This is a genomic window from Acidimicrobiales bacterium (assembly GCA_040219085.1).
GTDB lineage: Bacteria > Actinomycetota > Acidimicrobiia > Acidimicrobiales > JAVJTC01 > JAVJTC01.
The window spans coordinates 114067-229409 of record JAVJTC010000029.1; the positions used below are offsets into that span (position 1 = coordinate 114067).

Consider the following 115343-nt stretch of genomic DNA (forward strand, 5'->3'; position numbering starts at 1 on the left):
ACCTAGGATCCCGCCATGGCGAACGTCGACAGGACCACAACGACCCGGGCCCTCGAGGACGCGTGGACTTCACTTCTCGCCATCACGGCGGAACTCGATGAGGAGGACTGGTCCACACCGACGGCATGCCCCGGGTGGACGGTCGCGGATGTCGTCGCGCATGTGATCGGTACCGAGCACATGCTCGCGGGCGAACAGGTCCCCGACGTCGAGATCGGCGAGGTCCCCCACGTCCGCAACGCGATCGGGGAGTTCAACGAGCGCTGGATCGTCTCGCTACGCGGCACCCCACCCGCCGAGTTGTGGGAGGAACTCGAGAGCGTCGTCGGTTCCCGCCTCGCTCTTCTCGGCGCGATGGAGGACCACGAGTGGGATGCGGAGGCGTGGACGCCGGCGGGGCCCGACACGTACGGGCGTTTCATGCGGATCCGGGTTTTCGACACGTGGATGCACGAGCAGGACATCCGCCACGCCACCGGCCGGCCCGAGACGTGTACCGGCGCGGCGTTCGAGGCGTCGTTGGACGAGATCGCCTCGGTGATGCCCTACGTCGTGGGGAAGCTCGGCGGGGCGCCGGACGGGACCCGACTCGAGCTGCGCCTCGAGGGACCTTCCCCCCGCACCATCGCGATCGTGGTCGACGGTCGCGCCCGTCTCGTCGAGGATTTCGACGGAGCCGAGCCGACGGTGACCATCCAGCTCTCCGTCGCCGACTTCCGCCGGCTGATCGGCTCGAGGGTCGACCCCTCCGAGGCGAAGGTCACCGTCACCGGCGACGTCGCGGTGGGCGAGGAGATCGTCGCCAACCTGGGCTACGTCATCTGAGGTAGCGGGGACGTCCGGCCCCGGACCGGCGGCTCAGGTCGCGATCTCCGCGCCGTCGGCATCGAACAGGTGGATGGCACGCGCCGGGCAGTTGCGGGCCGCCCGCAACAACTGGTCATCGCTGAGCGACGAGACGCCGGGTGCGACGACGGCGAGGTCGTCGTCGTCGAAGTCGAAACCTTCGGGATAGTCGGCGACGCACTTGCCCGAGCTCAGGCATTCATCGGTGTCGACGGTCACGGTGTAGGCCATTGCTTCCCCCTGATCGAGTAGTGCACTCAGAGCTGATACTGGACGGCCGCTCGTCCCGACGCGATGGGCCGGAGCAGCTCCGTCACGACGCGGACGTGGTCCGGGTGGTCGCGGTAGGTGATGTACCCGGCCTCGTCGTCGAAGTCGGCCACCACGCAGGCGTCGAAGTTGCCCTCGGCCAGGCCGGCGTCGGTGCCGACCGAGAACGAGCGGATCGAGGCGACCATGTCGGGCAGGCCGCCCACGGCTTCGAGCGCGGCCTGCTTCGCCTCGTCGGTGGCATCCTCGGTCCAGCTGAACATCACGACATGTCGGAACACGGACTCACTCCTCTGCGGTCGTCACGGCAATGATGGCCCAGCCGGCCACCCGTTCACACGACGTCACTGGAGACCCCGGTGGGAACCGCCGTCGACCGGCACCGCCGTACCCGTGATGAACCGGGCCGACTCGGAGCACAGGAATGCGGCCACGCGCCCGAAGTCCGCCGGATCGCCGAGGAAGCCCGCAGGGATCCGGCCCGTCTGTTCCGCGAGCGTGTCGCCGTACACCTCGACGAGTCGGTCCGTCTCGTGGAGTCCCGGCTGGATCGAGTTCACCGTCACCCCCTGTGACGCGACTTCGAGGGCGAGGGTCTTGAGGAAGCCGGTCGCCCCGGCGCGCGCGGTGTTGGACAGGATCAGGTTCGCTATGGGCTCGCGCACCGAGATCGAGGTGATCGCGAGCACGCGCCCCCATCCCCGTTCGCACATCGCCGGAACGGCCGCCCTGCACATCGCCACGACCGACAGGAGGTTGAGGGCCAGCGCGTCGGGGTAGGCCTTCACGTCGGTCGTCGCGAACGTGCCCGCGGGCGGGCCACCTGCGTTGGTCACGAGGATGTCGACGCGGCCGAGTGCCGACACCGCCTCGTCGACGAGTCCCGCTGCGCCGTCGGGCGTCGAGACGTCGGCCACGACCGGGATCGCCCCGGGGATCCGGCCGGTGGCCTCCTCGAGTCGACCTGCGCTGCGACCGGAGACGACGACCCGACATCCCTCCGCGGCGAGGGCTGCCGCCGTGGCGAATCCCAGTCCCGCGGACGAAGCCGCGACGAGTGCCGTGCGATCATGAAGTCCGAGTTCCACGGACGGGACTGTAACCCGACCGGTGGGTACGATCGGACTGGTCCAGGGGGCGTCGCAGCGTTGCGGCGGACACGACGAACGGAGACCGACATGGAGTTGCTCATCACCGGCGGGACGCTGATCGACGGGACCGGGGCCGACGCCGTCCCCAATCCGGGCGTGCGCATCGACGGTGATGCGATCGTGGCGGTCGGCGCCGACGCCGAGGCCGAGGCTTCACCCGATGCCGAACGCATCGACGCCACCGGCCGGACGGTGCTGCCCGGCCTCATCGACGCCCATTGCCACTCGACCTTCGACGACGTGCAGTCCAACGACGAGTTGTTCTTCCATCGGGATCACACGCTGCACGCCCTCGTGACCGGCCAGAACCTGACGAAGATCCGCCGCGCGGGGGTGACCTCGATCGTCGACCCCGACTCGATCTTCTCGATGGGACCTTCGCTACGTCAGGCCGTCGACGCCGGGGTGGTCGAGGGTCCCCGCATGGCCGCAGGGGTCCAGGCCCTCATGACCGCGGTCGGCGGCACCGCCGGGCGTCTCGTGCCGGACGAAGGCCAGGTCGGCTACGCCCAGGTCGTCAACTCCGTGGACGAGGTCATCATGTGGACTCGTCGCCACATCAAGCAGGGCGCGGACTGGATCAAGATCCACGCGACCGGGCTGATCCCGGGCCGGCCCGGCGAGTTGCTCGTCTGGAGCTACGACGAGTTGAAGGCCGCCTGTGACGCCGCCCATGAACTCGGCATCCCGGTCATGGCCCACTGCCGCACCGCCCACTCGACCACGGTCGCGGCGAAGGCGGGCTGCGACATGATCCTGCACGCCTCGTTCATGGACGACGAGGCACTCGAGGCGGTCGTCGAAGCGGGCGCGTCGCTGTGCCCCACCTTCACGTTCCTCGCCAACCTCGCCGACTTCGGCCACAAGGTCGGGACCCGTCCGGGCATGGAGGACATCTTCCGCAACGAGATCGAGGCCACCGGCAAGATGATGCGGACCGCCTACGACGCCGGTGTGCCACTCATCTGCGGGTCGGAGTCGGGCTTCTCGCTCACCCCCTACGGCCACTGGCACGGCCGCGAGATGGAGGTGTTCACCCAGGCCCTCGGACTGTCACCGCTCGAGGCGATCACCTGCGCCACGCGCAACGGCGCCATCGCCATGCGGATGGAAGGCGAGATCGGCACGATCGAGAAGGGCATGAAGGCCGACGTCATCGTCGTCGACGGTGACCCCCTCGCCGACATCCGCGTGCTCAACGACCGCCACCGCATGGCAGAGGTGATCTGCCGGGGCGAGCGCACCGACCTTTCGGGCCCGTGGCCGACACACGGCCCGCTGCGGGGCGAGAAGGTCGGCAACTGGTCCGAGCAGGTCCTCACCACCGAGATCGCCTACTCGTAGGCCGCTCCCCCGGTGGCCCCGGCAGGGCTTCCGCTGGACCCGTCAGCCGGAGAACGCCGCGTCGGCAGCACCCTCGGCGCCGCCGGAGTACTCGACGAGCCTGTCGTAGTTCTCGCCGTACTCGACCTTCAACGCGGCGAAGATCTCCGGGTAGGGCACATCGGCGAAGACGCCGTGGTACCGCTCGTAGGTCATGTGCCGACGCCCGGACGTGTCGAACTCGTGGAACAGGGCGTCGTGCGTCCCGTCCCACTCGGCGGGGTGGACTCCGAACTTCTCGCAGAGACCCTTGTTGAACGTGGGCGTCACCCGGACCCACCGGCCCCCGACGTGAGCCTCCGCATAGCCGTGGTAGTGGAACATCTCGGTCCCGAGCGCTTCGAGAAGCTTGGGGCTGGCGAGGTGATTGCGAACGTCGGCGAGTCCGACCCGGGCGGGAACGCCCGCCGCCCGACAGCCTGCGACGAACAGAGTGGCCTTCGGGACGCACCACGTGCCGCTGCGCGTGACCAGCGCGGAGGCCCGGTAGGTCTCGAAGTCTGTGGACACCGTCCACGGGTCGTAGCGGACGCGGTCCCGCACGTCGTAGTAGACACGCACCGCGGCCTCGGTCCCGACGGCACCGTCGACGGTCTCCTCCACCCAGCGACGCACCGCCGGGTTCTCATGATCGACGAAGTCTCCGGCGGCAAGGAACGCCGCGGGATCATCCGTGTCGATCGCCACGTCGGCCGGAGCTGTGGTCACGCCCCAGACCCTACCGACTGCGTCTGTGCGCCGCCGGTTCACGCTCGCCCGCCCTGAGGCGGGGGAGCAGGGCCCGCACGGAGCGCTCGCGCACACATCCGCGCCAGGCACCCAGCGCATAGGCGCCGTCGTCGAGCGCGCACGCCACCGTCCACCGCAGCGGATCGAGGCGCGGCCGCCGACGGAACCAGGAGGCGAGTGGCGGCGCCAACACGATCGCGACGGTCAACCTCCGCACCCGACGCGACAGCGGCGCCGCCACGAAGAGAACGGGCCACCAGGCTCGACGCGCCGCCTCGGCGATCCAGCGACCTGCGGCGAGGTTCCCCAGCCCCGCTATCCGCACGGAGACGGCGAGCGGGTCCGGGACATGACCGCGCAGGCGCCGGGCCAGCGCGGTCGTCGACCCGAGCGCCACGAGGACGCCGCCCAGCGCGCCCCTCCGTCCACCGACGAGCGCGCCACCCCAGGCCAGCGCCGACCAGCGATTGATGACCAGCGGTGAGGCGGCACCACGATGGCGACTCTCCAGCGGGGCCGCGGCACGTCCGTAGGACGCCCGCTGACGGGCGAGATCCCACCAGGATCCGCGGTTCCGGTGGCCGACCACGACGTCAGGCCTGTACCGCACTGTGCCGAGTGCAGTGAGGCGCCAGACGAGATCAACGTCCTCGCCGTAGCGGAGTGCCTCGTCGAAGCCGCCGACGGCCTCGAGGGCGTCCCGTCGCACGACGAGAGCAGCCGCCGGCACGTAGGGGACGGGCGATCCGGGACGGACGACGGCGGGGGCGGTCCCCATGTCGAGAGGCGAGCGGTGCTCCTCATAGCGATCCAGGGCCCTGCTCCCGGGGGCTGCACGGACCCGCGGCGCGACGGCCACGACATCGTCGTCGGTGAAACTGGCGAGGAGTTCCTCGATCCACCGACCCGACACAGAGACATCCGCGTCGACGAACACGACGAACGGTGCCACCGTCGCCCTCCATCCCCGATTGCGGGCGGCGGCGGGTCCCAGTGCGGTCTGGTTGCGCAGCGTCCGGGCCGCGACACGCGGCGCGCGCCCCGCTGTGGACCCGTCGTCGACCACGACGACCTCGGCGCTGCCGACGATCCCGTCGCCAGCGAGGAGCGAGCCGACGCCACCCGGGTCGTCATGGACCGGGATCACGACGGCAACCGTCTCGCGCCCGATGCCCGACGGCACCGGGACGGGGTGAGCGAGTCCCGCGGCGCACAACCGCTTCGAGAGGGAGCGCGCGGCTCCGGGATCCGGGGAGGGACGTCCCGTGAGTTCGGCCTCGAGGATCGGCAGACCCCGCGCTCCCAGGCGCATGACGCGAATCGGCGATCCACCGATGAGCGTCGTGCCGGACCACCGCGTCCGGGCGTCGAGGATCAGCCTCGGTGCGTCCACGGTCGCTCACCATGGCACAGCGGGTCGGGCGGACCCCACCGGTGATTTCCCGCGGTCGCACACCGCCGGTATCGTCGTGCAACCACGCGACCCGAGGGGACCACACGATGGAGCCGACCGAAACCGTCGAGGCCAACACCGTCGAGACCGAAACGACGACCGACGAGACGGTCGTGGCCGCCGACGAGCTCGCCACTGACGTCCTGGTCGAGGAGATCTCCATCGACGGGATGTGCGGGGTCTACTAGGCCAGCGCCCATGTCCGCGCCGACCGACACGTTCGATCCGACCCGGCCGCACCGGCTCAGCCCCGAGGTGGCGTTGCGGCCCGAGGCGTTCGGCGCGCTGGCGTACCACTACGGCAACCGGCGCCTCGTCTTCTTGAAGTCGCAGGGACTCGTGGACCTCGTGCGCTCTCTCGAGACCCACCCGTCGCCGGCCGCCGCGATCGACCAGACCGTGGACCCCGCGTCCGATCCCGAATCCGCCGAGCGGGAGCGTCGCTCGCTCACCGCCGCACTGTCGTCTCTCGCCGCCGCCGAGGTCATCTGTGAACTCTGAGAACCGCTCTGGAAAGCCGCCGCTCGTCGAGACCCTCAAGGAGGGCCTCGACGCCCCCATCTGTCTCACCTGGGAACTGACCTACGCATGCAATCTCGCGTGCGTGCACTGCCTGTCGTCGTCGGGGCGACGGGACCCGAACGAGTTGTCGACCGCCGAGGCGCTGCGCGTCGTCGACGAGTTCGCCGCCATGGACGTCTTCTACGTCAACATCGGCGGCGGTGAGCCCCTCGTCCGCCGTGACTTCTGGACCATCCTGGACCACGCCGTGGAGCGCAAGGTCGGCGTGAAGTTCTCCACGAACGGGACGAGGCTCGGCGCGCCCGAGGCCCGCCGCCTGGCGGGCACCGACTACGTCGACGTCCAGATCAGCCTCGACGGCGTCGACGCCGCCACAAACGACGCGCTGCGCGGCGAGGGCACCTGGGTGGCCGCCCGCGACGCCATGGCGGCGCTGACCGAGGCCGGCTTCGAGGGGTTCAAGATCTCCGTCGTCACCACCCGCCACAACGCCGACCAGATGGACGACCTCCTCGCGATCGCCGACGAGCACGGCGCCCAGCTACGCGTCACCCGGCTGCGCCCGTCGGGTCGAGGCGCCGACGTCTACCTCGACCTGCGCCCCACCCAGGACCAGCAACGCCGGCTCTACACCTGGCTCCTCGATCATCCCCAGGTCCTCACCGGCGACTCCTTCTTCCATCTCTCGGCTCTGGGTGAGTCGCTCCCCGGGCTCAACCTCTGCGGCGCCGGGCGCGTCGTCTGCCTCATCGACCCCGTCGGCGACGTCTACGCGTGCCCCTTCGTCATCCACGACGAGTTCCTCGCCGGCAACGTCCGCGACCCCGGCGGATTCACCCGCGTGTGGCGTGAGTCGGAGCTGTTCACCGAACTGCGAGAGCCCGGCTCGGCCGGCGCATGCGCGAGCTGCGGCTCCTACGACGCCTGCCAGGGCGGGTGCATGGCCGCCAAGTTCTTCACCGGCATCCCCCTCGACGGACCCGACCCCGACTGCGTGTTCGGACACGGCGACGAAGCCATCGCCGGGATCGACGCAACCGCCACACCGCGACCGTCCCAGGACCACAGCCGCCCCGGCGCACTCGTCCCCGTCGCACTCTCCCGAAAGCCGGGCTGAGCCGCAGTTGGACCTCGCCCGGCTCTCGTGGCCCGAAGCCGCCCGGTACGCCGGGGCGGTGGCGGTCGTCCCGCTCGGTTCGCTCGAACAACACGGTCCACATCTCCCACTCGACACCGACGCCACGATCGCAACGGCCGTCGCAGCACGGGCGACACGCAACGCGAACGCCACCGGCACGCCGGCGGTCCTGTTGCCGACGCTCCCCTACGGCGCCTCGGGTGAACATGCCGGATTCGCCGGCACCGTCTCCATCGGCACGGACGCGCTGACCGCAGTCCTGGTGGAACTCGGCCGGTCGCTGGCGGGGCCCTGCTCGGCGGTCGTGTTCGCATCCGGACACGGTGGGAACGCCGACGCTCTCGCGGGAGCCGCATCGCTCCTCGCTGCCGAAGGCCGTTCCGTGATGACCTGGGCACCCGCGGTTCCGGGCGGCGACGCTCATGCCGGGCGCACGGAGACGTCGGTCATGTTGGCGCTCGAGCCGGGCCTCGTCCACCACTACGGAGACGTCGTCGGTGAGGAGCGTCCTCTCACCGAGCTGATCGGCGAGCTCCGCCGGGCCGGAGTGAGGTCCGTCTCCGCGAGCGGCGTCCTCGGTGACCCCTCCGGGGCCACCGCGGCCGAGGGTCGTGACATCCTCGAAGGGCTCGTAGCGGACCTCACCGCCGTGATCGTCGCAGCTGCTGGACCCGCTCCGGGAGGCGGCCACGGGCACGGGGATGGTTGACTGAGCCCGTGAAGACACGAGCTGCGGTGGTCTGGGAAGAGGGTCAGAACTGGGACGTCGTCGAGATAGAACTCGACGACCCCCATCCCGGTGAGGTGCTGATCCGGATGCGCTACGCCGGGCTGTGCCACTCCGACGAGCACCTGCGGGTGGGCGACCTGTCGATGCCAACAGAGTGGGGTCTGCCCCCGTTCCTGCCGGCCATCGGCGGTCACGAGGGTGCCGGCGTCGTCGAGGCCGTGGGCGAGGGGGTGACCAGCCTCGCCGTCGGCGATCACGTCGCGATGTCGTTCGTGCCGGCGTGTGGTCGGTGCCCGTCGTGTTCCACCGGCCATCAGAATCTCTGTGACCTGGCAGCGGAGCTGTTCGCCGGGGACGGGATGATCGCCGACCACACGTGGCGCCACCACCACGGCGACCGGGACCTGAACCTGATGTGCCAGCTCGGGACGTTCTCGGAGATGATCGTGGCGAACGAGTCCTCCGTCGTGAAGGTGGAACCCCACCACGACCTCGCGCGGGTCGCTCTCGTGAGCTGCGGTGTCGCCACCGGTTGGGGCTCCGCGGTCAACACCGGCGAGGTCGCGCCCGGTGACACCGTCGTCGTCGTCGGCGTCGGTGGGGTCGGCATCAACGCCGTCCAGGGCGCCCGCCACGCGGGGGCGGTGACCATCGTCGCGGTGGATCCGGTGGAGATGAAGCGGGAGGCGGCCCTGTCACTGGGCGCCACGCACGCCGTCGCGTCGATCCCGGAGGCGGGCGGTCCCGTCAGCGAGGCCACACGGGGAGCGAACGCCGACGTCGTCATCCTCTCCCCCGGCAACGTCTCCGGCGAGATGATCGCCCCGGCGATGGCGCTGCTCGGAAAACGCGGCCGCCTCGTCGTGACGGGCCTAGCGCCGCTCGTCCAGAACGAAGCACAGCTCGGGCTGCTGGATCTCACGCTGTTCGAGAAGCAGATCCGCGGCACCGTGTTCGGCTCGTGCAACCCACGAGTGGACATCCCCCGGCTGCTGCGTCTCGCCGAGCAGGGCGCCATCGAACTCGACTCGCTCGTCTCGAAGACATACCCACTCGACGCCATCAACGAGGGGTACGCCGACCTGCTCGCTGGCCGCATCGTCCGCGGTCTCGTCGAGTTCGCCTGACATGGCCATCTCACTGGACGGTGCGGTGGCCGTCGTCACCGGTGGCGCGGGCGGCATCGGCTCGGCGATCTGTCGCCGCCTCGCCGGGGAGGGAGCGACCGTCGTCGCCACGTACCGCGCGTCGTCGGGGCCGGCCGCGCAGCTCATCGCGGATCTGGGCGGAGCGCCGCATCTCGCCGTGCAGGCGTCGGTGACCGATCCCGACGCCCTCGAGGAACTGGCACGCCTGGTGGAGGCGACCTTCGGTCGGCTGGACGTGATCGTCAACAACGCCGGCATCACAAGTCCGGTCGCCCACGACGACCTCGCAGGCCTCGACGACGACCTGATCGACTCGATCTTCGCCACCAACTGGCGCGGCGCGTTCGCCACGGTGCGGGCGCTACGCCCGCTGCTCCAGCGCGACGGGGGCGGCACGGTGGTCAACATCTCCTCGGTCGCCGCCGTGACGGGCATGGGCTCCAACGTCGCCTACTGCGCGTCCAAGGCGGCGATGGACTCGATGACGCGCTCGCTCGGTCGGGCCCTGGCCCCTGACATCCGGGTCATCTCGGTCTCGCCTGGTTTCGTCCTCGGCGACTACGCCGCGACGATGCCCGAGGGACTACTCGACGCCCAGACGGAGGCCACCCCGTTGAAGAAGCTCGCCACCGCCGACGACGTGGCCGACGCCGTTCTCGCCGCCTGTACGGCCCTCACCCACACGACCGGCGCGATCATCGCCGTCGACGGCGGAAGGCCCCTCGGCCCATGAACGACACCGCGGCCCCGGCGCCCGTCGCGCTCCTGACCGGGGCCGCACGCGGGATCGGCGCGGCCACGGCCCGGCGCCTGGCCGCCGACGGCTGGAACCTCGTCCTCGTCGACCGGTGCGCGGATGACCCTGCGCTGCGCTACGCGCTCGCCACCGAGGAGGACCTCCGGGCCACCGCGGCCGCCGCGGGAGGCTCAGACCGGACAGCCACTCTCGTCGGTGATGTGCGCGACCGCGACGCAATGGCCGCCGCCGTCGAGTTGGCGCGGGCACGCTTCGGCGGTCTCGACGCCGCGGTCGGCTTCGCAGGCGTGATCGAGGGCGGCGTGCCGCTGTGGCAGATGCCCGACGACCAGTGGGACGCCGTCGTCGACGTCAGCCTGACGGGCACACGCAACCTCGCCGCAGCTGCGATCCCCGCCATGTTGGAGAGACCCGAGCCACGCCGCGGCCGCTTCGTCGGCATCGCCTCGGCGGCCGCGCTCGGTGGGTACGAGGGCATCACGGCGTACAGCGCTGCGAAGGCCGGGATCATCGCGCTCATCAAGGGACTCGCCGCGGACCTGGGCGACACCGGCATCACAGCCAACGCCGTCTGCCCGGGCTCGACGGACACCGACATCCTCGTCGCGAGCGCGGCGCTGTACGGGATCGTCGACGTGGCCGCGTTCGCGACGAACCACACGGACAAGCGGATCCTTCGTCCCGAGGAGCTCGCCGCGGCGATCGCGTGGGTGCTGTCGGCGGACGCATCGGCGGTGACGGGCGCGACCATCCCGGTCGACGGCGGAATGAGCGTCTGAGTTCACGCCCGATGTCGGCAACCCGCTTCGGACGACCCCCCGCGCGTGTGGCAGAATCGGCGCCGCACGTCACCGACACAGGGGGATTCCCGACATGGCGATCGAGCTCCGCGGACTCGAAGGCAAGAAGGTTCTGATCACCGGCGGCTGGAAGGGACAGGGTTTCAACCACGCCAAGGCCTTCGCCGAGGGCGGCTGCGACGTCGCCCTGCTCGACATCGACCACGACATCGACGACATCTACTCGCTCGCCACCCCCGACATGGGGGCGTCCGCGGTCGCGGCCATCGAGGAGCGGGGCCAGCGGGCAGTCGCCATCGAGTGCGACATCCGCCATGAGGACGAGGTGAAGGCCGCCGTCGACAAGGCGCTCGAGTTCTTCGACGGCGAGATCAACGTCATCGTGAACAACGCCGGGATCGCAGCGCTCGACGTCATCCACAAGATGCGTCCGTCGACGATGAACGCCATCATCGACACCAACCTCAAGGGCGCCTTCCACGTCACCAAGTACGCCGCCGACAACATGATCGGGCGCCGCGAGGGCAAGATCATCAACATCGGATCCGGCGTCGTCGGCTCGGGTCACTCGCTGCTCAGCCACTACGTGGCGTCGAAGTGGGGCATCTGTGGCGCCACCACCGCATGGGCCACCGAGATGGCTGAGTTCAACATCAACGTCAACGCCATCCTCCCAGCCACCATCAAGCCGGGCGAGGGCCAGGGCTCGGGCATGGTCCAGGGCCTCTCCAAGGAGATGGACATGACGCCCGAGGCGGCGTTCGAGGAGTTCTCAGCCGCCGGTCAGATGGTCGGTTCGAAGTGGCGCTGTGAGATGCACAACATCACCGACATGGTCGTGTTCCTGGCATCGGACAACGCCGACATGATCACAGGCGCCATCATCCCCGTGGACTGTGGGATGACCGCGCTGTAGCTCTCGCACTGCTGGAAGCGACGGACGCCGCGCCCTGAGGGGTGCGGCGTTCGTCGTTTTCGGGCCCCGTCGTTCAGGTGCCGCGGCGGGCAACTGCGACCCCGGCCGCCCAGCCGGGCGCACGACCCCCCGGTGGCCGTGAGAGCGCGTCGACATCCACGCCGGCGGTCGTCAGTGTCCATGCGATCACCGAGTTCGAGTTCCACATCTCGCCCGCGTCGAGTTGATCGCGGCCCCAGACCGGGGTCGGGACACCGGGGAGCACGTCGAGGATCCGTCGGGTGGTTTCCGCGTCGTCGCTGAGCCGGGTCGGTCCGCCGACGGCGAAGGACAGGTCGGGGATGTCACCGTCGTGCCAGCGCCTCACCTCGTAGCGGAACACCCTGAAGCGGCCGGCCCACCGGGTCCCGACCGCGCCGGTCGCGACCACTCCCCTCGAGTCGCCGTCGTCGTCGGGGACCGGAGCCTGCTCCACGGCAACCGAACCCGTCGGCGTCGTGATGACCAGGGCCGCGTGGTACAGATCGCAGCGCGCCCGACGGTGCCGGATGGCCGACAAGGCCTCGAAGATGCGCCCGCTCAACTGAACGACGGGCGTGCCGGCTCCGAGTGGGATCCAATAGAGGTCGGCGACTTCCGACGGTCCGCCGGGATCGCCGGGATCGCCGGGAACGCCGGGATCGCCGGGCGATGTCATCGGTTCCGCCTCCATCGGTGCATCACATCGCATCTGCGGTGCCGCGTTCAGGGCCTTTGGTCGGACGCCAGCGGTGGACCCGTGCGAACAGGCCCGGCGTGGCGCGGGCTCGACTCAGCACTCCACGTCGACGTCGGTGCCCGCGATCGTGGGGGGAGATGTCGAGTCGACATCGCGACCGACCCGTGTGAACACGATCGCTGCCCCGGCAGCGATATCGCCCGGCGAGATGGCGACGTCGCCTTCGGCGCAGTCGAGTTGGTCGCCGTAGAAGGCGACCCGCACGAGGGAATCACCCTCCACCCGGGCGTCGTCGAGTTCCACTGTCACGATCCAGCGGTCGTCCTCATCGAGGTCTGGGCCCGGGTCCGCCGCAGCCACCGTCACGCCCGACAGTCGACCGGCGTCATCGGCGGTACACGCTGCGAACGACAACGTCGATCCCACTGCGAGCACGGCCAGGTTGCGCAACTTCACGCGCCGATCCGATCGGCTGCCTGTTCTCCTGATCATCCGATTCTCGCATTCCCCTCCATGGGCGGCGCATTCCCACCCCGTCATGGTGGCTGATCCTGGACTGTCACACCGGTCGGGTACCGTAGGTTCATGGTCGAACAGGTGTTCGTTCATCGAACTGAGGGTGATCTCGCTGCCGACACAGACTGCGGCGCGGCGGGGGCGGTGACCACCGCGTCGGACCTGTTGCGGGGATGGCGACCCGACGGCCACGCGTTGGCGGACCTCGAGGGGTTCGCCAGGGACCTGGAGGGCTTGCGCTGCGCAGTGGTCGCCGCGGCGGCCCGCAACCGCGCGGAGATCACGCGCCTCACCACCCCGGCCCCCAATCGAGAAGACGCCGGCCGCGGTGGCGGTGACAGCGGTCGCGCCGAGGACGGTTCCGGGTTCGATCCCCCACCGGGGCCCACACCCGGCGGTCGCGGCGATCACTCGGGCGGGGACCGACACGAGTCGCGCCGCAAACGCGACGAGGCGCGCGTGTCGCAGATCCTCCCGTTGGCCATCGACGCCCTCGCGGCAGGTGCGATGACCCAGGCGCACATCACGATCCTCGCCATCGCATGCGACAAGGACCCAATACGGGCCCGCCGCGACGAGGCCACCCTCGTCGGCTGGGCACGCCGCTACGGCCCCAACCGGCTCCGCCAGATGATCCTGAGCTGGTGCCGTTTCGGCGAGGACCCCGTGGACCGTGACGCCGAACAGACCCGGAAACGGCGCCTCACCGTCGACAAGTCCCGGCCCGACGCCATGGTCACCATCGAGATCCTCGCCCGCACCGCCGACAGCGCGGAGTTCCTCGCCGCGGTCGACGCCCTCGCGGACGAAGCGTTTCGCGCTGAGCACGGAGGGCGGCCCGAGTCGAGAGATCAGATCACCACGACCCACGCACAGCGCCGCTACGACGCCGCCATCGAACTGGCCCGCCGCGCCACCGGCACGCCGACCACAGGCACGGAACCGGTGAAAGGCACAAAGCGGCGCCGCCCGACCATCACCGTCATCTGTGACCTCGACACCCTCCGCAACCAACTCGGCATCGACGTCCCCGCTGGCGGAGGCAACCGGAGCCGGTCCGAGACACCCGACGGCAACGTGTTGACCCCGACAGAACTGCGGCGCCTCGCCTGTGACGCCGGCGTGATCCCAGCCGTGCTCGGCAGCGACGGCGAGGTGCTCGACCTCGGCCGGACCGCCCGCACCCCCACACCCGCCCAATGGGACGCACTCGTCGCCCGTGATCAGTGCTGCACCCACCCCAGCTGTGATGCGCCTCCGGAATGGTGCGACGCCCACCACATCGTGCACTGGGCCGACGGCGGCCCCACCGATCTCATCAACCTCACCCTGCTGTGCCGCCGACACCACACCGCCCTCCACAACGGCGAGATCGTCCTCACCGGCACCGCACCCAACCTCCAATGGCATGAACCCGCCAACGGCCCACCCCGAACAACCGGTCCACCCGGTCCACCGGCTTGAACCGACGCCCCGGTTCGAGCGGCTCCACCCCATCTCCCGCGCCGGGCCGAGCACGGCGCACTCCCCCGCCTCGACGCGCCCCGAGCCAAAGAGCGCGAGACTGACTCGGCGCCCGTCTGGGCGCTGAACAACAGGAGAACCGCCATGCCGAAATACCTGGTCCGAGCCAACTACGTGGGCGACGGGGTCAAGGGCCTGATGGCCGAAGGCGGAACAGCGCGCATGGAGGCCGCGCGCGCGTCGGTCGAATCGGTCGGCGGCACGCTGGAATACTTCTACTACGCGTTCGGCGAGGTCGACGTCTACGGGATCGGCGAGTTCCCCGACGACGCAACCGCCACGGCCTGGTCGCTCACGATCAACGCCAGCGACGCCGTGATGGTCAGCATCGTCCCGCTGATGGAACCGGCCGTAGTCGATGCGGCCGCACAGAAGACGCCCGACTACCGCGCCCCCGGGAGCTGATCCTCTGCGCCTCGTCGGCTCGACCCGCCGGGTCAGTCGACGAGGTGCATCATCACCTGCGGGATCGCCGTCGGGCGCGCCAGAACAGCCGAGCGCCCGCTGCCGGCCAGGGCGAGTTCACGTGCCCCCTGCTCGTTGCCCGGCGGGCAGATGACATGGAGCCGGTCGAGTTGGCGGGCGGCGTCGAGGGGATCGCCACCTGCGGTCGACTCCGCGTCCGACAAGAGAACCGCCACCCGCCGCGAGGACCGCGAGCGGGCGAGTTGGCGACCCGCCGCCCGCAGGCCGAGCGAGAGGTCCGTGGTGCCATAGCCCTTGAGGGCGAGGATGTCGTCGATCACAGCGTCGAGAGACCGCTCCTCGTCCTGGGACTTGATGACGACGACGTCGCCGGCGATGGCCAGGACGCTGTAGTCACCCGGCGCCCGGCATGCCACGACCGCCGCTGCCAGCGCGGCCGCAACGAGGCGCTCGCCCGCCATCGAACCGCTGCGGTCGACGATCAGGCTGAGGGCGTGGGTGGAACGGATCCACGAGCGCGACACGAGACGGTCCGGGTCGGGAACCTCGCCGAGCACCCGTCCCGCCACCACCGCGTCGAGACTCGCGTCGAGATCGATGTCGCCGCCCTCGGAGAGCGGCCGGCGGGCGAGTCGGTCCACGCCACGACGCGGGGAGACCTGCCCGGAGGTCAGCTCCATCACGACCCGGGCGGCCATACGCTTCGCGTAGGAGCGCAGCTTCGCGTCCGACGCGGCGCCGGCCTCGGCGAGGGTGATGAGAGCCTCGTCGGCGTCGTCACGCAGTGCACGACGGACGGCCTGCTCGTCGAACTCGCCCGCTTCGGGCGACATCTCACGGATCTGAGGCCGCATGCGCTCCATGGCGGCCCGGGGCGTCGTGCGCCGCCGGGACTTGTCGATCTCGCGCTGGGCCGATGCGCCCTCGCGGATCAGTCCGTCCCCGGTGCCCGGTGATCCGGCCGCCGGGGAGCGCCTTTTCCCGACGAAGACTCCCCGGATTCGGGGGGCTTCTTCGGGCGGGTCTCGAAGAACCGGCGCCACAGGTCCGCGATCACATCGTCGGGAGTCCGGCCGGTTCCCTCGTGGAGACGGATACGACCGCTCAGAGCGGTGATGGCGGCGTCACGGGTGACATCGTCGGAGTCGGGAGCCACACCCCGCAGGTCGCCGAGCGCCGCCGCGACGGCGGCCATGTCGATGGCTCCACGGACCGACGAGCCGAGTCGGATGTCGGGATGCTCGCGTGTGGCCCGGACGAGCTCGACGATCTTCGCCGTCACGTCGGGGCCGAGGGCCGCCGTCGCATCGGCTGTAACCGCCGAGACGATCGCCGTCTCCTCGCCGGCGTCCTGGTAACCCATCGCGACGCGACACGTGCGGTCGTAGATGGCGCCCGAGATCCGGGCGGTGCCGACAGCGTCGAAGGGGTTCATCGCGGCGACCAGCCGGAAACCCTCAGCGGCCTCGACCCGACCCAGACGCGGCACCGTCACCTCCCGCTCGCTCATCACGGTGACCAGAACGTTCAGGGTCTCCTCGGGGATCCTGTTGATCTCCTCGACGTAGAGCAGCGACCCGGACCGCACGGCCTCGAGCATCGGCCCGTCGACAAACGCGTCGGCCGTGTATCCCTCGGCGAGTACGTGGGCGGGGTCGTGGGACCCGAGCAGCCGGGCCGGGGTCAGCTCGGCGTTTCCCTCCACGAAGACGAAGTCGAGCCCGAGAGCTCCCGCCACGGAACGCAGCAGAGTCGACTTGCCGGTCCCGGGTGGACCCTCCAACAAGACGTTGCGGCCGGCCGCCAGGGTGGCCACGACCACCTCGACCTCCCGCGTGCGGCCGACGACGGCACGGCGGACGACCTCGAGAATCTCGCTGGCAGACACGGGCGCCGACGCTACCGGACGCCGGTTCTCATCGGCGAGCCGGGGTTCGGTAGGCTCGCCGCCAACAGGGGGAAACCGATGACCGACACCGTCGAGGTGGTCGAGCTGTCGCGCTGGGACCAGGTACGCGACGCCTACCGCCGTAAGGAACTGCGACAGGCGATGTACGACGAGGGCGCCGTCGTCATGGCCGGCTGCCTCCTCGACCTTCACGGCGACGCCCACCGCGACAGGCGTCGCCTCGAGAACCGCCTGTTCCGCCGGGAGATCTTCACGTACTGGGAACGCGAGGTCCTCGGTTCGACCATCGACGCCACCCTCGCGCCGTTCATCGCGTCCGGCACGGGCGACCTCCCCGTCATCGGCTACCGCTGCGCCATGAACCTCACGGCGACCATCGCCGGCATCGACCACGACCCGACCGACTCCGACGCCGTCGCCGAACTCGAGGTTGCGGTCAAGAAGCTCTCCGAGGGCGCCACGCTCGTCCATTCGACCCGGGACCGCGACATCGTTCGGACCGAGGTGGAGGAACTCAAGGCGGACTTCGTCGCTTCACGCCTCGCGCCTTCACGTGAGCGCCGACAGGCCATCATCGACGACGTCCGGGCCGGCAATGCGGACCCCGACGCACTCCCCCGCGACGTCCTGACCACGCTGCTGTGGAACGAGGACGGACTCGACCTCTCCGGCGACGTGATCGAGCGCGAGGTCTGCTTCTATCTCCAGGCCGGCGGCCACTCGACCGCCAACGCGTTCACCCACACGATCGACGACCTGTTCGGGTGGGCCGCCCAGCACCCCGCGGATCTCCAGCGGGCCCACGACGGCCGCCTGTTCGCCCAGCGGTGCATGCACGAGTCACTGCGACTCAACCCCGCCAGCCCGGTCGCGTGGCGGCGACCGCTGAGCGACGTGACGCTCGCCGACGGGACCGTGCTGCCCGAGGGATCCCGGGTGGTGATCGACCTCGTCGCCGCCAACCGCGACACCGAGGTGTGGGGACCCGACGCGGACCGCTTCGACCCGCACCGCGCCGTCCCCGACGGGGCCAACGCCTGGGGCATGAGCTTCGGCGGCGGCCGACACGCGTGCATCGGCCAGGAACTCGACGGTGGGCTAGAGGTGCTCGACGGCGCCGACCCCGCCGAGCATCTCTACGGCACCGTCCCGGCGACGGTGTCCGCGTTCCTGGCCGCGGGCGGCCGCCCCGACCCGGACCGGCCCCCCACGCTGGACCCGAACACGCAACGCAAACACTTCTCGACCTACCCCGTGGTCTTCGACCGGAGGAACCCATGAAATCCGTCATCGTCACCGGCGCCGCCAACGGCATCGGCGCTGCCATCGCCCGCCACGCCGACAGCCTCGGCTACCGGGTCGGCGTTCTCGACATTGACGGCGAAGCGGCGGCGAAGACCGCCGCCTTGCTGTCGGCCGGGGTCGCCATCACCGCCGCGAACAACGACGAGGACGCCATCGCCGCCGCCTTCGACGCCTTCGGTGATCCTCCCGACGCTCTCGTCAACAACGCAGGCATCGTCCGCTTCGGACCACTGATCGGGATGTCGTCGACCGACTGGCGCTCCGTCGTGGACGTCAACCTGACCGGCAGTTTCCTGATGAGCAGGGAGTACGCGCAACGACTCGCCGCCGCCGGGCGACGCGGCTCGATCGTGTCGCTCACGTCCATCAACGGCGTGGCGCCGGGACCCAACGCGGGCGCCTACGCGGCGACGAAGGCCGGCCTGGCGATGCTCACCCAGCAGATGTCGGTCGAATGGGGACCGCTCGGGATCCGTGCGAACTCCGTCGCGCCGGGGATGATCGACGGCGGGATGAGCGCCCCGATCTTCGCCGACCCGGAATTCCGTCGCCTACGCGAGGCGAAGGTCCCGGCCCGGCGCCTGGGCACCGAGGACGACATCGCGAACGCCGTCATGTGGTTGTGCTCCGACGAGGCCGACTACATCACCGGCCACAACCTCGTCGTCGACGGTGGCGTCGTGAACTCGATCATCGGCAACCTTCCCCGACCCGAGTCCGTGGACTCCGTTGGCGCGTCGGACGACGGGTGAGCGAGCTGACACGATCCGGAACCGGACCCCATGGGCACGCTGGGGGCCCGAACGACGGGGGGAACCCGAGCGCGGTCGAGTCCCGGTCAGTCGATGCTGGGGCCGGGCATGTCGTAGGGCCGGGGCAGAATCGCCATCAGCGCCTTGGAGATGCCGCCGTCCACGTAGATGGTCTGAGCGGTGACGTACCGGGCAGCATCCGAACAGAGGAACCCGATGACGTCAGCGATGTCCTCCGGCTCCGCCAGGCGCCGCAGCGGCACCGAGTTGGACCGCACCTCGACCACCTTCGGATCCCCGTAGACGTCGGCGGTTCCCTCGGTCACGACGAGGCCGGGGCCCACAGCGTTGGCGCGGATCCCGTGGGGTCCCCACTCGAGCGCGGCCTGTTCGGTCAACATGACGACGCCCGCCTTGGACGCCGAGTAGGAACCGACCGCCGGGTTGGCCCGGTAGGCGGCGATGGACGCCAGGTTCACGATGCAACCCCGCCCGGCCGCGATCATCGGCCCGACGAAGGCCTTCATGCAGTTGAAGGTGCCCTTGACGTTGACGTCGAGCGCGGCGGCGAAGTCCTCTTCGCTGCACTCCTCGAGCGGGCCGAAACGCCACAAACCGGCGTTGTTGACCAGTACTTCGACGGGCCCCACTTCCGCGGCCGCGGCGGCGACGGATGCCGGGTCGGTGACGTCGCAGGCGATCACGCCGTCACCACCGTTCATGTCCAGCGCCACGACGTCGAAACCGTCGTCGGTGAGTCGCCGCACCGTCGCCGCGCCGATACCGCGTGCGCCCCCCGTAACCACTGCTCGTCTCGTCATGTCGCCGATCGTAGGAGGTTCCGCTGATGAGAGCCCTCGTCGTGTCCGGAGGGTGGGCCCACCCCGCCGAGCAGACAACCCCGCCGGTCGTCGCCGCGCTCGAAGCCGAGGGCTACGACGTGGCGGTCACCGAGGACCTCGCGGAGGGGGCCGGTGCGCTCGCCCGCCTCGACTTCGACCTGCTCGTGGTCAACGCGCTGTTCTTCTCCATGACCGACGAGCGGTACACGCCCGAGGTCCGCGCCGAATGGGCGCGTCCGGCCACCCAGGCCTGGCGGGACGCCGTGGAGAGCCATGTCGCCGCCGGCCGGCCGCTTCTCGCCCTGCACACGGCGCCCATCTGTTTCGACGACTGGCCCCGGTGGGGGGAGATCATCGGCGGTGCCTGGAACTGGGAGCGGTCGATGCATCCACCGCCGGGCAGGTTCACCGTCGACACCGTGTCGGACCACCCGGTCGTCGCGGGGCTCGGCAGCTTCGAGGTGACCGACGAGCGGTACTCGTTCCTCGATCTGACAGATGACATCGACGTGCACGCCGTCGCACACGACGGGGACAACGCCCATCAGATCGTCTGGACCCGCACGGAAGGCGACGCCCCGGTCGCCTACTCCGCGCTCGGCCACGACGCGACCACCTACGAGACCCCTGCCAACCGCGTCATGCTGCGGCGGATCATCCGCCACCTGGGTGGCGCCTCAGACGAAGAGATCATGGAGATCACCGATGCGTGAGATCGAGGGAATGTCAGTGCTGATCACCGGCGGCGGCTCCGGCATCGGCGCGGGCACCGCCGAGTACTTCGTCGACCACGGCGCCCGGGTGACGATCACCGGCAGACGCCTCGACAAGGTGCAGGAGGTGGCCGACGCGCTGGGCACAGGGTGCCATGCGACACAGGGCGACGTGACGGTCGACGCCGACCGTCGGTCGATGCTCGCAGCGGCCGTCGAACACGGCGGTGGAAAGCTCGACGTCCTGATCAACAACGCCGGGAACATGTACCGGGGCCCGATCGACGAGCTGACCGAGGACGACCTCAAGCACGTGTTCGACACGAACGTGATCGGGCCGATGCTCCTGACCGGCCTCGCGAAGGAACATCTGGCCGAGACGTCGGGATCGGTTCTGTTCGTCGGGTCGGTGCATGTCAAGCGCTGCTTCCCCGGCGTGTCGCCCTATGCGGCCACCAAGGGCGCGATCGAGACGCTCGTCGGCGTCCTGGCGGCCGAACTGGGCGCCGACGGCATCAGGGTCGCCGCGGTCCGGCCCGGTGCGGTGTTCACCGAGATCAACCAGCGTGCCGGCCTCTTCGACGACGCCGAGGCGAAGGCACGCCTGGAGTCGATGTCGGGAGCGCACGCGCTCGGCCGGATCGGCACCACCACCGAGATCGCCGAGGCGTTCGAGTACCTGGCACGAGCCGAGTGGACGACGGGCGCTGTTCTCGTCGTCGACGGCGGGCTCGGGCTCGGCATCACGAATGCCTGACAACGAGCCAGCCGCCGGGTCCGCCTCGTCGGTGGGCAGAAGCCCGATCGAGGTCGTACGGGACCACCTCGCTGCCGTCCACACCGGTGACCCGGCGGCGATGGCCGCCGACTACGCAGCCGACGCCGTGCTCGACCGGGGCGAGACCTACGAGGGTCGGACCGAGATCGAGGCGTACTTCGTCACCGTTCCCGAGCGCCTCGCCGGAGCGCTCGTGACGTTCTCGGAGCCCGTCGTGAACGGCGACGGGACGGTGACCGTGCCATGGCGACTCGTCGGCGGCGCTGCGGACGGTACGAGCGGGGCCGACACGTTCACAGTCGCCCACGGAGCGATCACCCACCAGGTCGTCCGCCTCGCAGGCGCCGACTTCTGAGAACAGGTCGTCCGCCTCGCAGGCGCCGACATCTGAGGACCGAGAGACACCGAGACGGGGAACGGCACGATGAGCATTCGACAAGGGGTACTGGTCACCGGCGGCGGGTCGGGCATCGGTGAGGGCATCGTCGAGGTGCTCGCCGACAGAGGGTGGCGGGTCGCGGTCAACGACCTCGATGCCGACGCCGCGGCGAAGGTCGCGGCACGCGTCGATGGGATCGCCGTCCCCGGCGACGTCGCCCGGGACCCCGAGGCGATCGTGGCGAGCGCGGTCGAGGGACTCGGCGGGCTCCAGGGTCTGGTGAACAACGCCGGCATCATCCGTCGGGGCACGCTGGCCGACGCCGACCCGGATCTCCTCGACGAGATCTACAACGTGGACCTGCGCGCGGTGATCCTGTTGTCGAAGGCTGCGCTGCCGCATCTGCGCGAGGTCGGCGGGGCCATCGTCAACCTGTCGTCGATCGCCGCTGCCACCCCCCAGATGGGCGGCCTCCTCTACAGCCCCGCCAAGGCCGGGGTTTCCGCGTTCACGTCCCAGGCCGCCGTCGAGTGGGGGCCCTTCGGTGTGAGGGTCAACGCCATCGCCCCCGGCATGGTGCGCACCGCCATGGCCGAGGTCGTCTACGCCGACGCGGAACTCCACGAGAAGCGGCGCTCGATGGTGCCAGCCGGCCGCATCGGCCGACCCGACGACATCGGGAAGGCCGCGGCGTTCCTGCTCTCCGATGACGCCGACTACATCACGGGGCAGACTCTGACCGTGGACGGCGGTTTCACCAAGATCCTGATCGACCTTCTCCCCCATCCCAGCTCACACTGAGGAGCCCCATGCCCCACGCCTACATCATCGACGCCCTGCGCACCCCGATGGGCCGCCGTAAGGGCGGCCTCTCGGAGGTCCACCCGGTGGACCTGGCCGCCCACACGCTGAACGCTCTCGTCGAACGCACGGGGATCGACCCCGCCGGCGTGGACGACGTCATCCTCGGTTGCGTCAACCAGATCGGACCCCAGACGGCATGCATCGCCCGGACGTCGTGGTTGGCGGCCGGACTCCCGTCGAACGTGACGGGGGTCACCGTCGACCGTCGCTGTGGGAGCTCCCAGCAGGCCATCCATTTCGCAGCCCAGGCGATCATGGCCGGGGTCTCGGACCTGGTGGTCGCCGGTGGCGTCGAGAACATGTCGATCGTTCCGATCGGATCGCCGTACTGGGCGACGAACCCCCATGCCGAGGGCGCCGCCTTCGGTGACCCGTATGCGGCGCTGGGCTGGGTCGAGCGCTTCGGCGGCGAGGAGATCAGCCAGTTCCGCGGCGCCGAGATCATGGCGGAACGCTGGGCCATCACCCGCGACGAGATGGAGGAGATGGCCCTCGAGTCGCACCTCCGCACCGAGCGTGCGTGGCAGGAGGGCCGCTTCGACGCCGAGGTGGTCCCCTACCGCGACGTGGTCCGCGACGAGGGTGTCCGACCGGACACGACCCTCGAGAAGATGGCGTCGCTGAAGCCGGTGCGCGAAGGCGGCACGGTCACGGCCGCGACCTCGAGCCAGATCTCCGACGGGGCCTCCGCGCTGCTCGTCGCGTCCGAGGCGGCCGTCGAGCGTCATGGCCTGGAGCCCATGGCGAAGATCGTGGCCATGACCCTCGCCGGCGACGACCCGATCGTGATGCTGTCGGCACCTATCCCCGCCACCCGCCAGGCCCTCGAGCGGGCCGGACTCGACATGGCCGACATCGACATCTCCGAGGTGAATGAGGCGTTCGCCCCGGTCGTGTTGGCCTGGGAGGCCGAGCTGGGCGTGGACCACGCGAAGGTGAACCCCAACGGCGGCGCCATCGCCCTCGGTCACCCTCTCGGGGCAACCGGTGCCCGCATGATGACCACCCTCGTCCACGAACTTGAGCGGACCGGCGGCCGCTACGGCCTCCAGACGATGTGTGAGGGGGGTGGCCAGGCCAATGCGACGATCGTCGAGATGGTCTGAGCCGACCGCCGGCGCCATCCAGCGCTGATGGGGCGCTACCGGGCCGACCGGCTCCTGACGCTCGACGGTTCGGTCTCGATCGTGACGGACGGCGTCGTCGACGTCGACGGCGGACGGATCAGCTGGGTCGGCGCGGCAGCGGACGCCCCGTACCGGCCGGACGCACCGGTTCACCGTGTCCACGGCGTGCTGATGCCCGGCTTCGTCAACACGCACTGCCACACCCCGATGGTCCTGCTGCGGGGCGCCGGCGAGGGCCTGCCTGTGGACCGGTGGCTCACAGAGGTGATCTGGCCCCGGGAGAGCCGCCTCGTCGCCGAGGACGTGACCTGGGGGATGCGTCTCGGGGCGGCGGAGTTGATCCGCAACGGCGTGACCACGTCGGCCGAGATGTTCTTCCATGCCGACCGGATGGCGGCCGCGGCAGCCGAGGTGGGGCTGCGCAGCGTGGTCGCCGCGCCGGTGATCGAGAGCTCCCACCACTTCGACTTCGGGAGCTGGCAGGAGCAACTGGATGCAATGGTCGACCTCGCCGCCGGCTACGCCGACCATGACCTCATCGACGTCGCTCTCGGACCCCACGCCGCCTACTCCACCTCCGAGGCGTGTCTGCGGGGCGTCGGTGAGGTCGCCCGCGAGCACGGGCTGATGGTCCAGATCCACCTCGCCGAGCAGGACGGTGAGGACGCCCGCATCCGTGAGAGGTACGGGAACTCGGTGCCTGCGTTCCTGGCCGACCTCGGCGTGCTCGACGCCGACGTCCTCGGCGCGCACGGCATCTGGTTCGACGACGACGACATCGACATCCTCGTCGACCACGACGTGGCCATCGCACACTGTCCGTGCTCCAACGCGAAACACGGCTCGGGGGTCATCCGCCTCGGCGACCTGCGCGCTGCGGGCGTGAAGGTGGGTCTCGGCACCGATGGTCCCGTCTCACACAACCGCCTCGACATCTTCGAGGAGATGCGCACCGCGATCCGACTCCAGCGCGCCCACCACGCCGACGCGTCCCTGATGACCGTCGCCGACGTGTTGACGATGGCCACGACGGGAGGGGCGGCCGTGCTGCGCCGCGACGACATCGGTCGGCTCGCCCCGGGCTGTCGGGCCGACATGATCGCCGTCTCGCTGGACGACCCGGCGTTCACCCCGGTCGTCGACGACCCCGATGACCTGTTGACCCACCTGGTATGGGCGGCGACACCGGCATCGGTGACCGACGCCTGGATCGAGGGCCGCCACGTCCTCGACGCCGGTCGGGTGACGACGATCGACCTCGGAGAAGCCGTCTCCGAAGTGGCCCGCCGGGCCCGCCGCCTAGCATCGTGAGATGACCCGGCCCACCGACGAGCGGATCGCGCAGGCGCGCCGCAGATTCGAGACCGAAGCCGACGTGTGGGTCGCGACCGCCTCGGGCACCGGAATCCCCCACCTCGTTCCTCTCTCGCTGACGTGGGACGGCACGAGCATCATCTGCGTGACCCAGACTGCGAACCCGACGGTCCGCAACATCGTGGCGACCGGGAAGGCACGTGCCTCCCTCGAGAGCTCCAGCGACGTCGTCATCGCAGACACGCGGGCGACGGCCCGGGACCTCGGTGAGCTGACCGACGACGAACTGGACCGGTTCGCGGCAGCGGCCGGGTGGGACCCGCGCGACAGCGAAACGGCCTGGTCGGTGCTGACACTGACCCCTGAGACCATCTTGTCGTGGCAGGGCGAGGCCGAGTTCGAGGGGCGTCACCTCATGCGTGACGGCGTGTGGGCGGACCGCGAAGATCATGACCGAGACGGTGACGCTGGCCGCGCACCGCAGACCCCCGGGAGCCCCCATGCCGAATCCTGACAGCTCCGGCTGGATGTCGCTGATGCTCGGCACACCGTTCGAGCCGCAGAGAGCGACATCCGTCGAGGAGATTCCGGCCATCCGGGCGGGCTACGACCTGTCGCACAACCACGTCGACATGCCACCGCTCGCCGACCTGCGGACCGACGTCGTCCTGTGGGAGGGCGACGGGCGTCGCCTCACGGCCGAGGTCTACGTGCCCGAAGGCGACGGACCGTTCCCGGTCCTCGTCTACTTCCACGGAGGTGCCTTCTGCGTGGCGGACGCCTTCAGCGTCCGCCGGCCGGTCACCCGCCTCGCCGCGGGCGCCGAGTTCATCGCCGTCAACGTGGACTACGCCCTGGCCCCCGAACACCCCTTTCCCACCGCGGTCGGCGACGCCGTCTACGCGTGCCGCTGGGCGGCTCGGGAAGCCGCCGCGCTCGGTGGTGACCCGAACCGCATCTTCGTCAGCGGCGACTCGGCGGGAGCGAACCTGTCGGCCGTCTGCATCCACGAGCTCCACGGCGACGGAGGCGGCGTCGACGGCCGTGACCTGGCCGACGTCGAGGTGACGATCTCCGGTGCCCTGCTCTACTGGGGTCTGTTCGACTTCCCCCGTGCGATCATGAACCCCGGTTCGAACCGGTTGTCGGCCGACGTCTGGTGGTACCAGGCCTATCTAGGCGTCACGTGGCTCGACCATCACGAATCGCCGCTCGTCAGCCCCCGGCGGTCGCCGTACCTCGATCGCTTCCCACCGACCTACCTGACGGTGGGCAGCGAGGACTCACTGGTGGACCAGACCTTCGACATGGCGAGCGCACTGTGCGCTGCCAACGTCTCCACCACCGTGTCGGTGGTGCCCGATGTCGACCACGCCTTCCACTACGTCGAGCACAAGATCCCCGAGGCGGTCACCCCTGAGATGGAACGCAACATCGCCTGGCTGCGCTCGGTGGCAGCCGAGTCCTAGGCCGTCACGGCGGGCTCACCCGCACCTAGAGACCCCGGCGGCCCGCCTCGCGGATCATCGGCTCGTTGCCGGAGTAGCGCGGCGGCTCGGGGCGCGAGCCGATCGTGAATCCGGCGTCGGTCATCAGGCAGTGGCCCGACGTGTATCCGGACTCGTCACTGGCGAGCCACAGCGCGGCGTTCGCGACGTCGGACGCGAGCCCGGGGCGACCCTTGAGCGGGGACGTCTCCTTGAGTTCCTCGACGACGGCGTCGATGGCGTCGGGATCGCCGAAGTGGCCCTGGGCCACCATCGGCGTGGCCATCGAGTGCGGTCCGATGCAGTTGACCCGGATCCCCCAGCTGCCGACCTCGGCCGCGACGCTCTTGGTGAGGCCGACGACACCGTGCTTCGCAGCGGTGTAGGCGTGCGGTCCGAGTCCGCCCATCACACCGGCGGTGCTGGTCATCGACACGATCGAGCCGCGCTCGCGGGGCTTCATGACCCGGGTGGCGTGCTTCATGCCGAGGAACACGCCGTCGAGGAGGATGGCGAGCGTCGCACGCCACTCGTCGAACGGGGTTGCCTCCACCAGGCCGACCGCGCCGATGATCCCGGCGTTGTTGAACATCACGTCGAGTTGGCCGAACTCGTCGACCGCCGTGTCCACCAGGCCTGCGATGTCGTCCTCAGAGGTCACGTCACAGTGCACGCCGCGCGCCGCGTCGCCGATGTCGGCCACCACAGCCGCGAGTCGATCGTCCTGGATGTCACCGAGCACGACCTTCGCCCCCTCGGCCACGAAGAGGCGCGCCGTCTCGGCGCCGAAACCGCTCGCACCGCCGGTGATGGCCGCGACGCGACCCTCGAGTCGTCCAGTCATGATCTCCCCCTGTGATGGATGCTCAGCGCCGGTCGGCGCCCAGCAGAACAGCGTTGTGGTACTGCGCACCCGATCCCGCACCGCTCGCGAACACGGTCTCGGCGCCCGGCACCTGACCAGGACCCGCGATGCCGCGGATCTGGCGCACCGCCTCGACGAGCTTGAGCGTCGGTCCGCCCCAGCCGATGTGGCTGTAGCTCATGAGGCCGCCATCGGTGTTGGTCGGGTGACGACCGTCGAGACCGATCCCGGCCTCGGCCACGTAGTCCACCCCCTCGCCCTCGCCGCACAGCCCGAGCATCTCGAACTGGCGGACGACCTCGTAGGTGTTGATGTCGTAGAGCTCGAAGACGTCCACGTCGGCCGCCGTCATGCCGGCCATGGCGAACGTCCGGCCATATGCATCGGCCCCCACGGTGTTGATCTCGTCGTAGCGCGGCGGGTTCACGTACTGCTGGCGGTACCAGTCGGCGCCACCGCCGAGCACGACCGCAGGCGGGTTCGGGCAGTCCCGCGCCCGCTCGAGGCTCGTCACGACGATCGCCGCGGCGCCCTCCGATGCGAGACACAGGTCCAGCAGGTGGAAGGGCTCAGCGATCAGCGGTGAGGCGAGAACGTCGGCGGCGCTGAAGGGCCCCCGGCCCGTCATGACGGCGTCGGGGTTGGCCGAACCGTGGTTGCGGATGGTGGCCGCGATGTCGGCCATCGCGGTTCGGTCGGGATCGAAGCGGTCGAGGTAGACCTGTGCGACGAGGCCGAACTGCGCCTGGGTCAGCGAACCCCAGATCGACACGAACTCGTTGTCGGGTCGGGTGTAGCCGGCGACGGCACGCCCGGACCGGATACCTGCCTGGCCGCCGAACACCACGGCCACCTCGCACTGCCCGGCGAGGATCGCGCCCGCTGCGTCGAGCAGCCCGGGGATCCCCTGGGGATAGGTGTCGCCGATCCAGCGGGCGCCCTGTCCGAACACGTTGGTCCAGTCCCATGCGCCCGGCTCGAACACGGTGCCGCCCGGACCGGGCCAGCGGGCGACGATGCCGTCCACATCGGCGACGGTCATGCCGGCGTCGGCCAGTGCGGCGAGCGCGGCATGCAGGCAGATCTCGCCGGTCCCCATCTCGATGGACTTGGCCTGCTCGGTGGTCGCCATCCCCGCGATGGCGATGGACTGCAGCGGGTGATCGGTCACGTCAGACCCGACGCCCTTCACCCCAGTAGGCGTCCTTCAGCGTCTTCTTCTCGATCTTGCCGACCGCGTTCTTCGGCAACTCGTCGAGGAACTCGACGCGCTCGGGAACCTTGATCGACGTCAGCTCGGACTCCTTGCACCAGCCGATGAGCTCCTCAGCAGTCGCCTCGGCGCCGTCCTTGAGCGACACGGCGGCGAGGATCGCCTCGCCCCACTCGGGGTCGGGAATCCCGATGACCGACGCCTCCAGTACCGCGGGGTGGCGGTACAGGACGTTCTCGATCTCGGTCGGTGCGATGTTGAGGCCACCGCGGATGATGAGGTTCTTGATGCGGTCGACGATGTAGATGAAGCCCTCGGCGTCCACCTCGGCGACGTCGCCGGAGTGCATCCAGCCGTCGATGAGGGCCTCGCCGGTCCGCTCGGGATCCCGGTAGTAGCCCTTCATGACGTGGGGGCCACCGAAGATGACCTCGCCGCGTTCACCCTGGGCGACGTCGTCGCCGTCCTCGTCCACCACGCGTACATCCACCGCGTACGACGGCTGGCCGCAGGACCCGAGGAGCTCGCGGCGCTCGCTGAGCCCCTTGACGTGGTCCTCCTTGCGCAGGATGGTCCCGATCGACGCGATCTCGGCCATCCCGTAGAGCTGGTTGAAGATCGCCCCGTACCGGTCGACGAGCTCGCCGAGGCGTTCGGGGGAGATCGGCGACGAGCCGTAGCCGAGCGTGACGAGCCCGGACAGGAGATGGTCGTCGGTGCGGGGCAGCCGGTCGAGCAGGCGCATCAGCTGGGTCGGCACCAGGAACGAGTGGGTGATCCCGAGGTGGTCGACCGCCTTCGCGTACCCGACGGGCTCGAAGCTGCGGCTGTCCCGGAACGCCATCGAGGCGCCGATCATCAGGCACGGGACGATCGTTATGTTCACCGACGAGTTGTGCGGGATCTGGATCAGGTAGCGGCTGTCGGCGTCGATCTGGTACTCGAGGCAGGCGACCGTCGCGTGCTGCAGTGACCGCGCGTGATCGAAGAGGACCCCCTTGGGTCGCCCGGTGGTGCCGCTGGTGTAGACGATGCAGAAGTCGTCGGTGTGGCGGGTGGTGTGCAGTGTCGGCGGTGCCAGCGGAGAGCTGGCGGCGACCAGATCGGCGTACGCCGCGGTGTCGATGTCGAGAACCGGCACGTCGTGTTCGGCGCCCACCTTGTTCGCGGCCTCCAAGTGTTCGGTGTCACACAGAACCAGCGACGGTTCCGCGTTCTCGAACACCTGGGACATCTCGACGTCGCCGAGGCGGAAGTTCAACCCGACGTAGACGGCGCCGGCCTTGGTGACGCCGCCGAGCACCTCGACGACCTCGGGCCGGTTGGCGATGAGCAGGGCGACGCGGTCGCCCGGCTCGATCCCGCGCTCAGAGATCAGCGCGTTGGCGAGTCGGTTGGTGCGCTCGTCGAGCTCGGCGTAGGTGACGTCGTGGCCGCCCTCGCCGTTCTCGTCGGCGCCGACGCCGATCAGCGCCGGGGCGTCGGGCGTGCGGGCGGCATTGCGGGTGAAGGCGAGACCGACGTTCATCGGGTGTCCTCCTCGGGGGACTCGGAGACTGATGGGGCGGAAGGTGCGAACGCGGGGAGCCGTGCGCCGTCGGGGCCGGTGACGAAGCGGACCTCGACCTCCATGCCGATGACGACCTCGGACGGATCGACGTCGACGATCCAGGTCATGAGGTGCCATCCCTCGGCGACGTCGACGATCGCGATGACGTAGGGGGCCTCGAACGCCTCGTCGGGCGGGCGGTGCACGACCGAATGGCTGTAGACGACGCCGCGTCCCGAGCTCGGCTGGTAGGTCCAGTCGGTGCTCTGACAGTGCGGACAGGCGATCTGGGGGACGAAGAAAGAGCTCCCGCATGCGCCACAGACGGGACGCACGAGTTCACCGCGGTCGACCGCCGCCCAGAACTCACCGGTGAGCGGGCGCTCGACCCTCTCGAGGGTGTCGGTCACGACTCCTCGAACAGCAGCAGCGCCATCGCCGCCTCGGCGACCGGCTGGCCGACCTCGACGCCGCGGTCACGGGCCATCTGGTTGCAGGCGCTGATCTTGCCCTGGGAGTAGGCCTTGAACGCGTCGCCGACCGGTGCGGTCCACGCGTCGAAGGATCCGCCGGCAAGCTCGCCCTCGATGATGTCGAGACCCGAGACGCCGGCCCGGTTCTTGGACATGCCGCCGTCGGAGCACACGAATCCGTGGGGCGAGACCTCGCGCAGGAAGGTGGCGCCGCTGCGACCCGTATGACCGGCGGTCACGAGAACGTTGCGCTCGTCGCCGGGCAGGGCGAACACGATCGAATCGGTGACGACGAGCTCGCGGCCCGTCGGCGAGGTGTGCATGACCTCGCGCCGGATCTTTGTCCCCTCGTCGATGTCGCCGCTCGGATCGTTCTGCAGGAGGATGAGCGCCGCTTCGCGCACCGACATCCCCTCGTGGACGCCGGCACGTTCCGCGTAGACGTTGACTCGGCTGATGACGCCCTCTTCGTACTGGTCCTGGCCGTTGCCCAGCTCAGCCGAGTCGCCTGAAGCGGTGGCTGCCGGGATACCCAGCGCCTCGAGGTACCAGAGGCCGGCGATACCGGCGCCGTCGTAGCCGACGGAGCCGTCGTGGCCGATGATCGCCCGCGGCCGGTGCGGCGCCATCAGCCGTGCCGGGAGCACCCCGGTGTAGCTCGCGGCCACGACGACGTCGTTGCCGCGGTTGCGGGCGTCGACGTAGCGCGCCGAGTCCATCGTGATGATGCGCCGCTCACCTTCGCTGTGGACCACCTCCTGTGGGTGGTCCGCTTCGTTCGCGAGCAGTGGTGCCTCTTCGGCCATTCGATTTCCCCCTGGTTCCCTGACGGCGCCCGCCGCCGGATCAGCCACACCATACGCGCGCGACGACGCGCGATTCGAAGGCGGCTCTGCGAGAGCCGCCGGGACGCATGTGCAGCGGATCGGGCCGGATGGCAGACTCAGGGCAGCACCGACACATTCGCATTCCAGGGGGGACACCATGGGCAAGCTGGCCGTCGAAGGCGATCGCGCGATCCACTTCGAGCACTATCCGGGCGAAGGGCGGCCGGTCATCTTGTCGCACGGCTGGGGCGAGAGCTGCCGCACCTGGGACACGACGCTGCCCGCACTGCTGGACAACGGCAACGAGGTCGTCATGTACGACCACCGCTGCTGCGGGTCCTCCGACAAGGACTTCCGTGACGTCTCGATCGATGCGCTCGGTTCCGACATCGTGGCCCTCGTCGACCACCTCGGTCTCAGCGGCGTGGTCCTCAACGGCTGGTCGCTCGGTGGCGCCGTCGTCGTGGACGCGGCGTCCAAGCTCGGCGACCGCTGCGCCGGCGTGATCTCCACGTGTGGCGCCACACCCCGCTACACCCAGGCCGACGGCTTCCCCCACGGCGGCACCGACGAGATCGTCGGGCAGACCGTCGATGCGTTGCGCAACGACCGTGCGAGCTTCCTGCACGGCCTGTACTTCGGGGCCGTCTTCCACAACGAGTCGGTCACCGAACAGGTCAAGACGTTCTGCTGGCTCGAGGGGCTCAAGGCATCGCCTATGGCGGACCCGTCGCTGCGCTCACTCGGTGAGCTGGACCAGCGCGAGATGCTGGCCTCGCTGCAGACGCCGGTCCTGGTGACCATCGGCGCGCACGACGCGGTCGTGGATCCGGGCATCACCCGGGCGGCTGCCGAGATGGCACCCAACGGCACCGGCGTGGAGTTCGCCGACAGCGGCCACGCGCCACACATGGAAGAGCCCGACAAGTACCGCTCCGAGATCGTCTCGTTCATCAACGGCCTGGGCTGAGCGACATGGCACGAGATCTCAACTTCGGAATCTGGTACGACCTGCGCAACCCCGACCCCTGGGCCATCCCGTTCGGCGACCTCTACAGCGGGGTCCTGGATCAGATCGCATGGGCCGAGGGCCAGGGCTTCGGCTCGGTCTGGCTGACCGAGCACCACTTCATCCCCGACGGCTACACCCCGTCCCCGCTCGTCATCGCCGCGGCGATCGGTGAGCGGACCCGGTCGATGCGCATCGGCACCAACCTGATGTTGATGCCCCTGCACGACCCCGTCCGTCTCGCCGAGGACGCTGCGACCCTGTCGCTGCTCACCGGCGGACGTTTCGATCTCGGCCTGGGCCTCGGCTACCGCCAGATCGAGTTCGACGAGTTCGGCCGGAGCCTGAAGAACCGACCGAGCCTCCTCGAAGAGGGCGTCGAGGTCCTGCGGCGCGCCTGGACCGGTGAGCCGATCAACTTCTCGGGCAAGCGGTTCCAGGTCGGTGACGTGGCGGTGACGCCGGTGCCGGAGGTGACCCCGAAGATCTTCATCGGCGGCATGGCGGAGCCGGCCATCCAGCGGGCGGCCCGGATCGGCGACGGTTTCCTGTCGACGGGCGGCATCGGCCAGGACGTGTACGTCGCTGCGCTGGAGGCAGAGGGACGCGCCGGGGTGATCTGCGCCGGCAACTGGGCGATCGTGGCCGAGGATCCCGAGGCCGAGGCGGCCAAGGTCGGCGACCATGTGCTCTACCAGATCAACGAGTACGTCAAGTGGGGAGCGTTCGGGCCCCCGGAGCAGATCCCGCAGTTCCCCGACGCGCCGAGCGCCATCGAGAACGGCCTCTACGAACTGTGGGATGCCGACGCGGCCGTCGAGAACCTCACGGCCATGCTCCAGCAGTTTCCCCAGGTGGTCGACGTGCACTTCTGGGCGAAGTTCCCGGGCGAGCCGATCGACTCGGGCACCGCCCGTCTCGCCTACCTCGCAGAGAACGTCCTGCCCCGCGTGCGGGCCAACCTGGGCTGATCACGGCTGGACTGATCACGGCTGGACTGATCACGAACGGGGCGGCCGCCGGGCGGCCCCGGATCGACGAGGAACCACGACAGCATGGTTGGGGCCTCCCGGCCATGCTGTCGTACCCTCCGGGTGGGTTCGCACGACCAGGAGGGCCCCACGGGTGAAATTCGGTCTGTTCTACGTTCTCGAGTCTCCTGACGGCGACTACCAGCGCGCCTACAGCGAGATGTTCGGGCAGATCGAGTACGCCGAAGAACTCGGGTTCGACTCCGTCTGGCTCGCCGAGCACCACGGCAGCCCGTACGGGTCGATGCCCTCGGGCGCGGTCGCCGCCGCGGCCGTCGCGAAGATCACCGAGCGGATGCGCATCGGGATGGCGGTTGCGATCCTGCCGTTCAACAACCCGGTCCGCACCGCCGAGGACTACGCGATGGTGGACGTGATCTCCGGCGGTCGCCTCGACATGGGCGTCGGTCGGGGTTACCAGCCGATGGAGTTCAGGAACCTCGGCCTCGCGGACAAGCAACAGCACAGCCGCGAGATCTTCAGGGAGTCCCTCGACGTCCTCATCGGCCTCTGGGAGAACGAGCGGTTCTCCTACCAGGGGAAGTGGTACCAACTCGACGACGTGTCGATAGCGCCGCGGCCCGTGCAGCAGCCCCGCCCGCCGATCACCATCGCGGCCATCTCGCCGTCCACATTCGAACTCGTCGACCGCTACGACCTCAACGTCATGGTCACCCCGACGCTCATGGACCTCCCGACGCTGAAGGGCTTCGTTCTCGCCGCGAAGAAACGGCTGATCGCAAACGGGCGGACCCCGGAGAGTCTCAACTTCCCGCTCAACTGGCAGATGCACCTGGCTGAGACGTCCGAGGAGGCCTTCGCCCGGCCGGCCGAGGCACTCGACTGGTACTTCGACCTGGTCATGGACGTCGTCCCCAAGGGTGCCAGTGCCCCGAAGGGCTACGAGTTCATGCGCGACACCGCCGCCGAGTTCGAGGAGAGGGGCGGGGTGGACATCCGCGCCCTCAACGACAGCGGAATCATCATGTTGGGCACACCCGCCGAGGCGATCGCCAAGCTCGCCGAGCTACGCGACGACATCGGCCAGCAGGAGGTGTTCTGCTGGATGCGGATCGGCGGTCTCTCCGATGCCAAGGTGAGGGCGTCGATGAAACTCTTCGCCGAAGAGGTCCTGCCACGCTTCGCCGGGGAAGAGATCGTGGTCCCGGCGGAACTCGAGGGCGCCGTCCCGAGCTGACCGGGACGGCCCGGGTCCCGTGACCGCAGCCTCAGGCATCCGCCGGTCGCGACCGTGACGAAGGTGCGGGAATGAACGACGACCAACGGGATCTGCCCGAGATCCACGTCTTCGTGCCCGACGCGGCGCCCGAGGCGGTTCCGGCGACACAGCCGGAGCCGACGGGCAACCGCTGGACGCGCCTTCCGAATTGGGTGCCGTGGGTCGCCGGGATCCTCCTCGTCGCCGGGATCGGCGCGCTCGTCTCGGCGACATCGGACGGCGGCGACGCGGGCGGTGACGACGCCGACGACAGCGCCGACGATGAGGAGTCGGCCGACCCGGCGGCTCCCACCGCGACCCCGTCGCCGACGGCCGGCGAGACCGCCGAGCCCTTCTTCGCCGTCCGGGACGCGCTGACACTGTTCGTGGACACCGTGGACACCGGCGGGACCGCCGAGACCCGGGTCTCGCTCCTCGACGGAAGCCGGGTGACACTCCGCCATCCGTCGGGGGTCGACGACCCCGTTGCGGAGGTACGTCTCAGCGCCGGCATCTGGCCGACGGGGCTGCGGGACTGCTGTCGCCGTGACGTGTACCTCTCCACCGGATCCTTCGACGACCTCTTCGGCGACACGACCCCGGTCGTCGAGCTGCGCTCGGGCCAGCCCGGCATGGGCGCCGTCTTCGGAGGGACGATCCAGATACTGGCGTTCTCCGTCGGCGACTGGACGGTTGCGATCGCGGGCCCTCCGGAACGACCGTTCACCGCGGCCGAACTCGGCCTCTACCGCGACCTCGTCGAATTCGACGTCGAACCCGGTCGCCCGCCGGTCATGCGGGCCTCGGCGCCGCTGGTGGTCGGCGACGCCGAGGCGGACATCTCGCTCGACGCAGACCCTCCGGTCGTCGTGAACGTGATGGACATGGCGCGTCGCGGCTGCACCGACGACGGGGCATCGGGGGCGTTCTTCGTCTCCTGCGTCGACGGGTTCCAGGTCCTCGGCGGGCGCGACGCCGACCCCGGGATCGAGTCGCCGGACGTGTCGGTGGACAGAGACATCACCGGCTTCGCGTCAGCTCCCGCCTTCGGGACGATCGCCGGCCCTCCCCCGGGGCCGGGCACCGTCTACGTCGGACGGGTCGGGATCATCTCCGGAGGAGCGGATTCCGGCGTCGTGACAGCCATCGATGAGGGCACCGGTGGTGTGGTCTGGGCAACCCCCATCGGCGAGACCGCGTTCGTCTCGCCGGTGACGGTGGACGGCACGGTGTTCGCGTCCTCCTACCGGGGAAGCCTCGTCGCTCTCGACGCGGCGACGGGTGACCGGCGGTGGGCACTCCTGCTGACCGATACCCAGGGAGTCGGCCCATTGGCAGCCGTCGACACCCTCGCGCCGTCCGAACCGTTGCTCGTCGTCCCGACGTCGTTCGACGCCGACGGCGACTACGCGCCACCCCTCGTCTACGGGGTGGACACGGCAACCGGTGAGGTCACGTGGAAAGTTCCCCTCGCCCTCGACGTGACGATCGGGTCGTGGGCACCGGCGGTTGCCGGCGACACCGTCGTCGTCACCGGGCGGCTGGCCGTGGACAACCGCGATGCCCAGACCATCACGTACGGCATCACGACATCAGGTGAGCTCACATGGAGCCACCTCGTCGAGCCGGTGACGACCCCCGACGACGTGCCCATCACGGCGTCGCCCTCGGTCGTCTTCGTCCGCGATGGGCACACTGCGGTGGACGCGCTCGACGCCACGAACGGAGAGCTCCTGTGGCGCCACGAGGCCGACCTCACCGTGTGGAAGGTCGAGGTCGACGGCGGCGTCGTCGAGATCTTCACCATCGACGACGGATCGGTCCGCCTCGACCAGCGCAGCGGCACACCGGTGAGCTGACGGCCGACCGGGACGGACCCGGCCGGCCGCCGGAGTCACATTCCGGTCTTGCCGGCTTCCTTGATGATCGGGGCGTACTCAGCGAAGCCCGGGGGACCCGCCGTGGCACCGATCGTGATGCCGGCATCGGTCATGAAGTTGTGGCCGGTGGTGTAGCCGGCCTCGTCGGAGGCGAGGAACAGCGCCGCGTTGACCACGTCGTCGGGCAGGCCCGGGCGGTCGATGAGCGGGGACTCCTCGGCGAGCATGCCCCTGGTCTCCTCGAGCTTCGAAGGATCTCCCGTCAGGGCGAAGGCGACCATCGGGGTGGCCATGGAGGCCGCCCCGATCGAGTTGCAGCGCACACCGAAGCGACACAGCTCGGTGGCGGCGCCCTTCGTCAGGCCGATCACGCCGTGCTTCGCCGCCGTGTAGGCGTGCGGACCGAGACCCCCGAGTACGCCCGCAGTGGACGACATCGAGATGATCGACCCACTGCCCTGGGGCTTCATCACGCGTGCCGAGTGCTTGATGCCGTAGAAGACGCCATTGAGCAGGATGTTCATCGTGAGGAGCCACTCGTCGGCCGGCGTGGTCTCCAGGGGTCCGACCGCGCCGATGATGCCGGCGTTGTTGAACGTGACGTCGAGCTTGCCGAACGAGTCGACGGCCGCGTCGATCAGACCGGCGACGTCGTCCTCGTCGGTCACGTTGCAGTGGACATAGATCGCAGCGTCACCGAGTTCGGCGGCCAGCGCCTCACCCTTGTCGTCCTGGATGTCGCCGATGGCGACCGAGGCCCCTTCGGCCACGAAGCGGCGCGCCGCCCCCTCGCCGATGCCGCTCGCGGCGCCGGTGATCACCGCGACCTTGCCGTCGAGTCGTCCAGCCATGTGAGATTCCCCCTGTGTCAGGTGTGTGTGTGGCCACAACCTAATGGCCCCGAGGCACACACACCGCGCCTCCGGTGGGGCGGTTCAGGATTGCAACGGGTTACCCGGTGAAGCCCGGAGCCCCCGGTGGCGTCGTCACGTCGGGAGGTGTGCCCTCACCAGCAGAAGTTGTGCCCTCACCAGCAGGAGTTGTGCCCTCACCAGTCGGAGGCGTGCCCTCGCCCTCAGAAGGTGTTCCCTCAGGCGCGGCCGTCGCCGTGGGCGCGGCCGTCGCCGTGGGCGTGGCCGTCGCCGTGGGCGTGGGCGTGGTATCGGTGACGATGGTGTCCATCGTCACCGAACAGTTGACAGCCGAGCCTCCACCGTTGGCCGAACCGTTGCACTGGTTCACCAGGACGATCAGGGAGGCGCTGAAGGTACCGGAGGCATCACAACCCGACGTTTCGATGAGGCCGCCGCCATCGCCGGAGTCGTTGCACTGGGTGACGACCGCGCCGGAAGTGGTTGCGGGAGACGGATCGCACGTGGCAGGGGCGGTACCGAGCCCGTCGGGTTGGTTGGCGTTGCACTGGTTCACCGAGATCTGCCCGGCGCCGGCGGCCCCATCGATGGCGATGATGTTGGTGATGTCGACGGTGCAGGCCAGGATCGAGCCTCCACCGTTGGCCGAACCATTGCACTGGTTGACCGAGACGATGATGTCGGATGACGCGACCGGCGTCCCGCCGTTGATCGAAACCGTCGAGCCAGTCGTGCCGGGATTGTCGGTGAGGGTGTTGACGATCACGACGTTGCATTCCACGGTCTGGCCGCCACCGCCCCCGATGCCGTTGCACTGCTCGAAAGCGACCTCGTCCGCCGAGGCACCGTTCGGGCTGATGACGAACACCGCGGCGACCAACGAGAGGAACGCGACGAGGGCGATACCGACCAGGGCAGGCCAACGTCTGCGATCGCTCGCAAGCGGGACGGGAGTGGGTGCGACCATCATGATTCTCCCCTACACGGCCGGTATCCGAACTGGGACTTTCGAAGTCCGACCAGCCAATAGGTGAACTCTAGCACATGCTCACGAGAACTAGTTTCACGACCACTTGGATCGCCTTGCGGTCATGGGGCCTCATTGGTGATCGGGGCCCACTGAACAGGCGTCGCCGCCACACGGCACGCGCCGCCTCCACATCGGCGCCGATCCGACGCGGGGTGATACAACGCCACCACGACCGAAGCGCAACGGGGGACGATGAGCGAACAGGCATTCACCGACTGGGTCGAAGCCCACACCGGCATCGCCGGCGCCCGCCTCGCCGAGCCGCTCGCCGGGGGGAACTCGAACGTCACCCGCCTCGTCGAGACGGACTCGGGTCGTCGTCTCGTCCTTCGCCGCCCCCCGGCCGACACGATCTCGCCGTCCGCCGCCCGCGGGGTGTCCCGTGAGTTCCGGGTCCTGTCGGCGGTCCACGGCTCGGCCCCGGTGCCCGAACCGGTGGCGCTGTGCGAGGACGCGACGGTGATCGGCGCGCCGTTCGTCCTCGTCGAAGCGATCGACGGTGTGTCCATCACCGACACGCTGCCCGACTCCTACAGCGACCGCGACACGGCGCTGGCCGCGATCGGAGCCGGACTCGTCGACGCCCTCGCCGCCATCCACAACGTGGACTGGCGCGCGGCGGGCCTCGACGACTTCGGTCGGCCCGAGAACTGGGTGGCCCGTCAGATCGAACGCTGGCGCGGTATCCGCGCCGAGACCGCGGCACGCGAGCTTCCGCTCGTAGAGCAGCTCGGAGCCTGGTTCGCCGACACCGTCCCCCCACAGACCGCTCCGGCGATCGTGCACGGCGACTACCACCTCGACAACACGCTGTTCGCCCCCGACGAGCCCCGACTCGCGGCCGTCATCGACTGGGAGCTCTCGACGATCGGCGAACCGATGGCCGATGTCGGCCTGGTGCTGGCCTTCTGGGGCCCGCGTGATCCGTCGCCGGCGGGATTCGAGTTCGTCCAGGCCGTCAGCCGCTCGACCACGCGTCCCGACCGTCGGGACCTCGCCGACCGCTGGGCGACCACCACCGGACGGTCGGTCGAGCACCTCGACTGGTTCTGTGCGTTCTCGCTGTGGCGACTGGCGTCGATCGTCGAGGGTGCCTGGGTGCTCCAGGCGGGCGGGAAGATCGATTCGCCCTACGCCCGCAGCCTCGAGGCCGACGTACCCCGCCTGTTGGAGGAGGCCTCGACGTTCGCTGGTCACGCAGGTCGCTGAGGACGCTCGACGTATGAATCCGCATGTGACCCGCGTCGAACCGGGTGGCTAGGCTCCGCGCCAGGGGACAACGACAACTCAGGGGGAACCATGCGAGGTCTCGAAGGCGGCAGCGCGATCGTGACGGGGGCGGCGTCGGGCATCGGTCAGTCGACCGCCATGAGACTCGCCGAGGAAGGCGTCGTCCTCACGCTCGGCGACATCAACGGCGAGGGCAACGAGGCGACAGCCCGAAAGATCAACGAGAACGGCGGGAAGGCCGTCGCTCTCGAGATGGACGTCACGCAGTCAGCGACGTGGAAGACGCTCCTCGACACGGCCCTGTCCGAGCACGGCAAGGTCGACTACCTCTGCAACATCGCCGGCATCGTCAACACCAAGGGCCCCGACAACGCCGTGGAGCTCGACGAGGAGCACTGGCACTGGGTGATCGACACGGACCTCACGGGCACCTGGCTGGGGATGAAGACCGTTCTCCCCCACATGCTCGAGAACGGGAAGGGCTCCATCGTCAACATCTCGTCGATGGCGGCGCTACGTGGTCTCGCAGACCTCACCGCCTACTCCGCGGCCAAGGGCGGCGTGATCGGTATCACCCAGCAGGTCGCGCAGCAGTACGGCCCTGAGGGAATCCGTGTCAACGCCATCGCACCGGGAACCATCAAGACACCGATCCTGGGAGACGTGGACATCGACTTCTCGGTGTTCCACATCATCCCCCGCCTCGGGGAGGCCCACGAGGTCGCCTCGATGGTCGCTTTCCTGCACTCCGAGGACGCCGCGTTCCTGACCGGCCACACCTTCCCCGTCGACGGCGGCTGGAACGCCAAGACCTGAACCCCCGGACCGGGGGACGTCGACGCCAGGGGGGCCGATGATGCGCGCGACCATGATGGATCACCCGACCAACCTGCAGTTGGTTTTCCGTCACGGTCGCGCCGTCCATCCCGACTCCGTGGTCGCGACCTTCGACGGGGGCGCCGTCACCCCCGCCCGGTTCGCGGACATCGCGGACCGGGCCGAGAGGTTGTCGGTCGGCCTGGCCGGGCTCGGCGTCGTGCCCGGCGACAGGGTGGCCACCTTCGCGTGGAACCACCGCGAGCACATGGAGGCCTACCTGGCCGTCCCGTGCATGGGTGCGGTGATGCACACCCTCAACATCAGGCTCTTCGCCGACCAGGTCAGCTACATCATCCGTCACGCCGACGACCGGGTTCTCCTCGTCGACGGTTCACTGCTTCCGCTGCTCGAGAAGGTGGACCTCGGCGACATCGAGCACGTGGTGATGATCGGCGACGGCGACCCGGCGGTCATCGGTCGCGAGGTCATCGCCTACGAGGATCTGCTGGCGTCAGCCGACGGTGCTCCCGAATGGCCCGACCTCGACGACACGTCGGCCGCGGCGGTCTGTTACACGAGCGGCACGACCGGCGACCCCAAGGGCGTCGTCTACAGCCACCGCTCGAGCGTCATCCACTCGATGGCCACCCGCGCCGTCGACACGTTCGGGATCTGCGAGGCAGACCGGATCCTGCTGCTGCCCCCGATGTTCCATGCGAACGCGTGGGGTCTCCCCTACGCGGCGTGGATGTCGGGCTCGGACCTCGTCATGCCCCGGGAGTTCCTCTCGGCGCCGGTCATCGGCCGCCTCGTCGGCGAGGAGAGGATCACCTTCACCGCCGCCGTACCGACGCTGTTGAACGACCTGCTGGCGATGCACGAGGAGAGCCCGCTGGAGATGTCGAGCCTGCGTGTCATCGTGTCGGGGGGATCGGCCGTCGCCCCCGCACTGATCGACCGGATCCGTGACACCTGGGGGGTGCCGGTTCTGCAGGGCTGGGGCATGACCGAGACCAGCCCGATGTGTTGCCTGTCGACCCCTCCCAGGGACACACCCACCACCGAACAGGCCATCTGGCGGGCCAAGAGCGGACGCCCGGTGCCGGGCATGGAGGTCCGCGTCGTCGGCGACGACGGCGCGCCACTCCCCCACGACGGCGAGACCGTCGGCGAACTGCAACTACGGGGGCCGTGGGTGACGGGGGCCTACCACGACAACCCGGCCGTCGATTCCTTCACCGCCGACGGCTGGCTACGCACCGGCGACGTCGGCGTCATCGACGAGCGGTTCTACGTCCGCCTCACCGACCGGACCAAGGACGTGATCAAATCCGGCGGAGAGTGGATCAGCTCCGTGGAACTCGAGAACGTCCTGGTGGCCCACGCCGACGTCCACGAGGTCAGCGTGATCGCCGTCCCCGACGACCGCTGGGAGGAACGGCCGCTCGCGGTCGTCGTCCGCCGGCCGGGAACGACCGTCAGCGCCGAGGACCTCCGGGGCTTTCTGGTCGACAAGGTCGCGAAGTGGTGGATCCCGGAACGGTGGAGCTTCGCGGACGAGCTACCCAAGACCAGCGTCGGCAAGGTCGACAAGCTGGCACTGCGCGCCGAGCGCGATGCCGGGAGTCTCGACATCGAAGAGTTCGCATGAGCGAACGTGGCCGCACGGAGAGCCACGTACCCGATCCGTACCCATACCCGCACAGGGGGAACAGATGACCGATATCCAGTACGTCCTGGACCGCATCGCGATCCAGGACGTCCAGATCGAGTACGCACGTGCACTCGACGCCAAGGAGTTCGACCGCCTCGACGACGTCTTCCTCCCCGACGGTGTCGCAGACTACGACGGGATCGGCATCTGCAACGGCGTCGACTCGATCAGGGGCGTGTGCTCCGGGGCGTTGACACCGCTGGACCAGAGCCAGCACCTGCTCGGCAACCACTGGGCCGAGATCGACGGCGACACGGCCACCGCCGGCTGCTACTTCCAGGCTCAGCACCACGTCGAGGGGGCCGAGGGCGGCCCGAACTTCATCGTCGCCGGCATCTACACCGACCAACTGGTCCGCACCGATGCGGGGTGGCGGATCAAGCACCGCACGCTCACCGGCTGGTGGACAGAGGGCAACGACGCCGTCCTCGTCCCACCCGCCCCGGAATAGGCGGGACCGACCACGCCGTGACGGGGGACGGCACGCAGGTCGCCCCCCGTCGACGCGTTGGCCGGCCCTTCGCTGAACGCGTCGACCTCGGCGGCTGAGGACCTACGCCACTTCGCGCAACCGGCGCCGGGGGCCTACTCTCTGTCCGACTCGTACCCCAGGGGGAACACTCGATGACCGACCGGATCGACCGCGCACAGAACCCGCTGCTGGGCAGCCCCAACAAGTTGAAGCTGGGCGTGTTCGGCGTGAACTGCTCCAACGGCTGCTCCATGACCGACATGCCCGAGTCGCTCAAGGCCGAGTGGGACGAATCGGTCCGCATCGCCCAGGCCGCCGAGAAGGCCGGGATCGAAGCCATGATCCCCGTCGCCCGTTGGCGTGGCATGGGCGGCAAGGTCAACTTCAACCACCGCAACTTCGACACGTTCACCTGGGCGGCGGGCCTCGCAGCCAAGACGGAGGAGATCGCCGTCTTCGCCACCTTCCACATCCCCACCGTTCACCCGGTACGGGCAGCCAAGGAGGTGGCGACCATCGACCACATCTCGGGCGGTCGGTTCTGCCTCAACATGGTCGCCGGCTGGAACGAGACGGAGATCTCGATGTTCGGCGCCCCCCAGCGCGAACACGACGAGCGCTACGACGTCGCCGACGACTGGATCACGACCTGCAAGGAACTGTGGACCACCGAGGGCGACTTCGTCCACGAAGGGCCCTACTTCACCGTTCCCAACGCCTACTCGGAACCGAAGCCGGTGCAGTCCCCGTACCCGGTGCTCATGTCCGCCGGCAACAGTGAACGCGGCCAGCACTTCGCAGCCAAGCACTGCGACCTGAACTTCGTCGTCGCCGGCGACGTGGAGTCGGCCGGCGAGATCGCCGCCTCGGTCCGCAAGCTCGCACGCGAGGAGTACGGCCGTGAGATCCAGGTCTTCGCGCAGGGCTACATCGTGTGCCGTGACACCGAAGCCGAAGCGGTCGCCTACCGCGACCACTACGTGAACGAGGTCGGCGACTGGGACGGCGTCCGCAACCTGCTCGACGTGCTGATCCCCAACTCCCAGAGCGCGCTCGGCGACGGCTGGGAGGCGCTGGCCGCCAACCTGATCGCCGGCTACGGCGCCATCCCGCTCGTGGGGACCGCCGACCAGGTCGTCGACGGAATGCAGGCCTTCTCCGACGCGGGCCTCGACGGAATCTCCATCAGCTGGGTCGACTACGAGGCCGGCCTCGCCCAGTTCGACGAGGTCCTCCGCCCGCTTCTCGTCGAGGCGGGCCTGCGGGAGTCCTGATACTGCGGGGCGCCAACGCCGGTCAGTCGACCTGCGATAGCGCCTCGGCCAGCGGCTCGAGTACCGCCGGCGAGTGCGGCGGTGCGAGGTAGACGATCGACAGGTCCAGTCCGACCTCGGACTGGGCCTGCGCCTTCTCCGCGAGCTCGCCGACGCTCGTGTCGGCCGTGTAGACGAGGTGCTGGGAGGTCATGATCTCGCTGGGATCACGGCCGATGTCCGCACAACGTGCGTGGAGGACCTCACGCGTGGCGACGAACTCGTCGGGCTCGAACCCCGGGAAGTTCCAGTGCTGCGCGTACTTCGCAACGAGCGGCAGGGTCCGCTTCTCCCCCGCCCCGCCGATGCAGATGGGCGGGTGCGGCGTCTGGGGCCCCTTCGGGTTCAGTGCCGCGTTCTTCAGGGTGAAGTACTTCCCGGAGAAGTCCGTCGTGTCGTTCTCGAAGAGACCGGTCAACACGGCGAGGGACTCCTCGAAGCGGTCGAAGCGCTCGGTGAGCGTGCCGAGATCGATCCCGTACGCCTCGCACTCCTCCTCGTTCCAGCCGGCGCCGACACCGAGTTCGAGCCGGCCGCCGCTGGTGATGTCGAGCGTGGCCGCCATGTTCGCGAAGACCGCCGGGTGCCGGTAGACCATCCCGTTGACCATGCAGCCCACGCGGAGACGGCTCGTCTCCTGGGCGAGCGCCGTGAGGGTGACCCAGGCCTCCATGCACGGACCGTGGGGGTCGTCGGTGAAGATCGGGTAGAAGTGGTCGAAGTTCCACCCGGACTCGAACACCTCGATGTCGTCGGCCGCCTTCCAGACGGCGAGCATGTCGTCCCAGGTGGTCATCTGCGGGCTGGTCTTGAATCCGAAGCGCATGGCCGGACAGTACCGGGTCCCGCCCTTCGCTGCTGGCCTAGAGTCGGCTCCGTGATCGTCGTCGTCGGGTCCATCAACTACGACATCGTCGCGACCGGCGCCCCCCACCATCCGGTGACCGGCGAGACGATCCTCGCCGCAGGCCTGGAGAACCACCCGGGCGGCAAGGGGTCCAACCAGGCCCTCGCCTCGGCACGGGCGGGCGCCCCCACGGCGATGGTCGGGGCGGTCGGCGACGACCCGGCCGGGCGGTTCATGGTCGACACGCTCGCGCGGGCACGGGTGGACACCGCGCTGATCGTCACGGTCCCCGCACCGACGGGGACAGCACTCATCGTCGTCGCCGACGGTGACAACACCGTCGTCGTGGTTCCGGGGGCCAATGCGCTGGTGAGCGAACCGGCCCGTGCCTGGAGCGGCGACGACGTCGTCGTCGGTCAGGCCGAGATCCCACTCGGGGTGACCCTCTCGACGATGGCAGCGGCCCATCTCGCCGGGGCAACCACCGTGTTGAACCCGGCTCCCGCTCCCGACGGGGAGATCGCCTCGCTCGACGCGGTCGACGTCCTGGTCGTCAACGAACACGAGGTGGCGACACTGGGCGGCTCCGGCAGCGTCGTGGCGTCGGCCCGACGGCTGATGGAACGAGGTCCGCGCGCCGTCGTGGTCACCCTGGGAGCGCACGGCGTGGTCGTTGTGACGAGCGACACGACCTTCGAGGTCGGCGCGCACGACGTCGACGTCGTCGACACGACCGGCGCAGGTGACTGCTTCGTCGGCAACCTCGCCGCGGCGCTCGCCGGGCCCGACTGGACGAGCCGGCTGGAGGCAGCCGTCACCAGGGCCAACGCCGCCGCCGCGCTGTCAGTGGGACGACCGGGCGCGGGGTCCTCGATGCCGACGTCGGCCGAAGTGGACGCCTTCCTCGCGTCCTGAGCCGGGCTCCGTCAGTCCCCGGCCAACAGCTTCACGAAGCGGCGACGCCATTCGACCGACGGCTTGTCCGACTGGACCGACACCGTCGCCTGCTGGTCGAAGGGGAGCACGCCGTCGAGTTGCTCGAGCATCGCCTTGTCCTCGGCGCCGATCGCCCGGTCGAACGCGACGATCTCGTCGGCCGGCGCCGAGAAATCGTCGTTGCGCCACACGACGAACGTGAAGTACGAGGTGACGTCATCGACCGGGGTGGACAGCAGCAGGAGGATGTGGTCCATGCCGGTCTCGTAGCGGATCGTCGAACGGCACACGAAGGGGAGGATGAAGCCCGACGACATGTGACGGGTCAGAACCTTCGTGGTGGCCTTCGCCGCCGACGCGGCGGACGCGGACTGGGGGTTGTTGACGGTGACGTCGTAGGCGTAGCCGTAGAACCCGTCGGGCAGTTCCTCCAGCTCGATCTTCGGCACGACGGTCTCGGTCCCCTCGCCGAACGTGCCGGTGTGCACGAAGGGGAAGTGGGAGATGTCGAGGAAGTTGTCGACCATGCGCGTGGCCGACGTCTGCCAGACCTCGACCGGGTTGTTGATCCGGCGGTAGGAGTCGTCGAGTTCCTGGGGGATGTCGGGGATACCGACGGTGGGCTCACCGGGACAGATCCACACGAGGCCGTAGCGGTCGGTGACGTGAACGGTCGAAAGATGGGCCTTCGGCGGGATCTTCGAGCCCTCCGGCGAAGACGGGACCCGCACGCAACGGCCGCCGGTCTCGAACGTGAACCCGTGATAGGGACACACGACACACCCGTCGGTGACCCACCCCGCGGACAGCGGCGCCTCGCGGTGGGGGCAGCGGTCCGGGGCGGCGGTGAGCTGCCCGTCGGGGTCGCGCCACACGACGTAGTCGCTTCCGAGGAGCGTGACCTTGGCAGGGCCAGGCGACACCTCCGAGCTGCGCGCGACCGCGTACCAGTGACCGGCGAGGACGGGGCTGTCGACGAACGTGTCCATGCACTGAACGGTACAGCTAGTGTCCGCGTCCATGGGAGCGATCGATGCCGTACCTGAACCCGACCTCCTCGTGGTGGGACACCGGGTCGTCACGGTCGATCCGGCACGTGAGGTACTGGTCGACGCCGCTGTCGCCGTGACCGACGGTCGGATCAGCGACATCGGCGGTGCCGGTGAGCTCACGGCGCGCCACCCAGGCACCCCGGTGGTCGGTGGCCCGGACGCGATCGTCGTGCCGGGCTACGTCAACTGCCACCAGCACCTGACCGGCGACCGCCTCCTGCGTTCCGCGATCCCCGACGACATCGAGGGACACGTCGCGATCTTCGACTGGGCGGTGCCCGCCCACGCCCACCACACCGGCGACGACGACGAGGTGACCGCACTCGCAGGCCTCGCCGAGGCCGTCGCCAACGGGTACACGACGACGATCGAGGCCGGCACCGTCGCCCATCCTGACCGGGTTGCAGCCGCCGCCCGGGCCGTGGGCGCACGCGTGACGATCGGAACGTGGGGCTGGGACGTCGACGACGCCCCGTTCGCCGCGCCGCCCGACGAGGTGCTGGCACGCCAGGAGGCGGTGCTCGCCGCCAACCCGCCGGGCGGCCTCGTGACGGGTTGGGTCACGCTCGTCGGTCACGACCTCATGAGCGACGAGCTCGTGACACGGGCGAGCGCACTGGCAGCGGAGCGGGGCGTCGGGCTCACGTTCCACATCTCCCCGAGCGACCGCGACGCCGCTTCCTACCTCGAGCGCCACGGGGTGCGTCCGCTCGTACACCTCGAACGGCTCGGGGCCCTCGGCCCCCATGTCCTGTTGGCCCATGCCGTGCACCTCGACGATGAGGAGATCGCTGTACTGGAGCGCACGTCTTCCGCGGTCGCCTACTGCCCGTGGGCGTACCTGCGACTCGCCAGCGGCGTGACCGGAGCCGGGCGTCACGTCGAGATGCTGCGCCGGGGCATCAGGGTCGGCCTGGGCTGTGACGCCGAGAACGCGGGCGACGCGATCGACCCGCTGCGCACCGCGGCGGTGGTTGCGGGGCTCGCCAAGGACGTGGCGAGGGACCCCGCCGCGCTGACCGCCCACGCGGTGTTCGAGATGTCGACCATCGGGGGCGCGGCCGCGATCGGGATGGCCGACGAGATCGGCTCCATCGAAGTGGGCAAGCAGGCCGACCTGGTGATCCACGACGGCACCCGGATCGAGCTCAACCCGCTCGCGGACGACGTCGTCAACCAACTCGTCTGGGCGACCGACGGCCGTTCCGTGTCCGACGTGATCGTCGCCGGCCGACCGGTCGTCGCCGACGGCGTCTGCACGACGGTCGACGGTGCGGAGCTGCGGGACCGCCTCGCCACCGCAGCGGCAGACCACGCCCGACGGGCGGGCCTACCCGTGACCGCCCGCTGGCCACTACGCACTGTCTGACCTGCCCGTTCGCGCCCGGATACGACCCTTGGACTGACCATCAGACCACTGCTAGGGTCGCGGCCGCTGACGAAAGGTGACCCATGACCAAGCCGAACACCCTGATCTTCGTGGACTTCCCGAGCCCGGACCCGGCGGCCACCGCCCGGTTCTACGCCGAGGTCTTCGGCTGGGAGGTGGAAGGCCGCCCCGAGGGTGTGTTCCACCGCGCCGTCCCCGGTGGGGAATTCCCACTCGAGGACGGGTCGCCGTCGGGCATCGGCAACCTCCACATGGGGATCTACGACGCCGCCAACGCCCGCCCCCATCCGGACCCGGCCGGAGTCGAGCCACGCACCATCGCAACCGCGGACCAAGGCCGGTCCACCCGCTTCTGGATCCTCGTGAGCGACGACGACAGCATCGACGCCATCCTCGAGAGGGCGGTGGCGCTGGGCGCGACCGTCCAGTGGCGGGACCACTACTGGGCCGAGTTCAACGGCATCAACGCCGCCTTCACCGATCCCTGGGGCATCACGTGTGTCCTGTGGGGCAAGCCCGGCGCCGACGGAGCGATCCCCGAGGGCTTCACACGTGAGTGAGGAGCCGGTGAACGCGGCGCATCCCCCTGCGCCACGCTGGACCCACATCGCCCTGCGGGTCCGAGATATCGACGCGACGATCGACTGGTACACCACGTTCACCCCGCTGGAGCTGCTGGACCGGCGCACCGACGAGATGGGCCACGGCGCCTGGCTCGGTCAACCCGAGACGGTCGAGAATCCCTTCATCCTCGTCGTCGCACAGTTCTTTCCGGAGACCGACCCGTTCGCCGATGCCCCCCAGGAGATCCTGGCTCCATTCGCCCACCTCGGCATCGAGTTGACGTCCCGGGAGGCAATCGACGAGATGGCCGAGCGGGCCCGCGCGGCCGGGTGCCTCGGCATGGAACCCACCCAGATGCCAGGTCCCATCGGATACATCACGATGGTGAAGGACCCCGACGGGAACACCATCGAGTTCTCCTACGACCAGGGTGTCTACGTGAAGGCCCAGGAGGTGTGGGGGTCCTGAGTACCTCCGACCCGGCCGGTGTCGTCGCCTCCTACATGGCGTCGTTCGACAGCGGAAACCCCGAGGCCATCGCCGGACACGTCAGCGCGGACTTCGAGAGCGTCCACACCGCCGCTCTCGGCCACGGCTTCACCGGCGGCGACGAGTACCGCCGCCGACTTCCGAACTTCCTCGCCGACATGGCGGGAGTGCACTACGACGTCCGACAGACCGTCGTCGACGGGACCACCGTCGTCGTCGCCTACGAGATGACCGCCCGCTGGAAGGGCGAACACCCCGTGACGGTTCCCGGCACGATGTGGTTCGACGTCGTCGACGGCGAGATCACCCGTCGCGTGGACTACTGGGACTCGAAGGTGTTCACCGACCAGATCCCGGACGCGAGCTGATGGAGTACCGCCCCCTCGGACGAACCGGCGTGAAGGTGTCCGCCTTCGGTTTCGGGGCGATGATGTTCGGTGCCTGGGGCAACAGCGACGAGGCGCAGTGCCACGCGATGGTCGATGTCGCCCTCGACGCCGGCATCAACCTGTTCGACACCGCCGACGTCTACGACGCCGGCCACAGCGAGGAGATCCTCGGCCGCGCACTGCAGGGCCGCCGCGACGACGTGGTGTTGTCGTCCAAGGCGTTCAACCCGATGGGCGACGACGTGAACACACGAGGTGGGTCACGCCGCTGGTTGACGAAGGCCCTCGACGACTCGCTGCGCCGGCTCCGCACCGACCATCTCGACATCTACCACCTGCACCGCATCGACCACACGACGGACCTCACCGACACCCTCGACACGCTCGACGACTTCGTCCGGGCCGGCAAGATCCGCATGATCGGCACGTCGTGTTTCCCTGCGGAGTGGCTCGTCGAGGCCCAGTGGGTGGCCGACCGACGCAAGGCTGTACCTCCCCGCGTCGAACAACCCCCGTACTCGATTCTCGTGCGCGGCATCGAACGCGACGTCCTGCCGACCTGTCGTCGCCACGGCATGGGCACGATCGTCTGGTCTCCGCTCAACGGCGGATGGCTCACCGGCAAGTACCGACGCGACGTCGACCCCGATGCCACGTCGCGGGCGGTGCGCGAGGCCGACCACTTCGACTGGGGGGCCGACAACCCCAAACACGACGCCGTCGAGGCGCTCGTGGAGGTGGCGGCCGATGCCGGCATCTCGCTGCTCGGCCTCGCGACCGGCTTCGTCCTCGCCCACCCCGACATCTCCGCCGCGCTGATCGGCCCCCGCACACCCGAACAACTAGCGGGCCTGCTCGAGGTCGCCGACGTACGCCTCGACGCCGCCACGCTTGACCGCATCGACGAGATCGTCGCTCCCGGTCGCGACGTCAACCCCGCTGATCGCCAGTACGACCCGCCGGGCCTGGACCCGGGGGCACGCAGAAACACCAGACAGGGAGGAACCTCATGAGCGCACCGAACCTCGGCAGCATCCTGATCGGATCGTCGAACGTGGACGAGATGAAGGACTGGTACCGCCGTTGCTTCTCGCCCGAGGAGAACGACATGGGAGCCTTCGTCTTCGGGGGTTGCCAGGTCTTCGTCGAGGAGCACGACAAGGTCTCGGGACCGACCGCCGACCCGCACCGGATCATCCTCAACCTCGACGTCGGCGACTGCCGCGCGATCGAAGCCCACCTGAAGGGTCAGGGCGTCGTCTGGGAGCGCCCGGTCGAACAGATGCCCTTCGGGCTGATCGGAACCGTCGCGGACCCCGACGGCAACCTGGTCCAGGTCATCGAATGGGGCGCGACGCCCGACGAAGGCCACGGGTAGGTCGGTGAAGGAGAACCGCCTACGCGCGATGTTCGACGACGGCGGCACCGCGTTCGGCGCGTTCTGCAACACACCGTCCACCTACTCCGCGGAGGTGTTCGCCGACGAGGGCTTCGACTACGTCTGCATCGACACCCAGCACGGGCTGATCGGGTACGACTCGATGTGGCCGATGCTCCAGGCCATGCGGTTCGCCGACACGACGCCGCTGGTGCGGGTCCCCGACATCGCGGGGGGCTGGGCGGCCAAAGCCCTCGACGCCGGCGCCGAGGGCGTCATCTTCCCGATGATCGAGTCTGCGGACGACGCGGCACGCGCCGTGAGGGCCGTGCGCTACGCCCCCCAGGGAGCCCGGAGTTTCGGGCCGGTACGAGCGGGCATGCTCATCGGCTCCGACACCCATCACGCCAACCGCCAGAACATGTGCATCGTGATGATCGAGACGGTCGCCGGCGTCGAACACGCCCATGAGATCTGCGCCACCGAGGGCGTCGACGCCGTCTACATCGGCCCGGCGGACCTCGCCGTCTCCCTCGGAGTGCCCCGCGACGGCTGGTTCAGCGACGACCGGCACGTCTCAGCCATGTCGGCGGTGCGCGAGATGTGCGAACGCCACGGCGTCATCCCCGGCATCCACACCGCCGGGGGCGAACACGGCGCCTCGCTCGCCGCCGAGGGTTTCCGCATGCTCACCATCGCGATGGACACGACCGCCATCCGCATGACCGCTCAGGCCCAACTCGCCCACGTCCGCTCGGGCGACGCCACCGGAACCGGCCTGTACGGCTGAGCGTGCACCGATGAAGGTCTTCGTCAGCCGCACCCTCCCCGGCGACACGATCGACGCGCTGCGTGCGACCCCCGGCCTCGACGTCGACGTCTGGGAGAACATCACGCCGCCGCCGCGCGACGAGGTGGTGCGCAGGGTGGCGGGCTGCGACGGCCTGCTTTCCATGTTGACCGAGCGCGTCGACGACGCCGTCTTCGATGCCGCACCGGACCTGCGGGTGGTGTCGAACATGGCGGTCGGCGTCGACAACATCGACGTCGCGGCCGCGACGGCGCGCGGCATCCCCGTCGGTCACACGCCGGGGATCCTGACCGACGCGACGGCCGACATCGCCTTCGCCCTGATCCTCGCCAGTCGCCGTCGCCTCGTCGAGGGTGTGGACCTCGTGCGTTCGGGCGGATGGGTCCCCTGGTACCCCGAGTTCATGGTCAGCCAGCCGGTCGCGGGTCAGACCCTCGGGCTGATCGGATACGGCCGGATAGCGCAGGCCGTGGCCCGCCGGGCCCGCGGGTTCGACATGGAGATCCTCGTCCACACCCGCACCCCACCCGATGACCCCGACGTCACCGCGGTGAGCCTCGAGGACCTGCTGCGCCGGGCCGACATCGTCTCGCTGCACTGCCCGCTCACCCCCGAGACCCGTCACCTGATCGACGCGGACGCCCTCGCTGCGATGAAGACCACGGCCACCCTCGTCAACACCGCCCGCGGACCCGTCGTCGACGAGACGGCACTGGTCGCGGCGCTGCAGGACGGCACGATCGCCGGCGCGGGACTCGACGTCACCGAAATCGAACCGCTGCCGGCCGACTCGCCACTTCCGTCGCTGACGAACTGCGTGGTCATCCCGCATCTCGGATCGGCCACCATCCCCACCCGGACGCTGATGGCCGAGCGTGCTGTGACGAACCTTCTCGCCGGACTTGCCGGTGAGCCACTCCCCCACACCGTGAACCCCGGGGTCGGCAACTCCGACTGAGCGATCTTGTGCTCTCAGCACATGGAGTGGCGACGTCCCACGCAATAGGCTCGGACGATGGCGACTGACATCGGTATTCCGACCGCTCCGCAACTCGTCGACGAGACCTCCGGCCTCGTACCACCGACACCGGACTCGCCGATGCTCCAGCCCTACGAGGTCTTCGACCGTGATCTCTTCGACCTGGAGATGGTGCGGGTCTTCGGCCGCTCATGGGTGTGGCTGGGCGACACCGAGGACCTCACCGAACCCGGCGACTACCTCACCGGACAGATCGGCTACCAGCCGGTCATCGTCATCCGCCAGGCGGACGGGTCGATACGCGGCTTCCTGAACAACTGCCGGCACCGGGCCGCGTCGATCGTCAGCGAGCCGCTGGGCAACTGCGGAAAGACGTTGACCTGCCCGTACCACAACTGGGCCTATTCGATCGACGGGACCCTGGTCGGCATCCCCGACAAGCCCCGCATGTACCCGGACGGCATCGACACGGACGAGTACGGCCTGGTCGAGATCCGCATCCACATCGCCTGGGACAAGCTCGTCTTCGGCTGCCTGTCGCGCCGGGCGCCCACCTTCGACGAGTGGATCGCACCGTTCGCACAGCGCTACGACCGCTACGGGTTCGGCGGGATGCACCGCTTCCACCGTGACCTGGACCAGACCTACCCGATCAACTGGAAGGCCTTCTGCGAGAACTCGAACGACGACTACCACGTCCGGTTCGTGCACCGTCGCCTCAACGACGTCCGCAAGAGCCTCGACACCATCGTGCGCTTCGAGGGACGGACGTGTTCGGGCTACAAGCCCCACATCGTCGAGGTGGACGACCCGTCCGGCGGTCGCACCGACCTCGCCGAGACGGAACGCACCGGCCACTACGCCGACTTCATCTACCCGAACCTGACGCCGCTGCCGTACGGCAACATGTTGATCGTCGTGCGGGCCGACCCGATCGCACCGGACCGTACCCGGCTGTTCTCGCGCATCTGGGGCTTCACGACCGACATCGACGAGCAGAACGAGGTGCTCGCGCAACTCGAGATCACGAACAGGGAGGACACCGACATGGTCACGAACCTGATGTCCAACCTCCGCTCGCCGTTCTACCGGGTCGGCCCGCCGACCACCTGGGAAGGCCGCGCCGCCCATGTCATGCGGCTCGTCCGCAGCGACGTCGCCACGCCACTCGCCGACGACGAGTTCGTCGGATCGCCCGCCTGATCGCCCAGGAGATCACCATGACAGAGACCACCGAGACACCCACCGAACAGCCGACCGGGCTGACCCACATCGCTCTCCCCGTGCGGAACCTCGCCGATCATCTGGCCTTCTACGAGCGCTACACGGACATGGTCGTCATCCACGAGCGTTTCGACGACACCACCGGGCTGCGCACCGCCTGGGTGGCCAACGAGAAGGACCGGACGACCGAGGGCGCTGCGACGTTCGTGATCGTCCTCATCGAGGGAAAGCTGCCCACCCAGATCACCGGCGACATCGTCGAGGAGTACGGCTTTCTCACCTCGATCTCCCACCTCGGGATCTCCGTCGAGTCACGAGCCGAGGTGGACCGCCTGGCAGCGATGGCCGAAGAGGACGGGTGCCTGCTGCTGGGGCCGATGTACCGCAACGAGGTCGTCGGCTACATCTGCGTCGTGAAGGACCCCGACGGCAACAACATCGAGTTCTCCGTGGAACAGGTTCTCGGCTGAACCGCTCAGCGCGCCGCGAACTCGGCGCGGACGTCGTCCAGCAACCCGTCGACGGTCCAGAGGTCCACGACGGTCGCGGCGAGCGCCTTGGCGCCGTCGATCACACCCCGGTCGCCACTGTCGGCCCCCGCATGGGCGACGAACTCGTGGGTGTGGATCGCGACGTCGTCGGGTGCGATCTTGACGACGGGATGGATCGACGGCACGACCTGGCTGACGTTGCCCATGTCCGTGCTGCCGCCGACGACCACGGCACCGCCGGGCTCGACGGGCTCGCGGCCCAGGGCCCGGGCGTGCGTCAGATAGCAGTCGAGGAGCACCTCGTTGTCGATGATCTCCGCGTACATCGGTCCGCCTTCGCGGATCTCGATCTCGCACCCCGCCGCGCTGGCACCGGCCTCCAGACACGCCCGCACCCGCGTCACGAGTTCCTCCAGGGACGCGACGGTCGACGACCTGACGTACCACTCGGCCTCGGTGTGCTCGGGCACGATGTTGGCGATGTCACCGGCGCGGGTGAAGATCCCGTGGATCCGCTCGTCGTCGCGGATGTGTTGACGCAGCGCCGAAACCGCGTTGTAGCCGGCCACCGCGGCATCGAGGGCGTTGCGTCCCCTGTGGGGCGCAGCGGAGGCGTGCGCCGGGCGCCCCGTGTACGAGGCGATCAGGTGCGCACGCGCGAGCGACGGCATGCGCGTCTGTTCGCTACCCCCGGGGTGGATCATCACCGCTGCGTCGACTCCGTCGAACACGCCCGCGTCGAGAAGGGCGACCTTGCCGCCCCCACCCTCCTCGGCGGGCGCCCCGACGACCACCACCCGGCCACCGAGGCGTTCGGCCAGCGCGGCGACCGACAGTCCGGCACCGAGCCCCGCAGCGGCGATCACGTTGTGCCCGCAGGCGTGGCCGATCCCCGGCAGCGCGTCGTACTCACACAGGATCGCGACCGTCGGGCCAGTGGTTCCCGCCCGGGCGACGAAGGCGGTCTCGAGTCCGGCGACGCCCGACTCGACCGCGAGGCCACCTGCCGCGAGGGCCTCGGTGAGGCGGGAGGCAGCGTGGTGCTCGGCGAAGCCCAGCTCCGGGTCGGCGTGGATCGCACGCGAAACGTCGATGAGGGTCGGGGCCAGGTCGTCCACCAGCGCGATGGCCTCGGCGGCGGGGCTGTCAGGATCGATGGCGGTCACGCGCCGAGTGTAGGACCCGCCGGCATCCGGTGAACACGCTCGTTGCGGCCGCACTCGAGGGGGAGGGATGGGAGTCGCTCCTGGCCCGGCTCGAAGAACTGTGCGGCCATCGGTGCGCCCTGATCGCGGTGCACGGCGGAGTGCTCGCACAGCCGACCGGACCCGGTCCCGCCGTGAGCCGACCGGCGTCGGGAACGCCGGCATCCGACAGCACCGTCGGCGGACTCCGGGCGACCGACGTCGCTTCGGCCCACGGACACGACGGCCCGCTCGCAGCCACCACCACCGACGGGCGCGCCGTGGCGGTCTTCGCCGTCGCTGCAGGCCGGCGGCGCGTCGGCGCCCTCGCAGTGGAGATGCCCCACGACGAGATGCACGAGGACGGCGAGCTCTTCGCAGGGGCCACGCTCGCTCTGGCCATCGCGGCGTCGCGTCGCGATGCGGAGGCGGCGGTGGTCGCCGACGAGGCGAGCGGGCTCATCGCGGAGCTGCGCTTCGGGTCCGGCCGCGATCCCGAGGCACTGCGCAGGTCCGCCGTGCGATTCGGCCTTCATCTCGACAGGCCGCACTCGGCTGTCGTCTTCGCCCACGAAGGTGCCAACTCCTCCGCGTGGACGGCGGCGGTGCGCTGGATCGAGACGCCGACGCTGCTCACCGACGACACGGCATGGACCATCCTTCCCGGCGACCCGTCAGCGGAACTGCACCGGATCCGTGAGCGCCTCAACGGGATCGTCGGCGGTGACGACACCGTCGTCGCCGCGTCAGGTGCCACGGTCAGCGACATCAGCGCACTGCCGGGTTCCTTCAGGGAGGCGGAGATCCTGCTCGCGCTGACACGGAGCCGGCACGGGCTGATCGCCACGCCCGCCACCTCCGGGATCGACACGGTCCTTCTCGATGTGGACGGCGACCGACTCCGGACGTTCGTGACCGCGGCACTCGGCCCCGTCCTGAACGAACCGGCTCTGCTCGAGACGCTCGAGGTATGGATCGACGCCCGCGCGAGCCGGGTCGCAGCGGCCGAGGCACTCGACGTGCACCGCAACACCATCGGCTACCGGATCGGGCGGCTCCGGGCACTACTCGACGTCGACCTCGACGACGCGATGACGACCCTGCGGTTGCGGACGGCTGTCGCCGCGCACCGCCTCCTCAGCGTCACCGACACCGGTCACGCTCCCCCCGGGGGGCCCCGAACCGACTGATTCGTGCTCGGAGCACAGGGACCTCGACGAGCGGGGGATCTACCCTGTGCCCATGTCCGACACCTCAGCCGGAAGCCAGGCCCCCGCCGATCTCCTCGTCAGCGGCGGTGACGTCGTGACCATGGCACCGAATCGCGAGGTCGTGTCCGGCGCCTCCATCGCGGTGCGGGACGGTGTCATCACCGAAATCGGCGAACCCGGCCGCCTGCGTGTCGAGAACCCCGGCGCCGAGGTCATCGACGCCCGCGGCTGCATCGTCATCCCGGGAATGATCGACGCCCACCAGCACCTGACCGGCGACCCGCTCATCCGCAGCGCCATCCCGGACCTCCTGGCGCCGGGCCTGTCCATCTTCGAGTGGTCGGTCCCCGCCCACGGCGCCCATACGCCCGCAGACGACGAGGTCGCCGCCACGTTGACGGCCCTGTCGTGCCTCAAGGCCGGCGTGACCACGGTGATCGAGGCAGGGACGGTCGCGCACCCGCGTTCGGCCGTAGCGGGGCTCGACGCCACCGGGATCCGCGCCACGATCGGCCGCTGGGGCTGGGATGAACCGGGCGTTCCCTTCACGGCGCCCGTCGACGAGGTTCTCGACGCCCAGCGCGAGCTCGTCGGGAACTGGCCGGCCGGCGGCCGGGTCGAGGGTTGGGTGACGCTGGTCGGCCACAGTCTCGCCAGCGACGAACTTCTCGGCGGCGCAGCCGAGTTGGCCCGCGAGCTCGGCGTGGGCATGACGATGCACATGTCGCCGACGTCGTCTGACCCGGAGTACTACGGCGAGAAATTCGGCCACCGCCCACTCGAGCACCTCGACTCACTCGGGGTCCTGTTCCCCGGACTCGTGCTCGCGCACGCCGTCTGGATCGACGACCTCGAGGTCTCGCTCGTCCTCGACCACGACGTCGCCATCGCGTTCTGTCCCTGGGCGCATCTGCGCCTGGGACAGGGGGCGACCGTCGCCGGCCGTCATGCCGAGATCATGGAGGCCGGCGGAAGGATCGCCCTCGGCTGCGACTCCTGCAACGCGGCCGATCACCACGACATCCTCTCCACCGCCGCGCTCGCCGCGGGGCTGGCCCGCGACACCCGGATCGACCCGACGCGGTTCGGCGCGCACCGTGCGCTGGAACTCGCCACGATCGACGGGGCCCGCGCCGTCGGCAAGGCGGACCTGGTCGGTTCGATCGAAGTGGGCAAGGCGGCCGACCTGGTCGTGATCGACGCGACCGGTATCGAATGGGCACCCCGGGGTGAGGTCGCCCTCCAGCTCGTGTGGGGTGGCGCCGGGCGTGACGTGCGTGACGTCGTGGTCGACGGCCGGGTCGTCGTCCGGGAGGGACGCTCGACGCTGCTCGACGAGGACGCCCTCATCGAGGCCGCCCACGACCGCCAGCGTGCACTGCTCGAGGCGACCGGGATCACGATCCCGAGCCCGTGGCCCCACACCGAACCGACCTGAACCCCGAGAACCGACCGAATCGGAGACGACCATGCCCAACCCAGTGATCTTCGTCGACTGGCCGAGCCCCGATCCCGAGGCGACGTCGCAGTTCTACGCCGACCTCTTCGAGTGGGGCTTCAAGCGCCGACCAGCGGGCGAGTTCCACGAGGTGCTGCCCGGGGTCAAGCCCAACCTCGGCATCCACCGCGAAGATCGCCCGGTGCAGGGTGCGACCCCGCGGGTCTACGTCATGGTGGCCGATCCCCCGGCGATGCTCGCGAAGGCGATCGAGATGGGCGCCACCAAGCTGTGGGACGAGGTGTACTGGGAGGAGTTCGACGGTCGCCACGCCGGCTTCCGGGATCCGTGGGGCAACGAGATCGTGCTGTGGCGCGACAAGGGCACCTACACGCCCGGCGCCGCATCGGAGAGCTGAACACCACGTGGGAATCGTCACGACGCTGCGGTCGGTGCTCAAGTTCCGCCGCTATGACAGCGACCGCGTCAGACGCCATCTCGCCGTGGCCGCCGACGTCGAGGACGTCCGCGCGCTGGCACGCCGCCACCTGCCGCGCGGCGTGTTCGACTACGTCGACGGTGCCTCGGAGGGCGAGGTGACGATGAACCGCAACCGGGCGGCCTACGCCAACGTCGAGTTCCGCCCGCGGGTACTGCGCGATGTGTCCGCCGTGGACATGACCACGACAGTGCTCGGGCGCACGACACCGATGCCGGTCGTGCTGGCCCCGACCGGGTTCACGCGGTCGGTGCACCCCGACGGTGAGCGCGCCGTCGCCCGGGCGGCCGCGGCAGCCGGGCTCCCGTACGCGATCTCGACGCTGGCGACCTGCTCGATAGAAGACGTCGCGGCGGCGTCGGATGCGGTCCCCTGGGCCGGCGGGGAAATGAGACGCCTCTGGTTCCAGGTCTACATGTGGCGCGACCGTGGCCTGGTCGCATCGATGCTCGATCGGGCGGCGCTGTGTGGCTACGAGGCCATCGTCCTGACCGTGGACACCGCCGTCTCCGGGCACCGCGAACGTGACATCCGCCGCGGGTTCGACCTCCCCCCGCAGCTCGGACTCGACACGGTCATCGACGGCGCCCGCCACCCACGCTGGGCGTGGAGCTTCATGCGCGGCGGACCCATCGAGTTCGCGAACGTCGCGGGTGCAGAACTACCCGACAAGCCCCCGTCGATGTCCATCAACGAGTACGCCGGACGCCAGTTCGACGCGGGCGTCACCTGGGAGGCGGTGGAGTGGCTCCGATCGGTCTGGGACGGCCCCATCGTGATCAAGGGGATCCAGTCGGTCGCCGATGCCGTCATCGCCGCGGATGCCGGCATCGACGCCATCGTGGTGTCCAACCACGGCGGCCGTCAGCTCGACTACTCGCCCGCCACCCTGGAGCTGCTCCCCCACGTCGTCGAAGCCGTCGACGGGCGCTGCGAGGTGATGGTCGACGGCGGCGTGCGACGGGGCTCCGACGTCGTCAAGGCGGTCTGCCTCGGCGCCTCAGCGGTTCTCGTGGGCCGGGCGCATCTCTACGGACTCGGCGCCGGTGGCGAGCGCGGCGTGACCCACGTCGTGGACCTTCTGCGATCCGGTATCGAGCGGAACATGGCACTGCTGGGCGTAACCTCTGTCGGCCAGCTCGGTCCCGACCACGTGGCGTGGCGAACCCGTCCGTGACCTCAGGCCCGCGGACCAGACAGAAAGACCCTGACTGATGGAGTGGTGGGAGGCATTACTCCTGGTCGGCGGCGGGCTGGCCGCAGGGATCATCAACACGATGGCCGGCGGTGGGTCCTCGCTGACGGTGCCCCTGCTCGTTCTGGCCGGGGTCCCCGGCAACGATGCCAACGGGTCCAACCGCGTCGGAATCCTCACCGCGAGCGGCGCAGCGGTCGCGTCGTTCCGCCGCCTCGGGATCGGTCGGGAACTGCGAACACTCGTACCCGTCCTCGTTCCCGTCGTCGTCGGCTCACTCTTCGGGTCACTGGCCATCAGCCGCCTCGCCGACGACACCTTCGAGACGGTCTTCGGCCTCATCATGATCCCGCTGATCATCTTGTCCATCCGCAAGCCGAAACCGAAACTCGACGGCACGGAGTGGAGTGTCGCGCTCACGGTGGCCGTCTTCTTCGGCATCGGGATATACGGCGGCGCCATCCAGGCCGGCGTGGGCCTCGTCCTCCTCGCGGCACTGACGAGGGCGGGCTTCGACCTCGTCACCGCCAACTCGGTCAAGGTGCTCGTGAACCTCGTCGTCACGGCGATCGCGCTGCCCGTCTTCATCGTCCAGGGGCACGTACAGTGGGCACCGGCGCTCCTGCTCGCCGTCGGCTTCACAGCGGGTGGCTGGACCGGGGCGCACTTCACCGTCAAGGGCGGCGAGAAGTGGGTGCGCGCCCTCATGATCGCCGCGTCGCTGGCACTCGCGCTGAGCCTGCTCGGCGTGTACTGAGATCGTCGACGGCAGCGACGGCAGCGACGGCAGCGACGGCACCATGATCATCCGGTCGATGACCCGGCCTGAGCTCGACGTCCTCGTCGAGTGGGCCGCGGCCGAAGGCTGGAACCCGGGCCTCGGCGACGCCGACGTCTTCTGGGACACCGACCCGGCGGGTTTCATCGCGGCGGAACTCGACGGCGAGATGATCGGCGGCGGCTCGATCGTGAGCTACGGCGGCCGCTTCGGCTTCATGGGCTTCTTCATCATCCACCCGGATCACCGCGGGGCAGGCCTCGGCCGCGAGCTCTGGAGTGCACGCCGGCAACTCCTCCTGGACCGACTGGACCCGGGCGCGCCGATCGGGATGGACGGGGTGTTCGCCATGCAGTCCTTCTACGAGGAGGGAGGGTTCCGACTCCTGCACCGCGACATCCGCTACGAGGGTCCCGCGCCGACCGGTGGTGGCCGTCGCGCAGCCATCGGCCTGGTCGATGCCGCAGAAGTCGACTTCGCCGATCTCGACGCCTACGACCGTCGCCACTTTCCCGCCCCGCGCCCGCGGTTCCTCGAGCGTTGGATCTCCCAACCCGGCGGGAACGCCGTGGCGGCGCTGACGGGCGGCCGCATCGCCGGATACGGCGTGGCACGGCCGTGTCGGGTGGGCCACAAGATCGGCCCCTTGTTCGCGGACGATGCCGAGATCGCCGCAGACCTCTTCTACTCGCTGTGCGGTCGCCTCGACGGTGGCAGGGTCCAGATCGATGTGCCCGAATGCAACCCCGCCGGGTCGGCCCTCGTGCAGCGCCACGGCTTCACCGAGGTCTTCGGGTGCGCCCGGATGGTGCTCGGTCCGACACCGGAGCTGCCACGAGGCGAGATCTTCGCCGTCACGACCTTCGAACTCGGCTGAACCGTTCAGGTCAGCGCTCGTCCTTTTCGGTCGGGGCAGGCACCCACAGACCTGTGTCGAGATCGTCGGTCGCGTCGGCCGGATCGAGTTCGCGCACGAGTCGCAGCGCCTCATCGGCCCGGGAACGGGCATCGAGGTAGGCCCGGTGCGCGCTCGTCGCCGCATCCGTGGCCTCCATCAGGCGGTCATCGGGGGCGTGGCCGTTCGCCTCGTAGTCCATACGGAGCATCTCGGCCTCCACCATCCGCGCGCTCGCCGTGCGGTCGAGTTCCGTCGCCCGCTCGGCCGTCTCCGCCGCGCGGTCCCGCGCCTCCGCCAGAGCGGCCACCCCGCCCTCGTCGGGCTGGATGTCGAGTTCCACCTGGTCCGCGGCGTGCGCGAAGACCGCCAGGTCCAGCTGCGGGACAAGGTCGTCGAGGCCCACGTCGCCGGGGCCGAGCGCGGCGCCGCGGCGCAGGCGTAGGGGAGCGAAGACGAGGTCCGCGTCGGCCATGGCCTCCACGAAACCGACCGCCCCGTCGGCGTCCACGACACGGGCGGGGATTCGCGCGTCGTCGACGAGACGTCGCACGTGGTCCGTCTCGACGTTGCGCACGCGGACCTCGATGACAGCGTCGCCCCAGACCGGACCCCGCGTGCACATCCACGCCAGCAGGGTCAGCAGCTGCCCGGTGCGATCGTCGGACCACCACACGGCGATGACGGGCTCCTCCCGCCGGGCGGACCCGGAGCGTTCCCACCCGCGGGAGTTGGCGTGCAGAACCGCCGTGTTGCAGCCGAAACGCACCGCACTCTGCAGCATCGCCGGGAAGTCGTGTCCGTCCATCCGGTCAGTGCGGGCATCGTCGTACCACCCGAACAGCGCGATGTTGGGTATGAGCACTCCGAGGCCGTGCGCCTGGAGCATCGCGGTGACCCCGGCCTCGCGATCGTTGGCCAGCAGCACCCTGCCATGGACGGGGAGCCCGGCGCCGGCGAGCTCACGTTGGAACTCGAGCTCCACGCGGGTGGCGTGTTTGCGGGCCACGGGACCCCGTCCGGCGACGATGCGGGCCGCGGTGGTGAAGCCGGCGCCGCCGTCCAGCCAGGCGGCGACATTGATCAGCTGCATGCGCCGGCGGGGATCCCGGGGCACGAACACAACCGTGAATGGGCGCCACTCGCGGTCGGCGTGGCGGTCCGAGCCGAGGGCCAAGAGGTGTGACCGGACCTGGGACAGGTGCACACCGCGCGAGCTGTCGGTCCAGCGGGCCTGATCCACCGAGGTGCGCAGATAGCGATAGAGGCCGAAGAGGGCGAGCCCCGCCACGACACCGGCGATCGGGTCGATTGCAACGATCGCGCCGAGACACGCCGACGCCCCGAGCAGGCTCAGCCGCCAGTCGAAGAAACGGAAGGTCGGACGGAACGAGGTGTTGGCCGCCCGGGCTTCGGTGTAGGTGGCGAAGTTGATCATCCCGTAGGAGGCGAGGAAGAACATCGAGATGATCGGCGCGATGACGTCCAGATCGCCGGCGGCGACGGTACCGAGCGCGATCACCGCAGTGAGCACCACGGCCCGGCGCGGGTTGTCGTCGGCGCCGGCCCCCACGGCGAACGGGCGGAGCGGCCCGATCAGGCGGTCACGCGCGAGGCGCTGGAGGGTCCTGGGGGCACCGAGCATCGAGGCGATCGCCGACGAGAGCGTGGCGGCGATGACCCCGACGTCGATCACGACGGGGCTCACGGAGAGCTCGCGCATGATCGAGGTGTCATCCTGCAACGCCGTGAGGGGTACGGCCATCGCCAGGGTGATGATGACCGCCAGATACACGACGGTGGACACCCCGATTGCCCCGAAGGTGCCGACGGTGATGCTGCGACTCGGGGTCTTCAGGTCACCGGACATCGCCACGCCCTGGGTGAAGCCCGTGATGGCCGGGAAGAACAGGGCGAAGGCCACCCAGAAGGCGTCGCCATCGCTGGGCCGCCCGAAGTTGTCGCTCAACAGGCCCGGGTCGAGGTCCGGGACGACCCCCGCGAAGTACCCGACGATCGCGGCGACGAGCAGGACCATCACGACGTACTGGAGCCGGGTCGCGATGTCGGCGCCCAGCCAGGCGAGCCCGAGGAGCGCGACGACGAGTCCCGCTGCCACGAGTCGGGCCTCAACGTCGACGATCCCGGCCACGGCCTCGCCGAACCCGATCGCATAGAAGGCCACCGACACGGCGATCGACAGGTACAGGACGAGCCCGATGGCCCCGCCGAACGCCGGCCCGAGAGTCCGCGAGATCAGGAAGTAGATCCCCCCGACGCCGACCCGCAGGTTCGTCGCGATCGCGGCGAGCGACATCGTCGTGAGGATCGAGACCGACGTGGCCAGGACCAGGATGAGCAGCATCTGGCCCAGCCCCACGTTCCCGGTGACGAAGCCGAGTCGCAGGAACAGGACGAGCCCGAGGATCGTGAGAAGCGAGGGGGTGAAGACACCACCGAAGGTGCCGAGCTTCCTCGCCTCGTCAGCTGCGGGGTCGGTCATCGCCGCCCATCATCGCCCGTGCGCCGGCGTGGGGCACGGCGTGGATGGATTTCGCCGATCCGTTCGTGCTCGCAGGCGGGTGATCATCTCCCCCGCCCCCACGATCGTCAGGAACCGTCTCCCGGTCCCACCTGCAAGCTGACCGACTTCAGCGCCGTGTAGGCATCGATCCCCACGGCGGCGAAACCGCTCGACTTGCGCGGCTGGCCCCGACCGCCGTTCATGTCCGGGGAGAAGTGGAGGTTGATGTTGACCTCGCCGGCATCGAGGCGCCGCGTCATCCGGAAGGCGCGCTCGATGTCGCGGGTGAAGACCGTGGCGTTGAGGCCGTACCGCGTGCCGTTGGCCACCGCAACGGCATCGTCCTCGTCGGAGAAGGGAAGTGCCGCGAGCACCGGCCCGAAGACCTCGTTCTGTTCCAGTTCGCAACCGCGGGTCACGCCGGACAGGACCGTCGGGGCGACGAAGGTCGAGGGCAGGCCGTCGGGGACCGACGGCGAACCGACGATCTCCGCACCGTCGTCACCGACGGCCCGCTCGACGAAGCCCCGGACCCGCTCGGCATGGGCCTGATCGATGAGAGGGCCGATGAAGGTCGACTCGGCCAGGGCATCACCGATGGGCAGCGTTGCCGACGCCGCGGCGACACCGGCGACGACGTCGTCGAAGACGGACTCCTCGATCAGGAGGCGACTTCCCGAGACGCACACCTCGCCCATGTTCACGAAGGCCGCCATCATGGCCCAGCCGACGGCCTGCTCCAGGTCCGCGTCGGCGAAGACCACCACCGGTGCCTTTCCACCCAGTTCCAGATGGACCGGCGTGAGATTGGCCGACGCCGCCGCCATGACCCGTCGGCCGGTCTCGGGGGACCCGGTGAGGCTGACGAGGTCCACGCGGGGATCGCCGACGAGTCGCTCACCCACGTCGCCGGCACCCAAAACGATGTTCAGCACCCCCGGCGGGAGGCCGCAGTCCTCCAGGATGGCCGCCAACTCGAGCAGGGTGATCACCGCCTTCTCACTCGGCTTGGCGACGATCGAACACCCCGCGGCGAGTGCGACGGCGATGCGCTGGCTACCGGTCAGCAGCGGCCCGTTCCAGGGCAGCAACTCCGCCACCACGCCGACCGGCTCACGCATGCGCATCGTCAACATGTCGGGTCCGCCGCCGGGCAGAAGCTCGGGGGGGAACGCGCCCTGACGCACGTCGCCGTGCAGATCGCGCGCTGCGCCGGCGGCATGGGAGAACGCTGTCGCCGCCTCGTAGAGGTCGAAGACCACCGCGCCGTGAAGTCCCTTGCCCGTGTCGAGCGACTCGAGGGCCGCGAGGCGGGGCGTCTCGGCGTGGATACGGGCGGCGACCGAGTCGAGCACCTCGGCGCGCCGCGACGGCGGCCGGCGGCTCCACACGCCCGAGTCGAAGCTGGTCCGTGCGGCGCCCACCGCGGCGTCGACCTCCGCTTCCGTCGCCGAGGCGAAGGATCCGATCACCTCCAGGGTCGACGGGTCGACGATGTCGACGAGGCTCCCGTCGGCCCGTTCGACGCCTCCGATCCGTTGCGGGTACGGATCGGTGCGGAGCCACGACGGATCGATACGTGTCACAGTCATTTCCTCAGGTAGGTACCGGGCACGGGCCTGACGATAACGCATCCCCGTGGCCTCCCAGGTCGTCGGCCGCGGTCTCACGTGCCCCGGGAATTCCGGGCGGCGCCGTGGTCAGACCAGAGCCGACCGGGCGGTATAGTCGGGGCCCTACGGCGCCTGGTTGCCGCGTCTGGAGGACCCCCCGGGGGACTCCCGCAACCATGTCTGCCCGGATCCGGCCTGCGCCGGGGGACAGACCTCCACCAGTCCCCGACCTCAGTGAGGATCCGATGTTCGACAGTTCCACCGGTGCCGGCAAACTCCGTCGCGGCCGACGACTCCTCGGCGAAGACGGCCGTACCGTCCTCGTGGCCGTGGATCATGCCGCCTACATGGGCGAGGGACCCACCGCCGAGGCGATCGCCGCCATTGCAGCGGGCGCACCCGACGGCCTTCTCGCCCCGCTCCACATCGCCCGCTCGACAGCAGCGGACTTCGCCCACTCGGGTCTGATCCTGAGGATCGACGGCGGCATCTCCGATCTCGGCGACCCGGCCGCCGAGGACCTCAGCGCACTGATGTACCAGGCCGAACTGGCCGCGACGCTCGGCGCCGATGCCGTGGTGATCCTGGTCTTCCCGGGAACGCCCGACGAGCACCGCTCCCTCACGCGTCTCGGCGCGCTGTGTGACCAGTGTGAGCGGCTCGGTCTCGTCGTCATGGCCGAGGCCATCCCCGGTGGCTGGGGTCAGAGCGTCGAATGGTCCTTCGAGAACGTGGCGAAGGCCTCTCGCCTGTGCGTGGAACTCGGCGCCGACATGATCAAGACGCTCTGCCCCGGCCCCGCGGCGGACTTCGCACAGGTCGTCGAGGCGACGCCGGCCCCGGTGGTCGCGCTCGGCGGACCGCGCTCGGATTCCGAGGACGACCTCATCGACCACGTCGAGGGCCTCATCGGTGCCGGCGCGGCGGGAATCGCCTTCGGCCGCAACGTGTGGGGTTCGCCCGACCCGACGGCCCTCATCGGCCGGCTCAAGCAGGCGGTGCACGGCTCGTGACCACCCGATCGACCGCCCGGAGCGGATCCGTCCACACAGGGAGCAACCGATGCGCGTAGCGGTCATCACCGGCGTCGGCGAGGTCGAGATCCGCGAGGACGCCCAACCCACGCCGGGACCCGGCGACATCGCCATCGAGGTCGGCGCCTGCGGCATCTGCACGATGGAGCGCCGCCTGTTCTCCGGTACCCAGCAGATCTACCCGGTCGCACCGGGCCACGAGGTCGCCGGGCGCGTCGTCGCCGTCGGCTCCGAGGTGGACGATCTCCCCGGCTCGCCCCGGATCGGTGACGCCGTCACCGTCGACCTACTCACTCGCTGTGGCACCTGCTCCGCGTGTCGACGCGGCCGGTCTGCTCTGTGTAAGCGCCCCCAGGGGGGCGCTCTGTCCGACGGCACCCTCGCGTTCGGCGCCGGCCTGGCCGAGTTCGTCGTCGCGCCGGCCACCAGCGCGTTCGCGACCGGTGACGCGCCGATGAACCAGGCCTCGATGGGCGAGCCGCTCGCCTGTGTCGTGCACTCGGTGCGCCTGAGCGGCTTCCGCTCGGGTGACCGCGTGGCAGTCTTCGGCGGCGGATACATGGGCCGGTTGCACCTGGCGCTGACCCGCCACCTCGGCAGCCCCGCCGTCGGGGTGATCGACGTCTCGGCGCAGCGCCTGGACGAGGCCACCGAGGCGGGAGCCGACTGGGTCGCCACTCCCGACGACCTGGCCGACCGCGCCGGCGGGAGCGACATCGTGTTCGTCACCGCCGGGGTCGCCGGAGCCGTCGAAGCCGCTCTGGACCTGTGCGACGACGGCGGCACCGTGGTGTTGTACGGCGCGTTCCCCAAGGACGTCCTCGCGAGCGTCGGCGCGGACCGCATCCATCACCACGAGCTCAACCTGATCGGCGTGTACAGCCAGGAACCCGAGGACTGGCGCACCGCCGCCGGGCTGATCGCGTCTGGCAGCCTCGCCGCCGACCTGGACCGGCTCGTGACCGCCCGCTACGACCTCGCCTCGGTCGGCGACGCCCTGCGCCACGCCACGACCGAGCCGGTCTACCGCGTGCTCGTGGGTGACGCCGAACAGTGACCCCGAGCGGCGAGCCGACGCTGGCCGGAGCAGTGACCCGACGATGAGCGGGGTCGGCGACCACGTGATCGGCGTCGACGTCGGCAGCAGCGGTGCCCGCGCCATCGCCGTCGACGCCGAAGGGGCGATCCTCGCCGAGGCGAGCACTCCCTACGACGGCGCGATGACGTGGGAACGCGGGTATGCGGATCCGGGCGCCTGGCTCGACGCCGTGGGAGAAGCCCACGCCGCGGTGTCCGGGCAGATCGCCGGCACCGGGCGCGCCCGGGCCGTGGGCATCGGTGGACAGAACCCGACCACCGTCGACGCCGACGGCACGCTCGCCGTGACCTACCGGCACCCCGAGGGATCCACCGACAGCCTCGCCGGTGACTACGAGGCTCAGCACCGGGTGCTGCTGCGGGAGGTGGACCCCCATGCGACCCCGTTCCAGGTCTGGCCGTGGATCGTGCACCGACTCGGTCGGTGCGGGCACATCCAGGGACTGTGGCCCGGCCTCGAGCCGATCCCGGGCTACGGGGATCCGATCCCCGCGGCGACACGGGTCGGCGAATCCGACGGCGGCTACGGCATCGCGCCGGGAACGCCACTCGTGCTCGGCGGCGAGGACGCGTATCTCGCCTTCTGGGCGGCAGGCATCGACTCGCCGGGACGTGGCCTGGACCCCGGCGGCCGGACCGGTGGGCTCGGTGTGGCCGCCGCCTCGGGCGAGCTGCCCGCCACGATGTACAGCCTCTCGAGCGCAGCCGAGGGCGTCAGCATCGTCGGTGGGCCGGTCACCGCCCACGGTCTGATCTTGGAATGGTGGGCGTCTCTGACGGGCACATCGGTGCCCGCTCTGTTGGCACTCGCAGCCGACTCCCCCCCGGGCGCCAACGGGGTGATGGCGCTGCCCTACCTCGACGGAGAGCGTGCGCCGCGTTGGAATCCCGATCTGCGGGCGGAACTCGTCGGCCTGGGGTCCGGGACCACCGCGGCTGACATCGCCCGGGCTCTGCTCGAAGCCACCGCGTTCGGACTCGCGCACATCGCGCGTGACCTCGGCGACGCTGCGATCACCCTCGACAGGCTCGTCTGTGCGGGATCACCGTCGCGCAGCCACCTCTGGTGCGCGATCAAGGCCTCGGTCCTGGAGGTGCCCGTCGAGGTACCCCGGTATCCCGAGCTTGCGGCCTACGGCGCCGCGCTCGCCGCCGGGGCGGCGTGTGGATGGTGGCCGGCGCCGGGTGCCGGCGCCTCAGGGGACTGGCCCCGCCCGCCGGTGCAGGTCATCGACCCTGAACCGGCGGAGGTCTATCGCAGCGGCCTCGACCGCTTCATCGCGCTCGGCGACGATTCCTCACGTCGCATCGACGCGGCCCACGACGACGCCTGAACCCGTCCCGTCAGTGGCGCGGCTCGAGGGTCGGTGCGGCCAGGTGGTGCGTCGTCGCCCGCTGGTACTCGCGACCGGCGCGCAGCAGCGTGGCCTCGTCGAAGGGTCGTCCCAGGAACTGCACCGACAGGGGCAGGCCCCGTTCGATTCCCGCCGGTAGGACCATCGCGGGGATGCCGGTGACGTTGGCGATGAGGAAGGACCGCGCCACCTTGTCGAGCCACAAGCGGTCACCACCTTCGAAGAAACCCTCGGCGGGGTCGAAGCCCGGGGCCGGCGTCGGGGTGGCCGGCGTCACGATGACATCGACGTCCCCGAACAACTCCCCCAGCTCTTCTTGGATCTCGACCCTCACCTGCTGGGCCTTGAGGTAGTCGAGCGCCGACAGGCGGGCCCCGCCGATGAAGCGGTGCATCGCGGAAGCCGAGATGTGGTCGACGTCATCAGCAGCCGCCTCGTGGTTGGCGGCGAACTCGGCCACCGTGATCATCCACGCGACGGTGCCCGCCTGCTCTGCACGCGAGACGTCCACCGGCACCACGGATGCTCCGAGCCCCCCGAGGACCTCCACGGCGGCGTCACGTGCGGCGGTGACCGCCGGGTCACCCCAACCGGTGAACCAGCCCGAGGCGACACCGACCCTCAGTCCGGCGAGACCTCCGGGAGTCGGCAGGATCTCGTCGGCCGGACGGCGACTCGAGCGGGGGTCCTCGTCGGCTTGGCCGGCGAGCACGGACAGGGCCACGACGACGTCGTCGACGGACCGGGCGATCGGACCGATGTGGTCGAAGGACCACGAGACCGGATGGAGTCCGTCCCGGGGGACCCGACCGATGGTCGGCTTCAGACCGGTCACGCCGCAGTAGGACGACGGCACCCGGATCGAACCGCCGGTGTCGGTACCCAGACACAGCGGCACCTGACGCGCGGCAACGGCCGCCGCGGACCCCGAAGAGGATCCGCCCGCCCAGCGGTCGAGAGCCCACGGGTTCGCCACCGGCGTCTCGGAGATCTCGTTACCGAAGGCGAACTCCGGCGTCGCGGTCTTGCCGATCAGGATCGCGCCGGCGTCGGTGAGGCGACGCACCGCCGTCGCAGAACGGCCCGGAACACGATCGGCGTACAGCCGCGAACCCGCCGTCGTCACCACCCCCGAGGTGTCGATCACATCCTTGACGCCGAACGGCACCCCTTCGAGTGGCCGTTGCGTGCCGTCACGCCAGCGCCTCGACGACGACTCCGCCGCCGCGAGCGCCGCGTCCGCGGTCAGGTGGAACCACGCGTGCACCGCATCGTCGGTGGCGTCGATCCTCGCCAGGCATCCGGCGACCGCGTCACGGGGATCGGCGTCGCCCCCGGCGAAGGCTGCCAGGAGTTCGGTCACGCTGTGCTCGTGGAGCTCGGTCACGGTCGATCAGCCGTCGTCTCGGCCCACTCGTCGCCCGAGCGGGGATCCGGCGCGCCCCACGGATCGAAACGCAGCGCCCGCAGGGCCTCGATACCCGCCAGGACCGTCGCGTGTCCGGCATCGGCCTCCGATGCCAGCGGCTCAGGAAAGTCGTGTTGCTCGTCGAACACGCTCATCTCGTCGCGGCCTTCCGCTCGGCGGTCTCGAATCGTTCCAGCATCCAGGAGTTGAACTGTGCGAGGAAATTGTCCTGGTGCGAAAGCGGCCCCCGCGGCGCGAACCGCGACCGCAGGCCCACCTGGACGCCGACGTTGGCCGGAAGATCCTGTGCGTTGAAGAGCTCCACGCCGTAGTCGTGTTGGCGCAGGATCTGGTCGAAGAGCTTCATCTCGGTGGTGGACCGCGGGAAGACATAGGCCATCGACAGGCTGTGGCGGCCGGCTGCCTTCGGGTGCACGGTGAACCAGAACGCGGAGTCGCTGGAGATGCCGAGGAGCAGCGTGGGCGGCACGAAGAGGAAGGCGATGTGCCAGCGTTCCTCCTCGGTCAGCGTCGTGATGGGAGGGAACAGTGCCTTCTGGGTCGGGTTGAGGCCCCGGTCGATGAATGCCGTGCGGGCCCAGCCGCCGATGCCGGCGTCACCGGGCTCGTAGAGGCTGTAGGTCCCGGTCATGAGCGTCTCGTCGTCGAGCGACACCCCGGCGGTGTCGTAGAGACTCCCGTGTAGGCGCGCCGCGTGGTACCCCTCCATGAAGTTCTCCGCCATCAGCTTCCAGTCGAAGGGGACGTCGGTGAGCCACTGCGGGGTGGTCGAGACCATCTCGTCGAGGTGGTAGTTCTCGAGGAGTCGGTCGAACTTCGTCAGCCGCGGACCGAGCGGCTCGGCGTCGACGTCGAAGCTGGCGAAAATGAACCCCTGCCAGATCTCGACGGCCAGTCGCGGCAGCCCGATGTCCTCCTTGGAGAAGTCCTCACGTGAGTCCATCTCCGGTGCGCCGACGAGGCGGCCGTCGAGGTCGTAGATCCACCAGTGGTAGGGACACCGGAAGTTGCGAAGGTTGCCCGAACTTTCACCGGGAAGGTCGAGCCACTGCTCCCTGGGCCTGTCGATCGGCGCGGTGACACACATCCCCCGGTGCTGACACACCGACGACATCACGTTGATATGGCCGTCTCGGTTCCGCACGACGATGAGAGGCTCCTCGTCCACCGTCGTGACGGTGAAGTAGTCACCGGGCTCGGGGATCATGTCCACCCGACCCACACAGATCCACTCGTGGTCGAAGATGACGTCCCGCTCGTAGCCGTACCAGGCGTCGTCGGTGTAGCACCCGGGTGGCAGCCCGACGGCGCGACTGACGTCTCCGGTGGATGCCCGTAGCAGATCGAGGGGGATCGGGGATCGGTGCGGGGACTCGCCGGTCACTTCGAACTCCTCACTGTGACACTGCCGTGGGCGAACTGTAGTGTTGGTCTGACCATCAGTCCAAGACCTGTGCCGAGGCCGTGACGACACCCATCGAAGCCCCTGACCCGGACCGCCTCGGCGACCGCATCGAGCAGCTCTCGACGTTCGCGACACCCGATGCCCCCGGCTGGACACGCCGCGTCTTCACCGAGGAGTACCGCGCCGGCCGCGAGTGGATCGCCGAGGAGATGCGCGCGACGGGCCTCGAGGTGCACACCGACCCCGCCGGGAACCTGATCGGAATCCTGCGGGGCACCGGCGGCGGACGGGCACTCGTGACCGGCTCGCACACCGACACCGTCCACGGTGGCGGACGATTCGACGGCGTTCTGGGTGTGCTCGGCGGACTCGAGGCGATCGAGTGCATCCGTGCCGGCGGAATCAGCCTGGACCACGACCTGTGGCTGGTCGACTTCCTCGGTGAGGAACCCAACGACTTCGGACTGAGCTGTCTGGGCAGTCGCGCCGTCACGGGCGCGCTGAGCCCCGCCGACCTGCGACTCGTCGACCCCTCCGGGCGCAGCCTCGGCGATGCCCTGCGGGAGTCCGGCCACGACCCGGGAGCGACCGACCACGGGTGGCCCGAGGTGCGCGCCTTCGTCGAGCTCCACGTGGAGCAGGGTCCCCACCTCGAAGATGCCGCCACGACGATCGGCGTCGTCTCGGAGATCGTCGGCGTCCACCGGTTCAAGACGCGCTTCACCGGCCGACGCGACCATGCGGGGACGACGCCGATGGATCGGCGCCACGACGCGTTCGCCGCCGCCGCCGACGCCGTGCTCGCGATCGAGGCGGCCGCGTCCGACGGCGGCGGAGTCGCGACCTGCGGACACGTCGAGGTTCACCCCGGCGCGATGAACGTCGTGCCCGAGCTGGCGGATCTCTGGACCGAGATCCGTAGCGCGGACGCCGACTGGCTCGCCGACAGACACGACCGGTTCGCCACCGCGGTGCGGGCGGCGGGGGAAAGGCGCGGGGTCGTCGCCGATCTCGAGGTGATCAGCCGGGACGGCCCGGTACCGGCGGCTGGAGGAATCGGCTCCGCGATCGTGCGGGGGGCCGAACGGGTCGGTCAGCCCACCATGGCGCTGCCCAGCGGGGCCGAACACGACTCCGCGCTCATGGCCCGGATGGCGCCGATGGGCATGATCTTCGTCCCGTCGAGGGACGGCCGTAGTCACTGCCCCGAGGAGTGGACCGACATCGCCGATGCCTGCACCGGGGTCCACGTGCTCGCCGAGACCCTCGTCGACCTCGACCGGGACGGGTGATCGACGGTCAACCGCCGAGCACCGCGACGGCCTCGATCTCGATGAGAAGGTCCTCGTAGGCGAGTCCCACTACCCGCACCGCTGTCGCCGCGGGACCCGGCTCGGGGAGGTACTCCATGCGGACCTTCGTCATCTCCTCCCAGAATCTCGTCACCTCCTCACCGGTCCCTTCGAAGCAGTAGTAGGTGTTGAGCTTCACGATGTGGGTGAGGTCCGCACCGACCTCGGCGAGCACGGAGCGGATGTTCTCGAAGCAGTTGCGCGTCTGCACGGCGATGTCGCCGACCCCGATGGTGCGACCGTGCTCGTCGGCGGAGATCTGCCCGCCGACGAAGACGAGGTCGCCCACCTTCCAACCCTGCGAGAACGAGACCGGCATCGACCAGTCCCAGTGCCCCTCGGGCATGATGCGGATCTTCTCAGGTGTCATCGGGGTCTCCCGTCATCGTTTGCGATCTCATGGTCCCGGCCCCACGCAGGATGCGACGCAGGAGCCCGACGGTCGCATCGACCTTCCACCGGTTGTCCCGCAACGGATGGGCATCGACGGCCCAGGCCGTCGCCGCGCGCTCCAGTGTTGTCACGTCGTCGATCGACGTCCCCAGCAGTGCCGTCTCGCTGCGTCGGGCCCGTAGCGGCGTCGGCGCCACGCCGCCGAGGCCGATCCGGGCCTCGGTGATCACCCCTTCGTCGAATCCGAGCGAGACCGCGACCGATGCCACCGCGAACCCGCCGGTGAAGAGGTCGAGTTTCTCGAAGGCACCCCACCGCCGGCGGGCGGTGACCGGGATGCGCACGGACGTCAGGACCTCGGCCCCCTCGAGGCTGGTCTCACCGGGCCCGGTGTAGAGCGCTTCGACGTCCAACTCCCTCCGTCGTCCCCCCGAACCCGCCACCTCGACACACGCGTCGAGCACGAGAAACGCCGTGGCCAGGTCCGAAGGCGTCACGGCCTGGCAACGGTGCGCACCCATCACGGCATGGTGAAAACGGTGCTCGCCCTCGAGCGCGTAGCACGGGCACGTCGGACCACTTCGCTTGTAGCAGTCGAACCCGTTGCGCAGATAGGGGCAGCGGTTCCCCTGGAGCAGATTCCCGCCGACCGTCGCCATCTCTCTGATCTGGGGGGTGGCCAGACGGGCCAGGGCCTCGACCAGAACCTGGTCGCCGGGCAACGGGTCGGGGCCCCGGGCCGCGGACCCGAGCGCGTCTCCGAGCCGCGCGAGCCGGACCATCGCGCCCATCACCATGTCGCCGTCGTCGCCTGTGTCGAGCTTCTTCAACTCGGCAACTGACTGGAGATCGACGAGGGTGACCGGCGCTACCAGGCCCTGGCGTCGGGCGGCGAGGAGGTCCGTGCCACCGGCGATGTAACCGGTGTCGGTCCCGGCCGATCCCGGCGCGTTGTGTGCCGCGATCGCATCGTCGACCGTGCCCACTTCGACGATCCCTTCGATGTCGCGTGCAGGGACGCGACGCGACCAACGGGTACCCCAGCGGTGCAGGAACCTGTGCAGACCACGGGGGTAGGCCCTGCGGACCCCTTCCACCCACCAGCGGCGGGGTCGTCGCCACAGTGCGCCGACGGGTGTCGCCGGACCGAGGTGCGGCAGGATCTTGTCGGGCGTCAACGGCAGGTCCCGCACGCGGACCCCACACGCATGGGCGACCGCGTTCGCGACGGCGGGTGGCGTGGGAATGACGACGATCTCACCGATCCCCTTGGCCCCGTGGGGACCGACCGGATCGGGGTCCTCGATGAGGATCGGGATGATCGGCGGGAGATCCGAGGCGCGCGGCGTGGCGTAGTCGAGGTAGCTGGCCGTGACGAGGCGACCCCCGGTGTGGACCATCTCCTCGCTCAGCGCCGCACCGAGTCCCATCGCGACGCCACCGGTGATCTGCCCCTCGGCCCCGGCCCGGTTGATGACGGTGCCCGAATCGTGGGCGGCCACGACCTTCGACACGCGCACCTCACCGGTGTCGCGATCCACCTCGACCTCGACGGCGTGCGCAGCGAACGAGTAGCTGGGCGAGAAGTGCCCCGTGCCCGTCTCGCGGTTCATGGTCTCGATGTCGGCGAGGTAGCCACCTTCGAAGCTGAGCTCACCTCCCACGGAGGTCTCGTCGGCTCGGACGAGGTCCCCGATGTCGACGGCTGCTCCACCGCCCGATGCCCGGCCATCGGTGAGGACGACCGCATCGGGATCCACACCGAGCTTGAGGGAGGCGAGCCCACGCAGGTGCGCGGCCGCCTTCCCTGCGGCGTCGGCCACGGCGTTTCCGCCCCACACCGTTCCCCGCGACGACCACCCGCCCTGGTCCGGCGGGGTCCCGTCGCTCTCCATCATCACGACCTCGACGGCGTCCACGTCGACGCCGAGCCCGGCCGCCGCGACCTGCGCGAGCAGCGTCGACTGGCCGGTACCGGGGTCCGCTCCCGCGAAGCGGACGCGGACGCCGCCTTCCTCGTCGACGTCGATCGCAGCGCCGGAGTACTCCGAGCCGGGATAGGCCCGCGCGCCCGAGACATGGACCGCCGCGGCCACGCCGACCCCGCGACCGGATCCACCGAGGGCACGCCCGGCGTCCCAGCCGATGCCGTCGCGCACCGCCTCGAGGCAATCGACGAGCCTGGTCGAGGCGATCCGCCAACCGGTGAGGGTCTCGTCTCCCGGGCGGTGGGCGCTGGCGATCCGCATCTCGAGGGGGTCGAGACCCATGGCGTCGGCCAGTTCGTCGAGCTGGGACTCCATGGCGAAGGTCACCTGCGCATTGCCATAGCCGCGGAACGAGCCACCGGGTTGGGTGTTCGTGTGCACGAGACGGGTGCCGGCTTCGGCTCCGACGATGTCGTAGAGACTCCCGGCCACGATGCAGCCGTAGCCGGCGACCGAGGGCCCGTTGTGGTTGAACGAGCCGTTGTCCACCGTCGTGTGGCAGCGCCGGTACACAACTCTTCCCTCGGCATTCGCCCCCGTCGTGAGATCGATGTCGAACGCGTGGCGACGGTGCGTCGTCGCGAACTCCTCGCCACGGTCGAGGACCATCCGCACGGCGCGACCCGTCCGCATCGACAACGCCGCCGCGAGGACCTCGTGTTCGCCCACCTTCGCCTTCGCCCCGAAACTCCCCCCGACCGCGACCTGGTGGGTGTGGACCTGTTCCATTTCCAGGCCGAGCGCAGCGGCCACCTCCTTGCGGACGAAGTACGGCGAATGCGTCGACGCCCAGAGGTCCAGGACCCCGCGTGAGCTGTCCCAGCGGGCCACCACCCCGTGGGGCTCCATGCACAGGTGCGTGGTCGACGGATAGCGGTACGTCGCCGACACGGTCGTCGCGCTGGCCCGCAGGGCAGCGTCCGGGTCGCCGTAGCGGCGCGTCAGCGCCATCGCCACGTTGCCCACGACGCCGCCATGGACGAGCGGCGCTCCGTCGGCGAGGGCCTGCGCGGGGGTGGTGACCGCGGGCAGCACCTCGTAGGACACCTTGATCAGTTCCGCCGCACGTACGGCGACATCGCGCGAAGTGGCCGCGACAGCGGCGACCTCCTGGCCGATGTGGCGGACGACGTCGCCGGCGAGGACCGGCCGGTCGCTGAACGGGGCCCCGAGATGACCGTAGAGGACTCCCTCGAAGTCGGCTGCAGTAACGATCGCCTCCACCCCGGCCACGGCGCGCGCCGCACTCGCGTCGACAGCCACGATGCGCGCGTGCGGGTGGGGACTGCGCACGATCGCACCGTGCAGCATCGGCCCGACGTCTCTCTCGTCGAGATCGGTGACATAGCGGGCCGTCCCGGTGGCGACGCCCTCCCAGCCGAGAGGGCGCAACCACTCACCGATGATCACCGCCCGGTCCCCGACTCGTCGCCCGCAGTCTCGGCGGAAAGCGCGGCGGCGAGACCGACCGAGCCGGTGCAGCGACAGAGATTGCCGGCCAGCCCGTTTCGTGCGTCGGCAGGCCGGGCGGTCAGACCTGACCCGGCCACCGTCACGATCTGACCCGGAACGCAGTAGCCGCACTGCACCGCGCCGGCATCGGCGACCATGGCGCACAACTCGGGATCGGCAGGTCCGACCGTCTCGACGGTCCTCACGGGTCCCCGCACCCGGGCCGCGAGGGTGAGACATGCCAGCACTGCGCGGTCGTCCACCAGCACGGTGCAGGCACCGCAGTCACCCACCCCGCATGCGTCCTTCGCGCCGGTCAGCCCCGCCGAGCGGAGGACCTCGAGAAGGGTCCGCGCGGGCTCGACCACGACTGCGATGCGTTCGTCGTTCACGGTCAGTTCGATCCGCATCGTCGACCACCCGTGTCACCGGCTCGTCAGGTTTCTGGCGGTCACGCTACAACAGCGACTACGGTCAGACCATCAGTCCATCAGGCCAGGAGGAGGGCCGAGACGTACTGTGGCGCCGCGACGGCAATGACCGTCGGGCACGCGAGAGTGGTAATTCGACAAAGCAGATCACAGGCGACCGCCACGCGGGCGCCGTGGACCACCGGTCCCGGCAGCAGTGGCACCGCAAGAACCGTGATCACGCACGACATTCCGGAGGGAAAATTGAAACGACATCCGCTGATGCTCCTACTGGCCATCCTGGCCGCATTCTCACTGATCGCCGCCGCGTGCGGCGACGACGACGACGACACCTCGGCGGGTGGTGACGACGGCACCTCGGAGCCTTCCGACGACGGCACCGAAGAACCCAGCGACGACGGCACCTCGGAGCCTTCCGACGACGGCGAAGAGCCCATGACCGACGACGGCGAAGAGCCCATGCACATGGAGTTCGACGCCAACGGCGACGGCGAGGTCGTGATCGGTATCGGCACGGCCGGACCCCGTGACGACGGCGCGTACTACGAGGCGGCCGTGAACGGCGCCCGAGAGTTCGCCGAGAGCCAGGGTTGGTCCGACATCATCGTCATCGACAACATCGACCCGAACGAGTCCGGCACCGACCTCTCGAACCTCGCCGAACAGGGCGTGGACATCATCATCATCGCATCGGGCGAATCCGCGGACGCCGCACCCGACCTCGTGCAGGAGTACCCGGACATCTTCTGGTACTGCCGTTGTGGTGCGGGCTATCCGGAAACCCCGGGTCTTGCGACCTCCCGTGACGACAGCGGTGCCATCGAGTACGCCGCCGGTGTGGCCACCGGCATCCTGCTCGAGGACAGCGGCGGCGACTCCGTGTACATGCTCGGCGGCAGCGCCGCCGACTTCGAGGTCGAGACGGAACTCGCGTTCCGCCTGGGACTCGAGGCCGTGAACCCCGAGTTCACCCTGACCTACGTGCCGACGGGGGCGTTCCCGTTCGACTTCGACAACGTGGCCGGGGCCACGGAGGCCTTCAACGTGGCCGTCGATGCGGGCGCCGACGCCATCTACCCCTACCTCGGGGGCGCGCACGAGCCCATCATCCAGCTGGCCAACGAGGAGGGCCTCATCACGATGAGCGCCGGAGCCTCCGACGTCTGCACCCGGGACAGCGACCTCGACTGGGATCTCGCCATCAAGTTCGACGGCGGTGACTACATCCGGGCCGTCTTCCCGCTCATCGTGGCGGGCGAGCTCGACGAGGGCGACCAGTACGTCTTCCAGGTCGACGGCCCCGACTCGGTCGCCGGCGTGGAGATCTGCGACGCCACTCCCGAGCAGCAGGAACGGCTCGAAGAGCTCCTGGCGCCGCTGTACGCCGGCGAACTCGCCGACCAGCTATTCGAGATCGCAGCCGAAGCGTACGGTTTCTGATCAACACTCGATGACCGCAGTCACATCGGACGCGGGGGCCGGCGCCACGCCGGCCCCCGCCGTCCACCTCGACGACATCACGAAGCGCTACGGAGCTGTGGTCGCCTGCGATCACGTGGATCTCGAACTCCACCGGGGCGAGATCCACGGGATCCTCGGCGAGAACGGCGCGGGCAAGTCCACGCTCATGAAGATCCTGATCGGGCTCGTGCCACGCGACGACGGACGGATCTTCCTCGACGGTCACCGGGCCGAGATCGAGGATCCACTCGACGCGGCCGAGGCGGGGATCGGCATGGTCCACCAGCACTTCAGCCTCGTCGAGGCCCTCACGGTCTGGGAGAACGTCACCCTCGGAGAGGCCGGGCGCTTCGACCCCGTCGGGTCACGCAGACGCGTGAGAGAGATCAGCGAGCACTACGGCCTGGGCGTCGACCCCGACGCCCGCGTGGCCGACCTTCCGGCGGGCCTACGACAGCGGGTCGAGATCATCAAGTGTCTGCGCCGGAATCCGGACATCATCATCTTCGACGAACCCACGTCGGTCCTGACCCCCGCCGAGTCGGAGCGTCTGTTCGAAGTACTACGGCGCGCGGTCAGCGAGGAGAACAAGGCCGTCGCCCTCGTCAGCCACAAGCTCGACGAGATCCTGCGGGCCACCGACCGCGTCACCATCATGCGCACCGGCAAGGTGGTGGAGCGCATGGCCACCGCCGACGCCGACGCTCCGACCCTCGCCCGGGCGATGGTCGGCCGCGAGGTGTCGCTGCGCTCAGAGGGGGGAGCCCTCGGGGTCGTCACGACAACCACACAGGATGATGACGTTCACGACACCGCCGAGTCCGTGGAGATGGGCAGGCCCGTACTCGAGATCAGCGGCGTGGTGACCGTGGACCGTGAGGGTGTGCGCAAGCTCGACGGCCTCGACATCGTGGTCCATCCCGGAGAGATCGTCGGCGTCGCCGGGGTCGAGGGAAACGGGCAGGAGTCCCTCACGAACCTGCTCTCGAGCCTCGAGACCGTCGAGGCCGGTTCTGTCAGCGTCGACGGACGACCCGTCGAGATCGGTCGCGCCGGGGCGATGGCCCGGGCCGGCATCGCCGTGATCCCCGCGGACCGCCATGACTCCGGCTGCGTCCTCGAGATGTCCGTGGCGGAGAACCTCGTCGTCGTCGACCCCCACCGTTTGGCCAGGAAAGGCTTCTTCGACCCTTCGACGATCAGGCAACGGGCACGTGACCTGATCGAGGAGTTCCAGATCCAGACGAGTGGACCCGACGCACCGTTCTGGTCGCTGTCGGGCGGCAACCAGCAGCGCGTGATCCTCGCCCGGGAGCTGAGCAACGATCCGAAGGTGCTCCTCGCGGCGCAGCCCAGCCGTGGCCTCGACGTCGGCGCCATCGAGTACATGGGTGAACAACTGCGACAGGCGGCCGAGGACGGGGTCGGTGTGCTCCTCATCTCGAGTGAACTGGAGGAGATCATGGATCTCGCGGACCGGATCGTCGTCTTGTCCCGCGGCCGCATCGTGGGCGAGATGAGACGGGACCAGGTTGATCTCGAACGCCTCGGGATGTTGATGGGCGGCGTGACCGAGGCAGAGGAGGCCGTGACGTGACGGCCACTCAGTCGGACGAGACGACTCCCGAAGCCTCCGGAGAAGATCCCACCGGACACACGGAATCGTCGCCGGCCGCCCCGTCGCGCCTCAAGGGTGCGGGTGAGGTACTCGTCATCTACGGCGTCTCGATCCTGGCGGCACTTGCGATCTCCGTGGTCCTGGTCGCAACCACCGGCGGCTCGGCCACCGAGGTCCTCAACGCGCTCCTCGACGGCTCCCTCCGTGCCCCCGGGCGCTGGGGTTCGACCCTGGGCGTGGCCGCTCCGCTGCTTCTGGTCGCTCTCGGCACCACCATCAACGCCCGGGCCGGCCTGATCAACATCGGCCAGGAGGGTCAGCTGATCATCGGGGCAGCGATGGCCGCCTTCCTGGCGAGCCGCATCGGGGGGCCCGGCGTGCTGGGCCTCATCGCGATCCTTCTCGCCGGCGTAGCCGCCGGCGCGATCTGGGCCGGCATCGCCGGCGCCCTGAAGTACTGGCGGTCGGTGCCGGAGGTCCTGACGTCACTTCTACTCGTCACCGTCGCGGCCCAGCTGACCGGCTGGGGCCTCAACTACACGTGGATCCTGCTCGCCCGCTTCGACGAGGGACGATCCAACCGGGCGGTCTACAGCGATCAGCTGGCGACCGACATGCGGCTCCCCCATGTCACGCTGTTCGGAAACGACTTCCCGATCTCGGTCATCGTCGGCCTCGTGCTCGCGCTCATCGTCACGATCGTCCTCACCCGCACGGTGTGGGGATTCCAGATCCGCGTGCTCGGCCAGAATCCCCGCACGGCGCAGCGCTCCGGTGTCTCCGCGACGAAGTTCGGAATGACCGCCATGCTGCTGTCCGGTGGCTTCGCCGGCCTGGCGGGAGCGATGATGCTCGCCGGTGGAGACTTCGGGAACTACCGCTTCGCCCCCGGATTCGCAGTCAACATCGGCTTCGACGGCCTCCTCGTCGCCCTCATCGCCCGACGCAACCCGATCGCCGTCATTCCCATCGCGCTCCTGTTCGCCATGTTGCGGACCGGGTCCGGCTTCCTCGCCGCCACGGGCGTCGAACGCGAGATCACCGACATCGTGCAGGGTCTGCTCGTCTTCGCCTTCCTCATACCCCCTGCGATCCTCTTCATCCGCCAACGACGCCGGGCGCTCGCGGCGACGAGGGCACGAACATGACCCCGGGAGGTCTGCCACGACATGGGTGATTTCTTCGGAGCAGCCGGCGACGTCCTCTCCAACGAGGTCGCCTACGAGGCGACCGTGCGTTTCGCCGCGCTCCTCGTGTTCGCGGCCGTCGGTGAGCTCATCGCGGAACGCGCCGGAACGCTCAACATCTCCGTCGAGGGGATGGTCCTCGGTGGGGCCTTCGCCAGCGCCGTGGGCTACGACCTCACGGGTTCGGTCTCTGTGGGCCTGTGCATGGCGGCCAGCGCTGGCCTGACGGTCGCGATCGTCCACGGCAACCTGTCGCACCGCCTGACGGCCAACACCTTCGTGGTGGGCCTGACGCTCAACATCCTCCTGTTGGGTCTGACGAGCTTCCTGGACTCCAACATCGAGCCCGTCTCCCGGGCCGCCCACAGGTTCGCGGTGCCCGGCCTCGCCGACATCCCGCTGATCGGTGGCGCCCTCTTCGAACAACCGTGGCCCCTCTACCTGATCTACCCACTCGTGCCGCTGTGCTGGTTCGTGCTGTACAGGACCCGCTGGGGTCTCGATGTGCGCGCCGTCGGCGAGAACCCGCAGTCCGCCGACGTGTCGGGACTCGACGTCAACAAGTTGCGGCGTCAGGCGGTGTACGTCTCGGGCCTGACCAGTGGCCTCGGCGGCGGCTACCTCGTCCTCGGCCAGATCGGCCGGTTCGAGTCGACCATCGTCGGCGGGCAGGGCATCATCGCCATCGTGGCGGTGATCTTCGGAGGGTGGACGTTCCGGGGCGCGATCATCGGCTGCCTCCTGTTCGGTGCCGTCAACTCGTTCCGCCTCACACTGCCGACCCTCGGCCACGAAGCGAGCCCGGAGCTGCTGTCCGCACTGCCGTTCATCGTGACCATCGCCACGGTCGCGATCTTCGCCCACAGGACGCGCCAGCCCGCAGCGCTCGCCCAACCGTTCATCCGGGGACTGAAGTGAAAACGGTAGCGACGAGGAGGGTGGGCCCATGACCGTTCCGAGCCGTCTCGACGCCCTCTCGGGCTACCTCGAGGGCCATCTCCGTACCGAGTCCAAGGCGATCGACTCCCTCGCGGCTCTCGTCGAGGACCGACCGGAAGATGTCGCTACCTACCTGATCGGGCTGATCCTCGACGACGAGCGGCGCCATCACGACATCTTCGGGCGTATCCGCAACTCGCTCGAGTCGACGATCCAGTGGCGCGACATCGAGCCGAATGTGCCGACGGCGCGCCCGACGGCCTCCGATGCCGCCCATCTCCTCGAGGCGACCGAACGACTCCTGGAGATGGAGAAGGCCGACGAGACCGAACTCGCGGAACTGCGGAAGCGCTGGGAACACGACGGCGCTGAACACGAGCTGTGGGCCGTCCTGGTCGAGGTGGCCGAGCTCGACACCCGAAAGCACATCCGCCTGCTGAGCCACCTGCGCGACATCCTGCGCGAGAACGACTCCTGAGCCACCGGCGCGACATCCTGCGCGAGAACGACTCCTGAGCCACCGGCGCGACATCCTGCGCGAGAACGACTCCTGAGCTAGATCGAGACCCGTTCGTCGTCGGCGTCCGAGGGGCTATGTCGTAGGAGCGTGATGGCCGCCGCCAGCGCCGCCACCGCGACCACGGCGCCCGCTACATGGGCCCACGCCAGACCGGACGCGACCGCGTCACGGGTCGCACCCGCGACATCGGCCGCCTCGTCGCCGGCCAGGAGCGAGCGGACGACCTCCACATCGCCGGTACGCCGGGCGACGACGAACAACAGGACCGAACCACCGAGCGCCACCCCGTAGGTGATGCCGAGGGTGCGCACGAACTGGTGGGCGGCGTTCACGCGTCCGATCTCGGTCGCCACCGACCCTTTCTGGAGCAACGTGAGCCCCGAGGTCGACACCAGCCCGATCGACAGCCCGGTGATGACGTAGGTCCCGAAGAGCCACCACATCGGCACCGAGGCGAACACGAAGGCCGCGCCGCCGACGAGGGCGGGAATCATGATGGACGAGCCGGCCATGATCACCTGGGCCTCGCTGTAGTGATCGAGCAGGCGGCTCGACGCCACCGACCCCGAGCTCCATCCGATCGTCAGGAACACGACCGTCGCCGCGGCGAAGCCGATGGAACGGCCCTCGACGAGGTTGATGTAGAGAGGCAGGTAGCTGTCGATACAGAGACCGGCTGTCAGCACGAGCGCCGCGGTGAGATGCGCGAACCGGATGGGCGTGGCCGCCAGGTGCCGCCGCAGGAGCACCGGCTCCGCGCTGCGCCCCGCATGCGCCCAGTACGCGGCGACGAGGAGGACCGAGCTGGCGGCTGCGACGCCGACCGCCCACCACCGCACCCCCACCTGGGCGAACCCGATCAGCGTGATGAGGGTCAGCGCCACGAGGAGGACGATCCCGACCACGTCCACGTGGGGACGGGTGGGTCGTAGGCGCGTGCGGGGGTGCTTCGTCCACCCGGCGACGAGCGCGGCCGCCGTGAGCGGGACCTGCAACAGGAACACGATCCGCCAGCTGGTGACCTCGAGGACCACGCCCGCCAGCGCAGGCCCACCGAGGCCGAGGGTGCCCCACACGAGCGAGTTCGCGGCGAAAGCCCGCGCCCGCAACCTCGTGGGGTACGCGAGACCGACCGACGCGAAGGCGACGGTGATCACGAGACCGCCGCCGAGCCCCTGGGCCGTCCGGGCGGCCACGAGCAGCGGCAGGTTCGGCGCGAAGGCGCACATCAGCGACGTCACGAGGAACCAGACGACGGTGAGCCGGAACGTGCGCCGCACGCCGAATCCGTCGATGAGTGGACCCGCGACGATGACCGCGATCGCCGAGGCCCCGTAGTAGGCCGTGATGACCCACGGCAAGAGCCCGACGTCGCCCAGGTCCTCCGCGATGGAGGGCAGCGCCGCCGTCACCGCCAGCCCGTCGAACGCGGCGAGTGCCACGATCGTGAGGTTGGCCAGCGTGACGGGGAGCAGGCCGCCACTCCAGATTGTGGGGGCCTCGATGACCGCTGCGTCCTCGGCCGACGGCGCTTCGGGGGTCAGCTCGTCCATGACCGTCGTCTCCCGGTCACACCGGCCGCCGGAACCCGCCCCGGGTGTCGCGTCGCCTAGCCGATCTTCTTGAGCAGGGTGTCCGAGGTCATGCCCGAGACGAACAGGTCACTACCCTTCTTGAGGATCTCCAGGTAGTCGGACTGCTCGGTCAGCGAATCCAGGAACGCGTCGAGCTCACCTAGCGAGGGTGCGTCGACCGTCCAGTAGGCGACGCCGTACGCGCCGTAGGCCTCCATGTACGCGTCGATCCCGACGCCGTCGGAGGCATGGGACCGCTGGCACGCCGTGTACTCCGCGATCCAACCCTGCACCCGTGCGCGGTCACTCGACGCGACCTGCGCCTTCCTGATCATGCGAACCGTCATTGCCGTCTCCTGTGGTGGTGGGTCATTGGTCGTCGACATCCCAGACCTCGATGACGAGGCGCTTGGGGTCGTGGTCGTTCGATGCCGAGGTCTCGCTCGGGCACGCCGAGACGACGACGAGGACGTCGATCTCGGCCTTCATCTCGATGTGGTCGCCCGGGCCCGCGAGCGAGGGCTTGAAGACGATCTCGCGCTCGTCGATGACGTCGGTGTTCATGAAGATGTTGAAGACGTCGGGCACCAGGTCGGGTTCGATCCCCCAGGGGGCCACGGCCTCCTCGAGGTTCTCCTGACACGTTCTGTGTCCCGATGCGATGCCGTCGCGCACGTCGTAGACCCCCCGGGAGCACCGGCCACCGTTCCAGGCGAAGTGCACGCCGACAGGGTCGTCGACGACGGTGAGCATGAGGCGCTCGTAGGGAGGGCGTGACCACAGCGTCGTCAGGCGACGCATCGTCCCCGTGCCGGCCAACATGTTGAGAGCCACGGTCTGGCCTGCGTGGTATCCCTCGCGTGGATTGTCGAGGGCCACGAACGACGTGTCGGCGACCTGCGGCCCGTCGGGAGTGATGATGCGAACGTGCTGCCCGAGGCGCGCCTCGACCGCACGACCGTAGCACCGGGGCACTTCGACCCGTTCGACGAGACGGCGGCTCATGACGCCGCTTCCGATCCCGCAAAGGCGACGCCGCCGTCCGCGGGTCCATCCACGATCTCACGGTCGACGTCCCCGTCGAGCACCGTGGTCAGCTCGACGTCGGATTCGACGAGACGTCGCCACTGGTCGATGTAGCCGCGCATGGGCGTCTCGTAGGTCACGGGCGCACGCGTCGTGCCGGCGTCGGTGGCGGCCTCCAGGGGGTCCCCGAGACCCTTGGACATGTCGACCCACTCCACCTCCCCGACGGCGAGGCCCCTCTGGCACCGCTCGAAGAGCTCGAGGTCGTCGGGGTTGCCCAGCGAGACGAAGTCCTCGGCGATCCGCATCCGCAGGATGTTGACCTCCCGGGGGACGTCGCGACCGGCGACCACCCAGGTGTTGAGCCGCGTCCGGTCCGGTGCGAGCGGCTGGACCACCTCGAAGTGGTTCCCCTTCACGAGGAGGTTCGGGAAGATCGACAGGTTGATCATGCTGCCGGGCACCATTTCGAGCACCTCGGCCGCGTCCCCTGGGCTCGAATCCCGGATCATCTCGCCGAAGATCTCCTTGCCCGGCACCGGGCGCTGCGTCTCCCAGAACGACCGGGACATCCCGGGACGCTGATCGACGATGATGTGGCCGTTGCCCAGGTCCTCGCCGTACATCCCGGTGGTGTCGGGACTGTTCTTGAACTGCCCGAGCGATTTCCCCTCGCCGAACCGGCGCTCGTTCATCAGCACCCATGAGCGGTGGGCGAACGTGGGGTGCAGGCCGTCGCCGGCGTTGTCCCACGCGAGCTTCCAGTTCCCCTCGAAGACGAGCCGCTGGCAGTTGCGCACCTCGAGTCCGCCGCCCGGCACGCGGTCGATGAAGTAGTCGAGTGGCCCCCGAGCAGCCCCGAGCCACTCCCCGATACCGGGGGCGTCGAGGTTGAGTGTGCCGAACACGAGGCCGCGGTAGCTGGCGAGTCGGGGGATCTGGCGGAGCCCACGGTCGTCCTTGTCGAAGCCGCTGTCGGAATAGCCGCTGGGATACGGGACCGAGGCGAGAGCACCCCGGTTGGAGAACGTCCAGCCGTGATAGCCGCACTGGAAGTGTTTCGCCGTCCCCCGTTGCTCGTGACAGACGACCGACGCACGGTGCGAGCACCGGTTGAACAGCGCGTGCAGTTCGCCGTCGGCGTCGCGGGTGAGGAGGACCTGACGCAGGCCCAGGTGTGTCGCCAGGAAGTCGTTGGGGCCGGGGACCTGGCTCTCGTGGCCGAGGTAGACCCAGGTCCCGCCGAAGACACGGTCCATCTCCAGGGCGAAGACGTCCGGATCGGTGTAGGCGCGCCGGTGGACACGCCCGGGCTGCACGAGCCCTTCGAGGGCCACTGTCTCACTCATGGGTCATCTCCTCGAGGATCGCCGTGTCAGTCATGATTCGTCTCGGCGTTCGGGTCTGGTCGGGACAGCCATCACGGGGCCGCGTCCGCACCGCGGCTCGCCACATCACAGGATGAACGTGAACGGGGGGACGTCCCCACCTGCGTTCACCAGAGTGACGATCTTGACCCGGATCCGCCAGTCGCCGTCGGCCTCGTCGATCACGAAACGGTTGGTCGACGCGAACGCCGTGGCACGTTCGTGACGGTACTCCCACACCGTCGAGGCACACCGCACGAACAGTCCCCCGTCGTCGAGGGGCCAGGCATCGACCGTCGCGATGCTGCGGCATGTCCGCGATGCGGGCACCTGTGCGTGGGCCCACCCCGTCTCGAGCAGCGCCACCCGGTCCTCGATACGACTGCGGTCGTCGAAGAAGTACGCGACGCCGTCGCGGGGGTCGAGCCCCGGCTCGACGGGAACCCAGTACACGGACTCGTCGGCGAAGCGCGCCAGCCACTCCCTGTAGTGGTGGTCGTCGAGGAGGCGGGCCTCCTCGAACACGATGCTCTCGACCAGGGGCCGAAGGTCGGCCCGGGGGGCACCCACCGGCGGAACCGTGGCCAGGGCGTGCAGCGTTTCGTAGAGGGCGTCGTCGACGTAGTCGGCGGTCATGGCTCGCTCCGTTCGAGGTCGATCGGTTGCCGGCTCACAGGACCGGCCACTTCGCCTTGTCGGGGAGACCTGACCGGGCGGTGATGGCCTCACCCGCCACCTGGGCCTCGGCCCACATCCGCTCCTCGTCGAGCGTCGTCAGGTGTCCGTTGTCGACGACCACCCGGCCGTCCACCAGCACCGTGTCGACGCCGCGCCCGTCCGCGGACCAGACGAGTTGATTCGCGACGTTGAGCAGCGGTCGCCACTCCGGTCGGTCGGTGTCGTGCAGCACGACGTCGGCCCGCTTGCCCACCTCGAGTGAACCGATGTCGGCCTCGGCGCCCATCGCCTTGGCCCCACCCAGGGTGGCCATCTCGTAGGCCTTCTCGGCAGGGAACATCTGCGGGTCCGTCCTGGCGTCCTTGAAGAGCCCGGCGACGAGGTACGTCGCACGCATCAGGTCCGAGTAGTTGGAGGCGTTGTTCCCGTCCGTGCCGATCGCCACGTTGACCCCTGCCTGCACCATCTCGGGCATCTTGCCGACCTGCGTGACCCCGTAGCTGACCTTGAGCGCGGTCGTGGGGCAGTGGGCGACGCTCACACCCGCCTCACCCATGATCGCCACCTCACGGTCGTCCACCCGGACGCAGTGCGTGATCGCGACATCGTCGCGCAGGACGCCGAGTTCCGCGAGATGGATCATCGGCCGGTGTCCGAACTCTGCGACGAAACCGTCGGGGTCGGACTCCGCCGGTGACATGTGGAAACTCATGCCGGTCCCGTACTCGTCGGCGAGATCCCGGGCGGCACGCCAGAGCGGATCGGAGGCGGTCGTGTGCCCGACGAGGATCGACCACGTCTGGACCAGGCCGTCGCGGTGCGATGCCAACGACGAGCGGAGGCGTTCGATCGCCTCGTCGGTGTTCTGGCGGTACACGTCGGGCTCGGGGGGAAGGTCCCAGACCCATGGACCGACGCGACCCCGGATCCCGATCTCGGTCAGCCCGTCGATCACCTCGTCGAGGAAACGGATCGTCCCGGCCTCCAGGAACGTCGTCGTGCCCGAGCGCAGCATCTCCGCCGCGGCGAGTTGGCCGGACAGGCGCTCCTCCGGCGCGGTGTAGGCCGCATACAGCTGGCAGAGCCAGACGAACACGTTCTCCTCGAACGGTGTGTCGTCGGGGACGTAGCCCCTCGTCAGCGGCTCACCGGTGACGTGGATATGGGAGTTGACCATGCCGGGCGTGACCACATGGTGGTCGTCGCCGATGGTCTGCGCGGCGGTGTAGGCGGCCGTGATCTGCGAGCGGGGGCCGACGGCGACGATCTCACCGTCGCGGATCGCGACGGCGCCGTCACGGATCACATCGCGGTCGGGGTTCATCGTCACCACGTACCAACCGCGCACGATGGTGTCGACGGCGGTGGGGATCGTGTCCTCGGTCATGAGTCAACTGCTCCCGGTCTCGTGGCGACGTAGGCGAACTGGAAGCCGATCGGCTCGATCATCCGGATGGCCTCGAACCCGGCCTCGTGGAGCCACGAATGCACACCACGGGCCGTCAGCGGCCCGCCCTCGACGGTGCTCGCCGCCATCGTCAAGCCCATGATCACCGCGTGCGGGTTCAGCTTGCGCCCGTTGTCGGCGAAGTAGTCGGCGAGAATGAGCCGTCCGCCGGGCTTCAGCGCACCGAAGGCCCGGGCGACGAGAGCAGCGGCCCGCGGGCCCTCGGTCCGGCAGACGTGGCCGAGCACGACGATGTCGTACGCGCCCGGTTCGATCTCGATCTCGTGGTAGTCGCCCGGGCGGAACTGCACCCGTTCGCTGACGCCATGAGCGGCGGTCTTCGCCTCGGCGACCGTGAGAACGCCCGGCCAGTCGTTCACGACGGCCGTCGCGTCGGGGCAGCCCTCGAGGATCGCGATCGACCAGGGTGCGCCACCCGCGCCGAGGTCGAGCACCTTCGGCGCCCTCAGTCGGCTGTAGCCGATGCGCAGGTCCGCCCGCGTGGCGGCACGGTGGATGGTCGTGAACGTGCCCTCCACGAGTGGAACGTAGAACTCGGCGGGGTCGACCCCGTCACCGTCGACGGGCGTGGCGGGCCGACCGTTGCGGACGGTGTCGGCCAACCGCGTCCAGTTCTCCGCCGGGCCGGGCGCGACGGGGATCAGGTCCACCATCGTGGCGGCGCCTTCGGAACACAGGTACCGGCGCGCCGTGTCATTGAGGTCGTAGACGTCACGGATCTGTTCGAGGAAGCCCTGGACCACCAGCGCGTCGAGCAGGGCCCCCAGGTTCGCCTCGTCGACATCGAGCTTCGTCGCGAGCGGCGTCACCTCGGCCGGCCCGACGTCGGCCAACACGTCGAACACGTCGAGCTCGAGTGCCGCGACGAGGCTGTGGTACCGGGCAAGGCCCTCGACGGCGGCCCACACCGGCGCGGCAGAGGGCGGCTTGTGATCGGTCCACGGACGCCCGGTGTGGGCCATCGTGTGCCGCTTCTTCAGCTCGGGGTAGGGCGAGTCAGCCACCGCGGAGAATCCCCGTCACGAGTCGGATGCCTCAGTCACCGGGACGGAGCACGATCTTGCCGAAGTGCTCGCTGGCGAGCAGGCGCTCCTGGGCCGCCCCGGCCTCGGCCAGTGCGTACTCGCTGTCGATCACGACCTCGAAGTCGCCGTCGAGGTACTTCTGCCAGACGGGCCCGAACTCCCCGGGCCGGTAGCCGTCGGAGCCCAGGATCCTGAGGCCCATGTGGTAGAGGTGCGACAGCGAGGGGATCGTGACCTCCTCACCGGTCGTGTTCCCGCAGTTGACGAGCCGACCCCGGATCGCCAGGGAGTTCAGTGACGCCTCCCACAGCGCGGGGCCGATGAAGTCGAAGACCATGTCCACACCACGCCCGTCGGTCTGGGCCCTCACCCAGGCGGCGACGTCGGTCTGACGGTTCTCGGTCCCCGCGGCCGCTCCGAGCTCGAGGGCCTTCTCACACTTCGCCGTGGTGCCCGCGGTGACGTACACGGTGGCACCCGCGTCGACGGCCAGTTGGATGGCGGCCGTCGCGACCCCGCTGCCCGCGGCGTGGATGAGCACGGACTCACCGGCGGTCAGCTCGCCGGTGTCGAAGAGCGCATGGGCTGCGGTCATCCACGTCGTCGGGAACGCTGCGGCGTGGACGAGCGACACCGCGTCGGGTACCGGGTGGACGTGCGTGGACGGGACGAGACACAGCTCGGCGTAGCCCCCGTCAGCGGTCGCACCGATGACCCCGAGGTTGCCGTAGAGGTCGCCGACGCCGGCCAGCTTCGAGTCCTCGGGAACGCCGGCCAGAGACGGGTCGACGACGACGCGGTCCCCCGCCGACACCGCCGTCACCGACGATCCGACGGCCTCGACCGTGCCGGCGATGTCCATGCCCGAGATGTGGGGGAAGGTGAACCCCTCGAGGTGGAACCAGCCGTTGCGCTGGATCACGTCGAGACGGTTGACGCAGGTGGCGGCCACCCGGATCACGACGTCGGACGGGCCGGGCTCGGGATCGGCGACGTCGGTGTAGGTGAGGACCTCGGGTCCGCCACTGCGGTGATAGAGGACAGCCTTCACTACCCCGCCTCAGCCCGTCGCCTGCTCGGGCACGGCTCCGAGGTGACGGCCCGGCCAGTGGTTCCGGTACCGCGAGATGAGCCACCGGTTGAACTGGACATGGCTCTCCTCCTGCCACGAGTAGCGCCCGCGCGCCGCGTACCGGGACCGCATTCCCTGCTGGACCTTGGTCGTCGCGTCCTGGTCCTGGCGGACGAAGACCTGCACACCGGCGTCGGAGAGCGCGAACTTCTCGTCGAACAGCGGATCGGTGAGCGCCGACGGGTGGAAGAGGTAGCCGATCTCGACGTCGATCGTCTCCGGTCCGGTGGGTCGCACGATGAAGAAGAAGGCCTGGTCGGGGGCGGTGCCCATGCACAGGGTGGGCGGGACCAGTGCGAAGGTCGAACGCATCCGCTCCTCGTCGGTGAGGTTCGGGAAGATCGGCATGATGGCCCGGTGGGTGGCGTTGAAGCCGCCGTCGATGTGGGTGTAGCCGTTCGTACGGAACATGACGCCGCTCTCGTCGTCCCACGGCACCGGGAAGTCGGCCATCGATGACGGGCAGAAGTCCTGCACGTACTGGTGGAGCCGGTTGGCGTGGTAGCCGTCGTTGAAGTTCTCGAACATGATCTTCCAGTTCCACGGAAGACCCTCGAGGGTGAAGGTCCCGGGGCAGACGGCATTGGGAAGGTCGTAGTTCTCCAGGAACGGCGTGTACCGCTCCAGGCGCGGTGCGAGGGGCGCAGCGGCCGTGTCGTGATTGACGAACACGAACCCCTGCCAGACCTCGCAGCCGAGATTCGGCAGGCCGTAGTCACCCTTGTCGAAGCCGTCGGTGCGTTCCATTGCCGGCGCGCCGAGGAGGCGGCCGTCGAGCGCGTAGCTCCAGTGGTGGTACGGACACGTGAACTTGGTGCAGTTGCCGGTCGAGTCGTCGTCGGTGAGGAGCATCCCGCGGTGCTGACACACCGAGGTCATCGCGACCACCGACCCGTCCTTGCCGCGGACGACGAGGATGGGCTCGTCGTTCACCGAGGTCGAGAACCAGTCGCCGGGATCGGGGATCGTGCTCGCCAGGCCGACGCACATCCACTCGTGGTCGAACAGCGCCGCCTTCTCGAACTCGAGGACCTCAGGCGACGTGTACAGCACCGGCGGCAGCGTGAACGCGGTGGCCACGTCCGTGGTCGACTCACCGAGGCTCGCGAGGAGCTCGGGTGTCAACACCGTGGCCGGGTTCGTCGTGTCGGTCATCGGCTCGTCTCCGGGGTGGGGGTGCTCTCGGCTTCGGGGTCGGCGAGCAGGAACTTCCTGATCTTGCCGACGGAGGTTCGGGGAAGCTCCTCGAGGAGCGTGAAGCTCCTGGGTCGCTTCGACTTCGCCAGTCTGGCCTCGGCCCATCGGGCCAGTTCGTCCGAGGTCGGCGGGTTCTCGGGGTCACGGGCCACGACGAAGGCCACGGGGACCTCGTCGCGGACCTCGTCGGGCCGCCCCACGACGGCTGCCTCCAGCACGCCGGGATGCGCGGCGATCACGGACTCCACCTCGACGATGGAGACGTTCTCGCCCGCGACCTTCAAGACGTCGGAACGGCGGCCGTCGAACACGTGGCGCCCGTCGGGGCGGCGCACCGCCCGGTCGCCGGTGCGGAACCAGCCGTCGCGGTAGCTCGCGGCGGTCGTCTCCGGGTCGTCGAGATATCCCGCGAACAGGGTGGTCCCCGGGTGTCCGCCCACGACGATCTCCCCCACTTCACCGTCGGGTACCGGGCGACCCTCGGCGTCGTGGACCTCGAGTTCGCAGCCCGGCGTCACCATCCCCATCGATTCGGGAACCGGGTCGGCGGCGGGCTCGGTGAGCACGGCCGGAACCGTCTCGGTCATTCCGTAGAGCTGGCGGGGCGCGCACCCGAACAGGTCGGCGATCGCCTCGTACTGGTCCGTCGTGACGTTCTGCGCGTACCAGCAGTTCTCGAGCACCACCCCGTCGACCGGAGCGGACCCCCGGGCGAGGATCATCCGCAGCGGCGCGGCGAACAACGACGCGTGGGTTGCGCCGTGCCGGGCGCACTGCGTGACGAAGCCGCTCGCCGAGAAACCCGACATGAGCGCCACTGATGCGCCGACCGTTATCGCCGGAGCGAACGAGTAGTACTGCGCGTTCGCGTGGAACAGCGGCAGCACGACGATCTGGCGGTGGTGGGAACGAAGACCACTGCGCCGGGCCATCACCGCACCCGTGAACGCATAGTTGGCCTGGGTGACCTCCACCCCCTTGGGGCGTCCGGTCGTGCCGGAGGTGAACATGACGGCGGCGCGGTCGGTGGGGGCGACCTCGGGCCAGTCGGCGAACTCTGAACCGTCGAACGCGACCAGGTCGACGTCGTCGGGGTCGACAGCCACCACGGCCACGTCGTGACCGGACTCGGCCACGCCCCGCCCGTACTCCTCGGCTCCCGAGACCGCGCACACGCCCACCACGGGTCGGGTGCGGGCGATGTGGGCGGCGAGCTCCGGTGCGCGGCCCTGGGGGTCCGACGGGACCATCGCGGCGCCGAGGCGGGTGCACGCCAACCAGGTGGCGATGAACGACGGCGAGTTGGTCAGTGCGAGGTGGACGGTGTCGCCGGGTCCGACACCGAGGCGGTGGAGGGTCGCAGCGACCCTGGCGACCTCACCGTCGAAGGTTCCGTACGTCCACTCGGCCACGCGGCCGTCGGACCGTTCGAAACACAGGAACAGCCCATCGGGGCGCGCCGCCACCGCGTCCGTCCAGACCTGTGAGAATGCGACGGGCTCGAGCGGCGGCGCGGCGGTCCCCATCAGGAGGCGGCGACCTCCGGGGCGTTCGCTGCGGCCTCCCCGTAGCCACCGCCGCCGGGCAACTCGAGACGCACGACGTCACCGGGGGCGAGTTCGATCCGGGACTGGGTGCGTACCGCCTCGCCGTTGACCTCGAAGGAACCGGCCGCGCCGGCGTCGCCACCGAAGATCCCCTCGGGCGCCTCGACGAGGCGACTGGTCACCGCGTTGAGTTGCCAGGGCCGGGTGGTGTCGACGGTGAACTCGATGGTCTGTCCGAGACCGCCGACCTGTGCTCCGGTGCCCCCGGAGTCCGGACGCAGGGCCTTGCGGCTGAAACGGATCGGCGCCGACGCCTCGACGACCTCGATGGGGACGGCGGCGACGCCCGTCGGGTACGAACACGCGGACAGACCCGACTTGGTGGCGCGGGCACCGACCCCGCCCGCGTAGGTGAACATGGCCGTGATGAACGGGCTGCCGTCGTCGTGGTTGCCCGACACCTGCATCGTCCACACGGCGCCGGACCCCTCCGCCATCGCGGAATCGGGGGCGATCTGTGCGAGTGCCTTGAGGAGCGCGTTGGGCAGGAACATCCCGACGACGTGGCGGGCGGTGCACGGCTGCGGTGACTTCGCGTTGACGATCGAGCCCTCCGGCGCGGTCATCCTGATGGGCTCGAGGCTCCCGTGGTTGTTGGGGATCTCGGGGTTCAGGACCGACCGCACCGTGAACGTCGTGTAGGCGTGGGTGTAGTTCTTCACGACGTTGATGCCCCACCGGCTGGCATCGGAGGAACCTGTGTAGTCGACGAGGATCTCACCGGCGTCGGTGTCGACGGTCACCGCACACACGATGTCGATGGTGGAGCCGTCGGCGAGGTCGAGGATCGCCGCGGACCGGTAGGTGCCGGCCGGTAGGGCCCGGATCGAAGCCCGGGTGGCGGCCTCCGAGCGCGAGATGATCTCGTCGGCGAGTTCTTCGATGTCGTCGAGCCCGTAGGTGTCACACAGCGCCGCGAGGCGCTGGGAACCGACCTCGGCCGAGGCCATCTGGGCGTGGAGGTCACCCGCCATGTGGTCGGGCTGACGGACGTTTGACAAGATGAACCGCCAGGCGTCGTCGTTGCGTTCGCCCGCCTTCATCAGCTTGCAGATGGGGATCCAGATCCCCTCCTCGAACACGTCACGCGCGCCTGCGCCGATCCCGTATCCGCCGACGTCGGTGTGATGGATGGTCGACCCGAAGAACGCGATGAGCCGCCCGGCGCGGAACACCGGCGAGAGGACGGTCACGTCCAGGAGCTGGCCGGCCGTCTTGTACGGGTCGTTCGTGATGAGGACGTCACCCGGTTCGAGCGTCTCCGCGGGGTACTCCGCGAGCATGGCCACGGCGGCACGCGCGAGCGAGTTGATGTGACCCGGCGTGCCGGTGACAGCCTGGGCGACCATGCGGCCCCGTCGGTCGAAGACGCCGTTGGCGAGGTCACCCGCCTCGCGCACGATCGGGCTGAATGCCGAGCGCTGAAGCGCCTTGGCCTGCTCGTTGACGGTGGCGATGAGGCTCTGCCAGAGAACCTCGAGCTCCACGGCGTCGAAACGACTGGTGCCGCCTGCAGTGATCGTGGTGTCGGTCATGTCTCCCCTCCACGGGTTGCGACGAGGCTGCCGTCGCCGGCGACGGTCACGCTCCAGCCTGGTCTGATGACTGCGGTCGTCTCGCGTTCTTCGACGATGGCGGGGCCGCCGAACGTGGCGCCCGCACCGAGCGTCGCCCGGCGGTAGACGGGGACCTCCACGGGTGCCTCACCACGCCCGAACCGCACCGGCCGTGTGCGGTGCGGAGTCGGCTCGCCTGCGCCGTCGGCAACCGGCGGTTCGATGTCTGCTGACGGCTCGAAGGCGGACAGCCGCCACGTCACGACCTCGACACCGACGTCGGGGATCGCGAGCCCGAAGATCCGCCGGTATTCCTCCTCGAACGCGGTCAACAGCGTGGCGTCGTCGATCGGCCACTGGTCGCCCTCGCCCACCCAGATCGTGATCTCGTTGCCCTGACCCGCGTAGCGGGCGTCCACGCCGTAGCGGAAATGGATCCGGTCGGTGGCGACACCGGCCGCGGCGAGTACCCGGCGCCCCTCCTCACGCAGTTCCTCGAGGAGCGCGTCGCGTTCGGCGGGATCGAGGCCGCCCAGGGCGCGGACCCGGCTACGGGCGAGATCGATGCGCACCGGCGACACGAGAGTCCCGAACGCCGACAGGACACTCGCGTCGACGGGGAAGATGACCCGGTCGCTCTCGAGCAGTTCGGCGACGCCGCAGGCGTGCACCGGTCCGGCGCCTCCGAAGGCGATCAGGGGGACACCGCGCAGGTCGATGCCCTGCTCGACACCGTGCATCCGTGCCGCCGCCGCCATGTTCTGGTTGACGACCTCGTGGATGCCGGCGGCCGTGTCGGTCACAGACAGCCCGAGTCCCTCGGCGACCGGGGAGAGCGCAGACCGGGCCAACGAGGCCTCGAGAGGCATGTCCCCACCGAGGAAGGTCTCGGGATCGATCATGCCGAGCACCACATCGGCGTCGGTCACGGCCGGCTCGGTTCCGCCGCGTGCGTAGCTCGCCGGTCCGGGGTCGGCACCGGCCGACGTGGGACCGACCTTGAGGAGCCCGAGCCCGTCGACGCGTGCGAGGCTGCCGCCCCCGGCACCGATCTCGACGAGGTCCACCGACGGCACCGAGACGGGGAAGCCCGATCCCTTCTTGAACCGGTAGATCCGGGCCACCTCGAAGGAGTTGGTGAGTTCCGGCTCGCCGTGGCGGATGAGGCACGCCTTGGCTGTCGTACCGCCCATGTCGAAACACAGCAGACGGTCGAGGTCGTGACGGCGGGCGAACCACGACCCGGCGAGGGCACCGGCCGCAGGGCCGGACTCGACGAGTCGGATGGGCACCCGGGCCGCGTCGGCCGCAGAGACCACCCCACCGTTGGAGAGCATCATCAGCACCGAGCCCCCGAAACCCTCCGCGGAGAGCCACTTTCCGAGCTCGTCGAGATACGGACCGATCACGGGCATGGTGGCCGCATTGCACGCCGTGGTGACCATGCGGGGGTACTCGCGGATCTGCGGGGAGACCTCCGAGGACACGCAGACGGCCACACCGAGCTCGGCGGAGAGGTGATCGGCGACGACGCGCTCGTTGGCACCGTTGACATAGGCGTTGAGGAAGCACACAGCGACGGCGTCGAGGTTGGCGTCGCCCAGCTGGCGGGTCAGTTCGGCCAGCGCGGCCGGTGTCGGCTCCCCCACGATGTCGCCCGTCGCCGACACGCGCTCGTCGATTTCGAAGGTGAGGTCCCGGGGAATCGGCGGTTCCGGGAACTCGATCTGGAGGTCGTACATGTCGTAGCGGTGCTCGTCACGGATGAGGAGCGTGTCACCGAAGCCGGTGGTCGTGACGAGGCCCGCCCGACCCGTCTTGCCCTCGATCAGGGCGTTCGTGATGAGAGTGGTCGCGTGCACGATGGGCGCGGTGATCTCGGCCGGCCGGACACCGGCCTTTGCCAGCAGCGCGGTGATGCCGGTGCGGACACCCTCGAGGGGCGCGGCCGGGGTCGTCAGTGTCTTGTCCACGACGACGCGCCCGGAGTCCCCGTCGACGAGCACCACGTCGGTGAATGTCCCGCCGATGTCGACGGCGAGTCGCCAGTTCGTCATGCGTCCTCCCGCAGGTCGTCGCGGGGCGGGGCGAAGACGTCGAGGATCCAGCACTCGTCGTACTCCTCGTCGCCGACGAAGACGCTGTCACCGTGCCAGACGTCCTTGTAGGCCAGGTAGAAGTCACCGGGACCCAGGACCGTCCTCTCGGTGACCTCCTCACCGCCGATACGGAAGTCGAGCGCGCCGCGCATGATGATGCCGAGCTGTTCGTTGTCGGGGTGGTGGTGCAGGTACGAGCCGGGGGTACCGCCCGCGATGCGCCAGAAGCACAGTTGGAGTTCGTCGCCGGTGACGACGCGCCGCCGGAAGCCTGGGCGGTCTGTCGCGACGAACGCGTCCTCGTCCATGAAGAACGCCATCTGTCGGGTCGGGTCCATGGGGGGTGTGGGTCTCCTCGTCCTCAGGCCGGCTTCGTCGCCGGCTGCGTTCAGGTGGGTCGTCGGCACATCGGCCTCAGACAAGTTTCTCGATCATCCGCGACTCGACCTGGTCGAGGTGAGCCGTCACCGCCGCCGCCACGCCGGTCACCGATCCCTCGGCCATCGCCGTGGCGATGGCCTCGTGGGCCCGGGCCGACTCGTCGATGATCTCCGCGACGGCCTCCGCGTTGACGTCGTCGGTGAGCAGGGACTCGAATTCCCCGGAGTGGAAGAGCGCGTCGAGGACCTTCGAGTAGACCTCGGCGAGCACCCGGTTGCCGCAGGCATCGGCGATGGCCGCGTGGAAGGCGCGGTCGAGCCGGCGGAACTCGGCGATGTCGAGCCCGGAGCGGAAGCCACCGGCCATCTCGGCGAGCTCGCTGCGCTGGGCGTCGTCGGCACGACAACAGGCGAACTCCGCAACCGCCACCTCGATCGCCCGGCGGGTCTCGAACATGTCGCGTACCGCGGTCTTGCGGTGGTCCACGTCCACGTCGACCGAGGGGAGGTGTTCGACGACGCGCACCCGGTTGCCGGTGCGCTCGATGACGCCCAGTGCGCTGAGTCCGACGATCGCCTCGCGGACCGAGGTCCGGGCCACGCCGAACTGCTCGGCGAGTTCGCGTTCCGGGGGAAGGACCTCACCGGCACGGAGACGCCCGTTGCGGATGCCCTCGGCGATCGCGTGGCGGATCTCGTCGGCCACGGTGCGGCGTTCGATCTGGCCGAAGGGTTCACTCACCGGGAGTCGGCCTTCTCGACGTGAGACAGCCGACCGCGGACCCGACCTCGAGGTCGGCCCGGGCGGCGTGGATGTGGCGGCTCATCGGCAACGCAGGCACTCCGCGGCAGGTTCTGTGGCATCGACGACGTCACCGCCCGCGAGGGCGCCGACGCGGCGTAACGGTCTGATGGTCTGACCAAAGCGAGACTAGAGCCGTGGTGCGCTCATCGCAAGACTCAGGAAATCCGGGCGACCAGACCGGAACGGGCCGGTAGCCTCACGGAGGTGGAAACCCCCTCCCCCGCCATGACAGTCGGCTCCGTCGCGCTCGGAGCCGGCCGCGCCACGTCGGGCGCGGACGCCGTCGTCGCGCAGGGTCTCGAGAAGGCCTTCGGTGAGACGAGGGCGCTGCGGGGACTCGACCTCGTCGTTCCCCGCGGATCGCTGCTCGGCGTGCTCGGCCCCAACGGCGCCGGCAAGACGACCGCCGTTCGGATCCTCACCACTCTCCTTGTCCCCGACGCGGGGTCGGCCACCGTCGACGGCATCGACGTGATCGCCCAACCCGGCCGCGTCCGCGCCCGTATCGGGCTGACGGGACAGTACGCAGCGGTCGAGGAACGCCTGACAGGGCGAGAGAACCTCGAGCTCGTATGCCGCTACTTCCACATGCCACGCCGGGACGCGAAGAGCCGCAGCGTCGAACTGCTCGACCGCTTCGCGCTCACCGACGCCGGCGATCGTGTCGTGAAGGGCTATTCCGGCGGCATGCGACGCCGGCTCGACATCGCGATGAGCCTCGTCGCCCGGCCGTCAGTGCTCTTTCTCGACGAGCCCACCACCGGGCTCGATCCCCGCAGCCGGCTGGCGATGTGGGACCTGATCGAAGAACTCAAGGCCGAGGGCACGACCACGCTGCTCACCACGCAGTACCTCGAAGAGGCGGACCGGCTCGCGGACTCGATCACCGTCATAGACCGGGGACGCGTCATCGAGGAGGGCACCGCCGATCAGCTCAAGGACCGCCTCGGCGGCAACCGCGTCGCCGTCACGATCCGTCACGCCGACAACCTCGGCCGGGCCCGCGAGGCCATCGCCGGGTTGTGCACCGGCGAGATCACCGACGACGGACACCGCCACCTCGAGGCCTCCATCGCGACCCGGCCCGGCATCGTGCCCGAGGCGATCCGCCTCCTCGATGCCGCGGGCATCGACGTGCTCGACGTGGAGGTCCACCGCCCGACCCTCGACGACGTTTTCCTCACCCTGACCGGACACTCAGCTGACGACCTCGCCCCCGACGACTCGGGCGACCCCGACGGAGACCAGCCGTGAACGCCCCCGCCGCAGCAGACCCGGGCACAACCATCCCGAGGCGCCACGAGGTCCCCCAGGGCCCCGTGTGGATCGCCCGCGACGCCTGGACCGAGGCGACCCGTCACCTTCGGATCATCCCCCGCAACATCGAACTGCTGATCTTCGCCACGATCCAACCGATCATGTTCGTGCTGTTGTTCGTCTACGTCTTCGGCGGCTCGATCGAGGTGCCGGGGTTCGCCGACTACGACCAGTACCTGTTGCCGGGCATCTTCGCCCAGACCGTCGTGTTCGGTTCGGCGTTCACCGGGATCGGGATCGCCGAGGACATGCAGAAGGGGCTCATCGACCGGCTGCGGTCACTGCCCATGTCGCGTTCCGCGGTGCTCGTCGGCCGGACCATCTCGGACCTCGTACGCAACGTGATCACGTTCCTCGTCATGCTCGGGGTCGCGTTCGCCGTCGGTTTCCGCTTCGAAGGGTCCCTGGTCGAGGCTGTCGGAGCGACAGCGCTTCTGCTCGGCTTCAGCTATGCCTTCAGCTGGATCCAGGCGCTGTTCGGGCTTTCGGTGAAGTCCGTCGAGGCCGCCAACTCCGCGGGTTTCATCTGGATGTTCCCGCTCACGTTCGTGTCGTCGGCCTTCGTCGACGTCGACACGCTGCCGGGCTGGATGCAACCGATCGCCGAGTACAACCCCTTCACCGTGGCGACCGACGCCGCCCGGGCGCTCTACAACGGCAACGACGCCGGCAACGACGTCTGGGGCGCCCTGGCGTGGATCGTGGGCATCATCGCCGTCTTCTCGACGCTGGCCGTCCGGAAGTACGCCCGCACGACCTCGGCCTGACCGGCGAGGGGCGCGCCGCGAGGGCCTGAGCTCGACGGGTCCGCCACCGCCGTGTGAGATGCTCAGGCGATGATCGAGCACCTCCTCGAACCCGACTTCACGGGCCGGGTCGGCACCACGGTCGACCGGTCGACGCCCGCGTGGCCGGAGCTTCCGACGCCCGGACCTGACGCGCCGAACGTCGTCGTCATCGTCCTCGACGACGTGGGCTTCGCCCAGCTGGGCTGCTACGGCTCCGACATCTCGACGCCTCACATCGACGGACTCGCCGCGTCAGGGCTGCGCTACACCAACTTCCACGTCACGCCGCTCTGCTCCCCCACCCGCGCCTGCATCCTCACCGGCCGCAACCACCACAGCGTCGGCATGGGGATGATCAGCGGTTTCCCGTCCGGCTTCCCCAACGGTCGTGAGGCGGTGTCGCACCGGGCGGCGATGATCCCGGCCGCGCTGCGCGCCGAGGGCTACGGGACCTACGCCGTGGGCAAGTGGCACCTCGTCCCGATGGCCGACATGACACCCGCCGGCCGGTTCGACCATTGGCCCCTCTCGCACGGCTTCGACCGCTTCTACGGATTCCTCGGCGGCGAGACCGACCAGTACCGACCGAACCTCTACGTGGACAACCACGTGGCGACGCCGCCGCAGAACCCCGGGTACCACCTCAGCGAGGACCTGGTGGCCCAGGCGGAGACGATGCTGAGCGGGCACCGTTCGGCGGCCCCGGACCGGCCGTTCTTCCTGTACCTGGCATTCGGGGCGTGCCACGGCCCCCACCAGGTCCCCGAGCCCTATCGCAGCCGCTACCGGGGTCGCTACGACGACGGGTGGGACGCCACCCGCGAACGCTGGCACCGACGCCAACTCGAACTCGGCGTGATTCCGCCCGGGACCGGCCTGGCGCCACGGAACCCCGACGTCGAGCCGTGGGCGTCGTTCGATCCGGCCGAACAGGCGAGATTCGCGGAGTTCCAGGAGGTGTTCGCGGGCTTCCTCGAACACACCGACGCCCAGGTGGGCCGCGTCCTCGCGACGCTGGACGCTCTCGAGTGCGCCGGGAACACCATCGTGATGGTGATGTCGGACAACGGCGCCGCCGGTGAGGCCGGGCCACGGGGCACGTGGAACGAGCTGATCCCCTTCAACGGGCTGTCCGATGCCGAAGCGGCCACCCTCGACGTCGACGAGGAACTGGGATCACCCGCCACCTACCCGCTGTACCCGTCGGGGTGGGCCCAGGTCGGCAACACCCCACTGAAGTGGTACAAGCACCACACGTTCGGCGGCGGGGTACGCGCACCGCTGATCGTCCGCTGGCCGGGCCACACCGCCGCCGGTGGCGTCCGCAGCCGTTTCCAGCACGCGATCGACATCACCCCGACGATCCTCGACGCCGCGGGCGTGGACTTCCCCGAGGTCGTCGACGGTGTCGCGCAACTCCCCGTCCACGGTGAGAGCTTCCTGGACCAGATGGACGAACGACCCTCGGTGGACTCGGCGGGGACCCCCGGCACCGGCCGGGTCCAGTACTTCGAGATGCAGGGTCACCGGGGCATCTTCGACGACGGGTGGAAGGCGGTGACCATGCACACAGCGGGTGAACCGTTCGAGTCCGACCGCTGGGAGCTCTACCGGCTCGACGAGGACTTCGCCGAACTGAACGACCTCGCTGAGGCTGAACCCGACCGCCTCGCCCGCATGAAGGACCTCTGGTGGCACGAGGCCGGTCGCCATGGCGTGACTCCCCTCGACGACCGCTTCCTCGAACGGGCCCAGGACAGGCGCGGGACCGACAACGAGGGCCGAACCCGTTTCCGCTACTTCCGGGGGACCCCGCGGATCTCCGAGTCGGCAGGAGCCGAGATCCGCGCCGGCGCCTTCACGATGGTCGTGCAACTCGACGGGTACGTCCCCGGCGACGAGGGCGTCCTGGTCGCATTCGGCGGTCGGTTCTCCGGGCTGGTCCTCTTCGTCGAGAACGACCACCTCTGCTTCGACCACAACAGCTACACCAACCACACGCATCTTCGTTCACGCGCCGCGATCCCCGCCGGCACGGCCACCGTCGGCATCGGGTGGGCGCCGGTCGACGACGAGGCCACCGTCGATCTGCTCGTCGACGGCGCCCCCGACGCCTCCGTGCGCATCAGTCGGCCCGTTCCGTTCTACGCGGGCGGAAACGGCTTCGAGGTCGGCGGCAACTGGCTCTCGCGGGTCAGCGACCGCTACGAGATGCCCTTCGAGTACACGGGCCGCTTCCGTCACGTGACGATCGACGCGTCCGGGACGGACCTCGACACGGGCGGCGCACGGCGGGCGGCCGCGCGCGCGGACTGAGCCAGGCTGAAGGCTGTTCGCTGTCCCTTCCGGCTCGGCCCGGGCAGGCTCAGGGCTGCTCGTTGTAGGTGAAGACCACCAGGCCGATCGGCGTCTGGCCGATGGCCGACAGCGACGCCTGGGACACGTGCAGTCTCAGGATCATCGAGGCGTCACCACCGAGCGCCCACACCACGGCGGCCTTGACCGGTGTCGCGTGGGTGGCGACGAGGACCACCTCACCGGCCGGCGACGCGAGCAGGTCGTCACAGGCAGCTCTGACCCGCTCGCTCAGAGAGGCGAGTGACTCACCACCGCCGGGTGGTTCGTAGTGGACGTCACGGGCCCAGCCCCAGGCGAGAGAGCTGATCGCCTCCTCGACCGGCCAGCCCTCGGCCATCCCGTAGTCGATCTCCGCGAAACGCTCGTCGACGGTGGTCGGAACATCCGCGAAACCTCCGTGCTCCAACGTCTGTCGGGCTCGCAGCGACGGGCTCGTGACGGCCCTGTCGACGTTCCACCGGTCCCTGATGAGTGCACCCACCGCTTCGGCCTGCTCGATGCCGACCTCGTCGAGAGGCGGGTTCAGTCGGCCCTGGAGGCGGTGCTCCGCGTTGAGCACGGTTCGCCCGTGGCGGAGCAGGACGATCGTCGTCGGCCCCTCGTAGCCGGGATCGAAGCCGTCGTCGGCCGCGCCTCTCAGCCAGGCGACCGAAGATGGCTCGCCTCGGCCCCCCGACCCGGACTCAGACGAAGATGGCTCGCCTCGGCCCCCCGACCCGGACTCAGACGAGGTCATGGCCGATCTCCGACAGCGCCGTCACGGGTACTCGTCGAGGATCCGGCGTGCCTGTTCGGTGTCCAACTTGAGTTGCCGGGCGAGGTCGTCGATGCCGTCGAATCGGCGTTCGCTGCGGATGAACTCGGCGAACTCGACCCGAACGAAGTCGCCGTAGAGGTCCCCGTCGAAGTCGAGCACATGGGCTTCGAGCAGCGAGTGCTCGGCGTGCTGGTAGAAGGTCGGACGCTTGCCGATGTTGATCGCACACGGTCGGCGAACGTCGTCGGACGCGGTGAGCCAACCGGCGTACACGCCGTCGGCGGGCCAGGCCCGATCCCGTGAGACCGGCACGTTGGCGGTCGGGAAGCCGATCGTGCGCCCCCGCTGGTCGCCCATGAGAACCTCGCCGGTGATGGCGAACGGCCGGCCGAGCATCGTCGTGGCCTCGCTGACCCGTCCTCCGGCGAGAGCCCGGCGGATCGCCGTGGACGACACGGGCTCGGGCATCCCGTCGAGGCGGGCCAGGTCCACGACCTCGACGTCGAATCCCGAACGGGCGCCGAACACGATGAGGTCGTCGACGTTGCCGCCGCGGTTGGCACCGAAGTGGAAGTTCGCGCCGATGACCACGCGACTCGCATTGAGCGAATGGACGAGTATCCGGTCGACGAACGTCTCGGGTTCCATCGTCGAGATGTCCGGGGTGAACGGCAACACGACCGTGCGGTCCACCCCGAGGGTCTCGAGGCGGGCGAGCTTCGACTCGAGCGTCGAGAGGAGCTTCGGTGCACTCTCGGGCCGCAGCAGAAGGGCCGGGTGGGGATCGAAGGTCACGACGGTGGCCCGGAGTTCGTTCTGGCGGGCGTGCTCGACCATGCGCCCGACGATCAACTGGTGCCCGAGATGCACGCCGTCGAAGACGCCGATGGTGACGGCGGACGGGTCACTGTTCTCGGGGAGGTCGCGCAGAACGTGCATGGGAGTGCTCAATCTACCAGTGCCCCCGTCTCGGCCTTCAGGGCTCAGTCGTCCGGTGGTGCCTTCCGAGCCGCCGGAGGCCTCACGCCGCTTCGGCGCCCAGCGCCCGGTCGAGATCGGCGAGGAGGTCGTCGAGCGACTCGATCCCCACCGAGAGCCGCACGAGCGCCTCGTCGACGGCGAGGGGCGAGTCCGCCGCCGACGCGTGGGTCATGACCGCGGGATGCTCGATGAGGGACTCCACCGCACCGAGCGACTCCGCCAGCGTGAACAGGCGGGTGGCCTCGGCGACCCGGACCGCAGCGTCGCGCCCACCACGCACCAGGAACGACACCATCCCACCGAACCCCGACATCTGCGCGGCCGCCACCTCGTGACCGGGATGTGTGGCCAGCCCCGGGTACAGGACACGCTCGACGCCGTCGTGGTCCGCCAGCATCGCAGCGACCGCCGACGCGTTCGCGCAGTGACGGTCCATCCGGACCGGCAGTGTCTTGAGGCCCCGCAGCACGAGGAAACAGTCGAGGGGACCCGGGACAGCGCCCGCGGCGTTCTGCACGAAGGCCAGGCGGTCGGCGATGGCGTCGTCGCGGGTCACCACCAGACCGCCGACGACGTCGGAGTGCCCCCCCAGATACTTCGTGGCGGAGTGCACGACGATGTCCGCTCCCCACTCGAGGGGTCGCTGCAGGTAGGGCGTCGCGAACGTGTTGTCGACCACCACCAGGGCGCCCGCGGTCCGGGCGACCTCGACGATCGCGGCGATGTCCACGATCGACAGGTTCGGATTCGTGGGCGTCTCGATCCACACCATCGCGGTCCGGTCGTCGATCGCCTCCGCCAGTGCGCCCGGTGAGTGCAGCGGCCGCGCGTCCCACTCCAGGCCCGCGCGGGCGTGCACCGTCGACACGAGCCGGTATGTGCCGCCGTAGGCGTCGTCACCCATCACCAGGCGCTCGCCGGGCCCCAGCAGTCTCAGCACGGCATCGACGGCGGCCATACCGCTTGCGAAGGCGAGACCCCGGCGGCCCGACTCGAGCGAGGCGATCGCCGCCTCGAGGGCCGAACGGGTCGGGTTGGACGTCCGGGCGTACTCGTGACCGCGGTGGCGGCCCACGCCATCCTGGGCGAACGTACTCGTCTGGTAGATCGGCACGGTGACGGCGCCGGTGGCGGGGTCGGGTTCCTGGCCGTCGTGCACAGCCCGTGTCTCGAAGCCGCGGTCCGGCCCGGACACCGCGTCGCCGTTCACGACGCCTCCGCAGCGTTCTGGTCTCCGACCGCGGGTCCGGGCACCTCGGCCGACAGGAACCCGAGGACGTCACTGCGGGAGATCACCGCCCGGGGCCGACCCCCGTCGAGGACCAGCAGAGCACGGCACGTGTCGAACCGGGCCACGACCGCGGCGAGCGACTGGCCGACCCCGATGGTGTCGATGGCGGGGCCCATCACGTCGCCGACCGGCCGGTCGATGACCGCGTGGTCCTCGTACGTCGCCTGCATGAGATGCAACTCGTCGACCGAGCCGACCACCTCGGCCGCGGACAGCGGCATCTCCCCCTTGCCGACCGGCAGCTGCGAGACGCCGTGCCGCGCCATCAGGTCGAAGGCCAGGCGGACGGGATCACCCGGTTGTACGTAGACGAGGTCCGGGGTGAGCGACGACCGAGCCTCGAGCAGGTGACGGACGGTCGGTCCGTCACCGGTCTGGAGGAAACCGCGGTTCTCCATCCAGTCGTCGTCGAAGATGCGCGACAGGTACAGGCGGCCCGAGTCGGGCACGAGGACCACCACGACGTCGTCGGGGCCACACCGACGCGCCACCTCGAGCGCGGCGTGCACGGCCGTGCCGCCCGAGCCGCCGATGAGCAGACCCTCCGAGCGGCTGACCAACCGGGCGGTGGCGAAGCTGTCGGCGTCGCTCACCGCGATCACCTCGTCGACGATCGCCGCGTCATAGGTGTCTGGCCAGAAGTCCTCGCCGACGCCCTCCACCAGGTAGGGACGTCCGTCGCCGCCGCTGTAGACCGAACCCTCGGGGTCGGCCACGACGATCTGCACATCGGGGTTCTGCGCCTTCAGGTACCGGCCGACGCCGGTGACTGTTCCGCCGGTTCCCGCCCCGGCGACGAAGTGCGTGATCCGGCCGTCGGTCTGGTCCCATATCTCGGGACCGGTCGACTGCTCGTGGGCGAGCGGATTGACCGGGTTGTGGTACTGGTTCGGGCGGTAGGCACCGGGGATCTCCGAGACCAGTCGCTCGGCGACCGAGTAGTACGACCCGGGATCCTCAGGTGCGACGGCCACAGGGCACACGACGACCTCGGCCCCGTAGGCCCGCAGCAACGCGACCTTCTCCGTGGCGACCTTGTCGGTCACGACGAACACGCAGTCGTAGCCACGCTGGGCCGCCACTATGGCCAGTCCGACGCCGGTGTTCCCCGAGGTCGGCTCGACGATCGTCCCGCCCGGCTTCAGGAGCCCCTCCGCCTCGGCAGCCTCGACCATCGCGAGGGCGGGACGGTCCTTGACGCTGCCGCCGGGGTTCGTCGTCTCGAGCTTCGCGGCGAACGTGCACAGGAGATCACCGGCGATGCGGGGCATCGCGACGAGAGGGGTTCCCCCGATCAGATCGAGAGCGGACGCCGCGATCTCCATGCCGGCACCCTATCTGCGGCGCCCGCCACGGATTCCTTCAGGGAGCTGTGACGATCTCCGACACGACGGCCTCGTCGCCGTCGACGCGCATGACGCGCAGCGGCCGGTCGTCGAGCATGCGGTCCGACGTGCTCCACGAGGCTGTGGCGATCACGAGATCCTCGCCCGCCATGGCGGGGAACTCCGCTGCCGGATCGCGGGGGTTCCTCTCGACGGCCCGCAACAGGGCGACCATGACGTCGGCACCGGCCACCATCGTCCCGCCTTCGGCCGAGCCGCCGATCGTGGCACGGACGGCTTCGACGAGGGCGTCGACGGCGTCCACCGGGTCGTTGCGGAACGTCGAGCCCCAACTGAGGAAGCTCACGTCACCGAGGTCCTCGGTCAGCCAGTCGGTCCCGTCCATGGCCGATCCGGCGATCACGGGCGCCGTGAACTCGCGCTCCCGCAACAGGGCGAGAACTGCCGGCCCGGTCGTGGGAAGGCTCCCGCACAACACGATCTGCTCGCCCACCCCCACCGGCGTGAGGTCGGGTTCGGGTCCGAGGATGTCCGGCTCGAAGCGGGCGATGAGTTCACGGTCGTAGGCGAACTCGCCGCCGACCGAGCCGCCGAGCGCGGCGAAGCGCGCCGTGAACGCCTCACACTGCGCCACCATCTCCGGAGCGCTCGAGTCCACCACCACAGCGACCGTGCTCACGCCGCGCCCGGCGACGACCTCCGCGATCGCGCGCCCTTCGGCCTGCGTGGAGATCCCCGCCGACCATGCGCCCGAGGTCTCCCAGCGCGGATCGGAACCACACGGGCTGACGGCCGGAATCCCGTAGTCGGCGGCCACCTGGAGAGCGGGTCCGGCGAAGTCGTAGTCACACGTGACGAGCAGGGCCACGGCTCCGTCATCGGCGAGATCGAGCGCGCCGTTGTAGGTGGCGTTGAGCTCTGTCTGAGTGTCGACCGCACGCAACTCGACGGGTCGGCCGTCGATACCCCCGGTGGCGTTGATCGCGTCGACCTGTACCTGCGCCGCGGCGAGGGCGGGCCTGTCGAGGCGCCGCGCCAGTCCGGAGTCGGCCATCACAGCGCCGATGAGAAGCGGGGCGGGGCCCGTCGGGGTGACGGTGCCGGTGGCCTGGTCGGCTTCCCCGTCGGTGCCCGACGCCGTCGGGGAGGCGGAAGTCGAGCCCGGTGCGTCTGTCGGTGGGGTGCACGCGACCGACACCACACACAGCGCGAGGATGACGCGCCACACGGTTCGGATCATCAGTCGAGCGAGCCTAGGGCGCCGCGCCGCACCAGCGGCGCCGCGCCGGGACCTCGGTGGATCGGCTCAGGCGGAGACGGCGGCCCGGATCGACTCGCGCAGCGAGCCCATCGTGGCGATCACCGCGCTCGACTCGTAGCCGCAGTGCGCCATGCAGTTCTCGCAGCGCTCGTCGCGACCCCTGCCGTACTTCGACCAGTCCGTGGTTTCGATGAGCTCCTGGTAGGTCTCCGCGTAGCCGTCGGCCATCAGGTAACAGGGGCGCTGCCAACCGAACACCGAGTAGCTGGGGATCCCCCACGGCGTGCAGTCGAAATCCCTCTTGCCCTCGAGGAAGTCGAGGAACAGTGGCGAATGGTTCAGGCGCCACTTCTTGCGGTTGCCTCCGGCGAAGGCGTCGCGGAACATCTTGCGGGTCCGGTCCACGGGCAGGAAGTTCTCCTGGTCCGGGGCCTTCTCGTACGCGTAGCCCGGCGAGATCATCATCGCGTCGACCTCGAGTTCGTCGTTGAGGAAATCGAGGACCGACCGCACGCTCTCGGGCGTGTCGGTGTCGAAGAAGGTGGTGTTGGTGGTGACGCGGAAGCCGCGTTCCTTGGCCATCCGGATCGCCTCGACGACCTCGTCGAAGACACCTTCGCGGGCGACGGCCTCGTCGTGACGCTCACCGACGCCGTCGACGTGGACCACCCACGAGAAGTTCGGGTTGGGCTCGAAGCGGTCCATCTTGCGACGCAACAGGACCGCGTTCGTGCACAGATACACGTAGCGCTTGCGGGCGATCAGTGCCCGCACCATCTCGTCGATCTGGGGGTGCAGCAACGGTTCGCCCCCGGCGATCGAGACCATCGGCGCGCCGCACTCCTCGATGGCGCTCACCGCCTGGTCGACCGTGACGCGCTTGCGCAGCACCTCGGTCGGGTACTGGATCTTGCCGCATCCGGGACACTCGAGGTTGCACGCGAAGAGCGGCTCGAGTTCCACGATGAGCGGGAAGTGCTCGCGGCGCGCCAGCTTGTTGCGCGCCATGTAGGCACCGACTCGCATCGCCTGTCGGATCGGGATTCCCATCAGTTCATCTCCGTGGGGGTTCGGAAGGTGAGGTGGAGTGTGGCTCGGCTCATGTCAACGGACCTCGGCCGGCAGCGGGAAGCGGACCGTCTCGTCGACGACGGCACGCTCCGTGATGACGACGGTACCGAGTGATCCGAGTCTGGCGACGAGATCGGTCACGAGAGACTCGGGGGCGGAGGCACCGGCCGTCACGCCGACGACGCGGGCACCGGCCAGCCATGTGAGGTCCACGTCGTCGGGGTCGTCAACGAGATGGGCCTCGACGCCCTCTCGGCGGGCGACCTCGGCCAGTCGCATGGAGTTGGACGAGTTCGCGGACCCGGCCACGAGAATCAGGTCACAGTCGGGCGCGATCGCGATGACCGCGGCCTGGCGGTTCTGCGTGGCGAAGCAGATGTCGTCGGCACGCGGTCCCACGATGGCGGGAAACCTGTCACGCAGGCGTGCGACGGTCTCGTCCACCTCGGCCACGGCGAGCGTGGTCTGGGTGAGGTAGGCGACCCGGTCGGGATCGACCACGTCGATGGTGGCCACGTCCACGGACGGGTCGATCACCGTCATCGGTGTCTCCGCTGAGGTCCCCTCGACCTCCTCGTGGTCGGCGTGGCCGATCAACAGGATCTGAAGACCCTCGTCGGCGAAGCGACGGGCCTCCCGGTGGACCTTGGCGACGAGCGGACACGTCGCGTCGATGACGGGGAGGTCACGGCGTTGCGCCTCCGCCCGGACCTGCGGCGAGACCCCGTGCGCTGCGAACACGACGGTCCCACCGTCGGGGACTTCGTCGAGTTCGTCGACGAACACGGCACCCGCGTCCGCCAACTCGGCGACCACCCGGGTGTTGTGCACGACCTGGCGTCGCACGTAGACGGGAGCACCCCGATCGGCGAGCGCCCGGTGCACGACGTCGATGGCCCGGTCGACACCTGCGCAGAACGAGCGCGGCGAGGGAAGGATCACCTCGCGGTCACCGAGGGCGGCCGCCCACTGCTCGAGCGGGGCCACGGTCGCACCGATCGTCCGTCGGGCGCGCAGCAGGCGACCCGGAAGCGACGGTCGCCACAGCTCGTGATCGGGGGTGTCGACGATGACGCGCACGACGGCGTGGGTGGACCCGCCGTCGACGAGCCAGGCCGATTCCATGTCGACCGCGAGCGCGCCGGTGGCCATGAGAGCGGACCGACGATCTCCCGTGGCGGTCCGCTCGACGGAAACCACGGGACCGACATGCACGGTGAGACCGAGCCGCCTCAGCTGCGCGGCGATCGTGGACGCCGACGCGAGCGCGACGCCGCAGTCAGCGTCGGGGAGCGTCCCGTCGATCACCCGGTCGGCGACTACGACATCGCCGGGGGCGATCCCGTCCGCGAGCGCTCCGGCGACACCCAGGACGGCGCGGGGGCCGTCGGGGGCCGAACGCTCCCACCGGCGGGCCCGGTCCGCGCCCATCCCGCACCTCGAGACCACCGCCGTCGTGGCCGCGCGTCGAGCCGGGCCGGCCTCGGTTCGCACGGGACAGACGACGGTGAGTGTCATGACGACGTCGAGGCGGGCGGAGCGGCGACCCCGACAGCGCGGAGGTAGCGACCCAGCGCCGTCAGCGGGAAGGTGAGCCGGTAGAGGTGGTAGTTGATGTAGAAGTCGCCAGGGAATCCCGTGCCCGTGAACTCCGGTTCGTCCCAGTTGCCGTCGCCACGTTGGTTGTCGACCAGCCACTCGACACCGCGACGCGTCGCCGGACCGGTGTCACCGGCAGCGAGCAGGGCGAGCAGGGCCCAGGCGGTCTGCGATGCCGTCGATGGCCCCCTCCCCCGCCACGCGTCGTCGGTGTAGGAGCGGAGGTCCTCGCCCCAGCCTCCGTCGTGGTTCTGGACCTCGTGGAGCCAGGTGACGGCCGCCGCGATGGCCGGATGGTCCGGGCCGAGGCCGGCGACGACGAGGGCGGGCACGACGGCTCCCGTCCCGTAGAGGTGGTTGGCGCCCCACCGGCCGAACCACGAGCCGTCGGCCTCCTGATGCGCCAGTAGCCAGTCGATCGCCGCGGCGAGTCTCGCAGCGTCCACGGTTCCCGCGCTCGGTCCGCCCTCGTGGCACAGCATCTCGACCACGTGGGCGGTGACGTCGGCGCTCGGGGGGTCGACGACCTCACCGAAGTCGCAGAAGGGCAACTTCTCGGTGAGGTAGCGCGTGTTGTCGGCATCGAACGCCGCGTACCCGCCGTCGCGCGACTGCATGCCCTGCGCCCAGGCGACCCCGCGTCGTACCGCGCCGGCGGCGCGGACCGGGTCGTTGTGGCTGACCCTGTCGAGCGCGAGTACGACCTCCGCCGTGTCGTCGAGGTCCGGGTAGTTGTCGTTGTCGAACTCGAAGGCCCACCCGCCCGGTGCCAGATCGGGACGCCGCACCGCCCAGTCACCGGCGACGCCGACCTCCTCGTCGAGGAGCCAGTCGGCCGCGCGGACCATCGCGGGATGGTCCGGTGCGATGTCGGCGTCAGCGAGGGCCACGACCGACAGGGCCGTGTCCCACACCGGCGACTGACAGCACTCGATGCGCCGCGTGTCGTTCTCGACGATCGTGTAGCGGTCGAAGCCGGCGATCGCCCGGGCCAGGACCGGGTGGTCGACCGCATACCCCCGCAGGTGCAGGGCCATGATCGAGTAGACCCACGGCGGCTGGATGCCACCCCAACAACCGTCCGCCTCCTGACGGTCGAGGATCCACTGTTCGGCGGTCGCCAGCGCCCGGCGGCGCACCACTCCCGGCGCGATGCGGTGGTAACGGTGCAACACGGCGTCGAGGCCCTTGAGCGCCCCCGCCCACGAGCGTTTCGGGGCGGGCTCGCGTTCGGGCGGGGTCGCACCCGTGCGGATCTCGTCGATCGCAAAGCCGAGGTCACGTGCCGGCCGTACCGTGCCGACGATGGTCAGCGGAACGATCGTCTGGCGCGCCCAGCAGGCGAAGTCGTAGATGTTCAGCGGCATCCAGGAGGGCAACAGGACCACCTCGGGAGCGAGCGCCGGGAGATCCTCCCACCGCCACTCACCGAAGAGCGCCAGCCACAGACGGGTGAATACCCGGGACCGTTCGAGACCGCCCGCATCGAGGATGAACTCACGCGCCTTGGCCATGTGCGACGCATCCACGGGGTCGCCGGCGAGACGCAGCGCGGTGTAGGCCTCGACGGTGACCGACAGGTCCGGGGGCCCCTCGTAGAAGGTCGCCCAGGTCCCGTCGGAGCGCTGCGAAGAACGGATCCAGTTGGCGGTCAGACGCGTGATCTCGGCGTCTTCGATGCCGAGGAAGCGTCGCAGAAGCAGGTCCTCGGCCTCGATGGCGACGTTGGTCTCGAGCTCCCCCTTCCACCATCCCTCGGGATCCTGGCGCTCGAGCAGCGCGGCGACCGCCGCGTCGCGAGCCTCGATCGCCTGCGCGGTGAGCCGCTCCATCAGTGCTTCCTCTCGACGATGAAGGTCGCGAGTGCAGCGAGCTCGGCCGCCGCTCCCGCGTCGATGTCGGCACCGGCGAGTGCCGCGAGCGCGGCGTCCAGATGGTCACGTGCGGCGTCCTCCGTCGAGCGGCGACCACCCGCCTCGTCGATGAGCGCCGTCGCGCGTGCCACGGCGTCGTCGTCCATCTCGGTGCGCTCGAACAGTTGCCTCAGCTCAGCGGCGATGCTGCCCCCGGCGGCCAGCGCGTGAACGACCGGCACGGACTTCTTGCGCTCCCGCAGGTCGTTGCCGGCGGCCTTTCCCGTGACCGAGGGGTCGCCCCAGATCCCCAGCACGTCGTCGACCGCCTGGAAGGCGAGGCCGAGCGCGAGGCCGTAGGCGGCGAGGGCGTCGACGGTGTTGTCCGGTGCCCCGGCGAGCTCTGCACCGACCGCTGCCGAGTAGGCGAGCAGGGCCCCTGTCTTGTCGGCCTCCATCGCGACGCACTCCGCGACGGTCACGTCGAGGCGGTCGTCGAAGGCCATGTCGGCCCGCTGGCCCCGGATCATCGCGGCCGTGGCGTCGGCGAGACGGCGACACGCGGCGACGCGCGCCGGCACCGGGTCGGCGAGTAGGACCTCGAAGGCGAGGGTCTGCAGCGCGTCACCGGCGATGATCGCGTCGGCCACCCCGTGGAGGGCCCACACCGTCGGCCGGTGACGGCGCTCGGTGTCGCCGTCGATGATGTCGTCGTGCAGCAGGGAGAAGTTGTGCACGAGTTCGACGGCCACGGCCCCGGGCAGCGCCAGAGCGGGATCGGCTCCGGCAGCCTCCGCCGACAGGACCGCGAGCGCGGGTCTCACGCCCTTGCCTCCGCCCCCTTCGACGGCGGCACCGGTCTCGTCGACCCAGCCGAAGTGGTAGCGCACCGGAAGGGCGAGGTCCGGCGAGAGCCGGTCGACCGCGGCGACGAGGGCCGGCTCGGTCAGTACCCGGGCGCGTTCGAGAATGGGCGGGGTCCCGCTCATGCCGCCGACTCCGAATCGGCCGGCCCGTACGCCCAGGCGTGCGCGAGTGCATGTCGGGCCGCCTCGCGACCGGACGCGACCGCACTCTCCATCGTCGCCGGCCAGCCGGTGTCGGTCCAGGTTCCGGCGACCATCAGTCCAGGGACGTTCGTCTCGGCGGCCGGGCGCAGGGCATCGGTCCCCGGTCGACCACGGAAGGTCGCGGCGACCTCCCGGGTGACCATCGAGTGCAGGACCTCGGCGTCACCGGCGGCGG

The 115343-nt window shown here is 69.6% G+C and carries 112 protein-coding genes (1 of these 112 running past the window's edge); 60 read left to right on the top strand and 52 right to left on the bottom strand.

Annotation, left to right across the window (positions count from 1 at the left end):
- Positions 1–15: 15 nt before the first annotated feature.
- Positions 16–825: a maleylpyruvate isomerase family mycothiol-dependent enzyme gene (locus tag RIE08_12755; GenBank protein ID MEQ8718473.1), complete on the top strand. Its 810-nt coding sequence runs from the start codon at positions 16–18 to the stop codon at positions 823–825.
- Between the two features lie 33 nt (positions 826–858).
- Here RIE08_12755 and RIE08_12760 read toward each other — a convergent pair whose 3' ends face one another.
- The 3 genes from RIE08_12760 to RIE08_12770 form a co-directional block, all read right to left on the bottom strand.
- Entirely contained in the window at positions 859–1077 is a 219-nt protein-coding gene (locus RIE08_12760) for a ferredoxin (GenBank protein ID MEQ8718474.1), read from the bottom strand.
- A gap of 26 nt (positions 1078–1103) precedes the next feature.
- Entirely contained in the window at positions 1104–1397 is a 294-nt protein-coding gene (locus tag RIE08_12765; protein ID MEQ8718475.1) for a Dabb family protein, read from the bottom strand.
- 63 nt (positions 1398–1460) lie between these two features.
- The gene (locus RIE08_12770) at positions 1461–2204 is read right to left on the bottom strand and encodes an SDR family oxidoreductase (GenBank protein ID MEQ8718476.1); all 744 of its coding nucleotides are present in this window, start codon (positions 2202–2204) and stop codon (positions 1461–1463) included.
- 90 nt (positions 2205–2294) lie between these two features.
- Between RIE08_12770 and RIE08_12775 the strand changes: the two genes are divergently transcribed.
- Entirely contained in the window at positions 2295–3611 is a 1317-nt protein-coding gene (locus tag RIE08_12775) for an amidohydrolase family protein (GenBank protein ID MEQ8718477.1), read from the top strand.
- A 42-nt stretch (positions 3612–3653) separates the two neighbouring features.
- On the opposite strand, the gene RIE08_12780 is transcribed toward RIE08_12775, so the two are convergent.
- The gene (locus RIE08_12780) at positions 3654–4358 is read right to left on the bottom strand and encodes a transglutaminase family protein (GenBank protein MEQ8718478.1); all 705 of its coding nucleotides are present in this window, start codon (positions 4356–4358) and stop codon (positions 3654–3656) included.
- A 10-nt stretch (positions 4359–4368) separates the two neighbouring features.
- On the bottom strand, positions 4369–5772 hold the full coding sequence (mftF, locus tag RIE08_12785; GenBank protein MEQ8718479.1) for a mycofactocin biosynthesis glycosyltransferase MftF: 1404 nt from the start codon (positions 5770–5772) through the stop codon (positions 4369–4371).
- A 107-nt stretch (positions 5773–5879) separates the two neighbouring features.
- Between mftF and mftA the strand changes: the two genes are divergently transcribed.
- From mftA to RIE08_12825, 8 genes are all read left to right on the top strand, one after another.
- A complete protein-coding gene (gene mftA / locus RIE08_12790) occupies positions 5880–6020 on the top strand; it encodes a mycofactocin precursor MftA (GenBank protein MEQ8718480.1) in 141 nt (46 codons plus the stop codon).
- 10 nt (positions 6021–6030) lie between these two features.
- On the top strand, positions 6031–6333 hold the full coding sequence (mftB, locus tag RIE08_12795; protein ID MEQ8718481.1) for a mycofactocin biosynthesis chaperone MftB: 303 nt from the start codon (positions 6031–6033) through the stop codon (positions 6331–6333).
- Complete coding sequence (mftC, locus tag RIE08_12800) at positions 6323–7471, top strand: mycofactocin radical SAM maturase (protein ID MEQ8718482.1); 1149 nt, start codon at positions 6323–6325, stop codon at positions 7469–7471. The genes mftB and mftC overlap by 11 nt, the downstream gene beginning before the upstream one ends.
- Before the next feature lie 7 nt (positions 7472–7478).
- On the top strand, positions 7479–8201 hold the full coding sequence (gene mftE, locus RIE08_12805; GenBank protein ID MEQ8718483.1) for a mycofactocin biosynthesis peptidyl-dipeptidase MftE: 723 nt from the start codon (positions 7479–7481) through the stop codon (positions 8199–8201).
- Between the two features lie 8 nt (positions 8202–8209).
- Positions 8210–9349 (top strand): NDMA-dependent alcohol dehydrogenase, encoded by a 1140-nt coding sequence (locus tag RIE08_12810; GenBank protein MEQ8718484.1) that lies wholly within the window; start codon positions 8210–8212, stop codon positions 9347–9349.
- A 1-nt stretch (position 9350) separates the two neighbouring features.
- Positions 9351–10103, top strand: coding sequence for an SDR family oxidoreductase (locus RIE08_12815; GenBank protein ID MEQ8718485.1), 753 nt, complete (start codon positions 9351–9353; stop codon positions 10101–10103).
- Positions 10100–10906, top strand: a complete 807-nt coding sequence (locus RIE08_12820) for a mycofactocin-coupled SDR family oxidoreductase (GenBank protein ID MEQ8718486.1) — start codon at positions 10100–10102, stop codon at positions 10904–10906. The genes RIE08_12815 and RIE08_12820 overlap by 4 nt, the downstream gene beginning before the upstream one ends.
- A gap of 94 nt (positions 10907–11000) precedes the next feature.
- A complete protein-coding gene (locus RIE08_12825) occupies positions 11001–11843 on the top strand; it encodes an SDR family NAD(P)-dependent oxidoreductase (protein MEQ8718487.1) in 843 nt (280 codons plus the stop codon).
- A 73-nt stretch (positions 11844–11916) separates the two neighbouring features.
- On the opposite strand, the gene RIE08_12830 is transcribed toward RIE08_12825, so the two are convergent.
- Positions 11917–12540, bottom strand: coding sequence for a hypothetical protein (locus tag RIE08_12830; protein ID MEQ8718488.1), 624 nt, complete (start codon positions 12538–12540; stop codon positions 11917–11919).
- Positions 12541–12654: 114 nt separating this feature from the next.
- Positions 12655–13017 (bottom strand): hypothetical protein, encoded by a 363-nt coding sequence (locus RIE08_12835; GenBank protein MEQ8718489.1) that lies wholly within the window; start codon positions 13015–13017, stop codon positions 12655–12657.
- A 129-nt stretch (positions 13018–13146) separates the two neighbouring features.
- Here RIE08_12835 and RIE08_12840 point away from each other — a divergent pair, with 129 nt between their 5' ends.
- The gene (locus RIE08_12840) at positions 13147–14541 is read left to right on the top strand and encodes a DUF222 domain-containing protein (GenBank protein MEQ8718490.1); all 1395 of its coding nucleotides are present in this window, start codon (positions 13147–13149) and stop codon (positions 14539–14541) included.
- 144 nt (positions 14542–14685) lie between these two features.
- On the top strand, positions 14686–15006 hold the full coding sequence (locus RIE08_12845) for a GYD domain-containing protein (protein MEQ8718491.1): 321 nt from the start codon (positions 14686–14688) through the stop codon (positions 15004–15006).
- A 32-nt stretch (positions 15007–15038) separates the two neighbouring features.
- Here RIE08_12845 and RIE08_12850 read toward each other — a convergent pair whose 3' ends face one another.
- Entirely contained in the window at positions 15039–15881 is an 843-nt protein-coding gene (locus RIE08_12850; protein ID MEQ8718492.1) for a vWA domain-containing protein, read from the bottom strand.
- 77 nt (positions 15882–15958) lie between these two features.
- Positions 15959–16915 (bottom strand): MoxR family ATPase, encoded by a 957-nt coding sequence (locus RIE08_12855; GenBank protein ID MEQ8718493.1) that lies wholly within the window; start codon positions 16913–16915, stop codon positions 15959–15961.
- 78 nt (positions 16916–16993) lie between these two features.
- Here RIE08_12855 and RIE08_12860 point away from each other — a divergent pair, with 78 nt between their 5' ends.
- Together RIE08_12860 and RIE08_12865 are read left to right on the top strand one after the other, a co-directional pair.
- Complete coding sequence (locus RIE08_12860) at positions 16994–18217, top strand: cytochrome P450 (protein ID MEQ8718494.1); 1224 nt, start codon at positions 16994–16996, stop codon at positions 18215–18217.
- On the top strand, positions 18214–18993 hold the full coding sequence (locus tag RIE08_12865) for an SDR family NAD(P)-dependent oxidoreductase (GenBank protein MEQ8718495.1): 780 nt from the start codon (positions 18214–18216) through the stop codon (positions 18991–18993). Before RIE08_12860 ends, RIE08_12865 begins: the two co-directional genes overlap by 4 nt.
- A gap of 86 nt (positions 18994–19079) precedes the next feature.
- Here RIE08_12865 and RIE08_12870 read toward each other — a convergent pair whose 3' ends face one another.
- Positions 19080–19814 (bottom strand): SDR family NAD(P)-dependent oxidoreductase, encoded by a 735-nt coding sequence (locus RIE08_12870; protein ID MEQ8718496.1) that lies wholly within the window; start codon positions 19812–19814, stop codon positions 19080–19082.
- A gap of 26 nt (positions 19815–19840) precedes the next feature.
- Here RIE08_12870 and RIE08_12875 point away from each other — a divergent pair, with 26 nt between their 5' ends.
- The 8 genes from RIE08_12875 (at position 19841) to RIE08_12910 (ending at position 26479) form a co-directional block, all read left to right on the top strand.
- On the top strand, positions 19841–20548 hold the full coding sequence (locus tag RIE08_12875) for a ThuA domain-containing protein (protein ID MEQ8718497.1): 708 nt from the start codon (positions 19841–19843) through the stop codon (positions 20546–20548).
- Complete coding sequence (locus RIE08_12880; GenBank protein ID MEQ8718498.1) at positions 20541–21305, top strand: SDR family oxidoreductase; 765 nt, start codon at positions 20541–20543, stop codon at positions 21303–21305. The genes RIE08_12875 and RIE08_12880 overlap by 8 nt, the downstream gene beginning before the upstream one ends.
- A gap of 31 nt (positions 21306–21336) precedes the next feature.
- Positions 21337–21681, top strand: a complete 345-nt coding sequence (locus tag RIE08_12885; GenBank protein MEQ8718499.1) for a nuclear transport factor 2 family protein — start codon at positions 21337–21339, stop codon at positions 21679–21681.
- Between the two features lie 69 nt (positions 21682–21750).
- Positions 21751–22506, top strand: coding sequence for a glucose 1-dehydrogenase (locus tag RIE08_12890; GenBank protein ID MEQ8718500.1), 756 nt, complete (start codon positions 21751–21753; stop codon positions 22504–22506).
- Between the two features lie 8 nt (positions 22507–22514).
- Positions 22515–23675 (top strand): acetyl-CoA C-acetyltransferase, encoded by a 1161-nt coding sequence (locus RIE08_12895; protein ID MEQ8718501.1) that lies wholly within the window; start codon positions 22515–22517, stop codon positions 23673–23675.
- A gap of 27 nt (positions 23676–23702) precedes the next feature.
- Entirely contained in the window at positions 23703–25007 is a 1305-nt protein-coding gene (locus RIE08_12900; protein MEQ8718502.1) for an amidohydrolase, read from the top strand.
- 1 nt (position 25008) lies between these two features.
- Complete coding sequence (locus RIE08_12905) at positions 25009–25524, top strand: pyridoxamine 5'-phosphate oxidase family protein (protein MEQ8718503.1); 516 nt, start codon at positions 25009–25011, stop codon at positions 25522–25524.
- Positions 25511–26479 (top strand): alpha/beta hydrolase, encoded by a 969-nt coding sequence (locus RIE08_12910; protein ID MEQ8718504.1) that lies wholly within the window; start codon positions 25511–25513, stop codon positions 26477–26479. The genes RIE08_12905 and RIE08_12910 overlap by 14 nt, the downstream gene beginning before the upstream one ends.
- A 25-nt stretch (positions 26480–26504) precedes the next feature.
- Here RIE08_12910 and RIE08_12915 read toward each other — a convergent pair whose 3' ends face one another.
- Genes RIE08_12915 through RIE08_12935 form a run of 5 tightly spaced genes read right to left on the bottom strand, consistent with a single transcriptional unit; the run spans position 26505 to position 31403 of the window.
- The gene (locus RIE08_12915) at positions 26505–27341 is read right to left on the bottom strand and encodes an SDR family oxidoreductase (GenBank protein MEQ8718505.1); all 837 of its coding nucleotides are present in this window, start codon (positions 27339–27341) and stop codon (positions 26505–26507) included.
- A 22-nt stretch (positions 27342–27363) separates the two neighbouring features.
- On the bottom strand, positions 27364–28533 hold the full coding sequence (locus tag RIE08_12920) for a thiolase family protein (GenBank protein MEQ8718506.1): 1170 nt from the start codon (positions 28531–28533) through the stop codon (positions 27364–27366).
- Between the two features lies 1 nt (position 28534).
- Positions 28535–30103 (bottom strand): AMP-binding protein, encoded by a 1569-nt coding sequence (locus RIE08_12925; protein ID MEQ8718507.1) that lies wholly within the window; start codon positions 30101–30103, stop codon positions 28535–28537.
- Entirely contained in the window at positions 30100–30534 is a 435-nt protein-coding gene (locus tag RIE08_12930; protein ID MEQ8718508.1) for a Zn-ribbon domain-containing OB-fold protein, read from the bottom strand. The genes RIE08_12925 and RIE08_12930 overlap by 4 nt, the downstream gene beginning before the upstream one ends.
- Entirely contained in the window at positions 30531–31403 is an 873-nt protein-coding gene (locus RIE08_12935; GenBank protein ID MEQ8718509.1) for a hypothetical protein, read from the bottom strand. Before RIE08_12935 ends, RIE08_12930 begins: the two co-directional genes overlap by 4 nt.
- A gap of 178 nt (positions 31404–31581) precedes the next feature.
- On the opposite strand from RIE08_12935, the gene RIE08_12940 reads away from it, so the two are divergent.
- From RIE08_12940 to RIE08_12955, 4 genes are all read left to right on the top strand, one after another.
- Entirely contained in the window at positions 31582–32394 is an 813-nt protein-coding gene (locus tag RIE08_12940) for an alpha/beta hydrolase (protein MEQ8718510.1), read from the top strand.
- 5 nt (positions 32395–32399) lie between these two features.
- Positions 32400–33404: an LLM class flavin-dependent oxidoreductase gene (locus tag RIE08_12945; GenBank protein ID MEQ8718511.1), complete on the top strand. Its 1005-nt coding sequence runs from the start codon at positions 32400–32402 to the stop codon at positions 33402–33404.
- A gap of 154 nt (positions 33405–33558) precedes the next feature.
- Positions 33559–34662 carry an LLM class flavin-dependent oxidoreductase gene (locus RIE08_12950; protein ID MEQ8718512.1) on the top strand — a complete coding sequence of 368 codons (1104 nt, stop codon included), beginning with the start codon at positions 33559–33561 and terminating at the stop codon, positions 34660–34662.
- Between the two features lie 71 nt (positions 34663–34733).
- Positions 34734–36542 (top strand): PQQ-binding-like beta-propeller repeat protein, encoded by a 1809-nt coding sequence (locus RIE08_12955; GenBank protein MEQ8718513.1) that lies wholly within the window; start codon positions 34734–34736, stop codon positions 36540–36542.
- Between the two features lie 35 nt (positions 36543–36577).
- On the opposite strand, the gene RIE08_12960 is transcribed toward RIE08_12955, so the two are convergent.
- Both RIE08_12960 and RIE08_12965 read right to left on the bottom strand, forming a co-directional pair.
- Entirely contained in the window at positions 36578–37414 is an 837-nt protein-coding gene (locus RIE08_12960; protein MEQ8718514.1) for an SDR family oxidoreductase, read from the bottom strand.
- A 100-nt stretch (positions 37415–37514) separates the two neighbouring features.
- Positions 37515–38405: a hypothetical protein gene (locus tag RIE08_12965; protein ID MEQ8718515.1), complete on the bottom strand. Its 891-nt coding sequence runs from the start codon at positions 38403–38405 to the stop codon at positions 37515–37517.
- Positions 38406–38657: 252 nt separating this feature from the next.
- Here RIE08_12965 and RIE08_12970 point away from each other — a divergent pair, with 252 nt between their 5' ends.
- The 5 genes from RIE08_12970 (at position 38658) to RIE08_12990 (ending at position 43974) form a co-directional block, all read left to right on the top strand.
- Complete coding sequence (locus RIE08_12970) at positions 38658–39674, top strand: phosphotransferase family protein (protein MEQ8718516.1); 1017 nt, start codon at positions 38658–38660, stop codon at positions 39672–39674.
- Positions 39675–39764: 90 nt separating this feature from the next.
- Positions 39765–40511: an SDR family NAD(P)-dependent oxidoreductase gene (locus tag RIE08_12975; protein ID MEQ8718517.1), complete on the top strand. Its 747-nt coding sequence runs from the start codon at positions 39765–39767 to the stop codon at positions 40509–40511.
- A 37-nt stretch (positions 40512–40548) separates the two neighbouring features.
- Positions 40549–42165 (top strand): long-chain fatty acid--CoA ligase, encoded by a 1617-nt coding sequence (locus tag RIE08_12980; protein ID MEQ8718518.1) that lies wholly within the window; start codon positions 40549–40551, stop codon positions 42163–42165.
- Between the two features lie 64 nt (positions 42166–42229).
- Positions 42230–42679: a nuclear transport factor 2 family protein gene (locus tag RIE08_12985; protein MEQ8718519.1), complete on the top strand. Its 450-nt coding sequence runs from the start codon at positions 42230–42232 to the stop codon at positions 42677–42679.
- A 173-nt stretch (positions 42680–42852) separates the two neighbouring features.
- Positions 42853–43974, top strand: a complete 1122-nt coding sequence (locus tag RIE08_12990) for an LLM class flavin-dependent oxidoreductase (protein ID MEQ8718520.1) — start codon at positions 42853–42855, stop codon at positions 43972–43974.
- Positions 43975–43996: 22 nt separating this feature from the next.
- Here the strand turns inward: RIE08_12990 and RIE08_12995 are convergent, their stop codons facing one another.
- A complete protein-coding gene (locus RIE08_12995) occupies positions 43997–44839 on the bottom strand; it encodes an LLM class F420-dependent oxidoreductase (GenBank protein MEQ8718521.1) in 843 nt (280 codons plus the stop codon).
- 51 nt (positions 44840–44890) lie between these two features.
- Here RIE08_12995 and RIE08_13000 point away from each other — a divergent pair, with 51 nt between their 5' ends.
- Positions 44891–45775 (top strand): ribokinase, encoded by an 885-nt coding sequence (locus tag RIE08_13000; GenBank protein MEQ8718522.1) that lies wholly within the window; start codon positions 44891–44893, stop codon positions 45773–45775.
- Between the two features lie 11 nt (positions 45776–45786).
- Here the strand turns inward: RIE08_13000 and RIE08_13005 are convergent, their stop codons facing one another.
- Positions 45787–46785 carry an aromatic ring-hydroxylating dioxygenase subunit alpha gene (locus tag RIE08_13005; GenBank protein MEQ8718523.1) on the bottom strand — a complete coding sequence of 333 codons (999 nt, stop codon included), beginning with the start codon at positions 46783–46785 and terminating at the stop codon, positions 45787–45789.
- 31 nt (positions 46786–46816) lie between these two features.
- On the opposite strand from RIE08_13005, the gene RIE08_13010 reads away from it, so the two are divergent.
- From RIE08_13010 to RIE08_13055, 10 genes are all read left to right on the top strand, one after another.
- Positions 46817–48217: an amidohydrolase family protein gene (locus tag RIE08_13010; GenBank protein MEQ8718524.1), complete on the top strand. Its 1401-nt coding sequence runs from the start codon at positions 46817–46819 to the stop codon at positions 48215–48217.
- A gap of 83 nt (positions 48218–48300) precedes the next feature.
- A complete protein-coding gene (locus RIE08_13015; protein ID MEQ8718525.1) occupies positions 48301–48798 on the top strand; it encodes a VOC family protein in 498 nt (165 codons plus the stop codon).
- A complete protein-coding gene (locus RIE08_13020) occupies positions 48791–49270 on the top strand; it encodes a VOC family protein (GenBank protein MEQ8718526.1) in 480 nt (159 codons plus the stop codon). The genes RIE08_13015 and RIE08_13020 overlap by 8 nt, the downstream gene beginning before the upstream one ends.
- Positions 49258–49659 carry a nuclear transport factor 2 family protein gene (locus RIE08_13025; GenBank protein ID MEQ8718527.1) on the top strand — a complete coding sequence of 134 codons (402 nt, stop codon included), beginning with the start codon at positions 49258–49260 and terminating at the stop codon, positions 49657–49659. The genes RIE08_13020 and RIE08_13025 overlap by 13 nt, the downstream gene beginning before the upstream one ends.
- A 29-nt stretch (positions 49660–49688) precedes the next feature.
- Positions 49689–50693, top strand: a complete 1005-nt coding sequence (locus RIE08_13030; protein ID MEQ8718528.1) for an aldo/keto reductase — start codon at positions 49689–49691, stop codon at positions 50691–50693.
- Positions 50690–51058 carry a hypothetical protein gene (locus tag RIE08_13035; GenBank protein MEQ8718529.1) on the top strand — a complete coding sequence of 123 codons (369 nt, stop codon included), beginning with the start codon at positions 50690–50692 and terminating at the stop codon, positions 51056–51058. Before RIE08_13030 ends, RIE08_13035 begins: the two co-directional genes overlap by 4 nt.
- Before the next feature lie 4 nt (positions 51059–51062).
- Positions 51063–51848, top strand: a complete 786-nt coding sequence (locus tag RIE08_13040; GenBank protein ID MEQ8718530.1) for an aldolase/citrate lyase family protein — start codon at positions 51063–51065, stop codon at positions 51846–51848.
- 10 nt (positions 51849–51858) lie between these two features.
- Positions 51859–52827 carry a D-glycerate dehydrogenase gene (locus tag RIE08_13045; protein ID MEQ8718531.1) on the top strand — a complete coding sequence of 323 codons (969 nt, stop codon included), beginning with the start codon at positions 51859–51861 and terminating at the stop codon, positions 52825–52827.
- 57 nt (positions 52828–52884) lie between these two features.
- Positions 52885–54051, top strand: coding sequence for an aromatic ring-hydroxylating dioxygenase subunit alpha (locus tag RIE08_13050; protein ID MEQ8718532.1), 1167 nt, complete (start codon positions 52885–52887; stop codon positions 54049–54051).
- 17 nt (positions 54052–54068) lie between these two features.
- A complete protein-coding gene (locus RIE08_13055) occupies positions 54069–54542 on the top strand; it encodes a VOC family protein (GenBank protein MEQ8718533.1) in 474 nt (157 codons plus the stop codon).
- Positions 54543–54547: 5 nt separating this feature from the next.
- Here the strand turns inward: RIE08_13055 and RIE08_13060 are convergent, their stop codons facing one another.
- On the bottom strand, positions 54548–55729 hold the full coding sequence (locus tag RIE08_13060; protein ID MEQ8718534.1) for a M20 family metallopeptidase: 1182 nt from the start codon (positions 55727–55729) through the stop codon (positions 54548–54550).
- A 29-nt stretch (positions 55730–55758) separates the two neighbouring features.
- Between RIE08_13060 and RIE08_13065 the strand changes: the two genes are divergently transcribed.
- The 6 genes from RIE08_13065 to RIE08_13090 are packed head-to-tail and all read left to right on the top strand — an operon-like array spanning position 55759 to position 61745.
- Positions 55759–56937, top strand: coding sequence for a helix-turn-helix domain-containing protein (locus tag RIE08_13065; protein ID MEQ8718535.1), 1179 nt, complete (start codon positions 55759–55761; stop codon positions 56935–56937).
- Between the two features lie 52 nt (positions 56938–56989).
- A complete protein-coding gene (locus tag RIE08_13070) occupies positions 56990–58396 on the top strand; it encodes an amidohydrolase family protein (GenBank protein ID MEQ8718536.1) in 1407 nt (468 codons plus the stop codon).
- A 31-nt stretch (positions 58397–58427) separates the two neighbouring features.
- The gene (locus tag RIE08_13075; GenBank protein ID MEQ8718537.1) at positions 58428–58814 is read left to right on the top strand and encodes a VOC family protein; all 387 of its coding nucleotides are present in this window, start codon (positions 58428–58430) and stop codon (positions 58812–58814) included.
- 7 nt (positions 58815–58821) lie between these two features.
- A complete protein-coding gene (locus RIE08_13080) occupies positions 58822–60072 on the top strand; it encodes an alpha-hydroxy acid oxidase (protein MEQ8718538.1) in 1251 nt (416 codons plus the stop codon).
- 37 nt (positions 60073–60109) lie between these two features.
- Complete coding sequence (locus RIE08_13085) at positions 60110–60847, top strand: sulfite exporter TauE/SafE family protein (GenBank protein MEQ8718539.1); 738 nt, start codon at positions 60110–60112, stop codon at positions 60845–60847.
- Between the two features lie 58 nt (positions 60848–60905).
- Complete coding sequence (locus RIE08_13090; protein MEQ8718540.1) at positions 60906–61745, top strand: GNAT family N-acetyltransferase; 840 nt, start codon at positions 60906–60908, stop codon at positions 61743–61745.
- A 10-nt stretch (positions 61746–61755) separates the two neighbouring features.
- Here RIE08_13090 and RIE08_13095 read toward each other — a convergent pair whose 3' ends face one another.
- Both RIE08_13095 and RIE08_13100 read right to left on the bottom strand, forming a co-directional pair.
- Entirely contained in the window at positions 61756–64266 is a 2511-nt protein-coding gene (locus tag RIE08_13095) for a hypothetical protein (protein ID MEQ8718541.1), read from the bottom strand.
- Between the two features lie 107 nt (positions 64267–64373).
- The gene (locus RIE08_13100; protein MEQ8718542.1) at positions 64374–65873 is read right to left on the bottom strand and encodes an aldehyde dehydrogenase family protein; all 1500 of its coding nucleotides are present in this window, start codon (positions 65871–65873) and stop codon (positions 64374–64376) included.
- A 272-nt stretch (positions 65874–66145) separates the two neighbouring features.
- Between RIE08_13100 and RIE08_13105 the strand changes: the two genes are divergently transcribed.
- From RIE08_13105 to RIE08_13115, 3 genes are read left to right on the top strand one after another with little or no spacing between them, the layout of a single operon-like run.
- The gene (locus tag RIE08_13105) at positions 66146–66913 is read left to right on the top strand and encodes a hypothetical protein (protein MEQ8718543.1); all 768 of its coding nucleotides are present in this window, start codon (positions 66146–66148) and stop codon (positions 66911–66913) included.
- Between the two features lie 49 nt (positions 66914–66962).
- The gene (locus RIE08_13110; GenBank protein ID MEQ8718544.1) at positions 66963–67991 is read left to right on the top strand and encodes an alcohol dehydrogenase catalytic domain-containing protein; all 1029 of its coding nucleotides are present in this window, start codon (positions 66963–66965) and stop codon (positions 67989–67991) included.
- 43 nt (positions 67992–68034) lie between these two features.
- Positions 68035–69366, top strand: a complete 1332-nt coding sequence (locus RIE08_13115) for an FGGY-family carbohydrate kinase (GenBank protein ID MEQ8718545.1) — start codon at positions 68035–68037, stop codon at positions 69364–69366.
- A gap of 10 nt (positions 69367–69376) precedes the next feature.
- Here the strand turns inward: RIE08_13115 and RIE08_13120 are convergent, their stop codons facing one another.
- Genes RIE08_13120 through RIE08_13130 form a run of 3 tightly spaced genes read right to left on the bottom strand, consistent with a single transcriptional unit; the run spans position 69377 to position 72200 of the window.
- Entirely contained in the window at positions 69377–70774 is a 1398-nt protein-coding gene (locus RIE08_13120) for an amidase (protein ID MEQ8718546.1), read from the bottom strand.
- Positions 70771–70950 carry a hypothetical protein gene (locus RIE08_13125; GenBank protein MEQ8718547.1) on the bottom strand — a complete coding sequence of 60 codons (180 nt, stop codon included), beginning with the start codon at positions 70948–70950 and terminating at the stop codon, positions 70771–70773. Before RIE08_13125 ends, RIE08_13120 begins: the two co-directional genes overlap by 4 nt.
- Positions 70947–72200, bottom strand: coding sequence for an aromatic ring-hydroxylating dioxygenase subunit alpha (locus tag RIE08_13130; GenBank protein ID MEQ8718548.1), 1254 nt, complete (start codon positions 72198–72200; stop codon positions 70947–70949). The genes RIE08_13125 and RIE08_13130 overlap by 4 nt, the downstream gene beginning before the upstream one ends.
- A gap of 80 nt (positions 72201–72280) precedes the next feature.
- Between RIE08_13130 and RIE08_13135 the strand changes: the two genes are divergently transcribed.
- Entirely contained in the window at positions 72281–73513 is a 1233-nt protein-coding gene (locus tag RIE08_13135; GenBank protein MEQ8718549.1) for a Zn-dependent hydrolase, read from the top strand.
- Between the two features lie 7 nt (positions 73514–73520).
- On the opposite strand, the gene RIE08_13140 is transcribed toward RIE08_13135, so the two are convergent.
- From RIE08_13140 to RIE08_13150, 3 genes are read right to left on the bottom strand one after another with little or no spacing between them, the layout of a single operon-like run.
- On the bottom strand, positions 73521–73943 hold the full coding sequence (locus tag RIE08_13140) for a RidA family protein (GenBank protein MEQ8718550.1): 423 nt from the start codon (positions 73941–73943) through the stop codon (positions 73521–73523).
- A complete protein-coding gene (locus RIE08_13145) occupies positions 73933–77364 on the bottom strand; it encodes a molybdopterin-dependent oxidoreductase (protein MEQ8718551.1) in 3432 nt (1143 codons plus the stop codon). The genes RIE08_13140 and RIE08_13145 overlap by 11 nt, the downstream gene beginning before the upstream one ends.
- Complete coding sequence (locus tag RIE08_13150; GenBank protein MEQ8718552.1) at positions 77361–77816, bottom strand: 2Fe-2S iron-sulfur cluster-binding protein; 456 nt, start codon at positions 77814–77816, stop codon at positions 77361–77363. Before RIE08_13150 ends, RIE08_13145 begins: the two co-directional genes overlap by 4 nt.
- 282 nt (positions 77817–78098) lie before the next feature.
- Here RIE08_13150 and RIE08_13155 point away from each other — a divergent pair, with 282 nt between their 5' ends.
- The 5 genes from RIE08_13155 to RIE08_13175 are packed head-to-tail and all read left to right on the top strand — an operon-like array spanning position 78099 to position 83520.
- On the top strand, positions 78099–79277 hold the full coding sequence (locus RIE08_13155; GenBank protein MEQ8718553.1) for a BMP family ABC transporter substrate-binding protein: 1179 nt from the start codon (positions 78099–78101) through the stop codon (positions 79275–79277).
- Positions 79278–79287: 10 nt separating this feature from the next.
- The gene (locus RIE08_13160; GenBank protein MEQ8718554.1) at positions 79288–80895 is read left to right on the top strand and encodes an ABC transporter ATP-binding protein; all 1608 of its coding nucleotides are present in this window, start codon (positions 79288–79290) and stop codon (positions 80893–80895) included.
- Positions 80892–82064, top strand: a complete 1173-nt coding sequence (locus RIE08_13165) for an ABC transporter permease (protein MEQ8718555.1) — start codon at positions 80892–80894, stop codon at positions 82062–82064. The genes RIE08_13160 and RIE08_13165 overlap by 4 nt, the downstream gene beginning before the upstream one ends.
- A 21-nt stretch (positions 82065–82085) precedes the next feature.
- Positions 82086–83021, top strand: a complete 936-nt coding sequence (locus RIE08_13170; protein ID MEQ8718556.1) for an ABC transporter permease — start codon at positions 82086–82088, stop codon at positions 83019–83021.
- A 28-nt stretch (positions 83022–83049) separates the two neighbouring features.
- Positions 83050–83520, top strand: coding sequence for a hypothetical protein (locus RIE08_13175; protein ID MEQ8718557.1), 471 nt, complete (start codon positions 83050–83052; stop codon positions 83518–83520).
- A gap of 77 nt (positions 83521–83597) precedes the next feature.
- Here the strand turns inward: RIE08_13175 and RIE08_13180 are convergent, their stop codons facing one another.
- The 14 genes from RIE08_13180 to RIE08_13245 all read right to left on the bottom strand — a co-directional run bounded on the left by RIE08_13180 (position 83598) and on the right by RIE08_13245 (position 99413).
- A complete protein-coding gene (locus tag RIE08_13180) occupies positions 83598–85115 on the bottom strand; it encodes an MFS transporter (protein MEQ8718558.1) in 1518 nt (505 codons plus the stop codon).
- A 56-nt stretch (positions 85116–85171) separates the two neighbouring features.
- Positions 85172–85483 (bottom strand): hypothetical protein, encoded by a 312-nt coding sequence (locus RIE08_13185; GenBank protein MEQ8718559.1) that lies wholly within the window; start codon positions 85481–85483, stop codon positions 85172–85174.
- 22 nt (positions 85484–85505) lie between these two features.
- The gene (locus RIE08_13190) at positions 85506–86141 is read right to left on the bottom strand and encodes an urea carboxylase-associated family protein (protein MEQ8718560.1); all 636 of its coding nucleotides are present in this window, start codon (positions 86139–86141) and stop codon (positions 85506–85508) included.
- Positions 86138–87511 carry a Rieske 2Fe-2S domain-containing protein gene (locus RIE08_13195; GenBank protein ID MEQ8718561.1) on the bottom strand — a complete coding sequence of 458 codons (1374 nt, stop codon included), beginning with the start codon at positions 87509–87511 and terminating at the stop codon, positions 86138–86140. Before RIE08_13195 ends, RIE08_13190 begins: the two co-directional genes overlap by 4 nt.
- A gap of 105 nt (positions 87512–87616) precedes the next feature.
- The gene (locus tag RIE08_13200) at positions 87617–88165 is read right to left on the bottom strand and encodes an aromatic-ring-hydroxylating dioxygenase subunit beta (GenBank protein MEQ8718562.1); all 549 of its coding nucleotides are present in this window, start codon (positions 88163–88165) and stop codon (positions 87617–87619) included.
- Positions 88166–88199: 34 nt separating this feature from the next.
- A complete protein-coding gene (locus tag RIE08_13205; GenBank protein ID MEQ8718563.1) occupies positions 88200–89594 on the bottom strand; it encodes an amidohydrolase family protein in 1395 nt (464 codons plus the stop codon).
- Positions 89591–90679, bottom strand: a complete 1089-nt coding sequence (locus tag RIE08_13210) for a class I SAM-dependent methyltransferase (GenBank protein ID MEQ8718564.1) — start codon at positions 90677–90679, stop codon at positions 89591–89593. Before RIE08_13210 ends, RIE08_13205 begins: the two co-directional genes overlap by 4 nt.
- A 31-nt stretch (positions 90680–90710) precedes the next feature.
- Entirely contained in the window at positions 90711–91751 is a 1041-nt protein-coding gene (locus RIE08_13215) for a zinc-binding dehydrogenase (protein ID MEQ8718565.1), read from the bottom strand.
- Positions 91752–91760: 9 nt separating this feature from the next.
- Positions 91761–92987 (bottom strand): aromatic ring-hydroxylating dioxygenase subunit alpha, encoded by a 1227-nt coding sequence (locus RIE08_13220; GenBank protein MEQ8718566.1) that lies wholly within the window; start codon positions 92985–92987, stop codon positions 91761–91763.
- On the bottom strand, positions 92984–94555 hold the full coding sequence (locus RIE08_13225) for an AMP-binding protein (protein ID MEQ8718567.1): 1572 nt from the start codon (positions 94553–94555) through the stop codon (positions 92984–92986). The genes RIE08_13220 and RIE08_13225 overlap by 4 nt, the downstream gene beginning before the upstream one ends.
- Positions 94555–96171, bottom strand: a complete 1617-nt coding sequence (locus tag RIE08_13230; protein ID MEQ8718568.1) for a hydantoinase B/oxoprolinase family protein — start codon at positions 96169–96171, stop codon at positions 94555–94557. The genes RIE08_13225 and RIE08_13230 overlap by 1 nt, the downstream gene beginning before the upstream one ends.
- On the bottom strand, positions 96168–98249 hold the full coding sequence (locus RIE08_13235; protein MEQ8718569.1) for a hydantoinase/oxoprolinase family protein: 2082 nt from the start codon (positions 98247–98249) through the stop codon (positions 96168–96170). The genes RIE08_13230 and RIE08_13235 overlap by 4 nt, the downstream gene beginning before the upstream one ends.
- Positions 98246–98629 carry a cupin domain-containing protein gene (locus tag RIE08_13240; GenBank protein MEQ8718570.1) on the bottom strand — a complete coding sequence of 128 codons (384 nt, stop codon included), beginning with the start codon at positions 98627–98629 and terminating at the stop codon, positions 98246–98248. The genes RIE08_13235 and RIE08_13240 overlap by 4 nt, the downstream gene beginning before the upstream one ends.
- 76 nt (positions 98630–98705) lie before the next feature.
- Entirely contained in the window at positions 98706–99413 is a 708-nt protein-coding gene (locus RIE08_13245) for an FCD domain-containing protein (GenBank protein ID MEQ8718571.1), read from the bottom strand.
- Between the two features lie 267 nt (positions 99414–99680).
- On the opposite strand from RIE08_13245, the gene RIE08_13250 reads away from it, so the two are divergent.
- From RIE08_13250 to RIE08_13260, 3 genes are all read left to right on the top strand, one after another.
- On the top strand, positions 99681–100730 hold the full coding sequence (locus RIE08_13250; GenBank protein ID MEQ8718572.1) for an ATP-binding cassette domain-containing protein: 1050 nt from the start codon (positions 99681–99683) through the stop codon (positions 100728–100730).
- Positions 100727–101560: an ABC transporter permease gene (locus RIE08_13255; protein ID MEQ8718573.1), complete on the top strand. Its 834-nt coding sequence runs from the start codon at positions 100727–100729 to the stop codon at positions 101558–101560. The genes RIE08_13250 and RIE08_13255 overlap by 4 nt, the downstream gene beginning before the upstream one ends.
- Positions 101561–101629: 69 nt before the next feature.
- A complete protein-coding gene (locus tag RIE08_13260; GenBank protein MEQ8718574.1) occupies positions 101630–103897 on the top strand; it encodes an arylsulfatase in 2268 nt (755 codons plus the stop codon).
- Positions 103898–103946: 49 nt separating this feature from the next.
- On the opposite strand, the gene RIE08_13265 is transcribed toward RIE08_13260, so the two are convergent.
- The 10 genes from RIE08_13265 to hpnE form a co-directional block, all read right to left on the bottom strand.
- A complete protein-coding gene (locus RIE08_13265; GenBank protein ID MEQ8718575.1) occupies positions 103947–104675 on the bottom strand; it encodes a histidine phosphatase family protein in 729 nt (242 codons plus the stop codon).
- 21 nt (positions 104676–104696) lie between these two features.
- Positions 104697–105635, bottom strand: a complete 939-nt coding sequence (locus RIE08_13270) for a bifunctional riboflavin kinase/FAD synthetase (protein ID MEQ8718576.1) — start codon at positions 105633–105635, stop codon at positions 104697–104699.
- Between the two features lie 82 nt (positions 105636–105717).
- Entirely contained in the window at positions 105718–106887 is a 1170-nt protein-coding gene (locus RIE08_13275; GenBank protein ID MEQ8718577.1) for a cystathionine gamma-synthase, read from the bottom strand.
- Positions 106884–108293: a cystathionine beta-synthase gene (locus RIE08_13280; GenBank protein ID MEQ8718578.1), complete on the bottom strand. Its 1410-nt coding sequence runs from the start codon at positions 108291–108293 to the stop codon at positions 106884–106886. Before RIE08_13280 ends, RIE08_13275 begins: the two co-directional genes overlap by 4 nt.
- Before the next feature lie 37 nt (positions 108294–108330).
- Positions 108331–109554 carry an ABC transporter substrate-binding protein gene (locus RIE08_13285; GenBank protein MEQ8718579.1) on the bottom strand — a complete coding sequence of 408 codons (1224 nt, stop codon included), beginning with the start codon at positions 109552–109554 and terminating at the stop codon, positions 108331–108333.
- 66 nt (positions 109555–109620) lie between these two features.
- Complete coding sequence (hpnH, locus tag RIE08_13290) at positions 109621–110625, bottom strand: adenosyl-hopene transferase HpnH (protein MEQ8718580.1); 1005 nt, start codon at positions 110623–110625, stop codon at positions 109621–109623.
- A gap of 54 nt (positions 110626–110679) precedes the next feature.
- Positions 110680–112164 (bottom strand): 4-hydroxy-3-methylbut-2-enyl diphosphate reductase, encoded by a 1485-nt coding sequence (ispH, locus tag RIE08_13295; GenBank protein ID MEQ8718581.1) that lies wholly within the window; start codon positions 112162–112164, stop codon positions 110680–110682.
- Positions 112161–114077: a squalene--hopene cyclase gene (gene shc / locus RIE08_13300; GenBank protein ID MEQ8718582.1), complete on the bottom strand. Its 1917-nt coding sequence runs from the start codon at positions 114075–114077 to the stop codon at positions 112161–112163. The genes ispH and shc overlap by 4 nt, the downstream gene beginning before the upstream one ends.
- Positions 114077–115087 carry a polyprenyl synthetase family protein gene (locus tag RIE08_13305; protein ID MEQ8718583.1) on the bottom strand — a complete coding sequence of 337 codons (1011 nt, stop codon included), beginning with the start codon at positions 115085–115087 and terminating at the stop codon, positions 114077–114079. The genes shc and RIE08_13305 overlap by 1 nt, the downstream gene beginning before the upstream one ends.
- Positions 115084–115343: the 3' portion of a hydroxysqualene dehydroxylase HpnE gene (gene hpnE, locus RIE08_13310; GenBank protein MEQ8718584.1), read on the bottom strand. The gene runs 1102 nt beyond the window's last position; the window shows 260 of its 1362 coding nt (coding positions 1103–1362); its start codon lies off the right edge, out of view; its stop codon occupies positions 115084–115086. The genes RIE08_13305 and hpnE overlap by 4 nt, the downstream gene beginning before the upstream one ends.

Excerpts from the sequence above, each read along its gene's own strand:
- RIE08_12755 (MEQ8718473.1), top strand. The coding sequence starts at position 16 with ATGGCGAACGTCGACAGGACCACAACGACCCGGGCCCTCGAGGACGCG.
- RIE08_12760 (MEQ8718474.1), bottom strand. The coding sequence starts at position 1,077 with ATGGCCTACACCGTGACCGTCGACACCGATGAATGCCTGAGCTCGGGC.
- RIE08_12775 (MEQ8718477.1), top strand. The coding sequence starts at position 2,295 with ATGGAGTTGCTCATCACCGGCGGGACGCTGATCGACGGGACCGGGGCC.
- mftA (MEQ8718480.1), top strand. The coding sequence starts at position 5,880 with ATGGAGCCGACCGAAACCGTCGAGGCCAACACCGTCGAGACCGAAACG.
- mftB (MEQ8718481.1), top strand. The coding sequence starts at position 6,031 with ATGTCCGCGCCGACCGACACGTTCGATCCGACCCGGCCGCACCGGCTC.
- RIE08_12815 (MEQ8718485.1), top strand. The coding sequence starts at position 9,351 with ATGGCCATCTCACTGGACGGTGCGGTGGCCGTCGTCACCGGTGGCGCG.
- RIE08_12820 (MEQ8718486.1), top strand. The coding sequence starts at position 10,100 with ATGAACGACACCGCGGCCCCGGCGCCCGTCGCGCTCCTGACCGGGGCC.
- RIE08_12825 (MEQ8718487.1), top strand. The coding sequence starts at position 11,001 with ATGGCGATCGAGCTCCGCGGACTCGAAGGCAAGAAGGTTCTGATCACC.
- RIE08_12830 (MEQ8718488.1), bottom strand. The coding sequence starts at position 12,540 with ATGACATCGCCCGGCGATCCCGGCGTTCCCGGCGATCCCGGCGATCCC.
- RIE08_12840 (MEQ8718490.1), top strand. The coding sequence starts at position 13,147 with ATGGTCGAACAGGTGTTCGTTCATCGAACTGAGGGTGATCTCGCTGCC.
- RIE08_12845 (MEQ8718491.1), top strand. The coding sequence starts at position 14,686 with ATGCCGAAATACCTGGTCCGAGCCAACTACGTGGGCGACGGGGTCAAG.
- RIE08_12850 (MEQ8718492.1), bottom strand. The coding sequence starts at position 15,881 with ATGCGGCCTCAGATCCGTGAGATGTCGCCCGAAGCGGGCGAGTTCGAC.
- RIE08_12860 (MEQ8718494.1), top strand. The coding sequence starts at position 16,994 with ATGACCGACACCGTCGAGGTGGTCGAGCTGTCGCGCTGGGACCAGGTA.
- RIE08_12865 (MEQ8718495.1), top strand. The coding sequence starts at position 18,214 with ATGAAATCCGTCATCGTCACCGGCGCCGCCAACGGCATCGGCGCTGCC.
- RIE08_12870 (MEQ8718496.1), bottom strand. The coding sequence starts at position 19,814 with ATGACGAGACGAGCAGTGGTTACGGGGGGCGCACGCGGTATCGGCGCG.
- RIE08_12875 (MEQ8718497.1), top strand. The coding sequence starts at position 19,841 with ATGAGAGCCCTCGTCGTGTCCGGAGGGTGGGCCCACCCCGCCGAGCAG.
- RIE08_12880 (MEQ8718498.1), top strand. The coding sequence starts at position 20,541 with ATGCGTGAGATCGAGGGAATGTCAGTGCTGATCACCGGCGGCGGCTCC.
- RIE08_12890 (MEQ8718500.1), top strand. The coding sequence starts at position 21,751 with ATGAGCATTCGACAAGGGGTACTGGTCACCGGCGGCGGGTCGGGCATC.
- RIE08_12895 (MEQ8718501.1), top strand. The coding sequence starts at position 22,515 with ATGCCCCACGCCTACATCATCGACGCCCTGCGCACCCCGATGGGCCGC.
- RIE08_12900 (MEQ8718502.1), top strand. The coding sequence starts at position 23,703 with ATGGGGCGCTACCGGGCCGACCGGCTCCTGACGCTCGACGGTTCGGTC.
- RIE08_12905 (MEQ8718503.1), top strand. The coding sequence starts at position 25,009 with ATGACCCGGCCCACCGACGAGCGGATCGCGCAGGCGCGCCGCAGATTC.
- RIE08_12910 (MEQ8718504.1), top strand. The coding sequence starts at position 25,511 with ATGCCGAATCCTGACAGCTCCGGCTGGATGTCGCTGATGCTCGGCACA.
- RIE08_12915 (MEQ8718505.1), bottom strand. The coding sequence starts at position 27,341 with ATGACTGGACGACTCGAGGGTCGCGTCGCGGCCATCACCGGCGGTGCG.
- RIE08_12925 (MEQ8718507.1), bottom strand. The coding sequence starts at position 30,103 with ATGAACGTCGGTCTCGCCTTCACCCGCAATGCCGCCCGCACGCCCGAC.
- RIE08_12935 (MEQ8718509.1), bottom strand. The coding sequence starts at position 31,403 with ATGGCCGAAGAGGCACCACTGCTCGCGAACGAAGCGGACCACCCACAG.
- RIE08_12940 (MEQ8718510.1), top strand. The coding sequence starts at position 31,582 with ATGGGCAAGCTGGCCGTCGAAGGCGATCGCGCGATCCACTTCGAGCAC.
- RIE08_12945 (MEQ8718511.1), top strand. The coding sequence starts at position 32,400 with ATGGCACGAGATCTCAACTTCGGAATCTGGTACGACCTGCGCAACCCC.
- RIE08_12955 (MEQ8718513.1), top strand. The coding sequence starts at position 34,734 with ATGAACGACGACCAACGGGATCTGCCCGAGATCCACGTCTTCGTGCCC.
- RIE08_12960 (MEQ8718514.1), bottom strand. The coding sequence starts at position 37,414 with ATGGCTGGACGACTCGACGGCAAGGTCGCGGTGATCACCGGCGCCGCG.
- RIE08_12965 (MEQ8718515.1), bottom strand. The coding sequence starts at position 38,405 with ATGATGGTCGCACCCACTCCCGTCCCGCTTGCGAGCGATCGCAGACGT.
- RIE08_12970 (MEQ8718516.1), top strand. The coding sequence starts at position 38,658 with ATGAGCGAACAGGCATTCACCGACTGGGTCGAAGCCCACACCGGCATC.
- RIE08_12975 (MEQ8718517.1), top strand. The coding sequence starts at position 39,765 with ATGCGAGGTCTCGAAGGCGGCAGCGCGATCGTGACGGGGGCGGCGTCG.
- RIE08_12980 (MEQ8718518.1), top strand. The coding sequence starts at position 40,549 with ATGATGCGCGCGACCATGATGGATCACCCGACCAACCTGCAGTTGGTT.
- RIE08_12985 (MEQ8718519.1), top strand. The coding sequence starts at position 42,230 with ATGACCGATATCCAGTACGTCCTGGACCGCATCGCGATCCAGGACGTC.
- RIE08_12990 (MEQ8718520.1), top strand. The coding sequence starts at position 42,853 with ATGACCGACCGGATCGACCGCGCACAGAACCCGCTGCTGGGCAGCCCC.
- RIE08_12995 (MEQ8718521.1), bottom strand. The coding sequence starts at position 44,839 with ATGCGCTTCGGATTCAAGACCAGCCCGCAGATGACCACCTGGGACGAC.
- RIE08_13005 (MEQ8718523.1), bottom strand. The coding sequence starts at position 46,785 with ATGGACACGTTCGTCGACAGCCCCGTCCTCGCCGGTCACTGGTACGCG.
- RIE08_13010 (MEQ8718524.1), top strand. The coding sequence starts at position 46,817 with ATGGGAGCGATCGATGCCGTACCTGAACCCGACCTCCTCGTGGTGGGA.
- RIE08_13015 (MEQ8718525.1), top strand. The coding sequence starts at position 48,301 with ATGACCAAGCCGAACACCCTGATCTTCGTGGACTTCCCGAGCCCGGAC.
- RIE08_13035 (MEQ8718529.1), top strand. The coding sequence starts at position 50,690 with ATGAGCGCACCGAACCTCGGCAGCATCCTGATCGGATCGTCGAACGTG.
- RIE08_13045 (MEQ8718531.1), top strand. The coding sequence starts at position 51,859 with ATGAAGGTCTTCGTCAGCCGCACCCTCCCCGGCGACACGATCGACGCG.
- RIE08_13050 (MEQ8718532.1), top strand. The coding sequence starts at position 52,885 with ATGGCGACTGACATCGGTATTCCGACCGCTCCGCAACTCGTCGACGAG.
- RIE08_13055 (MEQ8718533.1), top strand. The coding sequence starts at position 54,069 with ATGACAGAGACCACCGAGACACCCACCGAACAGCCGACCGGGCTGACC.
- RIE08_13070 (MEQ8718536.1), top strand. The coding sequence starts at position 56,990 with ATGTCCGACACCTCAGCCGGAAGCCAGGCCCCCGCCGATCTCCTCGTC.
- RIE08_13075 (MEQ8718537.1), top strand. The coding sequence starts at position 58,428 with ATGCCCAACCCAGTGATCTTCGTCGACTGGCCGAGCCCCGATCCCGAG.
- RIE08_13085 (MEQ8718539.1), top strand. The coding sequence starts at position 60,110 with ATGGAGTGGTGGGAGGCATTACTCCTGGTCGGCGGCGGGCTGGCCGCA.
- RIE08_13090 (MEQ8718540.1), top strand. The coding sequence starts at position 60,906 with ATGACCCGGCCTGAGCTCGACGTCCTCGTCGAGTGGGCCGCGGCCGAA.
- RIE08_13095 (MEQ8718541.1), bottom strand. The coding sequence starts at position 64,266 with ATGACCGACCCCGCAGCTGACGAGGCGAGGAAGCTCGGCACCTTCGGT.
- RIE08_13105 (MEQ8718543.1), top strand. The coding sequence starts at position 66,146 with ATGTTCGACAGTTCCACCGGTGCCGGCAAACTCCGTCGCGGCCGACGA.
- RIE08_13110 (MEQ8718544.1), top strand. The coding sequence starts at position 66,963 with ATGCGCGTAGCGGTCATCACCGGCGTCGGCGAGGTCGAGATCCGCGAG.
- RIE08_13115 (MEQ8718545.1), top strand. The coding sequence starts at position 68,035 with ATGAGCGGGGTCGGCGACCACGTGATCGGCGTCGACGTCGGCAGCAGC.
- RIE08_13125 (MEQ8718547.1), bottom strand. The coding sequence starts at position 70,950 with ATGAGCGTGTTCGACGAGCAACACGACTTTCCTGAGCCGCTGGCATCG.
- RIE08_13140 (MEQ8718550.1), bottom strand. The coding sequence starts at position 73,943 with ATGACACCTGAGAAGATCCGCATCATGCCCGAGGGGCACTGGGACTGG.
- RIE08_13150 (MEQ8718552.1), bottom strand. The coding sequence starts at position 77,816 with ATGCGGATCGAACTGACCGTGAACGACGAACGCATCGCAGTCGTGGTC.
- RIE08_13155 (MEQ8718553.1), top strand. The coding sequence starts at position 78,099 with ATGCTCCTACTGGCCATCCTGGCCGCATTCTCACTGATCGCCGCCGCG.
- RIE08_13160 (MEQ8718554.1), top strand. The coding sequence starts at position 79,288 with ATGACCGCAGTCACATCGGACGCGGGGGCCGGCGCCACGCCGGCCCCC.
- RIE08_13170 (MEQ8718556.1), top strand. The coding sequence starts at position 82,086 with ATGGGTGATTTCTTCGGAGCAGCCGGCGACGTCCTCTCCAACGAGGTC.
- RIE08_13175 (MEQ8718557.1), top strand. The coding sequence starts at position 83,050 with ATGACCGTTCCGAGCCGTCTCGACGCCCTCTCGGGCTACCTCGAGGGC.
- RIE08_13180 (MEQ8718558.1), bottom strand. The coding sequence starts at position 85,115 with ATGGACGAGCTGACCCCCGAAGCGCCGTCGGCCGAGGACGCAGCGGTC.
- RIE08_13185 (MEQ8718559.1), bottom strand. The coding sequence starts at position 85,483 with ATGACGGTTCGCATGATCAGGAAGGCGCAGGTCGCGTCGAGTGACCGC.
- RIE08_13190 (MEQ8718560.1), bottom strand. The coding sequence starts at position 86,141 with ATGAGCCGCCGTCTCGTCGAACGGGTCGAAGTGCCCCGGTGCTACGGT.
- RIE08_13195 (MEQ8718561.1), bottom strand. The coding sequence starts at position 87,511 with ATGAGTGAGACAGTGGCCCTCGAAGGGCTCGTGCAGCCCGGGCGTGTC.
- RIE08_13200 (MEQ8718562.1), bottom strand. The coding sequence starts at position 88,165 with ATGACCGCCGACTACGTCGACGACGCCCTCTACGAAACGCTGCACGCC.
- RIE08_13205 (MEQ8718563.1), bottom strand. The coding sequence starts at position 89,594 with ATGACCGAGGACACGATCCCCACCGCCGTCGACACCATCGTGCGCGGT.
- RIE08_13220 (MEQ8718566.1), bottom strand. The coding sequence starts at position 92,987 with ATGACCGACACGACGAACCCGGCCACGGTGTTGACACCCGAGCTCCTC.
- RIE08_13225 (MEQ8718567.1), bottom strand. The coding sequence starts at position 94,555 with ATGGGGACCGCCGCGCCGCCGCTCGAGCCCGTCGCATTCTCACAGGTC.
- RIE08_13230 (MEQ8718568.1), bottom strand. The coding sequence starts at position 96,171 with ATGACCGACACCACGATCACTGCAGGCGGCACCAGTCGTTTCGACGCC.
- RIE08_13235 (MEQ8718569.1), bottom strand. The coding sequence starts at position 98,249 with ATGACGAACTGGCGACTCGCCGTCGACATCGGCGGGACATTCACCGAC.
- RIE08_13240 (MEQ8718570.1), bottom strand. The coding sequence starts at position 98,629 with ATGGACCCGACCCGACAGATGGCGTTCTTCATGGACGAGGACGCGTTC.
- RIE08_13260 (MEQ8718574.1), top strand. The coding sequence starts at position 101,630 with ATGATCGAGCACCTCCTCGAACCCGACTTCACGGGCCGGGTCGGCACC.
- RIE08_13265 (MEQ8718575.1), bottom strand. The coding sequence starts at position 104,675 with ATGACCTCGTCTGAGTCCGGGTCGGGGGGCCGAGGCGAGCCATCTTCG.
- RIE08_13270 (MEQ8718576.1), bottom strand. The coding sequence starts at position 105,635 with ATGCACGTTCTGCGCGACCTCCCCGAGAACAGTGACCCGTCCGCCGTC.
- RIE08_13280 (MEQ8718578.1), bottom strand. The coding sequence starts at position 108,293 with ATGGAGATCGCGGCGTCCGCTCTCGATCTGATCGGGGGAACCCCTCTC.
- RIE08_13285 (MEQ8718579.1), bottom strand. The coding sequence starts at position 109,554 with ATGATCCGAACCGTGTGGCGCGTCATCCTCGCGCTGTGTGTGGTGTCG.
- hpnH (MEQ8718580.1), bottom strand. The coding sequence starts at position 110,625 with ATGGGAATCCCGATCCGACAGGCGATGCGAGTCGGTGCCTACATGGCG.
- ispH (MEQ8718581.1), bottom strand. The coding sequence starts at position 112,164 with ATGACACTCACCGTCGTCTGTCCCGTGCGAACCGAGGCCGGCCCGGCT.
- shc (MEQ8718582.1), bottom strand. The coding sequence starts at position 114,077 with ATGGAGCGGCTCACCGCGCAGGCGATCGAGGCTCGCGACGCGGCGGTC.
- RIE08_13305 (MEQ8718583.1), bottom strand. The coding sequence starts at position 115,087 with ATGAGCGGGACCCCGCCCATTCTCGAACGCGCCCGGGTACTGACCGAG.